88 protein-coding genes, 3 tRNA genes and 3 pseudogenes (1 of these 94 cut by a window edge) are annotated in these 94,497 nt (G+C 50.6%); 39 read left to right on the forward strand and 55 right to left on the reverse strand.

What is annotated here, in order from left to right; translation table 11 throughout:
• Nucleotides 1-375, reverse strand: the 5' portion of a protein-coding gene (locus tag ACLJXE_RS06620; RefSeq protein ID WP_286628576.1) for a class I SAM-dependent DNA methyltransferase. It extends 276 nt beyond the left edge of the window; 375 of the gene's 651 nt are visible here — the first part of the coding sequence; the start codon lies at nt 373-375; its stop codon lies beyond the left edge, outside the window.
• A 125-nt stretch (nt 376-500) separates the two neighbouring features.
• Between ACLJXE_RS06620 and ACLJXE_RS06625 the strand changes: the two genes are divergently transcribed.
• Nucleotides 501-1,595: a LacI family DNA-binding transcriptional regulator gene (locus tag ACLJXE_RS06625; RefSeq protein ID WP_410750477.1), complete on the forward strand. Its 1,095-nt coding sequence runs from the start codon at nt 501-503 to the stop codon at nt 1,593-1,595.
• A 106-nt stretch (nt 1,596-1,701) separates the two neighbouring features.
• A complete protein-coding gene (locus ACLJXE_RS06630; protein ID WP_410750417.1) occupies nt 1,702-4,779 on the forward strand; it encodes a beta-galactosidase in 3,078 nt (1,025 codons plus the stop codon).
• Nucleotides 4,780-4,877: 98 nt separating this feature from the next.
• Here the strand turns inward: ACLJXE_RS06630 and prpE are convergent, their stop codons facing one another.
• From prpE to prpB, 4 genes are all read right to left on the reverse strand, one after another.
• Nucleotides 4,878-6,764 (reverse strand): propionate--CoA ligase, encoded by a 1,887-nt coding sequence (prpE, locus tag ACLJXE_RS06635; protein WP_410750418.1) that lies wholly within the window; start codon nt 6,762-6,764, stop codon nt 4,878-4,880.
• Between the two features lie 40 nt (nt 6,765-6,804).
• The gene (locus tag ACLJXE_RS06640) at nt 6,805-8,256 is read right to left on the reverse strand and encodes a bifunctional 2-methylcitrate dehydratase/aconitate hydratase (RefSeq protein ID WP_286628580.1); all 1,452 of its coding nucleotides are present in this window, start codon (nt 8,254-8,256) and stop codon (nt 6,805-6,807) included.
• A 37-nt stretch (nt 8,257-8,293) separates the two neighbouring features.
• Complete coding sequence (prpC, locus tag ACLJXE_RS06645) at nt 8,294-9,463, reverse strand: 2-methylcitrate synthase (protein WP_286628582.1); 1,170 nt, start codon at nt 9,461-9,463, stop codon at nt 8,294-8,296.
• An 81-nt stretch (nt 9,464-9,544) separates the two neighbouring features.
• Nucleotides 9,545-10,426 carry a methylisocitrate lyase gene (prpB, locus tag ACLJXE_RS06650; RefSeq protein ID WP_410750419.1) on the reverse strand — a complete coding sequence of 294 codons (882 nt, stop codon included), beginning with the start codon at nt 10,424-10,426 and terminating at the stop codon, nt 9,545-9,547.
• A gap of 251 nt (nt 10,427-10,677) precedes the next feature.
• On the opposite strand from prpB, the gene prpR reads away from it, so the two are divergent.
• The gene (prpR, locus tag ACLJXE_RS06655; protein WP_410750420.1) at nt 10,678-12,270 is read left to right on the forward strand and encodes a propionate catabolism operon regulatory protein PrpR; all 1,593 of its coding nucleotides are present in this window, start codon (nt 10,678-10,680) and stop codon (nt 12,268-12,270) included.
• 48 nt (nt 12,271-12,318) lie between these two features.
• On the opposite strand, the gene yahO is transcribed toward prpR, so the two are convergent.
• Nucleotides 12,319-12,594, reverse strand: a complete 276-nt coding sequence (yahO, locus tag ACLJXE_RS06660) for a DUF1471 family periplasmic protein YahO (protein ID WP_286628702.1) — start codon at nt 12,592-12,594, stop codon at nt 12,319-12,321.
• Between the two features lie 348 nt (nt 12,595-12,942).
• Between yahO and ACLJXE_RS06665 the strand changes: the two genes are divergently transcribed.
• From ACLJXE_RS06665 to ACLJXE_RS06675, 3 genes are all read left to right on the forward strand, one after another.
• Nucleotides 12,943-13,575 (forward strand): LysE family transporter, encoded by a 633-nt coding sequence (locus tag ACLJXE_RS06665; RefSeq protein WP_286628585.1) that lies wholly within the window; start codon nt 12,943-12,945, stop codon nt 13,573-13,575.
• Nucleotides 13,576-13,663: 88 nt separating this feature from the next.
• A complete protein-coding gene (locus ACLJXE_RS06670) occupies nt 13,664-15,052 on the forward strand; it encodes a diguanylate cyclase (RefSeq protein WP_410750421.1) in 1,389 nt (462 codons plus the stop codon).
• A gap of 219 nt (nt 15,053-15,271) precedes the next feature.
• Nucleotides 15,272-16,378, forward strand: a complete 1,107-nt coding sequence (locus ACLJXE_RS06675) for a 4Fe-4S binding protein (RefSeq protein ID WP_410750422.1) — start codon at nt 15,272-15,274, stop codon at nt 16,376-16,378.
• A gap of 73 nt (nt 16,379-16,451) precedes the next feature.
• Here ACLJXE_RS06675 and ACLJXE_RS06680 read toward each other — a convergent pair whose 3' ends face one another.
• Genes ACLJXE_RS06680 through ACLJXE_RS06700 form a run of 5 tightly spaced genes read right to left on the reverse strand, consistent with a single transcriptional unit; the run spans nt 16,452 to nt 21,197 of the window.
• Nucleotides 16,452-17,345: a MurR/RpiR family transcriptional regulator gene (locus tag ACLJXE_RS06680; protein ID WP_286628589.1), complete on the reverse strand. Its 894-nt coding sequence runs from the start codon at nt 17,343-17,345 to the stop codon at nt 16,452-16,454.
• 2 nt (nt 17,346-17,347) lie between these two features.
• Nucleotides 17,348-18,295: an ABC transporter substrate-binding protein gene (locus ACLJXE_RS06685; protein WP_410750423.1), complete on the reverse strand. Its 948-nt coding sequence runs from the start codon at nt 18,293-18,295 to the stop codon at nt 17,348-17,350.
• A gap of 15 nt (nt 18,296-18,310) precedes the next feature.
• A complete protein-coding gene (locus ACLJXE_RS06690; RefSeq protein WP_410750424.1) occupies nt 18,311-19,363 on the reverse strand; it encodes a FecCD family ABC transporter permease in 1,053 nt (350 codons plus the stop codon).
• The gene (locus ACLJXE_RS06695) at nt 19,360-20,373 is read right to left on the reverse strand and encodes a FecCD family ABC transporter permease (protein ID WP_410750425.1); all 1,014 of its coding nucleotides are present in this window, start codon (nt 20,371-20,373) and stop codon (nt 19,360-19,362) included. The genes ACLJXE_RS06690 and ACLJXE_RS06695 overlap by 4 nt, the downstream gene beginning before the upstream one ends.
• The gene (locus ACLJXE_RS06700; protein WP_410750426.1) at nt 20,370-21,197 is read right to left on the reverse strand and encodes an ABC transporter ATP-binding protein; all 828 of its coding nucleotides are present in this window, start codon (nt 21,195-21,197) and stop codon (nt 20,370-20,372) included. The genes ACLJXE_RS06695 and ACLJXE_RS06700 overlap by 4 nt, the downstream gene beginning before the upstream one ends.
• A gap of 446 nt (nt 21,198-21,643) precedes the next feature.
• Here ACLJXE_RS06700 and ACLJXE_RS06705 point away from each other — a divergent pair, with 446 nt between their 5' ends.
• Nucleotides 21,644-23,806 carry a TonB-dependent siderophore receptor gene (locus ACLJXE_RS06705; RefSeq protein WP_410750427.1) on the forward strand — a complete coding sequence of 721 codons (2,163 nt, stop codon included), beginning with the start codon at nt 21,644-21,646 and terminating at the stop codon, nt 23,804-23,806.
• 181 nt (nt 23,807-23,987) lie between these two features.
• Nucleotides 23,988-24,497 (forward strand): hypothetical protein, encoded by a 510-nt coding sequence (locus ACLJXE_RS06710; RefSeq protein WP_410750428.1) that lies wholly within the window; start codon nt 23,988-23,990, stop codon nt 24,495-24,497.
• A gap of 126 nt (nt 24,498-24,623) precedes the next feature.
• Here ACLJXE_RS06710 and foxA read toward each other — a convergent pair whose 3' ends face one another.
• From foxA to ACLJXE_RS06725, 3 genes are all read right to left on the reverse strand, one after another.
• Nucleotides 24,624-26,732 (reverse strand): ferrioxamine B receptor FoxA, encoded by a 2,109-nt coding sequence (gene foxA, locus ACLJXE_RS06715; RefSeq protein WP_410750429.1) that lies wholly within the window; start codon nt 26,730-26,732, stop codon nt 24,624-24,626.
• A 121-nt stretch (nt 26,733-26,853) separates the two neighbouring features.
• Nucleotides 26,854-27,837, reverse strand: coding sequence for a helix-turn-helix transcriptional regulator (locus ACLJXE_RS06720; protein WP_410750430.1), 984 nt, complete (start codon nt 27,835-27,837; stop codon nt 26,854-26,856).
• 115 nt (nt 27,838-27,952) lie between these two features.
• Complete coding sequence (locus tag ACLJXE_RS06725; protein ID WP_286628704.1) at nt 27,953-28,858, reverse strand: LysR substrate-binding domain-containing protein; 906 nt, start codon at nt 28,856-28,858, stop codon at nt 27,953-27,955.
• Nucleotides 28,859-28,967: 109 nt separating this feature from the next.
• Between ACLJXE_RS06725 and ACLJXE_RS06730 the strand changes: the two genes are divergently transcribed.
• The gene (locus ACLJXE_RS06730; protein ID WP_410750431.1) at nt 28,968-29,585 is read left to right on the forward strand and encodes a LysE family translocator; all 618 of its coding nucleotides are present in this window, start codon (nt 28,968-28,970) and stop codon (nt 29,583-29,585) included.
• Between the two features lie 47 nt (nt 29,586-29,632).
• Here ACLJXE_RS06730 and ACLJXE_RS06735 read toward each other — a convergent pair whose 3' ends face one another.
• The 3 genes from ACLJXE_RS06735 to pepT form a co-directional block, all read right to left on the reverse strand.
• On the reverse strand, nt 29,633-30,265 hold the full coding sequence (locus ACLJXE_RS06735; protein WP_410750432.1) for a DUF2913 family protein: 633 nt from the start codon (nt 30,263-30,265) through the stop codon (nt 29,633-29,635).
• A 305-nt stretch (nt 30,266-30,570) separates the two neighbouring features.
• On the reverse strand, nt 30,571-31,932 hold the full coding sequence (gene dcuC, locus ACLJXE_RS06740) for a C4-dicarboxylate transporter DcuC (protein WP_410750433.1): 1,362 nt from the start codon (nt 31,930-31,932) through the stop codon (nt 30,571-30,573).
• Nucleotides 31,929-33,185, reverse strand: coding sequence for a peptidase T (gene pepT, locus ACLJXE_RS06745; protein ID WP_410750434.1), 1,257 nt, complete (start codon nt 33,183-33,185; stop codon nt 31,929-31,931). Before pepT ends, dcuC begins: the two co-directional genes overlap by 4 nt.
• A 1,318-nt stretch (nt 33,186-34,503) precedes the next feature.
• Here pepT and ACLJXE_RS06750 point away from each other — a divergent pair.
• Together ACLJXE_RS06750 and ACLJXE_RS06755 are read left to right on the forward strand one after the other, a co-directional pair.
• On the forward strand, nt 34,504-34,761 hold the full coding sequence (locus ACLJXE_RS06750) for a YjhX family toxin (RefSeq protein WP_048212521.1): 258 nt from the start codon (nt 34,504-34,506) through the stop codon (nt 34,759-34,761).
• A 10-nt stretch (nt 34,762-34,771) separates the two neighbouring features.
• Nucleotides 34,772-35,285, forward strand: a pseudogene (locus ACLJXE_RS06755) (class I SAM-dependent methyltransferase).
• Between the two features lie 57 nt (nt 35,286-35,342).
• Here ACLJXE_RS06755 and ACLJXE_RS06760 read toward each other — a convergent pair.
• A complete protein-coding gene (locus tag ACLJXE_RS06760; RefSeq protein WP_271449952.1) occupies nt 35,343-35,912 on the reverse strand; it encodes a DJ-1/PfpI family protein in 570 nt (189 codons plus the stop codon).
• 473 nt (nt 35,913-36,385) lie between these two features.
• On the opposite strand from ACLJXE_RS06760, the pseudogene ACLJXE_RS06765 reads away from it, so the two are divergent.
• The 4 genes and pseudogenes from ACLJXE_RS06765 (at nt 36,386) to ACLJXE_RS06780 (ending at nt 40,725) form a co-directional block, all read left to right on the forward strand.
• Nucleotides 36,386-37,497, forward strand: a pseudogene (locus ACLJXE_RS06765) (agmatine/peptidylarginine deiminase).
• A 146-nt stretch (nt 37,498-37,643) separates the two neighbouring features.
• Nucleotides 37,644-38,174, forward strand: coding sequence for a tetratricopeptide repeat protein (locus ACLJXE_RS06770; protein WP_410750478.1), 531 nt, complete (start codon nt 37,644-37,646; stop codon nt 38,172-38,174).
• 207 nt (nt 38,175-38,381) lie between these two features.
• The gene (locus ACLJXE_RS06775; RefSeq protein WP_410750435.1) at nt 38,382-40,034 is read left to right on the forward strand and encodes an ATP-binding protein; all 1,653 of its coding nucleotides are present in this window, start codon (nt 38,382-38,384) and stop codon (nt 40,032-40,034) included.
• Nucleotides 40,027-40,725, forward strand: coding sequence for a response regulator (locus ACLJXE_RS06780; RefSeq protein ID WP_137384444.1), 699 nt, complete (start codon nt 40,027-40,029; stop codon nt 40,723-40,725). The genes ACLJXE_RS06775 and ACLJXE_RS06780 overlap by 8 nt, the downstream gene beginning before the upstream one ends.
• Nucleotides 40,726-40,730: 5 nt before the next feature.
• Here the strand turns inward: ACLJXE_RS06780 and ACLJXE_RS06785 are convergent, their stop codons facing one another.
• Nucleotides 40,731-40,955, reverse strand: coding sequence for a hypothetical protein (locus tag ACLJXE_RS06785; protein WP_410750480.1), 225 nt, complete (start codon nt 40,953-40,955; stop codon nt 40,731-40,733).
• Between ACLJXE_RS06785 and ACLJXE_RS06790 the strand changes: the two genes are divergently transcribed.
• The 4 genes from ACLJXE_RS06790 to ACLJXE_RS06805 all read left to right on the forward strand — a co-directional run bounded on the left by ACLJXE_RS06790 (nt 40,909) and on the right by ACLJXE_RS06805 (nt 45,629).
• The gene (locus ACLJXE_RS06790) at nt 40,909-41,997 is read left to right on the forward strand and encodes an ABC transporter substrate-binding protein (RefSeq protein WP_410750436.1); all 1,089 of its coding nucleotides are present in this window, start codon (nt 40,909-40,911) and stop codon (nt 41,995-41,997) included. The genes ACLJXE_RS06785 and ACLJXE_RS06790 overlap by 47 nt on opposite strands.
• Before the next feature lie 76 nt (nt 41,998-42,073).
• Nucleotides 42,074-43,843 (forward strand): ABC transporter permease, encoded by a 1,770-nt coding sequence (locus ACLJXE_RS06795; protein ID WP_410750437.1) that lies wholly within the window; start codon nt 42,074-42,076, stop codon nt 43,841-43,843.
• Entirely contained in the window at nt 43,836-44,906 is a 1,071-nt protein-coding gene (locus ACLJXE_RS06800; RefSeq protein WP_410750438.1) for an ABC transporter ATP-binding protein, read from the forward strand. Before ACLJXE_RS06795 ends, ACLJXE_RS06800 begins: the two co-directional genes overlap by 8 nt.
• A gap of 381 nt (nt 44,907-45,287) precedes the next feature.
• Nucleotides 45,288-45,629 (forward strand): DUF6388 family protein, encoded by a 342-nt coding sequence (locus tag ACLJXE_RS06805; RefSeq protein WP_410750439.1) that lies wholly within the window; start codon nt 45,288-45,290, stop codon nt 45,627-45,629.
• A 221-nt stretch (nt 45,630-45,850) separates the two neighbouring features.
• Here the strand turns inward: ACLJXE_RS06805 and ACLJXE_RS06810 are convergent, their stop codons facing one another.
• Together ACLJXE_RS06810 and ACLJXE_RS06815 are read right to left on the reverse strand one after the other, a co-directional pair.
• On the reverse strand, nt 45,851-46,111 hold the full coding sequence (locus ACLJXE_RS06810; protein ID WP_182290916.1) for an excisionase family protein: 261 nt from the start codon (nt 46,109-46,111) through the stop codon (nt 45,851-45,853).
• 316 nt (nt 46,112-46,427) lie between these two features.
• Entirely contained in the window at nt 46,428-46,619 is a 192-nt protein-coding gene (locus ACLJXE_RS06815; protein ID WP_266027923.1) for a hypothetical protein, read from the reverse strand.
• 328 nt (nt 46,620-46,947) lie between these two features.
• Between ACLJXE_RS06815 and ACLJXE_RS06820 the strand changes: the two genes are divergently transcribed.
• A complete protein-coding gene (locus ACLJXE_RS06820; protein WP_410750440.1) occupies nt 46,948-47,478 on the forward strand; it encodes a hypothetical protein in 531 nt (176 codons plus the stop codon).
• 247 nt (nt 47,479-47,725) lie between these two features.
• Nucleotides 47,726-48,187: a hypothetical protein gene (locus tag ACLJXE_RS06825; protein ID WP_061066851.1), complete on the forward strand. Its 462-nt coding sequence runs from the start codon at nt 47,726-47,728 to the stop codon at nt 48,185-48,187.
• Nucleotides 48,188-48,244: 57 nt separating this feature from the next.
• Here ACLJXE_RS06825 and ACLJXE_RS06830 read toward each other — a convergent pair whose 3' ends face one another.
• The 3 genes from ACLJXE_RS06830 to ACLJXE_RS06840 form a co-directional block, all read right to left on the reverse strand.
• Nucleotides 48,245-50,032, reverse strand: coding sequence for a lytic transglycosylase domain-containing protein (locus tag ACLJXE_RS06830; RefSeq protein WP_410750441.1), 1,788 nt, complete (start codon nt 50,030-50,032; stop codon nt 48,245-48,247).
• A complete protein-coding gene (locus ACLJXE_RS06835) occupies nt 50,029-50,211 on the reverse strand; it encodes a hypothetical protein (RefSeq protein WP_079938906.1) in 183 nt (60 codons plus the stop codon). Before ACLJXE_RS06835 ends, ACLJXE_RS06830 begins: the two co-directional genes overlap by 4 nt.
• Before the next feature lie 151 nt (nt 50,212-50,362).
• The gene (locus tag ACLJXE_RS06840) at nt 50,363-50,950 is read right to left on the reverse strand and encodes a hypothetical protein (RefSeq protein ID WP_410750442.1); all 588 of its coding nucleotides are present in this window, start codon (nt 50,948-50,950) and stop codon (nt 50,363-50,365) included.
• A gap of 734 nt (nt 50,951-51,684) precedes the next feature.
• Between ACLJXE_RS06840 and ACLJXE_RS06845 the strand changes: the two genes are divergently transcribed.
• Nucleotides 51,685-52,761 carry a type II toxin-antitoxin system RnlA family toxin gene (locus ACLJXE_RS06845; protein ID WP_410750443.1) on the forward strand — a complete coding sequence of 359 codons (1,077 nt, stop codon included), beginning with the start codon at nt 51,685-51,687 and terminating at the stop codon, nt 52,759-52,761.
• A 1-nt stretch (nt 52,762) separates the two neighbouring features.
• A complete protein-coding gene (locus ACLJXE_RS06850; protein ID WP_410750444.1) occupies nt 52,763-53,122 on the forward strand; it encodes a type II toxin-antitoxin system RnlB family antitoxin in 360 nt (119 codons plus the stop codon).
• Between the two features lie 357 nt (nt 53,123-53,479).
• Here ACLJXE_RS06850 and ACLJXE_RS06855 read toward each other — a convergent pair whose 3' ends face one another.
• The 8 genes from ACLJXE_RS06855 to ACLJXE_RS06890 are packed head-to-tail and all read right to left on the reverse strand — an operon-like array spanning nt 53,480 to nt 58,277.
• Nucleotides 53,480-56,290, reverse strand: coding sequence for a DUF927 domain-containing protein (locus tag ACLJXE_RS06855; RefSeq protein ID WP_410750445.1), 2,811 nt, complete (start codon nt 56,288-56,290; stop codon nt 53,480-53,482).
• Nucleotides 56,283-56,627 carry a hypothetical protein gene (locus ACLJXE_RS06860; protein ID WP_410750446.1) on the reverse strand — a complete coding sequence of 115 codons (345 nt, stop codon included), beginning with the start codon at nt 56,625-56,627 and terminating at the stop codon, nt 56,283-56,285. Before ACLJXE_RS06860 ends, ACLJXE_RS06855 begins: the two co-directional genes overlap by 8 nt.
• A gap of 9 nt (nt 56,628-56,636) precedes the next feature.
• Nucleotides 56,637-57,200, reverse strand: a complete 564-nt coding sequence (locus ACLJXE_RS06865; protein WP_410750447.1) for a hypothetical protein — start codon at nt 57,198-57,200, stop codon at nt 56,637-56,639.
• Entirely contained in the window at nt 57,197-57,418 is a 222-nt protein-coding gene (locus ACLJXE_RS06870; protein ID WP_129324347.1) for a hypothetical protein, read from the reverse strand. Before ACLJXE_RS06870 ends, ACLJXE_RS06865 begins: the two co-directional genes overlap by 4 nt.
• Nucleotides 57,415-57,678 (reverse strand): nicotinic acetylcholine receptor subunit beta, encoded by a 264-nt coding sequence (locus ACLJXE_RS06875; protein ID WP_079938913.1) that lies wholly within the window; start codon nt 57,676-57,678, stop codon nt 57,415-57,417. The genes ACLJXE_RS06870 and ACLJXE_RS06875 overlap by 4 nt, the downstream gene beginning before the upstream one ends.
• A complete protein-coding gene (locus tag ACLJXE_RS06880) occupies nt 57,675-57,875 on the reverse strand; it encodes a hypothetical protein (protein ID WP_129324346.1) in 201 nt (66 codons plus the stop codon). Before ACLJXE_RS06880 ends, ACLJXE_RS06875 begins: the two co-directional genes overlap by 4 nt.
• A complete protein-coding gene (locus tag ACLJXE_RS06885) occupies nt 57,872-58,066 on the reverse strand; it encodes a hypothetical protein (RefSeq protein ID WP_079938915.1) in 195 nt (64 codons plus the stop codon). The genes ACLJXE_RS06880 and ACLJXE_RS06885 overlap by 4 nt, the downstream gene beginning before the upstream one ends.
• The gene (locus ACLJXE_RS06890; protein WP_410750448.1) at nt 58,059-58,277 is read right to left on the reverse strand and encodes a host cell division inhibitor Icd-like protein; all 219 of its coding nucleotides are present in this window, start codon (nt 58,275-58,277) and stop codon (nt 58,059-58,061) included. The genes ACLJXE_RS06885 and ACLJXE_RS06890 overlap by 8 nt, the downstream gene beginning before the upstream one ends.
• A gap of 202 nt (nt 58,278-58,479) precedes the next feature.
• On the opposite strand from ACLJXE_RS06890, the gene ACLJXE_RS06895 reads away from it, so the two are divergent.
• Nucleotides 58,480-58,668: a YlcI/YnfO family protein gene (locus ACLJXE_RS06895; protein WP_228553221.1), complete on the forward strand. Its 189-nt coding sequence runs from the start codon at nt 58,480-58,482 to the stop codon at nt 58,666-58,668.
• Nucleotides 58,669-59,095: 427 nt separating this feature from the next.
• Here the strand turns inward: ACLJXE_RS06895 and ACLJXE_RS06900 are convergent, their stop codons facing one another.
• The 9 genes from ACLJXE_RS06900 to proB all read right to left on the reverse strand — a co-directional run bounded on the left by ACLJXE_RS06900 (nt 59,096) and on the right by proB (nt 65,913).
• Complete coding sequence (locus ACLJXE_RS06900) at nt 59,096-59,275, reverse strand: DUF4222 domain-containing protein (protein WP_410750449.1); 180 nt, start codon at nt 59,273-59,275, stop codon at nt 59,096-59,098.
• The gene (locus ACLJXE_RS06905; protein WP_410750450.1) at nt 59,268-60,110 is read right to left on the reverse strand and encodes an antA/AntB antirepressor family protein; all 843 of its coding nucleotides are present in this window, start codon (nt 60,108-60,110) and stop codon (nt 59,268-59,270) included. The genes ACLJXE_RS06900 and ACLJXE_RS06905 overlap by 8 nt, the downstream gene beginning before the upstream one ends.
• 13 nt (nt 60,111-60,123) lie before the next feature.
• Nucleotides 60,124-60,558, reverse strand: coding sequence for a hypothetical protein (locus ACLJXE_RS06910; protein WP_410750451.1), 435 nt, complete (start codon nt 60,556-60,558; stop codon nt 60,124-60,126).
• Complete coding sequence (locus tag ACLJXE_RS06915; protein ID WP_071717228.1) at nt 60,558-60,755, reverse strand: helix-turn-helix transcriptional regulator; 198 nt, start codon at nt 60,753-60,755, stop codon at nt 60,558-60,560. The genes ACLJXE_RS06910 and ACLJXE_RS06915 overlap by 1 nt, the downstream gene beginning before the upstream one ends.
• Before the next feature lie 104 nt (nt 60,756-60,859).
• Nucleotides 60,860-61,828: a hypothetical protein gene (locus tag ACLJXE_RS06920; RefSeq protein WP_410750452.1), complete on the reverse strand. Its 969-nt coding sequence runs from the start codon at nt 61,826-61,828 to the stop codon at nt 60,860-60,862.
• A gap of 145 nt (nt 61,829-61,973) precedes the next feature.
• Nucleotides 61,974-63,188, reverse strand: a complete 1,215-nt coding sequence (locus ACLJXE_RS06925; RefSeq protein WP_410750453.1) for a tyrosine-type recombinase/integrase — start codon at nt 63,186-63,188, stop codon at nt 61,974-61,976.
• 166 nt (nt 63,189-63,354) lie between these two features.
• A tRNA-Thr gene (locus ACLJXE_RS06930) sits at nt 63,355-63,430 on the reverse strand.
• Between the two features lie 114 nt (nt 63,431-63,544).
• Complete coding sequence (gene proA, locus ACLJXE_RS06935; protein ID WP_286628647.1) at nt 63,545-64,798, reverse strand: glutamate-5-semialdehyde dehydrogenase; 1,254 nt, start codon at nt 64,796-64,798, stop codon at nt 63,545-63,547.
• An 11-nt stretch (nt 64,799-64,809) separates the two neighbouring features.
• Entirely contained in the window at nt 64,810-65,913 is a 1,104-nt protein-coding gene (gene proB, locus ACLJXE_RS06940) for a glutamate 5-kinase (protein WP_286628648.1), read from the reverse strand.
• 289 nt (nt 65,914-66,202) lie between these two features.
• Between proB and phoE the strand changes: the two genes are divergently transcribed.
• Nucleotides 66,203-67,258 (forward strand): phosphoporin PhoE, encoded by a 1,056-nt coding sequence (gene phoE / locus ACLJXE_RS06945; protein ID WP_410750454.1) that lies wholly within the window; start codon nt 66,203-66,205, stop codon nt 67,256-67,258.
• Between the two features lie 56 nt (nt 67,259-67,314).
• On the opposite strand, the gene crl is transcribed toward phoE, so the two are convergent.
• From crl to gpt, 3 genes are all read right to left on the reverse strand, one after another.
• Complete coding sequence (gene crl / locus ACLJXE_RS06950) at nt 67,315-67,716, reverse strand: sigma factor-binding protein Crl (RefSeq protein ID WP_005133595.1); 402 nt, start codon at nt 67,714-67,716, stop codon at nt 67,315-67,317.
• 57 nt (nt 67,717-67,773) lie between these two features.
• Nucleotides 67,774-69,018 (reverse strand): esterase FrsA, encoded by a 1,245-nt coding sequence (gene frsA, locus ACLJXE_RS06955; protein WP_286628653.1) that lies wholly within the window; start codon nt 69,016-69,018, stop codon nt 67,774-67,776.
• Between the two features lie 99 nt (nt 69,019-69,117).
• Nucleotides 69,118-69,576 (reverse strand): xanthine phosphoribosyltransferase, encoded by a 459-nt coding sequence (gpt, locus tag ACLJXE_RS06960; protein WP_003031380.1) that lies wholly within the window; start codon nt 69,574-69,576, stop codon nt 69,118-69,120.
• 261 nt (nt 69,577-69,837) lie between these two features.
• Between gpt and pepD the strand changes: the two genes are divergently transcribed.
• Nucleotides 69,838-71,295 (forward strand): cytosol nonspecific dipeptidase, encoded by a 1,458-nt coding sequence (gene pepD / locus ACLJXE_RS06965; RefSeq protein ID WP_410750455.1) that lies wholly within the window; start codon nt 69,838-69,840, stop codon nt 71,293-71,295.
• A 109-nt stretch (nt 71,296-71,404) separates the two neighbouring features.
• Here pepD and dinB read toward each other — a convergent pair whose 3' ends face one another.
• Complete coding sequence (gene dinB, locus ACLJXE_RS06970; RefSeq protein WP_410750456.1) at nt 71,405-72,460, reverse strand: DNA polymerase IV; 1,056 nt, start codon at nt 72,458-72,460, stop codon at nt 71,405-71,407.
• A gap of 328 nt (nt 72,461-72,788) precedes the next feature.
• Here dinB and dpaA point away from each other — a divergent pair, with 328 nt between their 5' ends.
• Nucleotides 72,789-73,529 carry a peptidoglycan meso-diaminopimelic acid protein amidase gene (gene dpaA / locus ACLJXE_RS06975; RefSeq protein ID WP_137384395.1) on the forward strand — a complete coding sequence of 247 codons (741 nt, stop codon included), beginning with the start codon at nt 72,789-72,791 and terminating at the stop codon, nt 73,527-73,529.
• On the opposite strand, the gene ACLJXE_RS06980 is transcribed toward dpaA, so the two are convergent.
• Together ACLJXE_RS06980 and lpcA are read right to left on the reverse strand one after the other, a co-directional pair.
• Nucleotides 73,500-74,267, reverse strand: a complete 768-nt coding sequence (locus ACLJXE_RS06980) for a class II glutamine amidotransferase (protein ID WP_286628658.1) — start codon at nt 74,265-74,267, stop codon at nt 73,500-73,502. The genes dpaA and ACLJXE_RS06980 overlap by 30 nt on opposite strands.
• A gap of 284 nt (nt 74,268-74,551) precedes the next feature.
• Nucleotides 74,552-75,130: a D-sedoheptulose 7-phosphate isomerase gene (gene lpcA / locus ACLJXE_RS06985; RefSeq protein WP_016151815.1), complete on the reverse strand. Its 579-nt coding sequence runs from the start codon at nt 75,128-75,130 to the stop codon at nt 74,552-74,554.
• Nucleotides 75,131-75,369: 239 nt separating this feature from the next.
• Here lpcA and fadE point away from each other — a divergent pair, with 239 nt between their 5' ends.
• From fadE to ACLJXE_RS07025, 8 genes are all read left to right on the forward strand, one after another.
• Nucleotides 75,370-77,814 carry an acyl-CoA dehydrogenase FadE gene (gene fadE, locus ACLJXE_RS06990; protein WP_137384394.1) on the forward strand — a complete coding sequence of 815 codons (2,445 nt, stop codon included), beginning with the start codon at nt 75,370-75,372 and terminating at the stop codon, nt 77,812-77,814.
• Between the two features lie 109 nt (nt 77,815-77,923).
• Nucleotides 77,924-78,691: an amidohydrolase gene (locus ACLJXE_RS06995; RefSeq protein WP_410750457.1), complete on the forward strand. Its 768-nt coding sequence runs from the start codon at nt 77,924-77,926 to the stop codon at nt 78,689-78,691.
• Between the two features lie 179 nt (nt 78,692-78,870).
• Nucleotides 78,871-79,281 carry a Spy/CpxP family protein refolding chaperone gene (locus ACLJXE_RS07000; protein ID WP_410750458.1) on the forward strand — a complete coding sequence of 137 codons (411 nt, stop codon included), beginning with the start codon at nt 78,871-78,873 and terminating at the stop codon, nt 79,279-79,281.
• Nucleotides 79,282-79,568: 287 nt separating this feature from the next.
• The gene (locus ACLJXE_RS07005) at nt 79,569-80,393 is read left to right on the forward strand and encodes a PRD domain-containing protein (RefSeq protein WP_410750479.1); all 825 of its coding nucleotides are present in this window, start codon (nt 79,569-79,571) and stop codon (nt 80,391-80,393) included.
• A gap of 31 nt (nt 80,394-80,424) precedes the next feature.
• The gene (locus ACLJXE_RS07010; protein ID WP_410750459.1) at nt 80,425-82,011 is read left to right on the forward strand and encodes a PTS transporter subunit EIIC; all 1,587 of its coding nucleotides are present in this window, start codon (nt 80,425-80,427) and stop codon (nt 82,009-82,011) included.
• Nucleotides 82,011-83,195, forward strand: coding sequence for a MalY/PatB family protein (locus ACLJXE_RS07015; protein ID WP_410750460.1), 1,185 nt, complete (start codon nt 82,011-82,013; stop codon nt 83,193-83,195). Before ACLJXE_RS07010 ends, ACLJXE_RS07015 begins: the two co-directional genes overlap by 1 nt.
• Entirely contained in the window at nt 83,188-83,784 is a 597-nt protein-coding gene (locus tag ACLJXE_RS07020; protein WP_410750461.1) for an SIS domain-containing protein, read from the forward strand. The genes ACLJXE_RS07015 and ACLJXE_RS07020 overlap by 8 nt, the downstream gene beginning before the upstream one ends.
• A 73-nt stretch (nt 83,785-83,857) precedes the next feature.
• A complete protein-coding gene (locus ACLJXE_RS07025; RefSeq protein ID WP_410750462.1) occupies nt 83,858-84,808 on the forward strand; it encodes a phosphoglycerate dehydrogenase in 951 nt (316 codons plus the stop codon).
• Nucleotides 84,809-84,857: 49 nt separating this feature from the next.
• Here the strand turns inward: ACLJXE_RS07025 and ACLJXE_RS07030 are convergent.
• Together ACLJXE_RS07030 and dnaQ are read right to left on the reverse strand one after the other, a co-directional pair.
• Nucleotides 84,858-84,934: transfer RNA gene (locus tag ACLJXE_RS07030), tRNA-Asp, on the reverse strand.
• 134 nt (nt 84,935-85,068) lie between these two features.
• Complete coding sequence (gene dnaQ / locus ACLJXE_RS07035; protein ID WP_286628661.1) at nt 85,069-85,797, reverse strand: DNA polymerase III subunit epsilon; 729 nt, start codon at nt 85,795-85,797, stop codon at nt 85,069-85,071.
• On the opposite strand from dnaQ, the pseudogene rnhA reads away from it, so the two are divergent.
• Nucleotides 85,751-86,329: pseudogene (rnhA, locus tag ACLJXE_RS07040) on the forward strand (ribonuclease HI). The gene dnaQ and the pseudogene rnhA overlap by 47 nt on opposite strands.
• Here rnhA and ACLJXE_RS07045 read toward each other — a convergent pair.
• The gene (locus ACLJXE_RS07045; RefSeq protein ID WP_410750463.1) at nt 86,326-87,048 is read right to left on the reverse strand and encodes a class I SAM-dependent methyltransferase; all 723 of its coding nucleotides are present in this window, start codon (nt 87,046-87,048) and stop codon (nt 86,326-86,328) included. The pseudogene rnhA and the gene ACLJXE_RS07045 overlap by 4 nt on opposite strands.
• Before the next feature lie 33 nt (nt 87,049-87,081).
• Between ACLJXE_RS07045 and gloB the strand changes: the two genes are divergently transcribed.
• Together gloB and mltD are read left to right on the forward strand one after the other, a co-directional pair.
• Complete coding sequence (gene gloB / locus ACLJXE_RS07050) at nt 87,082-87,837, forward strand: hydroxyacylglutathione hydrolase (protein ID WP_410750464.1); 756 nt, start codon at nt 87,082-87,084, stop codon at nt 87,835-87,837.
• A gap of 71 nt (nt 87,838-87,908) precedes the next feature.
• Nucleotides 87,909-89,267 (forward strand): murein transglycosylase D, encoded by a 1,359-nt coding sequence (gene mltD / locus ACLJXE_RS07055; RefSeq protein WP_286628665.1) that lies wholly within the window; start codon nt 87,909-87,911, stop codon nt 89,265-89,267.
• A gap of 49 nt (nt 89,268-89,316) precedes the next feature.
• Here mltD and ACLJXE_RS07060 read toward each other — a convergent pair whose 3' ends face one another.
• The 3 genes from ACLJXE_RS07060 to ACLJXE_RS07070 form a co-directional block, all read right to left on the reverse strand.
• Entirely contained in the window at nt 89,317-90,087 is a 771-nt protein-coding gene (locus tag ACLJXE_RS07060) for a class I SAM-dependent methyltransferase (RefSeq protein WP_410750465.1), read from the reverse strand.
• Between the two features lie 78 nt (nt 90,088-90,165).
• Nucleotides 90,166-90,966 carry an endonuclease/exonuclease/phosphatase family protein gene (locus ACLJXE_RS07065; protein WP_196207568.1) on the reverse strand — a complete coding sequence of 267 codons (801 nt, stop codon included), beginning with the start codon at nt 90,964-90,966 and terminating at the stop codon, nt 90,166-90,168.
• A 131-nt stretch (nt 90,967-91,097) separates the two neighbouring features.
• Entirely contained in the window at nt 91,098-92,273 is a 1,176-nt protein-coding gene (locus ACLJXE_RS07070) for an MFS transporter (RefSeq protein ID WP_410750466.1), read from the reverse strand.
• A gap of 104 nt (nt 92,274-92,377) precedes the next feature.
• On the opposite strand from ACLJXE_RS07070, the gene yafC reads away from it, so the two are divergent.
• The gene (yafC, locus tag ACLJXE_RS07075; protein ID WP_286628669.1) at nt 92,378-93,292 is read left to right on the forward strand and encodes a DNA-binding transcriptional regulator YafC; all 915 of its coding nucleotides are present in this window, start codon (nt 92,378-92,380) and stop codon (nt 93,290-93,292) included.
• Between the two features lie 20 nt (nt 93,293-93,312).
• Here yafC and dkgB read toward each other — a convergent pair whose 3' ends face one another.
• Together dkgB and ACLJXE_RS07085 are read right to left on the reverse strand one after the other, a co-directional pair.
• Entirely contained in the window at nt 93,313-94,116 is an 804-nt protein-coding gene (gene dkgB / locus ACLJXE_RS07080) for a 2,5-didehydrogluconate reductase DkgB (RefSeq protein WP_410750467.1), read from the reverse strand.
• A 164-nt stretch (nt 94,117-94,280) separates the two neighbouring features.
• Nucleotides 94,281-94,357: transfer RNA gene (locus ACLJXE_RS07085), tRNA-Asp, on the reverse strand.
• Nucleotides 94,358-94,497: the final 140 nt, after the last annotated feature.

Genomic DNA, 94,497 nt, shown 5'->3' on the forward strand with positions numbered 1-94,497 from the left:
CCAGGCGATCAGACCGTCAAAAGTTTCATTTAGCGTGAGCTCGCGCATATCCTGCTCCAGCCAGCGCTGTGCGGGAAAAACGTGCCGGGCGCGCGCCAGCATCGCCGCCGAGCCATCAATCCCCGTTAGCTGCAAACCTTGCTGGATAAAATAACCGGCAATCGGCTGACCGTTTCCGCAGCCAATGTCCACAATATGGCCCTGCCCGCCCATCACCGCGATGAACTTATCCAGCCAGTTTTTTTCAAACAGCGCGCGTGAACGCTGACGGGCAAAAGCCTCCGCATGACGCCGATAGATAGAAAGAATGTTGTTTGCCGCAGCATCGCTCACGATGTCCTCACTTTTCTGCTGTTCTGTCATTATGTTAAGCATAAAGGCTGTTGACCTGCCATCGCCCAATTCATGTCCCTGGAATGCGCCTCGCAGAACCCGACCACAAATAGCCAAAAATAGTCTGCGCTGTGGCATGATAGCGCGTGGATAATGTCATGATCAGGGTGAATAATGTGAAACCGGTAACGCTATACGATGTCGCAGACCATGCAGGCGTCTCTTACCAGACCGTCTCACGCGTCGTGAATCAGGCCAGCCACGTTTCCACCAAAACCCGGCAAAAAGTTGAGGCCGCGATGGCGGAGCTCAATTACATTCCTAACCGCCTTGCACAGCAACTCGCAGGCAAACAGACGCCGTTGATTGGTGTAGCCACATCGAATCTTGCTCTGCACGCGCCCTCGCAGATCGTTGCCGCCATAAAAAGCCGCGCCGACCAGTCTGCCGCCAGCGTGGTGATCGCCATGGTTGAGCGCAGTGGTGTTGAGGCGTGTAAAGCCGCGGTACACAACCTGCTTTCTCAACGCGTAACCGGGCTTATCATCAACTATCCACTGGATGAAGAAGACGCCATGATGGTCGCCGCCACCTGCGGCGCGGTGCCCGTATTGTTTCTCGATGTCTCTGACCAGGCGCCGATTAATAGCGTCGTGTTCTCCCATGATGACGGCGCGCGACTCGGCGTTGAACATTTGATTCAACACGGACATCGGCGCATTGCCCTGCTGGCCGGGCCGCACTCATCGGTCTCCGCCAGGTTAAGGCATAGCAGCTGGCATAAATATCTGGCGCACTATCAGCTACGTCCCATTGCGGAACGTGAAGGTGACTGGAGTGCCATGTCCGGCTTTCATCAAACCATGCACATGCTTAACGACGGTATCATTCCAACCGCGATGCTGGTCGCCAACGATCAAATGGCGCTGGGCGCAATGCGGGCAATCAGCGAGTCTGGGCTGCGAGTTGCCGCGGATATCTCCGTGATCGGCTACGACGACACCGAGGACAGTGCCTGCTACATCCCGCCGCTGACCACCATCAGGCAGGATTTCCCCACTCTCGGACAGACCAGCGTCGACAGGTTGTTGCAGTTTACGCAGGGAATGTCCGCCCCCGGCAATCTGCTGCTGCCGGTCACGCTGGTCGAACGGAAAACCGTACTGCCGCCTGACACACAAACCGCCACGCCTCAGGTGCTGGCGGAGTCGTTGATGCAACTGGCGCGTCAGGTGTCTCTGCTGCCATCCGGCGAACGCTAATTACTGTGAGTCAGTTCACCCATTAAACCCGCCCGGCTTTACAGCGTCTCACCGCACGCCTTATGTTTATTAAATTGTGAGCGAATAACAAATATGAGATACCGCTATGGCTCTGAGCTCGGACTCACTTGCCGCCGTACTGGCGCGCCGTGACTGGGAAAATCCCGGCGTCACACAGATAAACCGTCTGGAGGCACATCCACCGTTTTATAGCTGGCGCTGTGTGGATGATGCCCGTAACAACCGGCCTTCATCCCAACGGATTTCGTTAAACGGCGAGTGGCAGTTCGCCTGGTTTGCCGCACCAGAGGCAGTGCCAGAAAGTTGGCTTGAGCATGATTTACCGCAGGCCGATGCCCTCTGCGTACCGTCTAACTGGCAGATGAGCGGTTATGATGCGCCAATCTACTCCAATATCACCTATCCATTCCCGGTCAATCCGCCCTGTGTGCCGACGCAGAACCCTACCGGATGTTACTCGCTCACATTCAGTATCGAAGACGTGTGGTTAGATGAGGGTCAGACGCGTATTATTTTTGACGGCGTGAACTCCGCGTTTCATCTGTGGTGCAACGGTCGTTGGGTCGGCTACGGTCAGGACAGCCGCCTGCCGTCTGAATTTGATCTTCGCGATTATCTGCTGCGCGGCGAAAACCGCCTGGCCATCATGGTGCTGCGCTGGAGCGATGGCAGCTATCTGGAAGATCAGGATATGTGGCGCATGAGCGGCATCTTTCGCGACGTTTCTTTGCTGCATAAACCCACAACGCAGATCCGTGACCTACGCATCAATACCCGCTTTAATGATGATTTCAGCCGTGCGGTGCTGGAAGCGGAAGTCCGGATAGCAGGCGACGAGCGTGAGGATGTACGCGTGACCCTGCAATTGTGGAACGGCGAAACGTTGGTTGGCGAATTCACCTCACCGCCCGGCAGCGAGATTGTTGATGAACGCGGCGCTTATCATGATCGCACTACGCTGCGCCTCCACGTTCAACACCCGGCGTTGTGGAGTGCCGAAACGCCTAATCTGTACCGCGCCGTTGTGCAGCTTCATACCGCTGACGGTACGCTGATTGAAGCCGAGGCCTGTGACGTCGGCTTCCGCGAGGTCCGCATCGAAAACGGCCTGCTGTTGCTTAACGGTCAACCGCTGCTGATTCGTGGTGCTAACCGCCACGAACATCACCCGCAAAACGGTCAGGTGATGGACGAAGCGACGATGGTGCAGGACATCATGCTGATGAAACAGAACAACTTTAACGCCGTACGTTGTTCGCATTACCCAAACCACCCGCTATGGTACACCCTGTGCGACCGCTATGGTCTGTATGTGGTGGATGAGGCCAATATCGAAACCCACGGTATGGTGCCCATGAATCGCCTGAGCGACGACCCAACATGGCTTCCCGCCATGAGCCAGCGCGTCACGCGCATGGTACAGCGTGACCGCAATCACCCAAGTATCATCATCTGGTCGTTGGGCAATGAGTCCGGTCACGGCGCGAACCACGACGCGCTGTATCGTTGGCTGAAATCGGAAGATCCCTCTCGCCCGGTGCAGTACGAAGGCGGTGGCGCGGATACCGTAGCCACAGACATTATTTGCCCGATGTACGCCCGCGTAGACCAGGATCAACCCTTCCCGGCGGTCCCCAAATGGTCAATCAAAAAATGGCTGTCGATGCCCGGCGAGCAGCGCCCGCTGATCCTCTGCGAATATGCTCATGCGATGGGTAACAGCCTTGGCGGCTACGCCAAATACTGGCAGGCATTCCGCCAGTATCCGCGCCTGCAGGGAGGATTCGTCTGGGACTGGGTCGATCAGTCGCTCATTAAATATGACAACAACGGTAATCCGTGGTCAGCCTACGGCGGGGATTTTGGCGACACACCGAACGACCGCCAGTTTTGCATGGATGGGCTGGTATTTGCCGACCGCACGCCGCATCCGTCACTGTATGAGGCCAAACACGCGCAGCAGTTTTTCCAGTTTACGCTATTGCCTGGCCCCCAACGCCAGATTGAAGTTCGCAGTGAATACCTGTTCCGCCACAGCGATAACGAAATCCTGCATTGGTCCATCGCCCAGGACGGCAATCCGCTGGCCGCCGGAAAAATCACTCTGAATATCGCCCCACAGGGCCGCCAGTTGATCACCCTGCCGGCTATCCCGATGCCGGAAACCGCAGGCCAGCTATGGCTGACAGTCCGCGTGGAACAACCCCAGGCTACTGCGTGGTCAGACGCCGGGCATATCAGTGCCTGGCAGCAGTGGAAGCTGGAAGAGAAACTCAATCTGGCGCGTAAACCTCGCACCAGCACAGCGCCACAGCTGACGATCCGCGATGACGCGTTTACGGTAATCATCAGCGATAAACGCTGGGAATTCTGCCGCCGGACTGGCTTACTGACGCAATACTGGCTGGCCGAAAAAGCACAGCTGTTAGCGCCGTTAATCGATCAGTTTACCCGCGCGCCGCTGGATAACGACATCGGCATCAGCGAAGTAACGCGCATCGATCCTAATGCCTGGGTCGAACGCTGGAAGGCCGCGGGCCATTACCGTGCTGAGCCATGGCTATTGCAATGTGAGGCCGAAGCGCTGTCGAACAGCATCCTTATCACCACCGCGCATGCCTGGCAGTATCAGGGCGAAACGCTGTTTGTCAGCCGTAAATCGTATCATCTCGACGGCCACGGCGAGATGCAGATTACCGTGGATGTCGATGTGGCCAGCGGCACGCCGCATCCGGCGCGTATCGGCCTGAGTTGCCAGTTGGCGCAGGTGGCTGAGCGGGTGAACTGGTTGGGTCTTGGGCCGCACGAGAACTACCCGGATCGCCTGAGCGCTGCCTGTTTTGATCGTTGGGATCTGACGCTGGATGAGATGTATACGCCGTACGTCTTCCCGAGTGAAAACGGCCTGCGCTGCGGGACACGCGAATTACGCTACGGGGAGCATCTGTGGCGTGGTGACTTCCAGTTCAACATCAGCCGTTACAGCCAGAAGCAGCTGATGGAAACCAGCCATCGCCATCTGCTGCAGCCGGAAGCAGGAACATGGCTCAACATTGACGGTTTCCATATGGGCGTCGGCGGGGATGATTCGTGGAGCCCTTCAGTGTCGCCGGAATTTCAGTTGAGCGCAGGACGTTATCATTATCAGCTGAGTTGGCGCTAACCCTACGCCGGAGGGCGCTGCGCTTATCCGGCCAGGGGAGTGTCATGTCGCTGTCGCAGGCCCGGTAAGCATCGCGCCACCGGGCCAATTCATCACGGCTACTCTTCTATCGCCTGGCGAATTTGCTGTAACGATGTCGGATCGTCAATGGTCGTGAGATCGCCGGGATCGCGGCCTTCGCAGATCGCCTGGATCGTACGTCTGAGCATTTTTCCGGAGCGTGTTTTCGGCAGTTGCGACACAAACCAAACGTGAGCCGGACGACCAAAGTTACCAATCTGGCTGTCCACCAGCGCCATAATCGCCTTCTCTTCAGAATGCGCAATGTCGCGGTCTTCCAGACTGTCACTCTGCTTTGGAATGACAAACGCGACGGCCACTTGCCCTTTTAGCGCATCTTTCACCCCCACTACCGCTACCTCAGCAACGTTCGGGTAGCTGGAGATACTCTCTTCTATCTCGCGCGTGCCCAGGCGATGTCCGGCGACGTTGATCACGTCATCCGTACGCCCCAGAATGAAGTAATAACCGTCATCGTCACGAATGCCCCAGTCAAAGGTGGCGTAAACCTGGCGGGAGAACAGCGACCAGTAGGTATTCACAAAGCGTTCGTCATCACCCCAGATGGTCTGAATACAACCCGGCGGCAGCGGCCCTTCAATCACCAGCATCCCCTTCTCATTTGCAGCACAAGGTTCGCCAGTCACTTCATTGAGGAGTTGCACATTGTAGCCGTACATCGGCACACCAGGACTGCCCAGGCGCGACGGTCGGTCGTCCAGCCCACGGGCAATCGCCATAATCGGCCAGCCAGATTCGGTCTGCCAGTAGTTGTCGATAACCGGAACACCCAGCGTTTCCGTTACCCAACTCGCGGTCGGTTCATCCAGCGGTTCACCCGCCAGATACAACACTTCCAGCGACGAGAGATCGTGATTACGGATCTGCGCGGTGGGGAATTTCTTCAGCACGCGGATGGCAGTCGGTGCCGAGAACATCCGGCTGACCTGATACTTCTCAACAATCTTCCACCATACACCGCAGTCCGGGTACGTTGGCAGCCCTTCGTACACCACTGTCGCCATCCCCGCCAGCAGCGGGGCATAGACGATGTACGAGTGTCCCACCACCCAGCCGATATCCGACGCGCAGAAGAAAACGCCGCCCGCTTTGCCGCCGAAAATGGTGTCCATTGAGGTCGCCAGCGCCACCGCGTAGCCGCCCACATCACGCTGCACGCCTTTCGGTTTACCGGTTGTACCGGACGTGTAGAGAATGCAGGAGGTTTCATTCGATTCCAGCCAGGTCACCGGCACACGCGCGCCGAGATGCTGTTGGCGGAGCGCGGCAAAGTCGAGGTCGCGTCCTTCAACCCACGCCATTTTCGCCAGACCACGATCAACCAGTACCACATGGCGCGGCTGATGCTGAGCCTGTGCAATGGCATCATCGAGCAGCTTTTTATACGGCAGGATCTTGCCCCCGCGCGCCCCGGCATCCGCCGATACAATGACCTTTGGCTGGGCATCGTCGATCCGCGCCGCCACACTGTGTGAGGCAAATCCGCCAAAGACCACGGAATGGATCGCCCCAATACGCGCACAGGCCAGCAGCGTAATGTGCGCCTCGGCGATCATCGGCATATAGACCAGCACCCTGTCGCCGCGCTGTACGCCCAGCGACAGCAACATCGCCGCCGCGACGTTTACCTCGTCATACAACTGACGAAAGGTAAATGTGCGCTCTTCTTCGGTTTCCGATGAAACCGCGATCAGCGCCAGCGCGTCAGGCTGTTTCTCCAGCCAGCGGTCGATGGCGTTATGGCACAGATTAGTCGTCCCGCCACAAAACCAGCGAGCAAACGGTGGATGACGATGATCCAGTACCTGAGCAAACGGCTGCTGCCAGTCAATACGCTGGGCCTGCCCGGCCCAGAACGACTCAGGTTGCGTAATCGAACTCTGATAAAAATCGCTATAAGACATAATGCTCTCCTGTTGAACTTACGCCTTGCCGCACGCAGGTTTAGATAACGAACAAATCAAGGTATTCGTTGACTGGCATCTGCTCCAGGCTTGCTCTGTTCAGGGAGACATCCAGAATGCGCTGTTGCTGACGGGTCGGGAACTGACGCGCCAGGTTGATTTTGAATTTTTCGACCAGTTTCGGCATCCCGTCATTACGACGACGCGCGTGGCCAATGGGGTACTCCACCACCACTTCTTCAAAACGTGATCCATCGGTAAATTCCACGGTGATGGCGTTAGCGATGGCGCGTTTTTCCGGGTCGTGATAATCCGCGGTAAAGGTTGGGTCTTCGAAGCAATTGATCTTCTCGCGCAGCGCATCAATGCGTTTGTCCTGCGCCACGCCGTCTTCATAATCAGCTGCGGTTAAGCGTCCGAACAGCAGTGGGATAGCCACCATGTACTGAATGCAGTGGTCACGATCCGCCGGGTTATTCAGCGGACCTTTTTTGTCGATGATACGAATACAGGCTTCGTGCGTACGAATGGTCACTTTTTCAATATCCGCCGCCGTTTTACCCGCCGCCTGCAGTTGTTCATACAGCGTCATCGCCGCTTCAACCGCTGTTTGTGAGTGGAACTCAGCCGGGAAGGAGATTTTAAACAGCACGTTTTCCATCACGTAAGAGCCGTACGGACGCTGGAAGCGGAACGATTCCCCTTTGAAGGAGACATCATAGAAGCCCCAGGTTTTCGCCGTCAGCGCAGACGGGTAGCCCATCTCACCAGTTTTGGCCATCAGCGCCAGACGCACTGCGCGTGAAGTGGCATCCCCTGCCGCCCAGGATTTGCGCGTGCCGGTATTCGGCGCATGACGATAGGTGCGCAGCGACTGTCCGTCGACCCACGCCAGCGACACCGCATTGAGGATCTCATCGCGGGTTAATCCGAGCATTTCGGCAACAACGGCGGTCGAGGCGACTTTCACCAGCAGGACATGGTCGAGTCCAACGCGGTTAAAGGAGTTTTCCAGCGCGATACAGCCCTGAATTTCGTGGGCTTTAATCATGCCAGTCAGCACTTTTTTCATGGTTAACGGTGCTTTGCCGACCGCCACCGCATTGCGTGACAACCAGTCAGCCGTCGCCAGAATACCACCGAGGTTATCGGAAGGATGGCCCCATTCAGCAGCCAGCCAGGTGTCGTTGAAGTCCAGCCAACGGATCATCGCGCCGATATTAAATGCCGCCTGAACGGGATCGAGCTGGAACTGGGTGCCCGGTACACGAACACCGTTCGGCACCACCGTACCCGGCACAATCGGCCCTAACAGCTTTTTACAGGCCGGATATTCCAGCGCTTCCAGGCCGCAGCCGAGGGTATCAAGCAGGCAATAATGTGCAGTGTCATACGCCACCTTTGAGGTGATCTCGTAATTCATAACATAATCAACGATATCAACAATTTCACGGTCAAATTCAGGGCGAATGTTCGAAATATGAGCGGACATAAAAGGGGTTCCTGTTTTTATCTTTAGAGGTTTTGCATTAGCAACGTTTTTCAATTGCGACGAATTCGCGATCTTCCGGGCCAACATAATTGGCGGAAGGACGGATAATTTTGTTGTCCTGACGCTGTTCGATAATGTGCGCCGCCCAGCCAGTAACACGGGCGATAACAAACAGCGGTGTGAACATTTCGGTGGGGACGCCCATCATGTTGTAGGAGACCGCCGAGAACCAGTCGAGGTTGGGGAACATCTTTTTGGTGTCCCACATCACGGTTTCCAGACGGTCAGCGATGTTGTACATTTTCAGCGAACCGCCTTCCTGAGAGAGCTGTTTCGCCACGCGCTTAATCACCTGATGACGCGGGTCGGCAATGGTGTAAACCGGATGTCCAAAGCCAATCACCACTTCTTTGTTTTCCACGCGTTTGCGGATATCCGCTTCGGCTTCATCTGGTGTCTCATAGCGCTGCTGGATTTCCAGCGATACCTCGTTGGCTCCGCCGTGTTTCGGGCCGCGCAGTGCGCCAATCGCCCCGATAATCGCGGAATACATGTCTGAGCCAGTACCGGCGATCACTCTGCTGGTAAAGGTGGAGGCGTTAAATTCATGTTCGGCATACAACACCAGCGAAATATGCATGGCTTTTTCCCAGCTTTGCGAGGGTTTTTCGCCATGCAGCAGATGCAGGAAGTGGCCACCAATCGAATCATCGTCAGTTTCCGGCTGGATACGCTCGCCGTTGTGACTGTAGTGATACCAGTACAACAGGATTGAGCTGAGTGAGGCTAAAAGTTTGTCAGCGATGTCGCGCGCACCAGAGACGGTATGCCCCTCTTTTTCCGGCAACGTACAACCTAACGCGGAGACGCCGGTGCGCATGACGTCCATCGGGTGTGATGCTGCTGGCAGCGCTTCCAGCACGGTACGGACATTGGCGGGTAAGCCACGCAGCGCTTTTAATTTGCTCTTATAGGCATTGAGTTCATCACGGGTGGGTAATTTCCCATGAATCAACAGGTGCGCAACCTCTTCAAATTCACACTGCTGCGCCAGATCGAGAATATCGTAGCCACGATAGTGTAAATCGTTACCGCTTTTACCTACGGTACACAACGCCGTATTTCCGGCGGGTACGCCGGACAGCGCGACTGATTTTTTCGGCTTAATGACATGGGTACTGTTTTGCAGGATCGTTGTGTCGCTCATGTTGTCCTCGTCATTTTTATAATATGTAGGGTACAAATTTATTGCCGGATGGCGGCTACACCTTATCCGGCCTACGACGGCTTACTTTTGGGTATACAACGCGTCGAGTTTCTCTTCGAACTGGTAGTAGTTGATGCTTTCGTACAGCTCGTTGCGTGTCTGCATAATGTCGATCACGCTCTTTTGCGTCCCTTCCTGGCGCAGCACGTTGTATACCCGTTCAGCGGCGCGGTTCATGGCACGGAAGGCCGACAGCGGATAGAGCGCCATCGCAACATTTGCACTGCGCAGCTCATCGGTGGTGAACAGCGGTGTCGCACCAAATTCGGTAATGTTAGCGAGGATCGGCACCTGCACCGCGTCAGCAAACTGGCGGTACATAGAAAGCTCAGTGATTGCTTCCGGGAACAGCATGTCAGCGCCCGCTTCGACATACGCCTGCGCGCGATCGATAGCCGCGTCCAGCCCTTCCACCGCCAGCGCATCGGTACGCGCCATGACAACGAAGTCAGGATCGGTACGCGCATCAACAGCCGCGCGGATCCTGTCGACCATCTCTTCTTTTGAAACGATCGCCTTGTTCGGACGATGGCCGCAGCGCTTAGCGCCGATCTGATCTTCAATGTGCAGCGCAGCAGCACCAGCTTTGGAAATCGACTTCACGGTACGCGCTACGTTAAATGCCGACGATCCAAACCCGATATCAGCGTCCACCAGCAGCGGCAGCGGGCAAACGTCGGTGATACGGCGGATATCGGTCAGCACATCATCCAGCGTAGAGATACCGAGATCGGGCAATCCCAATGAGCCGGCCGCCACGCCGCCGCCAGACAGGTAAATCGCCTGGTATCCGGCGCGTTGGGCCAAGAGCGCATGGTTGGCGTTAATGGTGCCAACGATTTGCAATGGATTTTCTTTGGTGAGCGCGGCGCGGAACGCCTGCCCTGGGGAGTGTAGAGACATATCCCGTCCTCTTGTTATCAACTTGTTATCGTTCGTTGATAAACCTAAAGCAAGGGGTATGCCAAAGACCTGAATTTTTGCTGAAATCCTATTTTTTATTTTTAAAACAAAGAATTACATTTAACTCCTGCGTTTTTTATGTACAAAAGCGTGTCAGCTATCGTTTCATGAAACCGAGATGAACGTTTCATTGCAACATGTATGAAACACAACTAAACCCAATATTCGGTTCCTTACTTTTTGAGTTGGTTATGGCTGATACGCATCTTCCGCCGCGGGTGAATGACGACAAACCGGTTATCTGGACGGTCTCTGTTACGCGTCTGTTTGAACTGTTCCGCGACATCAGCCTGGAGTTCGATCACCTGGCGACCATCACCCCTATCCAGCTTGGTTTTGAAAAAGCGGTCACCTATATCCGCAAGAAGCTGGCGAGCGAGCGTTGTGATGCGATCATTGCGGCGGGCTCCAACGGTGCCTATCTGAAAAGCCGCTTATCAATTCCGGTGATCCTGATTAAACCCAGCGGCTTCGATGTGCTACAGGCATTGGCGAAAGCGGGAAAACTCACATCATCAATTGGCGTCATTACCTATCAGGAAACCATTCCTGCGCTTCTCGCCTTTCAAAAGACCTTCAATTTACAGCTTGAACAGCGTAGCTATATCACCGAAGAAGATGCCCGAGGACAAATCAACGAGCTGAAGGCCAACGGCACTCAAGCAGTGGTCGGAGCGGGACTCATTACCGATCTGGCGGAAGAAGCCGGTATGACCGGCATCTTTATCTATTCAGCAGCTACCGTGCGCCAGGCCTTTGTCGATGCGCTGGATATGACGCGCCTGACGCTACGGCGAAACGGTCAATACGCTTCTGGCGATACACTGCGCACCCGCTATGCACTGGGAGATATGCGCGGTCATTCGGCACAGATGGAACAGGTTCGCCACACCATAATGCTCTACGCCCGTTCTCGCGCACCGGTGTTGATTCAGGGCGAAACGGGTACGGGGAAAGAGCTGGCGGCGCAGGCCATCCATCGTGAATATTTCACCCGCCAGGAGAATCGACGCGGTAAACCCTCACCACCGTTTGTTGCCGTCAACTGCGGGGCAATCAGCGAATCCTTACTGGAAGCGGAGTTGTTCGGCTATGAGGATGGCGCTTTTACCGGCTCACGGCGGGGCGGACGCGCGGGTCTGTTTGAAATCGCCCACGGCGGAACACTGTTTCTTGATGAGATAGGTGAAATGCCGTTGCCGCTACAAACCCGACTGCTGCGCGTACTGGAAGAAAAAGAGGTCACCCGGGTAGGCGGACATCACCCCATTCCGGTAGAGGTACGGGTGATTAGCGCCACGCACTGCAACCTGGAACAAGAGATGAAACAAGGCGAGTTTCGTACCGATCTGTTTTATCGCCTGAGCATTCTGCGCCTCAAACTCCCCCCGCTACGCGAACGGCTACCTGATATTTTACCGCTGGCGGAAGGCTTTTTAAAACAGTCACTGGCGGAATTAGATGTGCCGTTTTCTGACTCTGTGCGCAAAGGACTGGGGCTCAGCGAACATACGCTGCTGAATTACGGCTGGCCGGGGAATATTCGTGAGCTGCGCAATATGATGGAGCGTCTGGCATTGTTTTTAAGCGTCGAGCCACAACCAGAGCTTAACGTCCATTTCTTGCAACAATTATTGCCAGAGCTGGCGATTGTCGCCGAAATACCCCAGATATCATCACTGACGCCACAACAGGTGCTGGCACAATTCAACGGTGATAAAACAGCGGCGGCGCGATATCTCGGTATCAGCCGGACCACGTTTTGGCGCAGGTTAAAAGAATAACCCGCCAGTACAGAGACTGGCGGGTATTTTATCTTTCAATGCAACGTATTATTTTTTCTTGTAAATATTGGCAGTGCCATGGATTTTGTTATCCGTTTGGCCAGATGTTAATACCACAACATCTGCGCCTTTCTCTTCGGCTTTCTTCAGAAGATCTTCTTTCGCATCAGAGGTGGAGACTTCATTACTGGTTGAGATATCACCAATTTTTGTATATTGCGACTCAACCTTTTCAAACTCAACCTTTGTCATAAATTCCGCTGCATACACGTTGGTTACGACAAACGCCAGCGCACCAATTAATACCTTATATCCAGTTTTCATATAAAAACTCCAGGTTTTGTTATTTATGCCATCATCGACCCCTGAACATTCAGCGTGCAAGTCAAGGATGATTAATAAGTAGTTCAGCCTGATTAAAAGATCCAGAGCCAACGGAAATATAAAGAAATCTTGCGCCGTAGCCACAACAGGAGATCCAGAACTGCCGCGTTATCCGACAATTTCGGTGATACAAATAGCATTAATGATGACATTAAGAAATTAACTGCGTTTGATGGTGCACTGTGAGTGAATACTCAGAATAGTGATTGCACTAAAACTATAGTAGGTGCAGATGCTTAAATGACCTGCGGGTAAACATTCATTTTCTCACCGATGGAATCGTTGTCTATGGAACCTCTGCACGCCGTTGTGCTCACCGTTAGCCTGTTTGTTTTAACCTTTTTCAACCCCGGTGCAAACCTGTTCGTGGTGGTGCAAACCAGCCTGGCGTCGGGACGACGCGCGGGTGTGATGACCGGTCTGGGCGTTGCCTTAGGCGATGCGTTCTACTCCGGGCTTGGCCTGTTTGGTATGGCGACGCTTATCACCCAATGTGAAGAGATATTCTCACTGATAAAAATCGTCGGCGGTGCATACTTACTGTGGTTTGCCTGGAATAGCATACGTCATCAGGCCACACCGCAAATGCCCACGTTACAGCAACCAATCTCCGCCCCCTGGTACGTATTCTTTCGTCGCGGGCTGTTAACGGATTTATCCAATCCGCAAACCGTACTGTTTTTTATTAGTATTTTCTCAGTCACCTTAAGTGCAGAAACCCCGACCTGGGCCAGACTGATGGCATGGGCAGGCATTGTGCTTTCTTCTGTTATCTGGCGTATTTTTCTCAGCCAGGCGTTTTCTCTTCCTGCAGTGCGCCGTGCATATGGTCGCATTCAGCGCGTTGCCAGCCGGGTGATTGGTGCCATCATCGGCGTCTTCGCCTTAAGGCTGATTTATGAAGGTATTAGCCATCGTTAATACGTAAAGAGAGTTTCACTTGACCATCGTGACGTAATTGTCCGTAATACCGCCTGAATTTTTCAATCACATTTTGAGTGGCTGTGAGATGGAACAGGTTGATCCCGTAAACGACACATTACTCCTTACAGAATGGCGGGCGCTAATACGCCAGACATCCCCTGACGTTCATACGATCCTCACAGGGTTAAGCGACGATGAGATCCGCCATTTAGTGACCGTTTTTTATGACTACATGCTCTCTCATGCGGAGAGCGCGTTGTTTCTGAATACGGAGCAGGTCAGTACGCGACTGAGCGGCAGTATGTTTGACTGGCTACGCAGCGTGCTTGGCAGCGCATATGAAGATCTCTCGCTCTTGCTGGCAAAACAGCGTGAAATTGGTGTAGTACACGCCCGTATCGGCCTGCCTATCGATCTGGTTAACCGCGGGGCGCGTAAGCTAAAAGAAGAGCTGTATCAGTTGCTGAAAAGTAAGGCCGACTACTCTGTCAGCCTGTTGAGCGATGCTATCTGTTTCAGCAGTCTGGCGATGGACACCGCGCTGGAGGCCATGACCGTTTCCTACTCTCCGAGCTATCAAAACTCGATGCACACCCAGGAGCAGTATCGGCTGCAGACCATTTACGACGACGTCAACGTCGAGCGCGAACGGCAAATTCGTTCGTTTACCGATTGGGAAAATCAGTTTATCTACAACATTGCGACTGGATTACCGTCCGGTGATCTGGTGTTCCTGGCGGACTCAGATTTTGGTATGTGGTTCTCTCATAAGGGGAAACACATTCTTGGCAGCGGTAATCTGTTGGCAGAAATGGAATCCGTGATCGCTGAGATCGATAACCGTCTGACACAGACACTCTCGAATCAGCATCAGCCTGGCGAAACCGAACGGATGAGCTTATTGCAGGACGTCCGACAACTCTCGGCCAAAATCCATTTTCTCCTCGCCTCAATGTTTGAAGCGCTGGTCAAACAGGAAAATGGCAAAGATTCGCTGACCCAACTGCTTAATCGCCGCTTTATTCCAACTATTATGCGCCGTGAAATCTCGCTGGCGTTACATTCACGAAAACCCTTTACCCTGGCAATGCTGGACATTGATTATTTTAAGCAGATCAACGACAGCTACGGACATAATACTGGCGATATGACGCTGAAAAACGTCGCGGCCGTAATTTATGAGCACATCCGCAGCAGCGATTACGTATTCCGCTATGGTGGTGAGGAGTTTATGATCCTGCTCGTTGAATCAGACGAATCGCAGGCCTCGATTATTCTGGAAACCCTGCGTAAGAAAATTTCCGAGTTGCGTATAGCTGCTTCCATGACTGAATCCTTCTCTATTACTGTCAGTATCGGCGTTGCCGAATATGACTATCATCCTGACTACAAACAACTGGTTGATAAAGCCGATCGCGCGCTCTATCTGGCGAAAAGCCATGGCCGTAACCGCGTAGAAACGTACCAGGAATGACTGTCGTCCCCCACAGATAAATAAATACCTCGTTCAGGGTATTTATCTGACCTGTGATAAATATCGTGCTGTTATTTTTATACATGCTCATTAGCGTGATAGAAATGGCAGCCGATTAATAAGATGCAAATCAAATACACTATATCTTTATAGCGGTAGCATATCCCGGTGATGAGTCTTCCTGAATGCAGGGGGAAATATGAGGGATAATAAAAGATCATGAACGGGAAGAAGAAAACGCGCTGGCAGCGCCGCCCTGGCACAGCCGGAGGGAAACTGCCCTGGAATGACTGGCGCAATGCCAGTAGCTGGAGAAAAGCCACCCAGTTTCTCCTGTTGGCCATCAATATCTATATTGGCGTGACGTTCTGGTATTGGGTTCGCTATTTCGAAACAGCCGGTACCAGCGTTTATATCCCAAGACCCGGCGGTATTGAGGGATGGCTTCCCATTGCCGGTCTGATGAATATCAGATACACACTGGAAACTGGTTTTCTTCCCCCCATTCACGCCGCGTCCATGCTGCTGCTTGTTGCCTTTATCCTGATGAGTTTGCTGTTAAAAAAAGCGTTCTGCTCGTGGTTGTGCCCGGTGGGTACGCTGTCTGAGCTGATTGGTAATCTGGGCAAAAAAATAGCGGGTCGCAATTTCACCCTGCCGCGTTGGCTGGATCTCCCCTTACTGAGCCTGAAATATCTGCTGCTGAGCTTCTTTCTGTATATCGCCCTGTCGATGCCAGCACAGGGGATTCAGTATTTTCTGATGTCAGCCTACGGCATGATTATCGACGTTAAGATGCTCGATTTCTTTCGTCATGTCGGCACGACGACGCTCATCGTGGTAGCGGTTATCAGCATCATGAGCCTGTTTATTCGCAATGCGTGGTGCCGTTATCTGTGCCCCTATGGCGCATTGCTTGGACTGTTCTCTTTGCTTTCGCCGTTTAAGATCCGCCGTAATGCCGACAGTTGCATTGATTGCGGCAAATGCGCAAAGAACTGCCCGTCGAATATTCCGGTCGATCGTTTAATTCAGGTACGCACCGTTGAGTGCACGGGGTGTATGACCTGTGTGGAATCCTGTCCGGTAGCCTCGACGCTGACCATGTCACTGAAAACACCGCCTGGCGCGCAATCAGGGCACTGCGCAGCACCGAAACAAGGGTGGCGACAAGGTAGGTTATCAGGGTGGACAATGACGCTACTGCTGCTCGGTATTCTGTTTGCCACCGTAGGCTATGCGGTGTACGCCAACGTCTGGCAGACGCCGGTGCCGGATCATATGTATTTCCAGTTGATCCCGAAGGCCGGCATGATCGGCCATTAATGGTTTGATCTGTCTGCATTTATGCCGGGTGGCGACGGCCCCCTACCCGGCCTGCACATCGAGTATCATCGGTTTATTTCTTCGCCCCGGATTTACCAATACCCCGGTACAGTTCGTTAATCCGCTTCACGGATTTAATTGATCGCTGCGGTGCGGTAGAAGCGACAGACAGCACAATCATTTCCAGACACACCAGCACCGTACCGTGGAGCGGCATTTTCCCATTCTCGCCGCCGCGTGGCACGTTAATCACCACATCCGCTTCTTTGCTAAAACGGGAATCCAGCGCGTTCGTCAGTAAAATAACCGGGACCCCCAACCGCCTGGCCTCGCGAATGGTCGTCAGCCCTTCCCGGTGCGGTGATTTCTGCGCCATCATGATCAGCACATCTCCACGCTGCAATGCGATCAGTTGCTCCGCGAGGTTAATCCCGGTGCGATTGAACGCTACCGCAGGCAGGCCAATGCGGCTGAGCAGACGAGCAGTATAATCCGCCAATACGCCGGATGCGCCAATACCAAAAATCCCCACCTGACGGGCTTCTACCAATAATGCTACCGCCTGCGCAATTGCATAGCGGTTTTGCGGTGTAGAAAGAGCGTCACAAGTACGCTGATGCCCCTGCAATACAAAATCAATACTGGAGTTCACATCGCAAGAGAGCGTATTCACCGTAGTGGTCATCTTCTCTTCTGAGGTCACGCCCGGGCCGAACCAGTGTTCAATGGTCTGCTTTAAATCGCGCAACCCGGCAAACCCCAGCGCCTGAATTGCCCTGACCACCGTCGCGTCAGAGGTTTGAGTGGCGGCCGCGATTTCTATCGCCGTAAACTCCAGCACCACTTCGCGGTTCTCGTTGATATAACGCGCCACAGCCTGCATACGTGGCGAGAGTAAATGCGCCCTGGCGCGAAAACGGTCACCGTAGACATCAATACGATTTTTGGCTTTTTTCGCCGTCAGCATGGTTATTTAGCCTCCGGTAGCCATCGTCCGGCGATGTGCGTTTGCACCTGCGCCACCATCAGGCTCAGCGAGGCATAGGAATTAGATATCGCCTCTTCACGAGAGAGTAAAATGTAATGCCCGCGTTGGCAGGCGGTCAGGAACTCACACCAGCCGGGCATCACCGCGTCCATCGCCGCGATTTCATCCTGCGGTTTACCGCCGGTATCCCCACGCCAGGTCGCGAAGACAAAATCGGCATCCAGTTCAGGCAGACGTTCCGCGCTGACATCAATGCGCCCACCCGGCGGAATGCTATCGATAAGCGTCGGAAAGGTGAAGCCTGCATCACGTAAAACTCGCCCCAGAGAATGATAGGTGTGCAACGCATTGATTTTACCCTGATTAGCCTGTATTACCGCCACAGAGATGTGCTGCGTATCTACCGTCCGCTTGAGTTGGGCAATTTCTTCACGGTAGCGCCGTTCCAGCAATGCCAGCCGGTTCTGCGTACCTGTAAGCTGCGCCAGCTTGCGGTAGATCTCCGGCGCACCGCCATCGAGATGGTCGATACTGACCGTCGGCGCTATTTTTTCCAGTTGCTCAATCGGCGTGTTACGGCTGGGTTCGGTGATAATTAAATCCGGCTTCGCGGCAACAATGGCTTCAATATCAATGTCTGCCGTACCGATATACGTCATGTTCGAATTATCAAAATCCACGCCGGTCAGCAGCACGCCGGAGCGTAAAAAATGGCTGCCATCCGGGCGCGTTCGACCGTGGCTGGCCACCGGAGGCACGCCCAGTTCGATCAGCGGAATAGTGATGTCGAGATCGTGCAATGACACAATGCGCTGCGGATGCAGCGGCACGTTCACTACCCGCCCGAGATCGTCAGTAAATGACTGAACCGGCACCGCCGCCTGGACGGTGCCGCCGACCAGCAGCAGCAATGAAAAGATTAAATGCATATACCCTCTTAACAATTACAAACGATCCCGGCGACGCCAGAGCAACAGTAAAAAGAACGGTCCACCGACCAGGGCAATGACAATCCCGGCAGGGATTTGCAATGGTGCAAACGCCAGACGACCCACGGTATCGGTGAGCAGCACCAGCAACGCACCGATCAACGCACTTCCCCACAGCAGCGCTGTTTGTCCGCCACGCAGCCAGAATCGAGCCATGTGTGGCGCCATCAACCCGACAAAACCGAGGCTGCCCACGCAGGCAACACTGGCGGCAGTGAGTACAACCGGCGCGAGAAAACGCAACAACGCCAGTCGGGGTAAACGTACACCCAGCCCCGTTGCCGTCGCATTGCCTAGCAGCGCCACATCCGAAGCTCGCGCCGTGGCAAATAAGATGATGGCTGCAGGCAACGTCCAGACCAGCGCAACCAGCAGCAGTGGCCAGGTGGCGGCATGAAGGCTGCCCGCCAGCCAGACCAGTGCAGTCTGTACGTCACGGACATCGGCGGTGGTCATAAATACGCCCATTCCCGCCGCAAAGAACCATGACACACCAATGCCTATCAACACGAAGCGAGGCCGGGAGAAATCACGGGCCAGCAGCATCACCAGTGTGGCGACCAGTGCGCCACCGGCCATTCCCGCCAGGGGCCGCCAAACCAGACTTGCGGACGGGAAAAACAGCACCAGGGCCAGCACCACCACGCAACTCCCTTCTTTGACACCGATAAGCCCGGGATCGGCCAACCCGTTGCGGGTGATAGATTGCATCGCCGCCCCGGCCAATCCGAGCATTGCACCGCACAGAAGCGCCATCAGCAGTCGCGGCAGTCGTACATCCCAGACGACATACTGTTGCTGAGCCGTCAACGCCTGAGGGTCAAACAATGCCCGTCCGATAGCGGAAGCCGGAACCGGGAGTGAACCCTGCATCACGCCGAACAGCAGTAATGCGATTGCCAGCACCGTCAGGCCGAGGCTGTACAGCACGGTTTTGGGGCGAATGACACGAGAAAATCCCCCCACCCGCCATGCACGAAGCCCTGCACGCTGCAGCATATCGTTCATTTCAAAAACCTCGACGCAATGAAGATAAATGCCGGTGCGCCCACCAGGGCGGTCATGATCCCTGTAGCCAGCTCCTGCGGAGCCAGCACCGTGCGGGCGGCAATATCCGCCAGCAGCAGCAGCGCCGCCCCCAGCAATGCCGAAGTCGGTAGCATCTGACGAATATCTTCTGTTACCAGACGGCGGGTAACGTTAGGCACTAACAGGCCGATAAACCCCAGCGGCCCCACGACAGAGACTGCCGCACCGCACAACAACGCAATGGCGATCATCGCCAGCAAGCGTATGCGCAGAATGTTCACCCCTAATCCACAGGCCATACGGTCTCCGAGGGCCAGAATATTCAGGCCCGGCGCGATAACAAGCGCCAGCACCATACCGGCAAGCGATGGGGGAACGGCACTTTTGACACTTTCCCAACTCAAACCCGCGAGATCACCCACCAGCCAGGTGCGCATTGCCAACAGGGTTTGTTCATCCAGAATCAGGATGGCCGCAGTAAGCGATGACACCATGGCCGACAGCGCCACGCCGCACAACGTGACCTTCAGTGGCGTTATGCCACCGTGCCCGGCAGATGAAAGCGCCATCACCAACGAAAAGAGTGCCGCAGCTCCGCCTGCCGCCAGCAATGGCTGGCTTGCCCCCGTCACGCCAAGCGCGGCGCACAACACAACGACAAACGCCGCACCGGCATTCAGCCCCAGAATATGCGGCTCTCCCAGCGGATTACGAATCAACGCCTGCAACAGCACACCCGCAACACCTAACGCCGCGCCGACCAGCATCGCCGCCGCCATGCGCAGCAGACGTAAGGAGACAATAATCCGGTGGTCGAAATTTTTCGCGTCAAAGTGGAACAGCGCCTGCACGACGGTCTGCGGGCTGATAGTACGTGCGCCAACACCCAGGTGCACCACCGCCAGAACACACAACAGCAGCATTAACACGGGGAGCGCCAGCATAAACCGGCCACGGCGACGAGCCAGTGTGCTTGCCATGACCGTCATTGCTCTTGCCCGCCCGGCGCGCGAAACGGCATAAAGAACGGTTTGCCGGTGAGAGGATTCACTGACATCTGCACGTCGACGTCAAATACGTGCTTAATCAACTCGGGCGTGCAGTTTTCACCATCATGCACGACGCCCTGCAACCTCCCCTGTTTGAGGAACACCAGCATGTCCCCATAATTCACGGCAAAATTCAGGTCGTGCAGGACCACAACCACAGTACGGCCATGATGGCGAGTCAGTGAATGCAGCAGTTCGAGGATCTCTACCTGATAGCGCAGATCGAGAAACGTAGTCGGCTCATCCAACAAGATGACCGGCGTTTGTTGTGCCAGCGCCATGGCAATCCAGCAGCGCTGACGTTGCCCACCGGAAAGGCTCTCTACCGGTAAATGCGCAAAATCAGCCGTTCCGGTTAACTGGAGTGCCTGCTCCACGGCGCGTTCGTCATCGTCCGTCCATTGCGAAAGCATGTTCTGCCAGGGAAAACGCCCGCGCGATACCAGTTCAAAAACAGTGAGTCCTTCGGGCACCAGTGGGGATTGCGGCAGGATGCCGAGCTGGCGTGAAACCGCTTTGGTGGGCTGCTGATGAATGGCTTTGCCATCCAGTAATACGCTGCCACCGTGCGGTTTCAACATACGGGCGATCGTGCTTAACAACGTTGATTTACCCGAGCCATTCGCCCCCACCAGCACCGTCATTTTGCCTTGCGGGATAGTGAGACAGATATCGTGGACAATGGTGTTATGGCGATAACCCGCAGAAAGCTGTTGTAGTTCAATGCCCGTTCTGTGGGCGGTATTTTCCACATGCTGTGGCATGTTCACTCCTGCGCCGCCGCATGGCAAAGCTTGCATGCGTAACTCTCTAAATAAAAATAAAACTCATTCTCCTTGTGATCTTGCTGGCTTGCATTGTAGTAGTCAAGCAATTACACCCTGTAGTTACATCACCTGTAGCCAACAACTAAAGCACAAATAAAAAACGCTGAAAAATCAATAAAAATCATTCTTTTTCAATAGATTAAAAATCAAGCACTCTTAAAAAAACGACGGTTAAATTGCGTCAAATCACCTGTAGTTTCTTTTTCATTTTTACGTTTACTACTACAAACGCCCATGGTTGAATGATTCTCAATTACACATCTGACGCCAGTAACGGCGGCTTACAGATGGATAAATGCAGGGCTGGTAAGCCGGGCAATGAATTGAATCAACCTGTTTCCCTGCCCATTTTTGGCAGGGTCTTTTGCGGAATAAATAAAATAATGGCTGAGTTAACGACTTACTTTTCGGGGATGAAAGGGCGGGCATTGTGCTCTGCTCTCTTTCTGGGCATAACAACAACACCGACGGTATTCGCAGCGGAGAAAGAGACGACTCCGCCTAAAGGGGAAGATACCATCACCGTTCGGGCTGATGCGTCTTCTGCCGATCAGGCCGTAACATCGGGTTACCAACCGCTGAGCTCGTCCACCGCGACGCTGACATCCATGCCATTGTTGGATATCCCACAAGTGGTGAACACTGTCAGCGATCACGTTCTGGAAGATCAGCATGTCACGACGCTGGACGAAGCTTTGTATAACGTCAGTAACGTCGTGCAAACCAACACATTAGGTGGCACACAGGATGCGTTTGTCCGCCGTGGCTTCGGCGCAAACCGTGACGGCTCGGTGATGACCAACGGTCTGAAAACCGTATTGCCGCGCAGCTTTAACGCCGCCACCTCACGCGTGGAAGTGCTGAAAGGCCCGGCCTCAACCCTGTACGGGATTCTCGATCCCGGCGGCCTGATTAATGTCGTCACCAAGCGTCCAGAAACGCAGTTTGGCGGGTCGATTTCAGCCACCTCCAGCAGCTTCGGCGGCGGCACAGGACAATTTGACGTGACCGGGCCGATTGAAGGCACGCAGTTGGCCTATCGCCTGATTGGCGAATATCAGCATGAGGATTACTGGCGTAACTTCGGCACGAATAAAAGCAGCTTCATCTCCCCGTCCCTGACCTGGTTTGGCGACAACGCCACCGTCAATGTGCTCTATTCACATCGTGACTATAAAGCCCCGTTCGATCGCGGCACCATTTTCGATCTCAACACCAAACACGCGGTGAATGTGGATAGCAAAACCCGTTTTGATGAGCCGTTTAATATCACCGATGGCGAATCGGATCTGGCGCAACTGAATGCTGAATACCGCTTCAACAGCGAATGGACAGCAAAATTCAACTACAGCTTTAGCCAGGATAAATACAGCGATAATCAGGCTCGCGTGATGGCTTATGATTCTGCAACCGGAAATCTGACCCGCCGTGTTGATGCCACTCAAGGCTCCACCCAGCGCATGCACGCCACGCGTGCCGATTTGCAGGGCAACGTCGATATCGCTGGCTTTTATAACGAGATCCTCACCGGTGTCTCTTATGAGAACTACGATCTGCTACGCACCGACATGATCCGCTGCAAGAACGTAAAAGGGTTCAATATTTATAATCCTGTCTACGGTACGTTGGGTAAATGTACTAACGTTTCTGCCGCTGATAGCGATCAGACCATTCAACAAGAGAGCTATTCCGCGTATGTGCAGGACGCGCTGTACCTGACCGATAAATGGATCGCCGTTGCCGGGATGCGTTATCAGTACTACACCGAATACGCTGGCAAAGGGCGTCCGTTCAACGTCAATACTGACAGTACCGACCAACAGTGGGTGCCCAAATTCGGTATGGTTTATAAACTGACGCCGTCCATATCGTTATTTGGTAACGTGTCACGCTCCTTCATGCCGCAATATTCTATCGCCAGTTATATTGGCGAACTGCCACCTGAAACCTCAACGGCTTATGAAGTGGGGGCAAAATTCGATATCTTTGACGGTATCACCGCCAATATTGCCCTGTTTGATATTGATAAACGCAATGTGCTGTACAACGAAATGATCAATGGCGAAACCGTGGCGAAAACAGCGGGTCGCGTGCGTTCACAAGGCGTGGAAGTGGATGTCGCCGGTTCGTTGACCACCAATACCAATATCATCGCCAGCTATGGTTATACCGCCGCGAAAGTGACAGAAGATCCTGATTACAAAGGTAAGCCGCTGCCTAATGTACCAAAGCATACCGGCTCATTATTCCTCACCTACGATATTCAGAATGCCTTTATGGGCAATACCCTGACAATTGGCGGTGGTGGTCATGGGGTGAGTCGCCGTTCCGCAACCAATGGCGCAGACTATTATCTGCCAGGCTATTTTGTCGCCGATGCCTTTGCCGCTTATAAGATGAAGCTGCAGTATCCAGTCACATTGCAGCTCAATGTGAAAAACCTGTTTGATAAGACCTATTACACCTCGTCCATTGCCACCAATAATCTGGGTAATCAGATTGGCGACCCACGAGAAGTGCAGTTCACGGTGAAAATGGAATTCTGATCCTCTTTATCTATTAACCCTGCCAATTCTGGCAGGGTTTCCCGCTTATTCCACCATTTTAAGATAATTGCACTTGTGCTGTCGTCGCCCCGTTTATACAACTCTAAAGATCACCTGTAATACGCTTTCTTTTATTTTGTTATGGGCGACTGGGGACCACAATAATGAATGGGATAATATCATGACTAAAACAAAACTGACGCTGCTATTACCTTTATTTTTAGCTGGCTGTTCAATGAGTGACGGGGAATTAAGAAATACCTATGCTCAGCATTATCAGCAGCCTGCGGCTTACGTTGAAGTCTATAAGCAAAAAATAGCTGGCATGGATATTAATGCGCTGGCGCAATATGCCGCCGCAGAAGATAAGAAAAAAATGCGCGGGCAGCCAAGACTGAAAATTGACGAGTTCATTACCATTGAGAACGTTCAGGCGAAAGATAATCGGGTAGTCTACGATTATACGCTGTCAGAACGCTGGCTGGCGCTGTCTGCAGATAAACAGCGCGAGAAGCAGAGCAATATGAATAAAGATTTGGTCTACCGAACCTGTTCGTTGGAAACGGTACGTCTGGCGCAAGCAAAAGGGCTGGAAGAAGAACATAACTATTACAGCCACTATCCTGACAAGTTAGCCTTTACCCTAAGAGCCAGCGCGCAGATTTGTATGCAAAACGGTTTCACACAATAGCCGTTCTGGTCATCAACGGGCAATAAATGCCTGATGGCGCTTCGCTTATCAGGCCGACATCGGGGTGCCCCCGTAGGCCGGATAAGGCGCCAGCGCCATCATCCGGCTAAAAAACGAGGGTTAACATCAGAATTTCCACGACACGCTCCCCACAATGCTGCGTTCTGCGCCAAAGTAACAATAAGAAAGCGAGTTACAGGCCGCTACATAGCGTTTATCGGTCAGGTTGTTAACGTTAAGCTGCGCACTGAGTCCTTTTATACCGATGTTCGTTAAGTCATAACCCACCGCCAGATCCACCAGCGTATACGATGGCAAGGTGTGAGTATTCTGGCGATCGCTGGTAATACCATTAACGTAGCGCACGCCTGAGCCCAACGTCAGCCCCTCCAGTGGGCCACTTTTCACATCGTAGCTTAACCATGTACTGGCCTGATTGCGCGGCGCATAAACGGCACGCTTACCCTGTTCCTCCGGGCTGCTTTTCTTATAGCGAATATCGGTGTAGGTATACGCCGCCTGCAAACGGAAACGGTCTGTCAGTTGGCTAATAGCTTCCAGCTCCACCCCTTCAGATTCAATTTCGCCAATCGAACGGTACGGATCGGTCGGCTCTTCTTTGGTGGCAATATTGGTCTGATTAATGCGGAACACCGACGCGCTAAACTGGCTATTCAACCCTTCCGGTTCATATTTCAGTCCGGCTTCCCACTGCTTGCCCTTCATCGGTTCCAACAGGTTACCGTTCTCATCTGCAAAACTGGTTGGCGTAAAGGCGGTGGAATAGCTGATGTACGGCGCAACACCGTTATCGAACAAGTAAAGCAGCGCAGCGCGACTGCTGAAGTTATTTTTGTCCAGATCGCTGCGAGTGCCGTTTTGCTTATCAATATTAGATAGGCTCACCTGATCGTAGCGGCCACCGAGCGTTATACGCCAGCGATCCCATGACATCTGATCCTGCAAATAGTAGCCCGTCTGGCGCAACTTGTGTTTCTCGCGCGCATACATATTGATGTAATCCGGCTTCGCCCCGTACACCGGGTTAAACGCATCGATCGGCGGAAATGCCCCGTAATAGCCGGTAGTATTGTTGCTGCGATCCTGATAATCGATGCCCACCAGCAAGCGGTGATTGACCAGCCAGGTATCAAAGCTACCATCCAGTTGATTATCCAGAGCAATCGCCGACATTTTTTCATCTGATCCGGAATAGCCGCGATTAAGCTCTGTTTCATTCAACCAGCCTGCCGCATACACCTGGTTCAGCTCAACGTCGGTATGCAAATAGCGTAACTTTTGCCGCACCGACCAGCCGTTATCAAACATGTGCTCAATGTTGTAGCCGACCATATTTTCACGGCGATCGTATTTGTCGTATTCGTCCTCGCCTTCGTAGAAGGTGTTGGCGATCTTCTGCCCATAGTGTGGCACAACGGTGCCGTCATACGGCAGGCCAGAGTGGCTGCCACCTTCCGGATCACGGTGCAGATAGGCCATCAGGTCAAGACGCGTCTGGTCAGTGATGCGCCAGGTCAGGCTGGGCATCAACGCGTAGCGCTCTTCTTTCAACGGGCCAAACTGCGAATCCGCATAGCGCGTCATGCCACTCAGGCGCGCCGCCACGCGATCGTTATCGTCCAGAGCCCCGGTGACATCAAACGCGGCCCCGCGCTGATTGTTGTTTCCGGCAAACAGTTTCACTTCTCCACCCGCATCAAACGACGGTTTACGCGATGTCAGCGCCACGATCCCGCCCGGAGAAGATCGGCCGTACAACACGGAAGCCGGACCGCGCACCACTTCAATCGTATCGAGGAACCACGGATCGACCACCAGCGAACTGTGCGAGTTAGTGTCGCCCATCATTTTCAGGCCGTCGAGATAGACGTTGTCCAGACTACCGTCGGAAAAACCGCGCAGCACAATGTAGTCAAAGCGGCTGGAGGCACCGATCTGGTTACTGTACACCCCAGGCGTGTAGCTAACAGCCTGCCGCACGCTGGTTGCACCTTGCTCTTCAAATTGTTCACGGGTAACGATAGAGACCGATTGCGGCGTTTCTATATCCGGTGTGGCAAGCTTGGTCGCCCCACTCTGCATTTGCGAAGTGACAACCACCGTATCGTTTTTTGGTGTTTCCTGCGCCAGCAGAGGAAAAGCCACGCTGCCGGTCACCCATCCTACCAGCAGCGCCAACCGAGTCTTTGCGAACATGAACATCTCCCAAGGCATGTCTAATTGTAAATGAGAATTATTGTCTTTTTTGTATCAGGAGTCGCTATGCCGAATGCCAGGTTGCGTATGCGCAGCGCCAAATAATTAATCTGCCTCGCGCATAAAACGGGAAAATGGATTAGCAAAGTTTGAGAACATCACCAGGCGGAAAGCCATAGCGACGACGAAAGGCTGTAGAAAAGTTGGTGGCGTGCTGGTAGCCAGACATCCAGGCCGCTTGCTGTACGCTATATCCTTCCAGCAAATAGCCACGCGCACGTTCCAGGCGGCAGTCGCGCAGGTAGTCAAACACCGAGCAGCCATAGGCCATGCGAAATTTACTGCGCAAACTGCTGGGGCTCATCGCTGCGCGCTGCGCCAACTCGTAAAGCGTGTAGTCATTTTCAGGGGTTTGCTCCAACAGGCGACGAACACTTTCCAGCCGTTGCAGCTCGCCACTGGCAGCGAGGCATTTACCGCTCTCTACCTGGCAAACACTGAGACCGTGACCAAATAATTGTAAAATCAGTCCTTCCAGCATCAACTGGCGGGAAACCTGACTCAGCGAGCCCTGCTGCGCATATTGTAATCCACTGAGTAAAAACCCCGGCACCTGCCAAATAAGCGTTGGCGTCTGGCAACTTTCCCACTCACGCATAAGGGATTCAAGTAATCCTGTACGCCATGTCCCGTCAGGATATAACCCAAGCGATAGCGTCCGTAGCTTGCAGTCTGCAGGGTGACGGGCGCTCATCGCCTGGTGTTCACTCAGACGCGAACTAAACGCCATGCCGGAACGTACCACATGTTCCTGCCCGTTGAGCGTCAGTATCACGCAACCTTCCAGCACCACCAGCATATACAAGGGGCTACTGTGCCGGGAGGTGGTTTCATACGGTTGCAGCACCTGTACATCAGAGTGTGTGACGCACATCCCGCAAGGGAGCATCATCTCCTCTACTTCCCCTTGCAACACGGCACTGGAACACGGAAGACCCGCTTTTTGCGCCAGCAACGGAAAACGGTAATCGATCCCGTAACGCTCACCAAAGTCCCTAAACTCACTGACGGTGAAGGTGCGGGTAAAACGTCCGGATGCATTCTGGGCGGTGGTGTTGTTCATGCTGTCTTCTGCACAGGAAATGGAATTTGCAACGTACGACGGGTGGCAACATTACCATTACCCGCACAACACAACAATAATAATGAGAACTGTTATCAATATGGTGTTCGGCGGGTTATTCCAGCCAGAGCAGTTCTGCCATGTCAGCCTCAGGCGCAGCGTCTTTTAACCAGCGATAAAGCAACTCAATATTTCGTAGCCGGGTTGAAGCTTTTGGCCAGACGAGGTAATAACCCTCTCCTGTCGCGACTGCCTGTTTAAACGGTAACGCCAGCATCCCGCCCTGAATAGCTGTCAGGCTTAATAACAGATCGGCGACCGCGATCCCATGCCCGCTCATTGCCGCAAGACTTCCCTGTTCCAGGGTATCGAACACTTTGCCACGAGCCAGGTTCAACGCAGGAAATGCCCCGGTACGCTGCAGCCAGCGACGCCAGTCGCGGCGATCGACGGAAGGATGAATCAATTCACAGACGGCGATATCACTTTGCGCCTGAGCCTGCAACACGGGCGCGCATACCGGGATAAGCCACTCCTGAAACAGCAAACGGCTGTCCGTATCCTCACCAAAATAACCATTCCCCAACAGGATTGCACAGTCATACGGTTCGCGACTGAATGCGACGGAATCGGTGTCCATCCACACGCTGGAGATTTCAATCACCGGCGTTGGATGGGCTTCCCGGAAATGCCGCAGCACATCCAGTAGCCAGCGCATGGTCAACGTTGAGGGTGCTTTCAACCGCAGCTCATGACTGCTGCTACGAAAAGCATGGCAGGCATGTTCTAAACTCTGAAACCCGGCTGTCAGCTGTTGCGCTAACCCTTGTCCTGAAGGCGTTATCTCAATACGGGGGCCGCTACGAACAAACAGTTCGCAGCCAAACCAGGCTTCCAGTGTGCGGATATGACGGCTTACCGCACCTGGCGTGACGTTCAGTTGAATAGCCGCTTTACTAAAGGACCCCAGACGGGCAGCAGCTTCAAAAGCTCTCAGGGCATACAACGGGGGTAGCGTCATCATCGGTTTCTATGTTGAGTTTTACTCACAGTAGAGCGCAGTTTTATTCGTTTTTCAATGTGGCCCGCAAGCGGAATACTGATGAAAAATAACGTCAGGATCATCAGATATGAATCTCGCTTTACTGGCTGTATACAGCCTCTCGGTGCTAACACTGTTGCTAACGCCTGGCCCTGTTGTGGCGCTAATTACCGCGACAGCGGCACAATACGGCTATCGCCAGGCCTTTATGACCCTATGCGGAACTAACGGTGCTTCATTGCTACTGCTTACGCTTGCTGCGCTGATGCTGGCGGGGGTGGTATCACTCTCTCCTCTGTTGCTGTGTGTGCTGGGTCTCGCCGGATCGCTGTATATCGGCTATAGCGCGTTTTGTAGCCTGTGGGCACGAAATCAAGCCGCCAGCGAAGACTCTCGCCAGCCGTCTCATGGGGGATTTATCAACGGTTTTCTGATTGGCGTGTCAAACCCGAAAGATATTCTGTTTTTCGTTTCATTCTTTCCACAATTCATCAACATTACACATAATTTCGCCGCCAGCATGCTGATACTCACGCTGGTATGGGTCATTTTTGACGTTGCCGTTTTGTCATTTTATATCGTGATTTTCAAACGCTGGATGCCCGCGCGGTTTGTCAGATACAGCGTTTTTATCTCATCCCTGTTCCTGCTGGCGGTAGCGGTGTTTGGCATAATCTATAACACCAATGCAATACGGATGTTGTAGCCCACGTAATCAGGTCATGATGACTTTACCGATGGTATCGCCAGTATTTATCGCTCATCCAAATTAAAATAAAAGTAGTAAAATTCATTTGAAGTATGCTTCACAATCTCAACCGGAAGATTATTTTTGATGAACAGCGACTTTGCAAATTCAACATCACCATAAACCCGAAGACAGAAAGGCTTTAATATCTCGCCCTGAGTACCAAAGCACTCCTGAAGTCGGGTGTCATCCATAAAAATAAAATTGCCTTTGCGAACCTTAACATTTTCACTCAAATCACACCATTTCCCTGGTGTAAGAAGAAAACTCGCCCAGCCATTATTCCTCAGCCTTTCAATAACATGAGTAAATTTAAAATAGTAGCTCTGCATTGTGACATCACCACTTGATGTAGCATATAAATACTCTATCTTAAATTTAAGTTGAGCATTTATACTTTTCCTTTTCCCCTCTTCAATTAACCACTGAAGTTCGTTGGCGATAGTTTTTGAAAATATCTTCCTTTTTTTCGCAATCGCCAGCCAGTTTATAATGAACAGATGCTCTGATATTTTAGAGCAAACCTTCTGGTCCTGTATTGCGATACCCACGGCAACTAATGCACTCCAGGTAAACGTTTCAAGTTCATCCTGATAATTGTGCCTCGATGCGCTGACCTTTCCTAAATCACTGACCACTTAAAACCCACCCAGATAAATCGTTATCACATTTGGACCTGGCATTACTTCATTTAAAAAGCTACTACAATTAAAACCAGCATCATATGATCCAGATTAATTAATTCACACGTATGAAAAACACCAGATTAACATATTACCTTCCCTAACCGTTCATCTATATAAGACACCGTGACCGAACAATAAGAATAATGCGATAAAGATGAAAACAAATAATAACTCATGACAACCAGTTTTATTTGAGGTTATAAAAACATTATCAAGCAAACCTCCGCGACCCGGAGGTTTGCTTGCAGCCGTTACGGCTAATAGAAAATACCGATAATCAAAGTATGGGTGACAAAGCCCACAATAAGCGGCACGGCAGTACGTTTAACCACATCGAAAGGTGTAATTTTCGCCCCACTTGAAACCGCAATAACAACACCGGATACCGGCGAAATAGCCCGCCCCATATGTGATGCCTGCTGCATAGGTAGGATCATGGCTACTGCGTTAGCGCCCATGCTCGCGGCAATTTGTGGGATTAACTCAACAAATGCCAGGAATGGCGCATTCCCCGAGCCCATAATAATTGCTGCCGCAAGCGTCACCAGTGCAAAGACGACGGCCATCGCAAAGGGGGGTAATCCGACATGTTCTGCCATCAAAATTAACTGATCAATGGCACCAATGACTTTGATGCCATGCGCGAAAACCCCGGCAGCGACCAGCAGGCCCACAACACCGGTAAACGCCGCGCCCATTCCTTTCAGAAAATGGCTGAACCCTTCACACACCGACTTTAAATCACGCGCTCGTATCCATTCAATCAGCATACAAATAGCCATCGCGATAAGCACGATGGTGATTATGTTCAGATTAATTCCACTGACAAACATCGCGGATGATCCTACCGCCATCAGTATTGGCAACATGGGAAGCACAGCATAAAAAGCCGGCGCCTTTCCTGAATCGACAATCTCAGCGCTCCCGATTTCCCGAGGTAACGTCCCCGCTTTGCGATCGCAATGACGTTGCCAGAAAAAGTGGCAAACGCCGACAACCAGTACGGTTGCAAGTGCTGCTGGCCCCTGGTGGTAAACAACGTATTCCACTACATCCATATTGACGGCTTTCGCTCCCCTGATGGCATCAATCGCTGTTGGGGTATATGCCACCCCCAACGAGGTGGCGATGACCCCGGCGGCCGAAGCCGCAGAGAGCCCCAGGCCCAGCATAATCGGGAACATTGTTCCCATCAGTAACACGGCAAGCCCGGTCGCTGAAGGGATGGCCAGTTGCAGGAGACTGGCAAGCAGATAGGAAAAAAACAGCAGAATATAAGGAGATCGTAGTGCCCGTAACGGTTTCGTCACCACGCGCACCACAGCTTCATTTGCCCCGATATGATCCATGTAATGAGCAAATCCCATCAACGCCATGATCATCAGACCGAGATCGGCTGCACGTGTGCTGAACAGATCGCGCATAACTTCAAATGGATCGAGAAAAGCAATCCCGGTACTGGCAACCCCCTTCGGCAATACGGAGCCCCATCCGGTTAATCCGGTACAAATCATCAGCACCAGACCCGCGATAAATAACACAGGCTCGGCCCGGTACCCCTTCAGGATCAGACGAGCGACCACAACGATAACCAGAAGGGCAATTAAAACCTGAATCATGACTGAGTTCTCCCCTCAGCGAACTCAGCGTAGGTTTCTTCAATTACTGCGACCACAACATCACTGGCTGCCCGTAGCGATCGCACCGGCAAGTATTCATAAATTGAATGGAAATTATGCGCACCGGTAAAAATATTCGGGCACGGTAACCCTTTCTGCGACAAAACCGCGCCATCATACCCCCCACGCATGGCGACAGGTTGCGGAGTGATTCCGCATTTCTGATAAGCACGCATAGCAATATCGATAGGATAATGCGCATCGCCCTGCAGGCTATTAAACACATTCGCATAACGGTCGGTTAAATGGCAGACCACGCTATTTTCGCCCCATAGTGCACAGGCACTCACTGCAAGCTGGCGAATAAATGCCATACGGGACTTATAACCTTCTTCACTAAAGTCGCGAATATCCAGTTTCAGTACGGTACGGGCACTGTTACCCTGCAGCTGTTTTACCCAGTAATATCCTTCACGACCTTCCGTATATTCAGGTGCTTCTCCGCCCGGCAGCATCGCAATAAACTTATGCGCCATCAGCAGAGAATTCTTCAGCTTACCTTTAGCTGACATTGGGTGCGCAGATTGACCGGTGAAGATAATTTCCGCATCGCCTGCATTCCAGTTTTCATAGACAAACTCCCCTATGCCGCAGCAATCCAGGGTATAGCCAAAATCAGCGCCAAACGCGGCAACATCAAAGGCTTTGGCGCCACGTAGCCCCTGCTCTTCATCAGGAACAAAACCGACCTTCACCGGTCCATGTTTAATCTCCGGGTGTGCAACCAGATACTGTATGGCATTCATGATGGCAGCGATGGCAGCTTTATCATCAGCACCTAACAGGCTGGTTCCATCCGTCACGAGCAGGTCATCACCGATATAATTTTTCAGTTCCGGAAATTCACTTTCGCGCAGATAGATATTTTGTTCTTTGTTCAGGCATAAATCTCCACCGCGATAGTGAAGGCGTTGCGCGTGCGTGTCTGCAGTCTGTTCTGCGCTGGTATCCAGATGTCCAAAAAAGGAAACGACAGGAATATTATCGTCAGTATTTCCAGGTAATGTTGCCGTTACAATCGCCGTATCCCTGACTTCAATGTTTTGCATTCCTAATGCTTCAAGCTCTGCTGCGAGCAGTTTTGCCAGCACCATCTGGCCAGGGGAAGACGGCATGATGCCATTTGCGCCATTTTCCCGTGAGGTTGTGGTATTGATTTTGGTGTAGTTAATAAAGCGTTCAACAATATCCATTGTGGGACATCCTTTAATGTTTCATTTATGGGGTACTGCGAGGAGATACCTGCATGCAGCGCGAGTGGGATACATCTGAAGTGTCAAATAAAATCAGCGCTCATCCCAGACCACTGATCTTATGGGTGTTCTGACAACGATTTATATTAAGAAAGATACAAAACCGATCGTTATGTTTGTGATAAAAAACCGCCTTCTTGATGACCACATCCTATTCCATGCTTGTTTCTACGACTATTTTCCATGGTGTTAAGCTAATAGAAGTCATAACGGTTTTCGTCTACCCAAGAGATAATGGAAATCATTTAAATCACCATATCCTATAAAGGCACAAGGAAAACCATCACTATATTTTTTTAATGAACGAATACCATTACAGCTACGTGCAACCGTTTGCACTTCTCTAGAAATAGCCATTTAGTGCATTAAAATCCATGAGCCAGGTCACATTTATCCCAACGACCAGAAAAACATATCACGCTGAAAAACAGACAATTATAAGCTCCACTATACTGTACCCTGGTAAATAGAGGGATAGTTGAACAATTCACTGCGGAATAGAAACACTGCGGTACTATTATAAAATCATGACATCCGGCATCATTAATTATAGTCGCCACAATAGCACCTGGCACAGTGTTAAATTATTATTAACAGGTGCTACCCGATGAATTACAGGTAAAAAAATCCTCTACCCTGAGAAGAGATACAGAGCAGAGGAAATACGGGTGTTAAGGACAGATTTATAATATTTAATGATAACAGAAGAGCCTTTTGCAGAAACAAGTATACACATTTTTTCAGCATAGAGAAAATTCTTAAACAGAAATAATTTACAAAACATTATCCTACGATAGCTATAATAAACACTGCTTATCATAAATAAAGCTATCAATCCTGACACGCTTAAACCAGACTAATACATTAGCGCGTGATATAAGAACAAAGAATACAGAATAACTCAAAGTTATATTTTCAAAAGCCATTTAACCATAAAATATTTTAATGATTTAATATATTAATAACATTACAACAATTTAAAGTTATTCGATGCGAAGGGATGTCATTCAGGCCATTTTCCCGTTGCAGGTCACACTTTTACTGGCGCAAGGTTCCCCTCCAACATTTCACTGTTATCATTCACCATGTAAATATCTTTCAACTCTACCCGAGGCTTTGATGCTGGAGAATGTCATCATCAGATAATCAGTTTGCCGACCTTATCAGGCCGGACTGGTTATCAATGCGCCGAAATAGAATGCGGACACCGTAGTGTGTTTGCACGTTTTGCACATGATGATTAAACAGGTTTCCCAGTATGAATTTATCCCGTCAGGAACAACGTACCTTACACGTTCTCGCCAAAGGTGGCCGAATTGCGCACGTCCGCGATAGCGCTGGCCGCGTCACATCCGTTGAATGTTATAGCCGCGAAGGATTGCTGCTCTGCGACTGCACGCTTGAGGTGTTTAAAAAGCTCAGAACCAAAAAATTGATCAAATCCGTCAATGGTCAGCCCTACCGCATCAACACCACCGGATTAAACAATGTTCGCGCCCAGTTAGATAATCGCTAAGGAGAGAGTGATGGATATTCCCCAAATTTTTACTATCAGCGAAAGCGCTCATCGCATTCATAATCCATTCACCGCGCAAAAATATGCCACATTAGGTCAGGCGCTACGTATGACACCAGGAACCCGCATTCTGGATCTGGGCAGTGGTTCCGGTGAGATGCTCTGTACCTGGGCGCGGGATCATCGTGATCGGTGAACCGTACTGGCGTCAAATGCCCGCCACGCAAGATATTGCCCAGGCATGCGGGGCCCGTTCGGTGGCCGATTTTCTTTCCCTTGCCGACCTCGTTTCGTTTTTCGACAAACTGGGCTACGACATTGTTGAAAGGGTGCTGGCCGACCAGGAAGGCTGGGATCGATACGAAGCCGCTAAGTGGTTGACAATGCGTCGATGGCAGGAGGCGAACCCAAATGATGACTTTGCGCAGGAAGTCAGAGAGCAATTGAGGACGTCACCAGGACGCCATGTCACCTTCACCCGGGAATATCTCGGCTGGGGGGTATTCGTACTCATGCAACGGTAATTTTTTTGCAGTCGGTATAGCCGGATGGGTTATACCGACCTGCAAAACCGCTATCCGTTACTTCATTAATACTTCAACAAATTTAGCCAACCAGGCAGGATGGGCAGGCCACGCCGGCGCGGTAACCAGATTGCCGTCGACGTGCGCCTGGTCAATCCCGATATCGGCATAATGCCCACCGCTCAACCGAACTTCTGGCGCACACGCGGGATACGCGCTGCAGGTCCGATTTTCTAACACCCCGGCTGCCGCCAGCAATTGCGGGCCATGACACACAGCGGCGATAGGTTTACCCGCAGAGTTAAAGTCTTGTACCAGTTGAATGACATCCGGATTCAGACGCAAATACTCCGGAGCCCGCCCACCAGGGATCAACAAAGCGTCATAATCCGCCTCACGCGCATCAGAGAAATTCGCATTCAAGGTGAAGCGATGCCCTGGTTTCTCACTGTAGGTCTGCGCCCCATCAAAATCGTGAATGGCGGTTTGAACATAGTCACCTTGTTTTTTATCCGGGCAGACGGCATCAACCCGGTGACCGAGCATTTGCAGAGCCTGGAAAGGCACCATCGTTTCATAATCTTCGACATAATCCCCGACCAACATCAGAATCTTCTTCATGCACATCCCCCACTCACGGTTATTAATAATGAGAAATAACGGCCATCTTTACTATAGTTCACACGACTCAGGACATTAATAAATACCGCAGAACAATCGGCTGGATCACAGTCTACACAGAGTCCCGCCAGAAGGGTCTTCTGTGAGTCAAATAAAGCAAGCACATTTAATAAATATAAATTATCTATAAATATATCGTTGAGAAATTCTAATATTGGCAAATTTTACGCGTCATATTGAATATCGCCAATTGCAACCTATAATCTCTGTGTTATATTTCACCTGAAATTCAGGAGGCTTTTTTATTTATTATTTAATAAATAAAAACCTCCATGTTATTTATCTTCTATACACAAAATCATTCAAGTTGCATTGAGGCGGTAAGTGAGCACAGCCCATGCAGGGCTGCCTGAAGGATAACGTGTATATTATTATTTTATGCACCTGATATCAGGTGAATAAATACAGAGGTTATTCGCATGATAACAAGACGTTCATTTGTCAGGCAGAGCCTGGTGACTTCAACGAGTCTGCTACTCACCAGCATGACGGGGATCAGTTTCAGCCAGGTTGCCAGCGCTGCAGAGGGCCGCCGCTGGCAGATGCCGGATGAAGGGGCACCTCATGCTGCCACCTGGATGGCGTTTGGTGCCAGTGCGGCGATCTGGGAACCTCACCTGCTTCCCGTGGTACGGAAAAATCTGGCGCTGGTCGCGAATACCATTGCTGCCTTTGAACCCGTGAATATGCTGGTGCGCGAAGAAGACCACGCGCTCGCGGCAAAGCTATGCGAGCCATCAGTTAACCTGCTGGTTCATCCGATTGACGACCTGTGGATCCGCGATACCGGACCGGTATTTGTGAAAGCCCCCACGGCGTGCCCGGCGGCGTTGGATTTAACTTCAACGGCTGGGGCGAGAAGCAGGAACACGATCGCGATGCCGAAGTGGCTGAGTTTGTCACGGATCATGCTAAAGCTGAATTTATCCGCTCAACATTGATTCTTGAAGGTGGTGGGATAGAGGTAGACGGCGAAGGGACAGCCATGATTACCGAAAGTTGTGTGCTCAATCCCAACCGCAACCCGGGCGTCAGTAAAGTTGAATGTGAAGCCGAATTAAAGCGCCTGCTGGGACTGGATAAGATCATCTGGCTACCAGGTATTGCCGGAAAGGATATTACCGACGGCCATACGGACTTTTACGCCAGGTTCACACATCCGGGTACGGTGGTAGCGGGTCTTGAGCAGGATCCATCATCGTTTGACTACGCCGTCACCCGGCGACATCTGGAAATCTTACACACAGCCACAGATGCAAAAGGACGACACCTGAACGTGATCACGCTGGAAGGACCATCAACTATTCGCCAGAGCTATGCGAACGGTGATTTTGCCGCCGGTTATATCAATTTCTATCTGTGCAATGATGCCGTCATTGCACCGGAGTTTGGCGATAAACGCACAGACCGTAACACGCGCGATATTTTGCAGGAGCAATTTACCGGGCGTGAGATTATTCAATTGAATATCGACGCTATCGCAGCCGGTGGCGGCGGTATTCACTGTGCGACCCAGCAACAGCCGCGTTAGCGGCGCCTCGCTCCTGGCTAATAAAGCGGTGTATTAAAAATAAACGGCAGGTCAATTTATAGGCATCGATAATGAATAAAGCATGGTCTGCGCGGTTTACAGCATGCAAGAACCTTCACTCATACCGAGAGGACAGGACCATGAAGATGCACGCCATGACGAAAATACTGCCGTTGATTTGCCTGATCTCAGGCGGGCTGCTCTACTCCGCTGCAGCCAGCGCCATGGGAAATGACGATACCACCACACCAACATGCCCGAAGGGTCAGGTCTACGACAACAAAACCCAAAAATGTTTGCCAGAAAAAAGCAGCATGATCGACGATCAGGATAAAACGCAGTATGCGTATCACCTTGCGAAAACCGGCCATTATCAGGATGCCATCCATTTACTCGATACCTTACAGCAGCCCAATACGCGTGAAGCCTGGAACTATCGAGGCTATGCGACACGCAAGCTAGGGCGTACGGATGAAGGGATAAGTTACTACCAGCGATCGATTGCCCTTGATCCGCACTATGCGAAAGTGCGCGAATATCTTGGGGAAGCATGGATGGTTAAAGGCCGCCCCGACCTGGCGAAAGCGGAGCTGGCAACCATTAAGACTATCTGCGGCACCCAATGCGAAGAGTATCGCGATCTGAAAGCCGCGATCGACGGACACCCGGAGTCATAGATCGAAAATTCCAAAAAAATACCGTCAACGATGCGCATTCTCAATGAATACAGCCGTTGGATCGCATCGTCGACATACCGTTTATTGTCTCAGAAATTCGCGGAGAATGTAGGCAGTTCACAACTCTGTCGTCCCTCGATTACGGTTCGTATTTTCGCATGATAGGCTTTTCAGATGATCCTTTCTGCCCTGGCCGCTGCGGACTACATGAAACTCAGATTGTCCTTTCAGGTAAAGCTGTTCCTCTCACTGGTGGCTTTTTCCTGCCTTCTGCTGGCGCTGCTTGGCGTATTGCTGTTTCACTTTATCGACCGCCAGTTGCACCACGATTTGGGCCAACGCGCGCGAGTACAGGCCAGCGAAATTGCCCTGATTCCCGGCCTGGCAGAAAAAGTACAGCAGCGGGATATTCCCGGTATCGCACAACTGATTCAGCCACTGCGCGCCGAAAGCGACGCCAGCTATATTGTGATTGGTGATGCGTGCGAACAGCATCTTTACCACTCAGAATCCCCGGAGCGCCTTAACCTGCCGATGATCGGCGGCGACAATGCTGACGTACTGAAGGGCAAAACCATTATCACAGTGCGTAAGGGCGGGATCGGTGTCTCGTTACGCAGTAAGGCACCTATTTTCGATAGCCAGCATCAGGTCATCGGCATTGTCTCCGTCGGTTACCTCACCTCCTACATCGCCAATATCAACGCCCGCCTGCTGTGGCGCACCGGAATGTACGGCCTTGCCCTGCTGCTGCTGCTGTTTATTTTTTCCTGGTTACTGACCCGCACACTGAAAAAACAGATGTTCGGACTGGAACCAAAAGATATCGCCCAGTTGATGCTACAGCAAAAGGCGTTACTGGAAGCCATGTACGAAGGTGTGTTTGCGGTGAATGCCGATAAGCAGCTCATACTCATCAACCGCGCTGCCAGGGAAATGCTCAATATTCGCCAGAGTGAACAAGCGTTGCTCGGCAAGCCGCTGGATGAGGTGATTCAACTGCCACCGTCGTTTTTTGCGCCGGGCAATACCGCTTATGACAGCCGCCATCACGATCATATTACCGTCCTGAATCAACGGGAAACCATCGTCAACCGCGTGGCTATTGAAGTCGAGCCGGGAACTCAAAGCGGTTGGGTATTCAGCTTCCGCGATAAGAACGATATCAATACGCTCAGCAGCCAACTCAGCCAGGTGACCCGCTATGCCGATAACCTGCGCATCATGCGCCACGAGCAGCTCAACTGGACGGCGACGCTCGTCGGCCTGCTGCAAATGCAGCGCTATGACGACGCACTGCGTTATATCCAGGTACAGTCAGAGGGGGCCCAGCAGGTACTGGATTTCCTCTCCAGGCAGTTTGTCTCTCCGGCGCTGTGCGGCCTGCTGCTGGGGAAATATGTCGGTGCCCGCGAGAAAGGTGTTGAACTGATTTTCGACCCTGCCTGCCAGCTCTCGCGCCTGCCGGAAGGGCTGAGCGAAACAGAGCTGATGTCAGTAATTGGTAATCTGGTGGACAATGCTGTCGATGCCACGCTGAAAACGCCAGCCCGTACCGCGCCGGTGGAAGTGTATATATCGGATCGCAACCACGAACTGGTGATTGAAGTGGCTGACCGGGGCTGTGGCGTTGATGAGGCCATGAAGCCGCATATTTTTGAGCAAGGCTTCACCAGTAAACCCACCGACAGCAGCGAACTCACCGGTTCAGAACATGGTATTGGCCTGTACCTGGTCGCGGGCTACGTTCGCCGGGCCGGTGGCAGCATCGAAATGAGCGATAACATCCCGCAGGGTACCGTATTTTCGGTTTTCATCCCGTTCCAGATTTCACTTTCGACAGGACCTTCCCATGACTGATATCCGCCCTCTTGAGGTTGTTATTGTTGAAGATGAGCCGCATCTCGCACAGCTGCATCGGGAGTTTATTGAGCAAAACTTCCACCTGCGCATCGTGGGGATCGCCGGCTCGCTGGAACAGGCCCGCGAGCTGATCCTCCGTCATCGGCCACGTCTGCTGCTGCTCGACAACTATTTGCCGGACGGTCAGGGCGTTGAGCTTATTGATAGCCCGCTGCTCAAACAGTTTGAGTGCTCGGTGATATTCATCACCGCCGCCAGCGATATGCAAACCTGCAGCCACGCTATGCGCAGCGGCGCGTTTGACTACCTGCTAAAACCCGTGTTTTCCCACCGTCTGCGGGCCTCGCTGGAGCGCTTTATGTTGCTGGTACACACTCTGCGTCAGGTGAAGGTTGTTGACCAACATGCACTGGATAAACTGTTCAATTTACCCGCGGGTGAGGCATCAACCCAGCCATCAACAAAGGGCATTGAACCTGCAACGCTTGAGCGGGTGAAGCGTATTTTCAGCGAACATCCGGATACCAGTTGGTCAGTCGAACAGGTGGTGGAAGACGCAGGGATCAGCAAAACTACGGGTCGCCGCTATCTGGAGTATTGCGTGGAAATTGGTTTTATTGTGATTGAGATTCAGTATGGGAATATTGGGCATCCCAGGCGGTTGTACCGGAAAGCCGATCGGGGATAAGTGCTTTATCGCAAAAAATGAGGAGGATTAAGCGCTGCGCTCACGGTTTCTATGGTGTTAATTACCGAAACAACGCCAACAATCACATTTCCACCAGCCGGCTCTCTCCCCCCTCTTGTCTCTCCCCTTTCATCCGCCATATTGACTTTTAGTTCCTCAAATGTAACTAGAGGGTTAATAATAATGGCGAACACATTCCGCATCTCTCTGATCTCTGCTGCTGTTTTCATGTCGTTTTCTGCCCTGTCCGCGCTGCCGCAGGGGTATCCGGCTGACTACCAAAAGGTGGTTGATGCCGCCACCAAAGAAGGCAAAGTCGTGGTTTACTCCACAACGGATACCAAAGCGGCGGGGCCGCTGATTCAGGGCTTTGAAGCCACCTATCCGGGCATCAAAGTTGAATATAACGATATGAACAGCACCGAGCTGTATAACCGTTATATCAGCGAACAGGCTGCCGGCGGCGGCAGCGGTGACGTCATCTGGAGCTCCTCCATGGACACCGCGATGAAGCTCGCGACCGACTATGCCATGGAGTATGTTTCAGCAGAGCAGAATCAGCTACCGAAATGGGCGGTCTGGCACAACAAAGCATACGGCACCACCTACGAGCCGGTGGTGTTTATTTACAACAAGCGCCTCATCCCGGCGAACGAGGTTCCGGATTCTCACGCCGCGCTGGCAAAGCTGATTGCAGGCCAGGTGGATAAATTCAAAAGCAAAGTCACCACCTACGATATCGAAAAATCCGGGGTTGGCTTCATGCTATCGGTGCTGGATTACAAGGCCGATCCGAACTACTTCAAAACATTGGCCGACGTGGCGAAAGGCGGGTTAGCCGTGCAATCGTCCACCGGTACTATGATGGAGAGGGTTTCATCGGGTGAAAATCTGATTGGTTATAATATCCTCGGCTCTTACGCCGAAGCGCGTGCCAAAAACGACCCGTCACTTGGGATCGCCTATCCGAAGGACTACACCCTGGTACTGTCACGAGTTTCTTTCATCAGCCAGCAGGCAGAACATAGCAATGCCGCCAAACTGTGGCTGGACTATGTGCTGTCTGAAAAAGGGCAAAACATCCTCGCCAACCAGGCCGATATTCCGTCTATTCGTAACGATATCGAAGGTAAAAATGACATCGACGGTATGACCAAAATGCTGGGTAGCGCGCTGAAACCGATCCCGGTTGATGAGTCATTACTTGAATACCTGCAACCGAAAAAACGTCTGGATTACATCAAACAGTGGCGTGAAGCCGCGGCCAAATAAGAGCCAGAACCGGGCGCACGGTTCACTGGTGCGCCTGGTGCTCGTTTCCTGAATACGTGTTACCGGATCTCCGCTTATGAATGCATTACGCAGAAAGTGGCAAAGCTTGCCGCGTGGCATCGTCGTGCTGTTAACCGCGCTGGTTATCTACACGCCGTTGTCGTTCATCGTGATACAAAGCTTTTTGTCCGCGCCGTTCTTCTCGCCGGCAAAGGACTGGAGCCTTGAATCCTTTGGCTTTATTTTTACCGACCCTGACTTCTATAAGGCGCTGAAAAGCGGCTTTATTCTCGCATTCGGTCTGGTCATTATCGCCATTCCTCTGGGCGGCATACTGGCCTTCCTGATGGTACGTACCGACTTACCGGGTAGACGTCTGATTGAGCCGCTGATCCTGGTGCCTATTTTTGTTTCACCGATGGTGCTGGGTTTTGGTTATGTGGTGGCCGCAGGCCCGGTAGGCTTCCTGTCACTGTGGGCACAATCGCTGATTGGCTTCGTGCCGTGGAATATCTACGACATGTCGAGCATCGTGGTCATTGCAGGCCTGACACACGTACCGCACGCTTATCTGTATATCTCGTCAGCGCTGCGCAGCGTGAGCTCAGACGTGGAGGAAGCCGCGCGTATTTCCGGCGCATCCCCGCTGCAGGTCATGACATCAGTCAGCCTGCCGATGGTTCGCCCATCAATTCTGTACGCCGTGGTGCTGTTATTTTTCCTCGGTCTGGAAGTCTTTGGTCTGATGCTGGTACTGGGCGATCCGGAAGGCAACATGGTGCTGGCGACTTACCTGTATCAGTTGACCAATAAACTGGGTACGCCGTCGTATCACCTGATGGCGGCAGTTGCCGTGGTACTAATCTGCCTGACCATCCCACTGGTAATGCTACAGCGTCGCCTGATGCGTACCGCTAACCGCTTCGTCACCATGAAGGGGAAAGCCTCGCAGGCCCGCGCGTTACCGCTGGGTAAATGGCGCTGGATAGCGGGTGCTGTGGTCGCGTTATGGCTGACCATCACCATTGGCGTACCGTTGATGGGCGTGGTGCTGCGTGCGTTTATCTCCAACTGGGGGGTAGGTGTGTCGCTGTGGGATGAGCTGTCCCTCAGCACCTTCCGTACCATCTGGGAACAGCCGAATCTGTTGCGGGCCATCGTCAACTCCATGGCGATTGGCGTGATCGGCGGCGCGCTGGCGGTAGGTTGTTATCTGTTTATCGGCATCGCGATGCACCGCAAGCCGGATAACACCACACGTTTTCTCGACTACAGTGTGCTGGTGCCCCGTGCAGTGCCGGGCCTGCTCGCGGGTCTGGCGTTTCTGTGGGTGTTCCTGTTCTTACCGATGTGGCTCGATAACGCGCTGAAATCCGGCTGGTTATCCGGCATGCCGTGGTCGCAGTGGTTGCGAGACACGCTGATTGTCTGGCTGCGCTCGCTGCGTAGCACCATTTTCAGCGTCTGGCTGGCGTATACGGTGGTGTGGATGGCCTACGGTCTGCGCCTCATCTCCTCAACATTGCTGCAAGTAGGGCCAGAACTGGAGGAAGCGGCTCGCAGCACCGGTGCGACGCGTGGGCAGATTACCCGCCACGTTACCATTCCGCTTTCGCGGTATGGGCTGATTGGCTCATGGCTGCTGATGTTCCTGATCTTTGAGCGTGAGTATTCAACGGGCGTCTATCTGCTGTCGCCGGGCACGGAAACCATCGGTTCGATGCTGGTATCTCTGTGGGCGACAGGTGCTATCGACATCGTCGCCGCACTCTCGTTTATCAATATTCTGTTGGTAGTGGTGGGCCTGGGTATTGCCCTTCGTTTTGGAGTGAAATTACATGATTGAATTATCGGTCGAGAACCTGCACTTAACCTACGGCGATAACCCGGTGCTAAAGGGCGTGACCATGGAGCTCAAACGGGGCGAAGTGGTTTCGTTACTGGGGCCGTCCGGGAGCGGTAAAACCACCCTCCTGCGCGCGGTGGCCGGGCTGGAAAAACCGACACAAGGGTCAATTACCATCGGCAACAACAACGTCTACGACGGCACGCCGCGCAGCGAAATCCCAGCCGAAGAGCGTAACCTGGGGCTGGTGTTCCAGTCCTACGCCTTGTGGCCGCATAAAACCGTATTTGAGAATGTGGCCTACCCGTTAAAGTTGCGCAAAGTCCCCACCGCAGAGATCAACCAACGGGTACAGGGTGTGTTGGATCAACTGGGCCTGGGACATCTGGGTAAACGCCATCCGCATCAACTTTCTGGTGGCCAGCAACAGCGTGTAGCGATTGGCCGGGCGCTGGTTTATAACCCACCCGTGATCCTGCTCGATGAGCCGCTATCCAACCTTGATGCAAAACTGCGGGAAGAAGCGCGCGTATTCCTGCGTGAGCTGATTATTAATCTCGGGTTGTCCGCGCTGATGGTGACGCATGACCAGGGAGAAGCGATGTCGATTTCTGACCGCATTCTGCTGCTCAACAACGGCAAAATTGAACAACAGGGTACGCCGCAAGAGATGTATGGTTCCCCAAAAACGCTGTTCACCGCTGAATTTATGGGCAGCAACAACCGTCTGCATGGCAAAGTCACTGAAGTGCGTGACGGCAAGGCACGTATTGAAGGACGTGACTGGGTACTGTGGGGTCAGGTGGGTGACGGCGTTCAGGTTGGCCATGAGGGCACCGCGGTGATCCGCGTTGAACGTGTGGCGCTGGCCGACGAGCCAGGCGAAAACCAGTTGGCTCTCCCGTTGCTCACCAGCATGTATCTCGGTGACCGCTGGGAGTACTTGTTCCGCACCGTGGCTGATGATTTTGTCATCCGCGCCTACGGCAACGAAGTACGTGATCCGCAACACTGCCACCTGGCGTTACCCGAAAAACATGTTTGGGTGTTCCCAAAGTCCTGATGCCAGAAGGGAGCGGCTGTCGCTGCTCCTTTTTCTGGAGGAAGGATAGCGGTAATACAAAAGATATATTTGAGTACAATGGGATGATGATGCTGCTCATCGTGCCGATAACATCAAACGGCCGGGCACAGGAAAGGGGAAAAATCAGTCCGAGGAAATAAAGAAATGGTGCGATAATAGGAACAATACACAACAACAAAACATCATGATTTAAATGACTTTTTATTATTTAAGTTTTTAAACATACCCCCAAAAGTACCCCCACATTATTTTTCGCCATAAATAATCGTTCATTTTTTGCTCATGATATTGAATCCACTCGGCTTCAAACTTCAGCAAGTTGTCGCTATCCTTGATAACAATCACAAAAGGATAAAACTGATGACTATACAAGATTGCTTCGATGCTGCCAGAGCGCAGTTTATACAGGAAAACCAGGCACTAATTCTAGAAATTGAGCACGAAGCTGCTCTTCACGCCAAAAACTTGGGACTGACCGAAAGCCAGTTCATGGAATCCGAGCTTTCACGCAATTTCGCATCCTCTCTTGCTCGATTCAGTAAAGGGCAGGATACCGCAATAACAGTAATCAAAATGTTCGCTCCAAATGAAACCATCAGAAAAGAACTCCTCACCGAACACCTTTCAAAAGTAGCAAGCAGTATAGGGATATCGCTGGAGGAGTATCTCAACTTAAACCATATAGATGTTAACAACCTTTAATAATTCTCCGTTACGCCAGTTTCTTAGGTTTATGGCGAAAGCACTTTTTCTATTACGCCAGTTTCCTAAGTTTATGGGGAAGAGAACGTCTCACTTTCTCCAGAAACTAAAGAAACTGGCGTAATAATAGAGATTCTGCGTTTTGGCATCACATCGACTTCGGGAAACTCACATCGACCTTGCATAAAATCCATGATCAACAGAATGCCAGTGAAACCCGGTTATCCGGCCGAGCGTTTTGTTCGCGGTATTGCGGGCTTCTGACGCTCAACCCAGTTATCAATTTCTAACCGGTTATACATGATCGGACTGTTATCTTTTGGCTGGCAGTCACCGGAGTAATGCCGGTACTCCCGACCTTCCATCCAGGACTTCTCCCGGGCAGATTTGATGGCATGTTTAGTCAGCCCCGTTATTGCCATCAATAGCTCTTCGGAGACCCACTTATTGGGAACTAGTTGGATAATGCTCTTCTCTGACATACAGACACCATTAAGTTTGACTCATCATGCCAGTGAGCATATCGAAGACGCTATTTTTTAACGTGAACAGACCCAAGCTATAGAAACTCTTTCATGTGTACTAAAAAAGCGTTAGTTCAGTTGGTTCAGTCGGTTCAATTTGTAAAGACTGTTGTTTTTAAATGGATTATTTTCAAAAAGTGAACCAACACAACCCTGTTTTGAACCAACATGAAGAGGCCGTGAACCAACACGACGCTTAAAAACTGCTCTTCAGAGGGAAAGTTAGGACGGAATCCACCAGCATGGTACTTGCCCGGTGCTTATATGGTGCCGATCATCTCACGCGACGCGGCGATGGTTTGTTCCATTGGTAAGCAGGGCCGGTCATCATTTCGCGGTACTGCCTAGATAGGGCGGTACCCTCTGCCAACTGGCGTTTCAACTCCCGCAGTTCCAGCGCTTCGAGCTGGTGGCCGTCATGTTCAAGCTTAGCAATGGTCAGTAACTCGATTTCGCGTGGTGTCATGGCATCTCTCCCTGCTGGTAGTGATCAGCATTGTAATGCCCGCCACGATATACATCACTGGCTGGCAATGAGTGAAGTCTATGCGTGAAACTGTATCCACAACATGTAGAATATCACTTGTTGTCCAACTCTATGGTTGAAGTGATAGGCCTATACAAACACTTGCCATTCGAGCATCGCTCAACGCATAGCTGAGGGCGGGATTTAATTTGTCAGTAATGGATTATCAAGCCTGTGTGGTGATTTGGTAGATGACGGACATTAATGCCACTCCCAGATGCTCTGATTAGGCGATTAAGTCATACCTAAATTATCTTTGGAACCGAACGTGAAATTAATAGATATTGAAAAGTGGGCGCCACATGTAGGGGTTTTCATGCTTGAATTTGGTGCGGTGGAATCATTCACCCGCAGCCTTCTTGAAGAGATGATCCCGCCGACAATATACAAGCATATCAAAGAGATAACATTAAATAAAAAAATAAAAATCATCATTGATGTACTTAAATGCTCCGAGGAACACCCAGACCTTCAGCAGGAGCTAATCCTAGCTTACAAGCATATTGATGAGCTAACTCAGATTAGAAACATTATCGCCCACAATACTGTTAAGCTTGTTTTTTGGCAGGATATTGAGCCTGGGGATTCTCCATGCGATGAAGCCTTATACAGCGATAAAAATGCTAAAACCATTTCACTTGATGAGATTAAGGCCTACAACTCTCAGTTAAGTTCACTTGTTGAAACTTTGTATCGTATTGAAGGCACTAAAAGGGGAAGACAAGTTGCTAAAGATCTCGAATATTTCAAAATATCTGGGTTAAGTTTCTCAGGTTTTGACAGCAAACAGAATGAATAAGCGTAGTTTTGCTGCGTACCGTCCTGCGTACTGCGAACCCCTGTATTTTGTATGGCGTATTGCTAGTCTTTGCTACAAGCTTTAGTCGACAAGATATCCAGCTAACTTTAGGGTTTAATCAAAGGCATGCTGCTATCCAAGATTAGGAGGCATAGCTTACTCCTACACTTGTTTGCATTGAAACCAGGTAAACTATTTTCCAAGCATCATTAACGTTATGCTTTTGGAAAACACTCAAGGATGTGAAATGAACAGATTATCAATCTTTGCTGTTTCCATAATCGCTGGATTCAGCTTCTGTAAAAGTGCGGCTTCTGCTCCTACTGCGGACACCATCATGATGGCCTGTGCGGCTATTACAGCAAGTGCCCATGATAAGCTTGACGCAAATGTGGAAAGAATCGCGGGAAGCACTTTCAACGATAAAGTGATGGATGATTGCGAATGGCTGATAGAAGGGGCGAACGGCGACCCCAAATTAGCTTCGCATGGGTATAAAAAAATAGTTAAGCATTATGAAGACTGGGTAAATAAGAACATCTCCAGCCCATTAACAACCGATACGCAAAGATACATTTTTACCAACCTGTTAAACGAATACAAGCAAGCTATGTCAGAAGTGGTTCGTGCTGCTGGTGACTATAAATATCTACAACAGCAAGCTGATGTGACAAAGAGGGGCATGGGTGTCCCGCTGGATAAAAAATAATTCGCTCTCATTATCAATGATGAGATTTATTAGCACGCCACCCAACCCACCAGCTTATCAATTGACGCTGCTTGAAAATGCCTGATTCGTTGATGCGCGTCGATTCATCTCTTTAAACCCTTCAGCTAGCTTTGAGGCTTGGTCGGTGGTCGCGCTAACCTTTACCTCTCCTATGTTTTGGCTGTTGTAGTTGTTCACAACACTCTGCGCATAGGATTGGTTGGAAGAGCCATTGGCCAGCCTGGCTTGCGTAGCATAGTAGTCACGATATCTATCTGTGCCAATCGAGTTATTTGCATCGCTCAGCCCCATTGCTGTACGAATTTTACCCGTATAATCCCTAGTTTCTTTTGGTAATTTTGCTGGGTCGCTTCCGTTGGCGATCCACTTGTCAACATTCCCCATCCCCCAGTTATAAGCCATTAAAGCGTTATCAAGGTTACCGTCATATTTCTTTAATAGCTTACTCATGTAGATTTGTGCTGCCGCTCGTGATTTTTCAGGATCAAGTCGGTCGTCAACTTGGTCATCAACACGCAAGCCCATCTCTCTGCCTGTATCAGCCATAAACTGATACTCACCGACAGCACCTTTATGACTATATAGTTTCGCTCCATCACTAGATTCTACCTTCCTGATGGCATCAAGTAGTGTTTCAGTAGCCCCGGGGATATCCCACTGAATATTATCCCCCATCACGGTGCCGGGCTTACGACCATAATCAGTATCAAACCCAATAGCTCTTGCAGCATCACCGATATTTCGCTTTGTATAGCTTAATGATGATTCAGCACTGTCCTTAATATTATTCTGGTCGTTGTACAGGTATGTGCCATACGCAACCAAACCAGCCAGCCAAGGAGGGATCCCCGCGACTGTTACCTTGCTTCCTACATAAGCTGCTGCCAGTAACTTTAGTGCGTTCTCAGCGCCACCTACGGCCTCTGTAAATCGCTTGGCGGTCTTACCAGCATCATCAAAGAAACCGATAATGTTTCCGTGGTTATTCTCAATCCATGAGCCAAACGCTTTCATTCCGTTAACGACATCAGGGGCAAAGGCAGCCGCTAAATCAGTTTTCAGTCGCGTGAACTGTGAATCCAATTGCCCAAGTGTAACAGCTACTCTTTCCTGCTCCCTGACCTGCTGGGCGGTGATGTTCGACTTCTTCGTTTCAGAATCGACCAGAGACTTTAGCTCACCAGATTTAATCTTGGCTGCGTCTGTCGGGTCGAATCCGGCTGCCGCCATCACCTGCATCAGGTTTTCCTGAGAATGGGATTTGCCGTAGCGGGTAAACTCCCCCAGCGCCTTGTTAGGATCGCCAAGGTTATTGATGTTCAGCCCGGTACGCGCACCTAACACCATCAGGTTTTGCGCCGCGCCGGTGAGCCCACCAAAGATTGTTGGGTCTTTGATATTAGCCAGCGCCATACGGGCATTACCAGAAGCGCCAATAAAGGAATCAGCATTAAGGCCCGCCTGCTGGAATCCTCGACGAACACCGAATAACTTATTCACATCAGTACCGAAATACTTTGCCTGATTGCTCGCACGAACGATTTCGTTGGAGGTTGAGGTGAATAGCTGTTTGATGCCGTAAAGGCCAGCGCTTAGCCCGAGAAAGCTGGCAGCAGCTGTCATAACGTTGCGTGTAGCAGAGGCGGCGGATTTACCGAATTTCTCAAGTTCTTCCCGCTGTTTTTTTAGTTCTTTCTCTCGCTCTTTTTCCGAGCGGGATAACTCCTGGTTTAGCTTTCTGATTTCATCCTGTACCTTCCGCTTTCCGTGCAGGAATTCATCTGTTTTTACTGTGACCTTGTATGCCAACTCGTTAATAATCATGCGGACACCTTCATTTTTGCGTGCATCGCCAGTGCGCTATCCACCAGCCCGCGAGCGATTTCATGAATAGAGGGCGCAACCCCGAGCCCTGACTGTTTGCGTTGTTGCTCCTGAATATTTCGAATGGCCTGCAACTGCGCATCACTGAGCAATACAGGCTTGACGCTTTGTTTAGACATTTACCACCTCCTGATATTTATACAGTTATTTTAGTTGCAACAAATGAAACGATCACCATATTTATTGCAATTAATGAAAGAGTAAATTCGATCATTACCAGAAGGGGAATTGATGGAAATCGGAGGGTTGAACAGACTATCTTCCAACGAGTCAGTTGGTAGTGGACGACCTATCTACTCTTCCGCAGATTTTATCGATCACCGGCGCGAAAGCCTGCCAGTAAGCACTCTCATAGCGAACCAGCACAGCAACTTTTTTGTTGAATGTTTCCCAGCGCATTCCCTTCGGCTTAAGGAAGGAATAAGGATGGTTAGCCAAATTACGAGTATGTTTGGTGTTTCCCCATATGGCGTAACGCTGACGGCGTATTTTCATTCTCATCCGGCCTAACCTGTCCTCGCTCTGGCTTGCGTAGTGAAGATTCCAGCACTTACGGCAGGCGATATCCTTTTCCCCTATGTACAACTTCGCAACCCGCTTCCCGCAGCATGGGCAGGTATACCATTGCCGAACACCGTAGCCAGCATCAGTAAGGGAGATTCTGATTAGCCGTGTAACGCCGTTAATGGTCATGGCGTAGCCGTCCGCCTGCTGCGTGGTCCACAGGGTACCGCTCACAGTCTGGCAAGAAAGCTGCGCTTCTGGAGAAGCCCCCACCAGCATGCGGCGAATATTTGCCAGGAAGGGCAATCCGATGCTGGGCAGATCCGTTATGTGGTGGCGCGTTCGGTTTCTCACTGGTTACCCTTTCCTCTGCGCAATGTTAAGAAATGTTAGGATTTGCACTGCGCAAAATGAATACGAAATTATATGAGTATTTAGGTGCGAATTCGCAAAGCCTATACGCAATTCGCACATGAGAATATCAGCATTCATGCAGCATACAGCCTAGGTTTGGCTGTAATTTCATTTCTCGATTTGCGCAGTGGTATCTGTTTCGTATCTGGAGATATTTTGCATGCTGTGAATTCGCAATTGCCTACGAATTGTTCAGATTTCGCGTCAGGCAAAATCACGCTTTTCCCGCCAAGAACAGAGTAAACGCCATTGACTCAATTTCCCGTTCTGAATATCAATAACATATGTTTACTCCGGAGATTAATACTCAATCTCATGGCGAAGGTTCGCACTGTGAAAACTCTGTTTTGCTGCGAACTGCGAACTGCGAACTGCGAACCAACAATAGAATCTCTGATTCAACTATATACCCTCTAGTATTTGAGTTTCTTTCCTCAAGCTAACTCCCCTGAGCGATAGCTCCCCCCCTTGACAGCATAAAGCGCTTAACTTTAAGCATCGCCTCTCTGAACCAGTTTCTGGAACACCCAGTAAGAAGGTTGCCATTACCCCTGTTAATTATTACTTATTGATAATGTTTGGTTTAATGAAATTGTTTACTAATCCAATAAATCTGATTTACTTAACATCCTTTGTATAATCATTCGCCCCCAATGTTCCGCAGGAGAAGCCTCATGTCAGAGGAAAGGGATTACACTTCACTCAACCTAGATCGTAGATGTATCGCTGAAACCACAAATCAATTCTGTGAAACAAATTCATTACAAATCAGAGGAATATCAGACAGACCAGGCGGCCCAGGCAATAGAATTCTCATAGGCAGGCCTGGAATTGAAGACGCCACCCTCGATATCTATTTCAATAATGATGGAACTTCGACGCTATCCTGGAGGCTTGGAAAGAACCGTCCTTTAGGAGAACAGTTAGCAGACAAACTATATGACACTATAAATCCTGATGAATTTCAGTCTGTTAATATGACTCTAATAGGGATTGAACGGGCAGATATTCAAGCAATTATTGACTTACTCGCAAATGACGAAAGTAGGGCATTTAATGTAGCACCAGAAGAACGCGCGACCAGTATCATGTGGCGGCTTCAATGTCCTGAGCACAATGATTCTCTAGTTGTAACTCATCACTCTTCAAGAAGATTGCAAATCCAGGGCCGCCCACTTACGTGTTACAGAAAGCTTGTTTACCTATTGACAGATATCCTTGATCTGGCTGGGTTGGAGTTGGTTTTGAGTCGTTCCGAACAGAATGTCTCAGTAATTGTCAGACGGGAAGTAGCGGCTGAATTTCTAAAAAAAATGCTCCCAAATTCCTTTGAAAACTTGCCTGGTTTGACTCGCGACTTGTTAGTTTCAGGGCAATGTGTCAAACTTGCTGGCCCATCTTTGCCTGAGTATTCGATGTTACTGTTTCCAGAACTACGTTCGCTCGAAGGGGCATTGAAGGCTAAGTTGGACGATTTTGGTTTTGATTCGGATGGTAATGATTTTGGTTACTTTTTTGATTTCGACCGCCCATCAAGAACTTATGCACTTAAAACATCTTTTCACAACCATATAACCAACATTCAGCTAAGATCTGATCTGAGCGAAGCTTACACTTTCTTTCAGAAGCACCGACACTCTCTTTTCCACATGAACAGTGCAGAAGAAAGCAGTCGAAAAATTACTGGCATTCAACAGCTTTTGGCTCTTTCAGAATCAGCCTATGAGCACATAGACAAACTATACAAATAAAATGTTTAAAATAAGGCACTTAAAGGACAGTCAATATAAAGTTGTTGTTGTAGCTACAGGTTACGACACGCCTTTGTCATGCCTAAATATTATCGCACAGCGCCTTACGGAAGAGGCGTTTCATGGCCCTGTACTGTTTGACCTTCTGTGCTCCAATGGACTTGAAGATAACAGATTTGCTTCCATTTCATTTGATGGTAAGTCTTTCTTAAAAAAGACGTTCCATGTTGTGGACGAGCAGTTATTGCCAAAGCAGCTTTTAAAAAACCAAAACGAATTTTTTATAACTCATGAATCTATACTAAGCGCATCTGTTTTAACAAAATCCGAAATATACAATCTGGTATCCGCCGCACGATAACCGTATAAAATAGATTAAAATCAATATAATACATTAAACACTCTGAACCTTACTTCTCAACCTAGCCAATCAGAGCACCCTACGCTCATTCATAAAATAGAGTCAGCATCGTTCTCCCCCCTATATAGCCTGCTACTTCGCATATTAAGCAGAAATAGTGTTGGTTCATTTGTGCTTTCTGTTGGTTCACTCCCAGCCAGGAAGAATGTCGCAATCTGTTGGTGTTGGTTCAATTAGGGCATTTGTTGGTTCAGTGTTGGTTCAAAATGAAAATAAAAAACCTTATAAAACAAAGATGATTACAAATTGAACCAACTGAACTAACTGAACCAACACCTAAACTACGTATGTGAAAAATTATTCTTCTTGCTGGCCGTACTCCTCTGGCTGATAACTCAGGACATACACGTTAAATTGCCGTCCCTGAATGCGTGGCGATTTCCTTTGGTACCCGCGCCCGCTGGTGGGCGGGTTGAGCATTCCTGAGCTTTTCAGGACTTCAGCAAACTGTTTGGCATTAAATCCCTTCGCTATTTCCTGCTCAAAGGCCGAGGGGAAAGTGTAGAAAATCATCGGGCTTTCCTCGTGTTCCCCTCTCTGTCGATACCCGGCAAGATCTTTTATAGGTAGATCTGCAGGACTGTATGGGAATGGGGCGAACCGGCTCAGGCCATGCGCATTTAAAAACGCCTCTGTCTGCTCAATTATTTGCTGGTGCTCTTTGTTGCCGGTGCCGAACTCTCTCACCCATGCGTTATAGCTGTGCTGTATCGCATCACGGCAAGTCTGAGCATCCCACCCAGTAACTACGTCACCCAACAATAAAGCCGCCTCCAGAATGGCAAAGCGAGCGCCTACGCGGTGTACCTGTTCGCCATAGTCGGCAGGTATCAGACTGCGCCAGCGGGCTTCACACTCACGAACGGTATCAATGGCCTGCTGCTGGTGGTCTGCCAGCCACTTGATCCACTCCCGCCCGGCAGCGCCGTGATGGTGCTGGTAAGCATCTTTCAGCGCGTCGGCGTGCTGTTTGCCGTTCTGGTGGTTGTGGAAGCGTACAGCCTTACTCAGCGGGATATTCAGCAGGCGCACCAGTTGCCCAGCTTTGGTCTTGCGTCCGGCGGAGGCTATAAAGGTTTCTAAGTCCATTTCCCCGGTACTGATCGCCACGGTGCGCCAGCGTTTCAAATCCCGGTTGCCGCCTTCCTTTGCCCCCTGCAATTTCCCCACGCCGTTAAACAGCGCATAGGCAGACTGTGACACGCTTATCGGGTCGGAGCCCTGCCCAACTTCATCCAGCGGCATCAGCCCGTCATTGTGGGCAGCAGCTTCGTTTGCCAGCCCCAGAGCTGTGCCGTACCACGTCAGGCGGAGTAAGTCTGGATTGCCGTATAAGCTGCTTGCCACGTTCGCCGTAGTGGTCTTGCCCGCGCTCGATTGCTCATAAAAGTGGATCCCGAACCCATCCGCGCCCACCAGCCCAATTAACGGAGCTGCGAGAGCTGCCCCGATCCCGGTCATCATGGAATAGTTGCCGAAGGCCAGATGTGCCACACCATCCCGCCAGCTACCGGTGGTACCCTGCACGGTATAACCGGCGGCGGCTGAGCTTCGCCCATTAAACAGAACGGGGTTTGCCGGCGAACCAATGATTTCCCCATCCGGCATAATGTACGCCCCGCACTGCCAGCCAGTAGCGTGAGCCACGCGCCACAAATCACGGGAACCGCTACGTTGTAGCCAGTCGGCCAGGATCGCCCGTAGGCTGCTTTTGGTTGTGACGTTCACCCCTCCTGCTTTTAGGGTGCGCCAACCTTCACGCTCACCAATATCGGCCAAGGGGATTGCTGCGGTAGTCGGGATATCTGAGCCAAAAGCCAGCCATCGAATAATCAGGTACTGATCTTTGTCGTCTCGCCCGGTGCCGATAACTTCCAGCGGTGAGCACAACCAGCTTTCATTGTTGATAATCGCCCCGCTCTCTTTGCCCACCTTTGGAGACACGTAGAAAACGCCATCATCCCGGCTTTCAATGCGGGGTTTTAATGGGTCTTTATCACTCGGTACACTTACCGTGTTCTTACCGTCATCAGGTAAATCCATTGCCGTAATCTTGCCGTTGGCGGGAAAATTTCTTGTTGTGATCTTGTTGTCCTGAGTTTCCGTCTGTGGCTGATATGCAGATTCGTTAAAAGCTAATACAGACGCGTCCAGCCCGTTTTGCTGGTGGTAGTCGTTCCAGTCAGCTTTATGGTCTGTCGGTGGCAGCGAGACCCAACCCACCACGGATAAGGCAGTTTTCTCTGCAGCTTCCTTTCCTGTGTTGGCGTGTCCTTCGTGGCAATCGTTATCTGCAGCAATAATGATTTCTGCGTCCGGGTATTTCCGTCGCATCACTTGCGCTACGGGTAGCAGGTTGCCAGCGTCGATTGCTGCCACTGTCAGCGCGTCAGGGAACATTAAGTGAACAGACAATGCCGTTGCCAGCCCTTCGGCAATTAAAACGCTCTGCGGCGATTCTGGTGCGTTTACGGCATGATATGCCCCGCGCTTTGCTGAACCGGTAAGGAGTCGCTTTTCTCCCTTTGGCGTAATGGTCTGCGCGGCAGTTACAGCTCCGGATTCGTCCACCAGCGGCAGTAAGATTGATCCATCGGTAAGAATGGGGAGGGTGAATCCACTCACCCCCTTAGCAATAAGGTACTCAGATTCGCCCTGCGCGGCATTCTGACGCATCCCATCAAACAGACGGGTAAATGTCGCCCGGCGCTGCGTTGCGTCATTTTCTGCCCGCTGCTGGCGCTCCTGCTCACGTCGTTGGCTCTCAGTCTCCAGTTGCTTCCGCCTCTGGCTGGCTTTCGCTTCGTCCTGTTCCTCTGCCCGGGAATCAATACCCAGCACACCAGCGGCAAGCTTCGCCGCTTCTGTGGTGTCGCAGTTGTTCACCTTCTTAATCAGGTCCAGGCCGTCGCCAGCACCGCACTGGTTGCAGATGTGAGCGCCGCGCCCGTTGTCGTCGAACCGGAAGCGATCCGTCCCGCCGCATGCGGGACATCCTGCGTGGCGGTGAGGCGAGTCGGGAACATCGATATTCAGGCCAGCCAGCACATGAGGCCAGTTGTTCGCTGCGGCGCTGGTCACTTCACGAATAAGGTCGATATTACGCATTATTTCCCCCTACCGTTGCGCCCATGTCGGCAGTCATACTGGTCCACGCGCTGATCCCTTCATCCGTAATTCCCTCAGCATCAACGCACCGGGACAGATACGCGATCCCGATACTTTCCCATTGTGCCGCCGGATAATGCTCTTTGAGTGCCCCCAGTGCGTAACCATCAACAAGGTCACGCATCCCTTTGATACCGCCGATAACCTCCACGCGAACATCCTCACCATTTGCGTCAATCATGAAGTAATCACCGCCGTTGGTCGCTGTGATATGGTCATACAGCGCCGCCGCATACTGGTTAGCCAGCGCATTCAGTCGAAAGTTTTTAGTAATCATGCTCTCTCCTTAGTGCGCCACTGTCGTTTCAGGGAAAGCGCCGGTAACCGCCATAGTGACAAAAGCATCCAAAAAGCCGGTGATTTGTCTCATGCCCTCGGCAGACAAAATCAAGCCACCATCCTCAGGGGAATTTGTCACCATTGCCCGGTAGGCTTCTGTGCAGGCAACCCTGCCCTCATCACCGCCCAAAATCTGCAGAAGTTGCGTTTCCACCAGGCACATAAGCGCATTGCGCACATTTCTCATTCTCAGAGGCACAGGGATCCCGCCACCTGCATAGGTGTAATATTTATCCTCACCCGGCGTGATGCTTTCTGACTCACAACCGTTTTTAGCAAGTTCACGGATGAACATGCCCGCCACCAGCCACCGCCACATAACAATCTGCTGGTCCATATCGGGATCTACCCAGCCACGCTGATGGGCCTCGTTTATTTCCTGTAAAGCCTGATAAGCATCAATCGGGCAGGAATCATATGTGCCGTTCTCAAACAAACTGATGACGTCCGAGTAGGCCTGCAGCTTCCCGTTGATAATTATTCCTTCAGGAATCGCTTTAATCTCATTCATGCCTTGTTCTCCCGGTAATCACGCATCACATAGTCCGCCAGCTGGCTTTCTGCCTCGCTCATCGCCTCTGGAACGCCATGCAGTAAAGTGAGAATTGAACCGATAAGGCGTGTTAATTCTGGATTTGGGCATTGTGGGGTTCTCTCCACCCACATAGATAAAACGGCCTGTGCCTGCTCAACCTGGCGGGTAGCATCAATAAGTTGTAACTGGCTCATGCTCTCCCCTCCGCATCAATACGGGCAATATCGATAATCGTCAGGATTTTGTTTAACCAGCAATTCAGTACTACCCCCTGTTCTTCGTCGAGTTCGGGAAGCAACTCCGTCATCACATGAGCCAGACCTGTACGGGCGCGGTTCATTCGTTCCACGGTACGCTCGGCGAGCGCGAATGATTCGGGGTAGGGATGTTCACGAGCTAGCATTTCTTCGGCATTCAGTTCCGCCGGGTGGCGATAGATTGCGTTGATATTCATGCTGCGACCTCCATTTCCTGACTTATTTTTCTTTGCTGTACACAAATGATTTTTCCAACACTCCAGCCATTGCTCTGCGCTTCATGGTTCATTTTTTGGATTGCGTCACTGGGGCTGGTGGCGTTGCCATACCATGTCAATGGGATCGGTGCGCCCGCACGGTCGAAACAGTTAACTAACACACGGTACTTATTCATTCTTCACCCTCCAGAATTGCCAGCTCACAACGCGCCTCATTGACCAAACCAGAACACGCATCAATAGCGTCTGAAATATCGCAAGGCTCCATTTCTCCGGCTGCGTGGCGGACAGCAATCAGTACAGCGGAAGCCTGTTCAATGGATCTGAGGGCAATCGCAATGCTGCTTTTCAATGGTTTTTTACGCATGGCTCCCTCCGACAACTGGCAGGCGGGCAGCAAAAGAGAGAATGAAATGCGGGGCTAAGATGCTGCGTGCTTCGCGCTCAGTTTCAGCCTCAACAGACAGGCGGCATGGTTTGGCCTTTTTGTCGTGGCGGTTGATAGCGAGAAAACGCCATGTGAATTTTTTAAGGGTGTAAGAATCCCGCCCTTGCGGGTGTGTGGTACGATTGCTCATAGCTACCTCGTTACTGTCGATAACGCTGGTGGTGAGAAGCCCGGTTAGTGTTGACGCACTGCCGGGTTTCGTTGCTTTTAAACTCTGTAGGTGACTTGCACCTATGGAATAAACACCACACCAAAGTGACTCCCACCTCAAGTGTTTACATCCTACTTTTTTAGTGCATAATGACTCCCACCTAATGCGAGGAGTTACAGATATGGCAACGGGTACAACCAACAACAAATCTCGGCAGAAAACAGCAAGAGTTCCTCTTGATGTGCTCACCGATGTTGAGTTGGTCAAAGAGGAAGGGGAAAGCGATGCGCAATTTATCGTTACCGCCATGCGTGGTGAGATAAAGCGACGCCAACGCCGCAAATCGAAAACTGACACGCCAGAGGAGTGATCCGCGCTGGTAACGTTCCAAAGGGTGGCCTTATGGCTGCCCTTTTTTATGGACTCCGAATACTCACCTTCTCGCGTAACGACCCCTAATAAATCTTCCAGCGCACGCGTATTTGTCGCGAAAGTCGATGTGGAACGGTTCACAACGGTAGCAATCCAGTTCATACCACCAGCCAGCAGGGGGAATTTATTCCCCACAATCAGCTTTTTAGAGGTGATTATTTCTTGGTTTAAAATGTCATCATTTGTCGTCATTCCCCGTGCGTGGATGTCAGGTTTTGTGAGGTTCAGGCTAAGTTTTGCTAAGCCATTAACCATAACAATTGATAACAGGCAGCCGTTCGCGACATTGGGTTTTATAAGGTTCTGCGGGTTAACATTTGCTAACAGGCCAGCCAGTGGAAAGCCCTTGTTCTGGACGGTAGCCATCATTGCGCTACCACCCGGAATTCTTTGGTAAAGCGTTCCAGCGGCTGTACGCATGGTGAGTGATATCCGTCGCGGTAAAATGTCACTCGGTTAAAAATGACACTCTCAACCGTCACTATAGTGCCGTGTGCGTCCTTAAAGCGCTGCTGCGGGCGTGGGATGCTGGTGGCCTTAGTCATGAGCAACCTCCAGATGCTTTGCCATCCAGCGCTGTGACAGGCGGGTTAATTCCGCTTTGCGCTGATCAAACTCCATGCCCATATCGATCAGCGTGATGTTGGTATTCTCAAGGTAAGCGAAGTGCTCTAGTTGCTCAGCGTTCATGCTGTCGCGTGGCTCACCTTCCACACCGTTTGCCTGCGCCCATTGCTTAGCTGTCAGGCCACCAAGAACAATTCGAGACAGCATGTTGCTCTCATTGGTGTAGTGATGGCGCTGCGTGGTTTTACCTTGCTCCATTCGCGCTAATTCAAGCGCTTCACACATAGCGGTGAAACGACCGGCCGCATTGATACGGGCTTTAAGATGCTGGCGATACCGGGCGGCAATCTCCGGTACGCTGCGCTGTAACTCCTCCTCGCACTGGATGAAGTAACGTCGAACGGCTCGGCCCTGCTCGTTGCGCTCAACCATAGCCATCTCTTTTGCCATACCAAGAGAAAGCCCGGTATCTTTGCTACGCCGATCCCCTCCGCGTTTCGTTACCCAGCCGCCGTCGAGCTGGTTATTTTCTGCGCTTTGGTTCCCCGAAATGGGGGAATCAAATACCACGTAATCAACGCCCTGCTCGAAGCCGTAATCCTTGATACGGTCAGAAAGCCACGTTGAGTAGTCACGCCCTACCCCCAGCACTTTATGCAACGCCTTAGCGCTCACAATATTGGCATCACGCCCGCCAATTTGACCGGAAATAACGGGAACAATAGCGGCAAAGTCGTTATTGATAATTACGCCCTGGCCTGCGTTAGATTGTGGGGCAGCCTCCGAATTGAATCGGCTTTTTTCGAGTTTCATATTTCAGACTCCGTTATGCGGCGGTGAATGCGTCCGGGTAGAGGTTGAGGATGTCGGTTATTTCAGACCGAGTAAGTCCCTGATAACCACCTGAGGCAGCGTTGCTGTTAACCAACTGGATAACTCGCATCACATCACCACGGCTTACAAAGCGGTAGCGTAGGTGTGCGCCAATGCCATCCGGATTTTTCTCATCGATACGCTCAAGCTGAATATCGAGGCGGCGCTCGATTTCAGACGCATAGTTGCGGCCAGAAGAAAGACGGCAGTAGCGCAGAATATCGTTCTCTGTCCATCCTTCAACACCAGTGCGCAGCATATATACACGGGCGCGGTGCTTCTTTGGGGTACGCTTTGGCTCTTGTTCATGGCTGGTGGTCGGCGTAATATCAGATGTGCGAGTATCTGAGTTAGCCGCCTGCTGTATTGGGCGGTTTTTCTTTTCCATTACACCACCTCACCGCGAGATTCAGCGATGCGCTGGTTCACCCAGTCATTAATTTCACTTTCTACAAATGCGATTGCGCGAGAACCAATTTTAACAGCCGCAGGAAATCGCTTCTCTTTAAGCAATTTATAGATCCACGCTTTGCTATAACCAGTACGGCGTTGTACTTCTGGGAGTCGAATTAGATTATGAGACATGTTGACCTCGTAAAGTCTATTGCGGTTTACGAGGCTATTAGATAGGAAAGGAGATGTACTGTATCGGAGTTATCAGAAAAGTCCGCGGAATTATCAAAACTCTGTTACCGATTAACGCCACCTTTCTTTAACCAACTGATTGTGGATGCCTCATCATCAGGGAATGGCAGAGTCTCCACACGACTTTCAGTCAACTTTCTTGCCCTACTGTTGGCTTTATTCATTAGCTCCGAGATACTTCCTTTCAGTTCCTCATCTGTCAATCCAATCGCCCTGAGGAGAGCGACAATAAGATCGGACTGTTTTGCTGTGGCTCTGACTGGCTTTTCTATCGCTACGTCTGATGGCTCAGTTTGAAGTACGCCCCCATTAAGGATACTTGGTATATCTGCACCAATCGAATAATCTATTTTTTCAATTTGGTGTCGCGTAACAAGGATGTCATCGACTGTAATCGTAGCGATTGGCTTAACCTCATCTTCATTTCGCAAGCCATTTGAGTAAAAGTGTTCCGTTACTGGATGGGCTACAACGACATAGTCATCCGCACCATAGTCATCGGCACTAATTTGGATATCGGCTTCTTTAAATGAAAGATTGAAAGGGGTAAGAGATATTTGTTCTTTGTTTTTTAACGCACTATAAAATGAGCGAGGAAGAAATCCCAATGACAATGCCCACAAACCAGAAAGAGATATAATTGGTTTTTTTAATCCGGGAGTGTCTTCATGTTGATAAAATCTCTTGACCCGGACTTTTGCTGTTGGATTCATATCAAACTCGGCTTTTGGCATAAACAAGCTCAAGGGTGATTTATTTATATACTTCGCCATCATTTTTGGAGGGTGTTTAACCTCCCACGCGTTTCCTTCTTCCCAAAGTTCAGTTGTAAACAATACCGCTTCAAAATTGTGAAGGGGCAAGCAAAGCTCAATTGCGCCAATCTCACTAAAGTGAATTAAATCATCGAGATGGCATCCAAGTAACTCAGCAGCTCTTGATAACGTACAAAACTCCAAGGCAGGAATGTTATTGCGTAACCATATATTCTCTCTATCGTTTTTCTTTGTCACCGCGCCACCTCGCGCCCTCTGATTTTGGGGGGCTATGTCAGCCCGCAGAGGTGTACGGGTTTTCGGGGATCAGCCTAGACATAGCCTATTCTTTGTTCGTCCACTGAAGTCTACTACCGTCAACTAACACTGTCTATTCGTACAGTCAGGCACTTTTTCCAAACGAGCCATGCACCACATTTTCACCGTTCTCCAGCGCCTCCATATAGTCGGCATACCACTGAAGCATCTCCCGTCGTCCGTCCAGATACTGGGCATGGTTGTACGTACCCCGGATAGAGTTTTTATCGACGTGGGCCAGCTGCGTTTCTATCCACGCGGTGTTGTAGCCTTGCTCATGAAGGATGGTGCTCATCGTGTGGCGGAAACCATGCCCTGTTACTTTCCCGGCATACCCAATCCGCTTAAATACTTGGTTAATGCTGGCCTCACTCATAGTCCTCCGTGGATCGTTACGCCCAGGGAACATAAGCGGGTATCTACCCGTGATTTCACGGATGCGCGCAATTATGGATAACGATTGCTGAGATAAAGGGACTATGTGTGGACGGCGCATCTTCATGCGTTCAGCGGGGATTTCCCATACTGCGGCATGGTCATCGATTTCTTGCCACGATGCCCCGCGTAATTCCCCTGTTCTGAGGCCGGTAATGATGAGCAAGCGTGCAGCCAACACCACCAGCTCACTACCTGAATAGCGTGATAGCGCCTCAAAAAATGCTGGAAGCTCTGGCGCATTCAGGAAAGGATAGTGATTGGATTCATGTCCCTGCATGGCACTAGTGAGATCCGGGGCTGGGTTATATTCAGCCCTGCCAGTAACGATGGCATAACGGAAAACCTCGCCACAACGCTGCCGCACTTTTTTGGCTTTTTCTGTTGCCCCGCGCCCTTCCATACGGCGAAGAACATTTAACAGCTCTAAGGGTTTAATTTCGGCGATTGGTTTCTTACCAATATATGGGAATACGTCTTTAATGAACGCTTCCATAATGTCCGAAGCATACCCAGCAGACCATTTTTTTAGTTTGCTCGAATGCCACTCAGTAGCGAGCTCCTGAAATGTATTGTTTTTCTGCGCTTCGCGAGTTGCCTTTTCTTCACGCTTTGCTTCGTTGGGGTCGATACCCCCAGCGATACCCCTTTTGGCCTCATCTCGTTTAGCGCGGGCATCAGCCAAGGTAACGTCTGGATACACACCCAAGGCGAGTAATTTCTCTTTCCCCGCCACCCGGTACTTGAGCCGCCAGTATTTAGCGCCATTAGGGTTCACGAGAAGGTAAAGGCCACCACCGTCAGCAAGTTTATACGGTTTATCCTTCGGCTTGGCGGTATCGACCTGGCGGGCATTGAGTTTCATTTTGGGGGTATCTCCAGCAGACCGAACAGCACATACCCCCGAATGTACCCCCAGTGATGTGTAGATTTTGGGAGATGTCAGTAGACGACAAAATACTATCGAGAGTGTTAAAGCTAGAGTATACGGGCTTTTAGTAGACTTGAGTAGACTTTGAGAGATGCTTGAATGGTGCCGATAATAGGAGTCGAACCTACGACCTTCGCATTACGAATGCGCTGCTCTACCAACTGAGCTATATCGGCCCTGAAAAGGACATGTCCATGAATGTGAACACGGGGTAGAAGGTTAAAACTAACCGGGCGATGCGTCAATGGCCTTGCGAATCAAACGCCTATTTTTGCATCACCCGGTTTCAATTACGCACGAATCGTGTCGTCACCAAAGCCAATCCACTTGTAAGTGGTCAGTGCTTCCAGCCCCATTGGGCCACGCGCGTGTAATTTTTGCGTACTCACGGCGACTTCCGCACCGAGACCAAACTGACCACCATCGGTAAAACGGGTGGAAGCGTTAACGTATACGGCTGAAGAGTCCACTTCATTCACAAAACGATCGGCGTTGCGCAGCGTACGCGTCAGAATCGCATCAGAATGCTGAGTACCATGCTCACGAATATGGGCAATGGCGTCATCCAGATCGGCGACAATCTTCACATTCAGATCCAGCGATAAAAACTCATCGTCATACTGTTCCGCTTTTACCGCCACGACGTTTGCCGGTCCGGCCTGCAACGCGGCCAGTGCGGCATCATCGGCATGAAGTGTTACGCCGCTTTCTGCCATTTGCTGGCTTAGTGCAGGCAGAAAACGCGCAGCGATATCCTGATGCACCAGCAGGGTTTCTACAGTGTTACACGTGCTCGGACGCTGGGTTTTGGCGTTGACGATAATCTTCAGCGCCGGGGCGATCTCAGCCGTATCATCTACATAGATATGACATACGCCAATACCACCGGTGATAACCGGGATAGTCGACTGTTCACGACACAGCTTGTGCAGCCCTGCGCCACCGCGAGGGATCAGCATATCGATGTACTTATCCATCCGCAGCATTTCAGTGACCAGCGCACGATCCGGGTTATCAATCGACTGCACCGCAGCAGCCGGTAAGCCACAGGCTTGCAGCGCATGCTGGATCACGGCAACAGTGGCGGCGTTAGTCCGATACGTCTCTTTCCCACCGCGCAAAATTGCCGCATTGCCCGTTTTCAGGCACAACGAAGCCACATCAACGGTAACGTTAGGACGCGCTTCATAAATCACGCCAATCACGCCCAGCGGCACGCGGCGACGCTCCAGACGCAGACCACTATCCAGCAGACCGCCGTCAATCACCTGCCCTACCGGGTCGGCAAGATTACACACCTGACGCACGTCGTCTGCGATGGCTTTCAGGCGTGCCGGGGTCAGTGCGAGGCGATCAAGCATCGCTTCGCTCAGGCCATTTTCACGCGCCTGTTCAACATCCTGTGCGTTCGCGCTGAGGATGCTTTCCGTTTGCGCTTCCAGCTCATCAGCAATGGTTTCCAGCACGCGGTTTTTTTCGCGGCTGGAGAGTAGCGCCAGCTTATATGACGCAGCTTTGGCAGCAATGCCCATTTGTTCCAGCATATGCCTGTTCCTTAACGGGTAATCATATCGTCGCGATGGACAGCAACCGGGCCGTATTCATAGCCAAGAATAGTGTCAATCTGTTGTGAGTGGTGCCCGGCAATACGGCGTAGCGCATCACTATTATAGCGAGTGACGCCGTGGGCAATATCACGCCCTTCGAGGTTGCAGATGCGGATCACTTCACCACGAGAGAAGTCGCCTGTCACGCTTTTAATGCCTTTTGGCAGCAGTGAACTGCCGCGCTCAAGAATTGCCGCGGTAGCACCTTCATCAACAGTAATCTCCCCGGCAGGCGGCGCGCCGAAAATCCAGCGTTTGCGGTTCTCCAGCGGAGAAGCCTGAGCATGAAAACGTGTACCGACAGAAACACCTTCCATCACATCGCCAATGACGCCCGGCTTGCTGCCTGCGGCAATAATGGTGTCGATACCCGCGCGGCAGGCCACGTCGGCAGCCTGTAATTTTGTCCCCATACCACCGGTTCCCAGACCAGAGACGCTGTCCCCGGCAATGGCGCGCAGCGCATCATCAACGCCGTGAACATCTTTGATCAGTTCAGCCTGCGGGTTAGTACGCGGATCGGCGGTGAACAGACCCTGTTGATCGGTCAACAGCAGCAGCTTATCGGCACCGGCCAGGATCGCCGCCAGCGCCGAAAGGTTGTCATTATCACCGACTTTAATTTCAGCCGTCGCCACTGCATCGTTCTCATTAATGACGGGAACAATGTTGTTATCCAGTAGTGCACGCAACGTATCGCGGGCATTAAGGAAACGTTCACGATCTTCCATATCCGCACGCGTCAGCAGCATCTGGCCAATATGAATACCGTAAATTGAGAACAGCTGTTCCCATAGTTGAATCAATCGACTCTGCCCTACCGCCGCCAACAGTTGTTTCGACGCTATCGTCGCCGGGAGTTCAGGGTAACCAAGATGCTCGCGTCCGGCGGCAATGGCGCCCGAGGTAACGATAACAATACGATGCCCTGCGGCATGAAGCTGCGCACACTGGCGAACCAGTTCTACGATATGGGCGCGGTTCAGGCGGCGCGATCCGCCCGTTAACACACTGGTGCCAAGTTTTACCACCAGCGTCTGGCTGTCACTCATGATTCTCTGCCATTCAAAATTGGGGAAAATGATATCAAACGAACGTTTTAGCAGGACTGGCCCCGGTTGCCAACAACCAGCGCACAAAGCATGAAATTTTATTGCGCAGGATCAGCAAGCGTAGCGGCAGATTTTGATGCATTTATTACAGACACAAAAAAACATTCTTTTTTAAAAATATTCTTACTTTGTCATAAAACGTTCATTGCCAGACGTTAAAAACCCTCCTGTCTTTTAACGGGGATCACACCCAGTAAATATTAGCGCGTACTTTAAATCAGGAATGAAAATGAAAAAGAGCACTCTGGCATTAGTGGTGATGGGAATTGTTGCATCGGCGTCCGTACAGGCGGCAGAAGTCTATAACAAGAACAGTAATAAACTGGACTTGTATGGCAAAGTCAAAGCGATGCACTACATGACTGATTATGACAGCAAAGACGGCGACCAGAGCTATATCCGCTTAGGTTTTAAAGGCGAAACGCAAATTAACGATCAACTGACCGGTTATGGTCGTTGGGAAGCTGAGTTTACAGGGAATAAAGCTGAAAGCGAAACCAATCAGCAAAAAACACGTCTGGCTTTCGCCGGTGTGAAATTAAAAGATTTTGGTTCGTTTGATTATGGTCGTAACCTGGGTGCGCTGTATGACGTGGAAGCGTGGACGGATATGTTCCCGGAATTCGGCGGTGACTCTTCCGCACAGACTGATAACTTTATGACCAAACGTGCCAGCGGCCTGGCCACTTACCGTAATACCGACTTCTTCGGCGTCGTTGATGGTCTGGATCTTACCCTGCAATATCAGGGCAAAAACCAGGACCGCGATGTGAAAAAACAGAACGGCGACGGCTTTGGTACCTCCGTGACGTATGACTTTGGCGGCAGTGATTTCGCCATCAGTGGTGCCTATACCAACTCCGACCGTACCAATCAGCAGAACCTGCAAAACCGTGGTACTGGCGATAAAGCCGAATCCTGGGCGACAGGTTTAAAATATGATGCCAACGATATTTATCTGGCAACGTTCTATTCTGAAACACGCAATATGACACCTATTTCCGGTGGCTTTGCTAACAAAACTCAGAACTTCGAAGTGGTCGCTCAGTACCAGTTTGACTTTGGTCTGCGTCCATCCCTGGGTTATGTGCTGTCAAAAGGCAAAGATATCGAAGGCATAGGCGATGAAGATCTGGTGAATTATATCGACGTGGGTGCGACCTATTATTTCAACAAAAATATGTCGGCATTTGTTGATTATAAAATCAACCAACTGGATAGCAATAATAAACTGGGTATCAACGATGATGATATCGTTGCTGTCGGTATGGTCTATCAGTTCTGATGTAACATAAAAAATGCCGGATGGGGTTGCGCCGCCATCCGGCATTTTTCTGTTCGTTATGCCGTTAATTTAACCGGCTCATCCTTAAAGTCGTCAGCTGGCTCCAGCGCCAGATTCAGCGTCGTTAATAACCCACGCAATTTTTCATGAAACTCGCGTAAGGTGTATTCCAGTCGCTCTACCACTTCAGTCTCTTTAATCGGCACGGCGGTCCAGTTGCCGTCTTTATCGAACAAACCAAACTGGTAGCTGTACGTAAAGCGTTTTTCCTGCGCTTCCAGCTCCATCCACCAGCCCCAAAATTCACGTTTCTCTGGTGCCGGTTTCACGTTGACGCAAACAGCCAGACAATCGAAAAAGAATCGATTATCTTCGCACTGCCCTTCGCGGATGTAAGGGCCAAGCGCGGTGAATTTTTTGATCAATCTGCTTTTCGGGTGTCCACTCGGTAACGTCATTGCGATCTCCTTAGGTGAAGCAACTGTTTTACCAAACCAATAAAATTTAGCAATCTATTAACACAATCTATGATTGATCCACCCGGTAATTTCTTGCAGCGCTTTGTCAAAATTGCGATACACCGGGTTGAACGGAACCTCCAGCAGCTTACCGTCAGAAGATGACGACGTAATTAAGCGAGACTCCTCTTCCGGACTAAACGGATCGTTTTTCCAGAACCCCGAGAGCATTGGCGTTGGACAGCGACGGCCCAGCAGCCCTTGTACCTTTAATGAATAGCGGTTTAGCTCGACGCGCAGTGCTTCATCGGATGCATCGTGCATCCCCAGACGGCTGGCCAGAACGTCAAGATACATTTCCGGTACTGAAGCCTGACGCTGTGGGTCACTAAGAAGCGCATGGACCACCGGTCCCAGACAGGCCACAGCCTTCAGGCGCGATGATTCAAGATAGGCCAGGCGTACTGCGACATTAGCGCCAAAGCGAAAACCGAATGCCGCCACACGGGTGTGATCGACCCAGGGAATATTTGGCAGCGCTTTTAATACATGTTGATGCAGCAGGCTGGAATCCTGGGTCAATTTCCATTTTGACGAGAATCCAACCGAAGGCATATCCAGCGTCAGCATGGCAATACCACGCGGAGCGAAATAGCGCTCATACAGGGTGTAGTAGTCGGTTTGCATGGAATCCAGGCCGCCGCACATCAGCACTGTCGGGAACGGGCCGTCGCCTTTTGGCATGTGCAGGAAGCCAGTGACCGGCGCACCGCCGGCAACGGCAAATTCCATCTCGCGCAGCGTCCCTGGCAGTCGTTGGGCCGCCTCTTCGTAAGCGCGGTTGGCCAGGGCCTGCGCCTGCTCTGCCAGCTCATCACCTTTTAAATGCGGGTATGCTGCAATGTTGTACAGCGTGGAGGCATGCAGCCAGTGGCGACCACTCACCTGCGGGTCCTCTTCCATAGACGCTTTCTGTTGCCAGTCCATCGCCTGCTTCGCCCACTCATAGATCCAGTTCCCGCCGCGATAGCCAATGACCGTGTCATAAAGTTCTTTATCCGTGCGCTCGGCTTCGCTCATGACAATACGCGCCTGCACTTCGAGGATTTCACGCGGATCGACGCCACGCCAGATCCACATCAGGCGATTCACCATGCGATACCAGTGCGGGATTGTTTTGCCATCCAGGGCAGACTGCACAGGCGGCTGCGCGCCGTGATTAAATCGACGAACCAGCGTTGACGTTTCAGGGTGTTTGAAGCGGGGTTTAAACAGGACTTCGCTGAGGTTAGCCTGCGACATAATTACGGCCTCCATGAGTACTCACTAAGGCATAGTGTAACCCGATGGAGACGAAAAAGAACAACGCCCGGCATAGCCAGGCGTTGAAAACTTTTTAGATTAGCGACCAGAGATTGGCGGAACGAATACCACGCCCATATCCCACGGCTGCTCAATCCAGGTATCCTGAGGGATATCAACCACATAATCATTCACCAGCGGGCGACCGGCCGGCTTAGCGAAGATGGTGACGAAATGCGCTTTAGGGTACATTTCGCGGATCGCAACAGCGGTACCACCGGTGTCTACCAGGTCATCGATCACGATGAAACCTTCACCGTCACCTTCCGCACGTTTCAGCACTTTCAGTTCGCGCTGGTTATCGTGATCGTAGCTGGAGATGCATACGGTATCGACATGACGAATACCCAATTCACGCGCCAGCAATGCGCCCGGCACCAGACCACCGCGGCTAACGGCAATAATGCCTTTCCACTGTTCAGAAGGCATCAGGCGGCTTGCCAGTTTACGTGCATGGATCTGCAACATGTCCCAGGTGACGACGTATTTTTCGCTCATGTGAAGTGTCCCAGCCTGTTTATCTACGGCTTAAAAAGTGTTCGAGGGGGAAATAGGTTGCGCGAGATTATAGAGATCTGACGCACTAAAAACCAGTGTTTCGCGGAATCCGCGCTTCTTTTTGCATGCTTTATACTAGCCGTCAGCGAAGAAAGTGGTATTCTCAATCGCATCGCGCAAGCCTGACTTGTGGTGTTTTTAATTCCGCTAACCCCGTGGCCTGCAAGTCAATTTTGTAGGACATCGCCAAGGAGACTCAACGTGTCTGAACTGTCTCAGTTATCCCCGCAACCGCTGTGGGATATTTTTGCCAAAATCTGTTCTATTCCTCATCCGTCCTACCATGAAGAGCAACTCGCTGAACACATTCTGAGCTGGGCCCAGGAGAAAGGTTTCCACGTCGAGCGCGATCAGGTGGGTAATATCCTGATTCGTAAACCCGCTACCGCAGGAATGGAAAATCGCAAGCCGGTCGTTTTGCAGGCGCACCTGGATATGGTCCCGCAAAAAAATAACGACACTGTGCATGACTTCACCAAAGATCCGATCCAGCCTTATATTGATGGCGAATGGGTAAAAGCCCGTGGTACCACGCTGGGTGCAGATAACGGTATCGGTATGGCGTCCGCGCTGGCGGTACTGGCTGATGACAACGTGGCACACGGTCCGCTGGAAGTGCTGCTGACCATGACCGAAGAAGCGGGCATGGACGGCGCATTTGGTCTGCAGGCGAACTGGCTGCAGGCGGATATCCTGATCAACACCGACTCTGAAGAAGAAGGTGAGATCTACATGGGTTGCGCGGGGGGTATCGACTTCACCTCTAACCTGAAGCTCGAGCGTGAAGCCATTCCTGCTGGCTTCCAGAGCTTTAAGCTGACCTTAAAAGGCCTGAAAGGCGGTCACTCCGGTGGCGAAATTCACGTTGGCCTCGGTAATGCGAATAAGCTGCTGGTACGCTTCCTGGCAGGTCACGCCCAAGAGCTGGATCTGCGCCTGGTTGACTTCAATGGTGGTACGCTGCGCAACGCTATTCCGCGCGAAGCCTTTGCGACTCTCGCTGTTGCTGCCGATAAAGTTGATGCGTTAAAAGCGCTGGTCAGCACATATCAGGAGATCCTGAAAAACGAGCTGGAAGCAAAAGAGAAGAATCTGGCGCTGCTGCTGGATGCCGTCAGCAATGACAAAGCCGCACTGACTTCCCAGTCTCGCGATAGCTTCATTCGTCTGCTGAACGCGACGCCAAACGGTGTAATCCGCAATTCCGACGTGGCAAAAGGCGTTGTAGAAACCTCGCTGAACGTTGGCGTTGTGACCATGACTGACGATAACGTGCAGATCCACTGCCTGGTTCGTTCGCTGATCGACAGCGGTAAAGACTATGTCGTGAGCATGCTGGATTCTCTTGGCAAGCTGGCTGGCGCGAAAACTGAAGCCAAAGGTGCGTATCCTGGCTGGCAGCCGGACGCGAACTCTCCGGTCATGCACCTGGTGCGTGAAACCTATCAGCGTCTGTTCAACAAGACGCCGAACATCCAGATTATCCACGCCGGCCTGGAATGCGGTCTGTTCAAGAAACCGTATCCGGAGATGGACATGGTTTCCATCGGGCCGACCATCACCGGTCCGCACTCTCCGGATGAACAGGTTCATATTGAAAGCGTCGGTCATTACTGGACCCTGCTGACTGAACTGCTGAAGTCTATTCCGGCGAAGTAAGTCTCTGCACTAAATGCCGGATGGCACTGTACTTATCCGGCCCACACGCTACGCACTGATTTGTGGGCCGGATAAGGCATTTACGCCGCCAACCGGCAATACATCAGCGTCAAATCCCCAACAGTAGTTGCCTTTCCAGTTGCGGATCCAGCAGCGTAACGTGTAATCCCACCAGCCTTACCCCACGCCCTCCCCGACGTTCGTTCCAGGTATTACGTGCCGTCGCGATCAGATCCTCTTTATTTAAGCGCGGCCAGACGTGTTCCTGCGTCGTCTGCTGAAAATCATTAAACTTTAGCTTCACCCCCTGACGGGCGATAAAGAGATCAGGCTTAACCTTTGCCAGCCGCCGCTCCAGTTCCGGGTAGAGTCGCTCAATAATTGCCTCACACTCCGACCATTCATGAATATCTTCCGCCAGCGTGCGCTCGACGCCGACTGACTTTCGCAGCCTGTCGTTATTCACATCGCGTTCATCAATACCCTGACTGCGCTCCCACAGCACACGACCAAACTTACCAAACCGCTTAAGCAGCAGGGCCAGATCGTATTTTTGAACATCTTCACAGGTCCGTAATCCCATCGATTCCAGTTTCGCGGCAGAGACTTTGCCGACGCCGGGTATTTTCCCCAACGGTAACGTTCTGAGGAATTCGGGAACATCTGCGGGAGTAATCACATATTGCCCGTTGGGTTTATTCAGGTCGGAGGCGATTTTGGCCAGAAATTTAACCGGAGCAACCCCCGCAGAAGCGGTTAACTGTAGTTCGTTGAAAATCGTCTGACGGATCTCCTGTGCTATCAGCGTGGCCGAGCCGTGGCAGTGCGGACTGTCGGTCACATCAAGATAGGCTTCATCCAGCGAAAGGGGTTCGATGAGGGAAGTGTAGCGAGAGAAGATGGCCTGAATCTGGCGAGAAGCCTCTTTATAAGCGTCGTAACGGCCGGGTAATAAAGTGAGATGCGGGCACAGTTTTAGCGCCATTCCCGTAGGCATTGCGCTACGCACGCCAAACTTTCGTGCCGGGTAATTGGCGGTGCTGATGACCCCCCGACGTTCGCGACTGCCACCAATAGCAATGGGGATGTCGCGCAGGGCCGGGTTATCACGCATTTCCACCGCCGCGAAAAAGCAGTCCATATCGACATGTATGATTTTGCGCATCGCTCGCCTCCCACAACACTGTTTAAGTATACAGTATTTTTGTGCTGTGAGAAGGATGAACATACCTTATATTGTCTCATTTATGACGCGACAGAAAACGCCACAAACACAACTCGCAGAGTCGGCAGATAATAAAATACGCCCGTTTCTGACTGTCTTTAATCCCAATTTTCAGTATAAAGACAAACTAAAGTGTAAACGGCGCACGAGAGACTTGCGAAAAACTCTCTTGGTGCTAATGTGAGCGCTCCAAATGCAGACTTTTCTGATTTGGGGACTCTTTTTGCCGTCCTGGCGTGTGTAATCGTTTTATCAAGGAATAAGCAGTATGCGTAAAATCGCATTTTTTCTTGCGATGCTTTTATTGCCGTGCGTTTCATTTGCCGGTTTGCTGAGCAGCGGCAGCCCGACCACGCCAATCAGCAAAGAATATAAGCAGCAATTGATGGGGTCCCCTGTCTATATTCAGATCTTTAAAGAAGAGCGGACGCTCGATCTGTACGTCAAGATGGGCGAACAGTATCAGCTTCTCGACAGCTATAAAATCTGTAACTACTCCGGTGGATTAGGGCCAAAACAGCGTCAGGGTGATTTTAAAAGTCCGGAAGGGTTCTACAGCGTTCAGCGCGGGCAACTCAAACCAGACAGCCGCTTTTATAAAGCAATTAACATTGGCTTCCCTAACGCCTACGATCGTGCGCACGGCTACGAAGGTAAGTACCTGATGATCCACGGTGCCTGCGTTTCTGTCGGTTGCTATGCAATGACCGACAACGGTATTGATGAGATTTTCCAGTTTGTGACCGGCGCTCTGGTATTCGGCCAGTCCAGCGTTCAGGTAAGCATTTACCCGTTCCGCATGACTGACGCTAACATGCAGCGCCATAAGTTTTCGTATTACAAAGATTTCTGGTCGCAGCTAAAACCGGGATACGATTACTTTGAACAAACGCGTAAGCCACCAACCGTTTCCGTTGTCGATGGCCGTTATATCGTCAGCAAGCCGTTGAGTCACGAAGTGGTTCAGCCGCAACTGGCGTCAAACTACACGCTCCCCGAGACAAAATAGCGCCCACTCGCCTGGCATAATCTTTTGCCAGGTTTCATTGCCCGTCAGTGGCTGAGTAGCAATCACAGTGACCACATCATTGGGTGTGGTCTCTGAGCTAAAATCAATTTCCACATCCTGATCCAGCAATGTCGCCACGCCAAACGGTGCCCGACGCGTGATCCAGAACAAATTGGTTGAGCAGAAGGCCATGACATACCGTCCGTCGGACAACAGCATGTTGAAAACACCTTTCTCACGTAATACCCCGGCCAGTACCGCAATATATCTAAATACTGCCGTCATGTTACCCGGCGTACGCGGATAACGCTCGGTCAGCTTATGCAGCAGCCAGCAGAAGGCTTTTTCACTGTCGGTTTCGCCGACCGGACGGAAATTACCGGTTTCCAGCGATTTATAGCCGTTCAGCTGTCCGTTATGGGCATAGGTCCAGTTGCGTCCCCACAGTTCACGCGTAAACGGGTGGGTATTTTCCAGCGCCACTTCCCCCCGATTCGCCTGACGAATATGGGCAACCACGGAACAGGATTTAATGGGATAGTCTTGAACCAGTTTGGCGATAGGCGAATTAAAGCTGGGTTGCGGATCTTTAAACGTACGGCAACCCTTACCCTCGTAAAATGTAATACCCCAGCCGTCTTTGTGCGGCCCGGTACCTCCGCCGCGCTGAACCAGCCCGGTGAAGCTAAAGCAAATATCGGTTGGCACATTGGCGCTCATCCCGAGCAGTTCGCACATACATCACCTCCACAAACGCCTTAAAGCGGGAAGGCGTAATTGTTGCATCCAGTTTGGATTCAAAGTAGCAAATAAAATCGCCCCCTATACCCTAAATAATTCGAGTTGCAGGTAGGCGGAAAGGGAAGGACAAATTCGTCTGGAACGAATTTGAACAGCCAAAGGCTGCCTTCGGTGAGGGACATGGATGTCCCTCATTAAATCCCCAGGAGCATAGATAGCTATGTGACTGGGGTTTCTGAGTGCAGCCAACGCACCTGCAGCTTGAAGTATGACGGGTATAGTTACTTAACCATCTCTTTTTCGATCAACTGAATCAGGATATGGATCACTTTGATATGAATTTCCTGAATACGGTCGGCATAGCCAAAGTGCGGCACGCGAATTTCAATATCTGCGCTACCGGCCATTTTACCGCCATCTTTGCCGGTCAGGGTGATGACTTTCATTCCCTTCTCACGCGCCGCAGCAATCGCTTTAATCACGTTACCGGAGTTACCCGAAGTGGAGATTCCTAGCAGGACATCGCCTTCACGGCCAACCGCTTCAACGTAGCGGGAGAATACATAATCGTAACCAAAATCGTTGCTGACGCAGGAGATATGACTGACGTCAGAGATAGCGATAGCCGGGTAGCCCGGGCGGTTTTCACGATAGCGTCCAGTCAACTCTTCGGCGAAATGCATCGCATCGCAATGGGAGCCGCCATTACCACAGGAAAGTACCTTCCCACCGGCTTTGAAGCTATCTGCCAACAGGACCGCCGCGCGTTGAATGGCGTGAATATTGGCGTCATCTTTAAGAAAATTAGCCAGCGTTTCCGCCGCTTCGCTCAGTTCGTTACGAATAAGATCCTGGTACATGAGGATATCCTTCAGCATGAATGTAAATGACAAGATGCAGTGTACCGGATAGCGCTACCAGCGAGAAGTACAAGCCACAGGAATGGCTGTCGCTTTTGATTTTTTGTGCCGGTTAAAACAACAACAATGTGAGCTTTGTTGTAATTATTTTGTAAACGTATTGCTAAAAGATTTTACATACACTACAACCATATCATCACAAGTGGTCAGACCTCCTACAAGCAAGGGAGCTTTTCGTTATGATGATTTTGAGTATTATCGCTACGGTTGTTCTGCTCAGCGTTCTGTTCTATCACCGCGTGAGCTTATTCCTCAGCAGCTTAATTTTGCTCGCCTGGACGGCTGCGCTCGGCGTGGCTGGCCTGTGGTCAGTCTGGCTGCTGGTTCCTCTGGCCATTATTCTCGTACCGTTTAACTTTACCCCGATGCGTAAATCCATGATTTCCGCTCCCGTGTTCCGCGGTTTCCGTAAAGTCATGCCGCCGATGTCGCGTACTGAAAAAGAAGCGATCGATGCCGGTACAACCTGGTGGGAAGGTGACCTGTTCCAGGGCAAACCTGACTGGAAAAAACTGCACAACTATCCGCAGCCGCATCTGACTGCTGAAGAGCAGGCGTTTATCGATGGCCCAGTGGAAGAAGCATGCCGCATGGCGAACGATTTCCAGATCACCCATGAATTAGCGGATCTGCCGCCGGAATTGTGGGCATATCTGAAAGAACACCGCTTCTTCGCAATGATCATCAAGAAAGAGTACGGCGGGCTGGAATTCTCTGCGTATGCTCAGGCTCGCGTACTGCAGAAGCTCTCCGGTGTTTCAGGGATCCTGGCGATCACCGTCGGCGTACCTAACTCATTAGGCCCAGGTGAACTGCTGCAGCATTACGGCACCGAAGAACAGAAAAACCACTATCTGCCGCGTCTGGCACGTGGTCAGGAAATCCCATGCTTTGCACTGACCAGCCCGGAAGCCGGCTCCGATGCAGGTGCGATCCCTGATACCGGTGTGGTTTGTATGGGCGACTGGCAGGGCCAGCAGGTGCTGGGTATGCGCCTGACCTGGAACAAACGTTATATCACGCTGGCCCCTATCGCTACCGTTCTGGGTCTGGCGTTTAAACTCTCTGACCCGGAAAAACTGCTGGGTGGCGAAGAAGATCTTGGCATTACCTGTGCGCTGATCCCAACCTCAACGCCGGGCGTACAAATTGGCCGTCGTCACTTCCCGCTGAACGTGCCATTCCAGAACGGACCAACGCTGGGTAAAGATGTCTTCGTCCCGATTGATTACATCATCGGTGGCCCGAAAATGGCCGGTCAGGGCTGGCGTATGCTGGTGGAATGTCTGTCCGTAGGACGCGGCATTACTCTGCCGTCGAACTCGACAGGTGGCGTTAAATCCGTCGCCATGGCGACTGGCGCCTATGCGCATATTCGTCGCCAGTTCAAAATCTCTATCGGCAAGATGGAAGGTATTGAAGAACCGTTGGCGCGTATCGCCGGTAACGCCTATGTGATGGATGCCGCAGCGTCGCTGATTACCTACGGCATTATGCTGGGTGAGAAGCCAGCGGTGCTGTCGGCTATCGTGAAATATCACTGTACTCACCGTGGACAGCAATCAATCATCGATGCAATGGATATTACTGGCGGCAAAGGCATTATGCTTGGCGAAAGCAACTTCCTGGCCCGTGCTTATCAGGGTGCACCGATCGCCATTACCGTCGAAGGCGCCAACATCCTGACGCGTAGCATGATGATCTTCGGTCAGGGCGCAATTCGCTGCCATCCGTATGTACTTGAAGAGATGGCTGCGGCGCAGAATAACGACGTGAATGCGTTCGACAAACTGCTGTTTAAACATATTGGTCACGTAGGCAGTAATAAAGTGCGCAGCTTCTGGCTTGGTTTGACTCGCGGGTTAACCAGCAGCACGCCAACCGGTGATGCCACCAAGCGTTACTATCAGCACCTGAACCGTTTGAGCGCCAACCTGGCATTACTTTCAGATGTGTCCATGGCCGTATTGGGTGGTAGCCTGAAGCGTCGTGAACGTATCTCTGCTCGACTGGGTGATGTGTTAAGTCAGCTGTATCTTGCCTCCGCCGTGCTGAAGCGTTATGACGATGAAGGCCGAAATGAAGCAGACTTGCCGCTGGTTCACTGGGGCGTACAGGATGCGTTGTACAAAGCTGAACAGGCGATGGACGACTTGCTGAAGAACTTCCCGAACCGTCTGGTTGCCGGGTTGCTGAATGTGGTCATCTTCCCTACCGGTCGCCACTACCATGCACCGTCTGACAAGCTGGATCATAAAGTCGCGAAGATTCTGCAGGTTCCAAGCGCCACCCGTTCTCGTCTTGGCCGCGGTCAGTACCTGACGCCAAGCGAGCACAACCCGGTTGGGTTACTGGAAGAGGCGCTGTTGGATGTCATTGCTGCCGACCCAATCCACCAGCGGATCTGCAAAGAGTTGGGTAAAAATCTACCGTTTACCCGCCTGGACGAGCTGGCACATAACGCGCTGGCCAAAGGGCTGATTGATAAAGACGAAGCGGCGATTCTGGTAAAAGCCGAAGCAAGCCGCCTGCGCAGTATCAATGTTGATGATTTTGAACCCGAGGCGCTGGCGACTCAGCCGGTAAAGTTGCCAGAGAAAGTGCGTAAGGTCGAAGCAGCATAACGCTAACGCACAACGTTCAGCCCCGCTAAATGCGGGGCTTTTTATTGCCACATTTTCGTTAATGCTCATGCTACAGTGTCAAAATGCCGTTCAACGAGGAGCCTCGATCGTGCCAGGTTTAAAAATTACTCTGCTGCAACAACCGCTGATCTGGATGGATGGCCCAGCCAACCTGCGCCATTTCGACAGACAACTGGAAACCGTCACCGGGCGTGACGTTATTGTGTTGCCCGAGATGTTTACCAGTGGATTTGCGATGGAAGCGGCAAACAAATCGTTGCCGCAGGAGGAAGTTGTAAGCTGGATGCGTAGCAAAGCGCAGCAGACGAATGCCCTGATAGCAGGTAGCGCGGCGATACAGTCTGAACGGGGACCGGTAAATCGTTTTTTGCTGGTTGAACCCGAAGGCACCGTGCATCGCTATGACAAACGCCATCTGTTCCGCATGGCAGACGAACATCAGCATTATCAGGCAGGTGAAGAACGCATCATCTTTGAATGGCGTGGCTGGCGTATTCTGCCGCTGGTCTGTTATGACCTGCGTTTTCCAGTGTGGTCACGTAACCGTAACGACTACGACCTCGCCTTGTATGTTGCCAACTGGCCCGCACTGCGCTCGCTGCACTGGCAGGTTCTTCTCACCGCACGGGCAATTGAAAATCAGGCGTATGTAGCAGGATGTAACCGTGTTGGAACCGATGGTAACGGCCATCATTATCGCGGTGACAGCCGGGTCATCAACCCACAGGGTGAAGTCATTGCCACCGCCGAGCCGCATCAGGCAACGCGAATTGATGCTGAGCTGTCGCTTTCGGCGCTACGCGAGTACCGCGAAAAATTTCCTGCCTGGCAGGATGCTGACGCTTTCACCCTGTAGAGATCGCCTTCCCTCCCGCTACGGACCATGTATCCACGGCGGGATTGTTTCACTCCGTAACCAACCGCAAAACAAATTCGCGTGGCGACATGCATCAGGCAACGTATTCTGCAAGGGATAATCACGCGTCACTGACGGGTGATCTACATTATCAATAATACCCTTATCAGGATGTCTAAATGAAGAACGTCGTACGTATGACCTTACTGGCTGCCACGCTGGCTGGCGCCTCTTTTAGCACGCTTGCAGCAAACGTATCCAACGTTCCCGCTCCGGCCCAGGATCCGGTCGTTCAACACCTTAAGTTGACCGGCGACCAGGTGGCGCAGATTAAAAAACTGCATCAACAGCTGGAAAACAACGTTGACCAGATTTCAGTGAAAGACGTTAAAGACGGCGCACTGATTGACGTCATCAAGTCCGGGAAATGGGATGATGCCGCCGTTAAGAAACAACTTGCCGCGTTCAGCAACATCGAACAACAGGCGCGTTATTATCGCGTGAAATGCTACTTTGATCTGAGCAAAGTGCTCACCCCAGAGCAGCGTAAGCTGGTGCAAAAAGATATCGCACAGACACTGGGCGAGTAACGCCTACACACTGCTGAAGGAAGGACGAACAACACTATACATAGGAAAATATTATATATTTAGCCCATGTAGTCACCATATGGATTATTAGTATGTTGTATGCGTGGCTGGCATCTTAAATTTGGCATGCTAATCCAAAAACAGGACATGCATCTCATTTATTTAAGATAATCCTGTGTAGGGTATACACATCAGTGAGTAATCTTGTAACTGTTAAATCAGGCAAGACAATGTTTGAAGTGATTATTACTTCTTACTTGTCTTGCCTTTTTTTTTGGAGCCATGAAATGATCATCGAAAAAGTCATGAATAATAATTGTGTGCTGGCATCGATGAATGGTCAGGAAGTCATCATTTCTGGTCCTGGCGTAGGTTACAACAGGAAAAATGGTATGTCTGTTCCACCACATCCAGCTAATCGATTTTTTTATGTCAGAAATGAAGAAAAAGGGAAATTATACAAACTGATAGAGAGGGTAGATATTGATTATATTTTTGTCTCTGAAAACATAGTCCGTTATGCGGAGATGAATCTTGACAAGAAGTTGAACCCATCACTTTTACTCATTCTTGCCGATCATATTTCAAATGCAATTTCTCGATGCGCTGCAGGTATCCAAATAAATAACATATTTCTTGATGAGATAAAAACATTATACAAGTCAGAGTATGCTATAAGCCGGGATGCCTTATCCATTGTCAATGAGCATTTTAACATCTTACTTCCTGATGATGAGATTGGTTTCATCGCCCTGCATATTTTAAATAACTATGAAAACACCTCCAACTATGAATCCCTCAGAATTATAGAGTTCTCACAGAAAATCACAGACATTATTGAGACAGTTTACGAGAAAATAGTAGACCGCAACGCATTCAACTACTTACGTTTCATGACTCATTTAAAATATTTCTCCTGTCGGGTACTATGCAACGAAAAGATAAAGAACAAAGACATCGGAGATATCTATGAGCATTTTCTGGAGAAGGATTTAACCCTACAACATTCTATTATAAAAATAGAAGAGCATTTAAAATCAGAGTTTAACTATGAACTGGCGATGGAAGAAAAGCTGTATCTTTCAATTCGCATTAAGGTATTGATGGACTGATTATATTTCACCTTATCACGAGAAAGTAAATATGAAACAGAAAAAAGCCTGGAGTTTTTTTCAGAGCCTGGGTAAGGCATTTATGTATCCAATCGCTCTGCTTAGCGTATGCGGCATGATGTTAGGCCTGGGAAGTGGATTAGCCAGCGATGAAATGGCTAAATTAATCCCTGTATTAGGCTTCCCCGTTGTTAAATTATTTTTAGATTTTATTGTTAACCTTGGCTTATTTGCTTTTGCCAATTTACCTGTATTATTTGCAATTGCTATCCCATTGGGCCTGCTGAAAGAAAAAGAAGATAAAGCATATGGTGCATTTTCCGGTCTGGTCGGATTTATGGCAATGCATTTGGGAACAAATTTTTATCTTAAAAGTCACGGCCTGCTCGTCCCCGCAGATCAGATGTCCACGCATGGACAAACTATTATTCTGGGAATTCAGTCATACAACACCAGCGTATTGGGGGGAATCGTTGCAGGCTTGATGGTATTCGCTATGTACAAACGGATCGTCAATTTACGCATCCCAGAGTCGTTGGGGTTCTATAGTGGCCCGCGCCTTGCGCCTATCATTACGTTAGTTGTCATGAGTGTTTTCGGCATCATAATCCCTTTTGTCTGGCCCCCTTTCTTTAACATGTTTATGTTAATCGGCCATTGGATATCCACATCTGGTCCGGTAGGTTACTTCTTCTATGCCGTTGCAGAGCGCGTAACGATTCCCTTCGGGCTAAATCATTTAGTCACATCCGTATTCAGATTTACACCGATCGGGGGTTCGGCGATCATCAGCGGTGAGGAATACTACGGTACCCTCAATATGTTTATGGCCTACGTCAAAGAAAATGCCGTCATTCCATTAGACCTTGCAGGCAAAATGGAACAGGGCAAGCTAATGATCCAGTATGGTTTAGCGGGTGCGGCTCTTGCGATGTATCAGACAGCTCATGTCCAAAATCGCAAGGCTATTAAGGCACTTTTAATCTCTGCGGTGCTGACTGTGATTATTGGCGGCGTTAGCGAGCCAATTGAATTTTTATTCCTGTTTGTCAGCCCTATCTTATTTGTATTTCATGCTTTTATGAATGGCTTCGCAAATATGTTTTTACCGTATCTCGGCGTGAAAATGGGATTCACCGGGGATTTGATTCAGTTTATAAGTTTTGGCGTATTGCGGGGCACAAGAACTGGATGGCCAGTGGCGGTCTGTGTAGAAATCGCCTACTTTTTCATTTATTACGCAGTGTTTAAATGGGCCATTCTAAAATACAACTTAATGACTGTTGGCAGGGAAGAAAGTGGCATACTTCCTTCAGCAACAACAGCTGAAGTGATAACACCGGTTGCACAACCAGTGGCAAATAGAAATACCGACTCCAGCACTGCTGAGAATATGATTGCAGCTCTGGGAGGTAAAGAAAACATTACATCTCTGGATAACTGCGTTACACGTTTACGGCTAACAATCAAAGATATAGAAGCAATTGATGAAGCTGCCATTAAAAAGCAGGGAGGGATCGCAATTGTCAAACTCGATAAAAACACCTTACAGGTCATTATTGGTACAAAAGTCATCGCTTTGCGTAAAGATATGGATAAATGCATGGGGTTATGTTGATGAATATGTTTAACACTCCTATTTCGCGAAAAGGGACTTACTGCACGCAGTGGGACTTCTGCGAAGACAGATTTGGTGTGCACGATATCATTCCTTTTTCCATATCTGATATGGATTTACCCATACCGGACGAAATTACTAAAGCACTACAGAAAAGACTGGAACATCCTGTTCTCGGGTATAGTCGCTGGCAGCATAGTGAATATCTCAATGCGATATGCCATTGGTATGGTCAGAAATATGATACGGTCATTGATGCTAACTGGATTACTTATAGTCCGAGTGTGATGTACTCCATCGCTAAAGCGCTAGAGTTATTAACTGTACCTGAAGATAGCATTCTGACTTTCACTCCGGCATACAATGCTTTCTTTGATGTCATCAAAAATAGTGGGAGAAAATTACTCACTTCAATATTGATTAAAGATGATGATGGTCGGTATGACATAGACTGGGACGACTTCAATGCCAGAGCAAAAGATGCAAAGATAATTTTATTGTGCAATCCACATAATCCGACAGGAAAAGTATGGTCGGAACACGAGTTAATTAAAATTTCAGAGATATGTTTAAAAAACAACTGTTGGTTATTATCCGATGAGATCCACAGCGATTTCGCTTTCAGACATAAATTTACATCTGCACTTAAATTGCACTATGATAAAACGATTGTATTTAACTCTATCTCAAAAACATTTAATGTCCCAGCCCTGACGGGATCGTATATTATCTCACCTGATATCGCCTTTAATGAAAAACTCAGAGAGATAACTCGTTATCGTGATTTTGTGAATTCGCCTTCAATATTGAATGTCATTGCTACTATCGTTGCCTACAATAAATGTGATAGATGGTTACAACAGTTGAAGTCGCACCTCCAATCAAATATTGATTTTGCTGTTCATTACGTTCAAGAAAATCTTTCACCTCTGAAACTCAGAGAATCTGAAGGTTGTTATTTTGCATGGATAGACTGTTCACACATCAGTTGTTCATTCGAACAATTCTACGCCATGTTAATTCATGAAGGAAAAGTGGGGATAATGGCAGGTAACGTATATGGACCTGGAGGGGATAATTTTTTACGGCTAAACCTGGCCTGCAGCAGAGAAAAACTATACCAGGGATTATGTCGGGTGGCTTGCGTTATTAATAAAATAAATCAGGAAAATAAACATGAATAATACTGATGTCATCTCACTCATTAAAGGCTTTATGCGTAATGAACAAAAAGCAGTCGAGGAAATTATTAACGCACCGCTTTCAGAAACTGCAAATCTGGTTAAAGTGCTCCAGGCTTGTAGAGGGAAAGTTGTCTTTATCGGCGTAGGAAAATCAGGAATTATTGCTAAAAAATTGGCAGCGACATTTGCCAGCACCGGTACCCCCTCTTTTTTTATTCATGGAACAGAAGCGGTTCATGGCGATCTGGGCATGGTTACTCATGAAGACATTGTTATTCTGATATCCAATAGTGGTGAAACAGCAGAGCTGTTAGCTACGCTGCCAAGTCTGAAAAAAATGAAAAATTTTCTGGTCTCATTTACCCGAAGCCACAATTCGTCGCTGGCTATCTGCTGTGATTTATCAATTGAGATACCGGTTAAGAACGAAGCAGACAACTTAGGTCTTGCTCCATCCTGCTCTTCCACTGCGGTACTGGTCGTGGGAGATGCGGTGGCCCTCACGCTGTCAGAACTCAAACAGTTTACCCGAACCGATTTTGGTTTATTTCATCCAGGAGGTGCTCTCGGAGTAAAAGTAAACTCATAACTTGTGTTATTTTTATTGTAACCGGTCTACGCCATCACAACCTGATGGCGTTCTCAGGTATGAGGTAACAGATATGAAAAATGTATTAATCACCGTTTCCAGTTTTTCGGCTCGCTGTATTACCGGTTGCAAATTATTGCGCGATAACCAATTTAATCTCATTTTCAAGAACAGTGTTAATCATCTTATCACATCAGAATCAGATGAGTTGAGGGCATCTATTGATGCTGTCATTGCCGGAACGGATTGTTATGACGCCAGTGTGTTTTCTCTTCTACCAAAACTGAAAATAATCTCAAGATTTGGTACCGGCATTGATAATATAGATATTGACGCGGCAAAAAAATCAGGCATTGTGGTTAATAATGCCCGAGGCATCAATGCCAATGCTGTCGCTGAATTTATCATCGGTCTTATTTTTTCTGGTCTGAGAAATATTCCCAGTAATCATATGGACATACAAAATGGTTATTGGGGGCACTCACTGGGAAATGAATTAAATGGTAAACGTGTAGGATTATTAGGTTTTGGGAATATTGCCAAAACATTGGTTAAGAGGTTGTCCGGTTTCGAGATTGAAATTCTCGCGTACGACAAAAATCCGGATCATGAGATAGCTGAAAAAATGGCTGTTAAGTTTGTGTCGGTTGACGACATCTTCATGCAGTCCAACGTCATTGTCGTGCTTCTTCCTTACACATCGTCATTAGAGAATTTTATCAGCCACAAATACCTTTCAATGATGAGAAATGGTGCCTTGCTCATCAATGCGGCTCGTGGAAAATTGATAGATGAACGCGCGCTGTTGCAGGTGATTGATGAAAGGAATGTGCATTCCGCTCTCGATGTATTTCAGCATGAACCTTTGCCGCAATTCAGCCCTCTACTACATTCCAGAAATATTATCACGACCCCACACATCGCCGCTGCGACGGTTGAATCGTACCATCAGACAGGTATCCATACCGCAAGGTCAGTTATTGATTTTTTTGATGGTGAAACGATCGATAATATTATGCAGTGATTAAAACGACGAAAGCCTGAATCATTTCTGATTCAGGCTTTCTGAATAGTGGCGGAATGGACGGGACTCGAACCCGCGACCCCCTGCGTGACAGGCAGGTATTCTAACCAACTGAACTACCACTCCGCGTTGTGTTCCGCTTGGGAACGAAGCGAATATTACGGATTGCCTCGCGCCTCGTCAACGCTTTTTCTCACGTTTTTTAATCGTTTGCTGCAAAAATCACCCGAATGGCCATTTCTGTACTGTAAATACCAGAACTAGGCCCGCCAGAGGCAACTTCCGCCCTTCTTCTGTACCAGGTCAAGGCGCGACTCATGGGCTGCCAGCTCTTCATCAGTAGCGAAAACAACGCGTAATTTACTGGACTGACGCACAATGCGCTGGATCCCCGTATCATTCTGCTGCTGGCTGTCACCTTCCATAGAGAACGCCATGCTGGTCTGCCCGCCGGTCATCATCAGATAAACGTCGGCCAGAATCTGGGCATCGAGCAATGCGCCGTGCAGAGTACGCTTACTGTTGTCTATCTCATAGCGCGAGCATAACGCATCAAGGCTGTTACGCTTGCCAGGAAACATTTTCCTCGCCAACGCCAGGCTGTCGGTCACTTTACAGAAGGTGTTCGTCTTTGGGATATCGCGATTGAGTTTCGCGAACTCGTAGTCCATAAAGCCGATATCAAACGATGCATTATGGATGACCAGCTCCGCGCCACGGATATAGTCGAGAAACTCATCGGCGACATCGGCGAATGTGGGTTTATCAAGCAGGAATTCATCGGCGATTCCGTGTACGCCAAATGCCTCCGGGTCCACCAGCCGATCCGGCTTCAGGTAGACGTGGAAGTTATTTCCGGTCAGGCGGCGGTTCACCACTTCAACCGCACCGATCTCAATGATCTTATGGCCTTCGTAGTGGGCGCCAATCTGGTTCATACCGGTGGTTTCGGTATCGAGGACGATCTGCCGTGTAATTCCAGTGCTCATAGCGGTCATTTATGTCAGACTTATCGTTTGATTTCGATTTGCTAAAACAGGAAGTCTACCAGAGATGCTTAAACAGGTAGAAATTTTCACCGATGGTTCTTGCCTGGGAAACCCAGGTCCTGGCGGTTATGGGGCTATTTTACGCTATCGCGGGCGCGAAAAAACCTTTGCCGAAGGGTACAACCTCACCACCAATAACCGTATGGAGTTGATGGCGGCAATTGTCGCGCTGGAAGCACTTAAAGAGCCATGTGAAGTGGTACTCAGCACCGACAGCCAGTACGTGCGCCAGGGCATTACACAATGGATCCACAACTGGAAAAAACGCGGCTGGAAAACCGCAGATAAAAAGCCGGTAAAGAACGTCGATCTGTGGAAACGTCTGGATGCCGCGCTTGGACCACACCAAATCAAATGGGAATGGGTTAAAGGGCATGCGGGCCATCCGGAAAACGAACGCTGTGATGAGCTTGCACGTGCTGCGGCAATGAGTCCCACCCAGGATGATGTTGGGTATCAAGCAGAGTCTTAAGCGTCTGGCTTGCGGAATTGTCGGGTTGCCCCAACAGCCTGGCGGATGCGTGCCTTACTTTTACTTTGTTTCATCGGATTGAGCGTAAGCGGAATTGTTCGCTTGCGCGCGACAACCAACTGTAGACAGCCCAGTGCCGGAATATGCGCACTTAACATTTTACCGCCCTGCTTCGCCCAGGGCAGCACGTGGAACCGGCTATAGTGCAGCACCTCAAAATTCAGCAAAGAGAGCCAATCCAGTTGGCGCATCAGGGTAAACATCCGGCTGTTGTAAGGCGGTGTTTTACGTAGCACTGGCACCAGCTTACGCAATCCCATCAGGCTAACCGGGTTAAACCCGCTCAGTATTAACCAGCCATCATCAATCAGTACCCGGTCGGCTTCACGCAATAAGCGATGCGGATCGGCGCACCACGGTAGTGTATGAGCCAGCAGACAGACATCCACGGATTTATCGGCAAAAGGAAGGTGTAAAGGATCGGCCGTAACCTGCATGGGCGAACCTTGCAAAGAAACATTTACCTGATGAGAAACCGCGCACGCTTCAGAATCGATTTCTGCGCTTAAATTACCAATCTTAAGCAGATGAAAACCGTACATTTTTGCGAACCACGGGTTAAGCTGATGTTCCAGCGCCTCACGATAGTGCTCACCCCAGGGTAAATCATCCCAGCTAACGGGCGCTACGACAGTTTGAGGGATCCTTGCCGGTTTCATCACAACCTTCCGTTACGCATTGAGAGGTAATTTATGAATCTTAACAGTATTCCCGCCTTTCAGGACAATTACATCTGGGTCCTGACAAATAATGAAAACCGTTGCCTGATTGTCGATCCGGGCGAAGCCGCTCCCGTTCTGAAAGCGATGGCAGAACATCACTGGGTGCCAGAGGCCATTTTCCTGACCCATCACCACCATGATCATGTTGGCGGTGTGAAAGAACTTTTGCAACATTTCCCACAATTAGTGGTTTACGGACCGGCTGAAACGCAAGATAAGGGAACGACCCACATAGTCAAAGATGGCGATATTGCACTCGTTTTAGGGCATGAATTTAAGATAATTGCTACGCCGGGTCACACTTTAGGACATATTTGTTACTTTAGCCAACCTTATCTATTTTGTGGCGACACGCTATTTTCAGGCGGCTGTGGCAGACTATTTGAAGGTACGGCTTCGCAGATGTATCAATCACTTAGTAAATTAAGTGCGCTTCCTGATGATACGCTTATCTGCTGTGCTCATGAATACACATTAGCAAACATGAAGTTTGCCTTAAGCATTCTGCCGCACGATTCGTGCATAAATGAATATTATCGTAAAGTTAATGAGTTACGCGTAAAAAAACAAATGACACTCCCCGTAATTCTGAAAAATGAGCGGCGAAATAATCTTTTTTTAAGAACAGAAGATATTGATTTAATTAATGAAATAAACAAAGAAACAATATTGCAACAACCTGAAGAGCGTTTTGCCTGGTTAAGGTCAAAGAAAGATACGTTCTGACAATTCCGGGTTGCCTTTTGAAAACTTCGCCGTTATGATCGGTCGTCTTTTAAGCAACTATTGACACACACATGAAGGCAAAAGCGATATTACTCGCCTCTGTCCTGCTTGTTGGGTGCCAGAATACTGGTAACGTCCAACAACATGCACAGAGCCTTTCTGCAGCTGGTCAAGGGGAAGCAGGAAAGTTTACAAGTCAGGCGCGATGGATGGACGATGGAACATCTATCGCTGCTGATCAGGATTTGTGGGCTTTCATTGGTGACGAGCTAAAGATGGGAATTCCGGAAAACAACCGGATTCGCGAACAAAAACAGAAGTATTTACGCAATAAGAGCTATCTCCACGATGTAACTTTACGGGCAGAGCCGTATATGTACTGGATAGCCGGGCAAGTTAAGAAACGTAACATGCCTATGGAACTGGTACTACTACCCATAGTGGAGAGCGCTTTTGATCCTCACGCAACGTCTGGCGCCAATGCCGCAGGTATTTGGCAGATCATTCCGAGCACGGGGCGCAATTATGGTTTAAAACAGACCCGCAGTTATGATGCACGTCGCGACATTGTGGCTTCCACCACTGCCGCGCTGGACATGATGCAGCGTCTGAACAAGATGTTTGATGGCGACTGGCTGCTGACCGTTGCCGCGTATAATAGCGGTGAAGGTCGCGTGATGAAGGCAATCAAAGCGAACAAGTCTCGGGGTAAATCCACCGATTTCTGGTCGCTCCCTTTGCCTCAGGAAACGAAGCAGTATGTGCCCAAAATGCTGGCGTTGAGTGATATTCTCAAAAACAGCAAACGCTATGGCGTGCGTCTGCCTACCACAGACGAAAGCCGTGCGTTGGCACGTGTTCGCCTGAACAGTCCGGTTGAGATGGCTCAGGTTGCCGATATGGCGGGTATTTCCGTCAGCAAACTGAAGACCTTCAATGCAGGTGTGAAAGGCTCCACGTTGGGTGCCAGCGGTCCGCAATACGTGATGGTGCCAAAGAAGCACGCAGAGAAGCTGCGTGAGTCTCTGGCTTCCGGCGAAATTGCAGCCGTACAGTCAACGTTGGTTGCAGATAACACGCCGCTGAACAGCCGTAGCTACAAAGTTCGCTCTGGCGATACGCTTTCTGGCGTCGCTGCACGTCTTGGCGTGAGCACGAAGGATCTGCAGCAGTGGAATAATCTGCGTGGATCATCCCTGAAAGTGGGCCAAAGCCTGACCGTAGGTGCTGGCACCAGTGCACAGCGACTGGCTAACAACAGCGATAGCATCACCTACCGTGTACGTAAAGGCGACTCTCTGTCGAGCATTGCCAAACGCCATGGGGTTAACATCAAGGATGTAATGCGCTGGAACAGTGATACGGACAATCTGCAGCCGGGCGATCAGCTCACGTTGTTTGTCAAAAACAACGGCATGCCTGACTCCTGATAACATTGTAAAAATGAAGGCACTGGTTTCCCCCCAGTGCCTTTTTTATTTATCCCGCTTTATGTGCCTCAACCATTATCGTATCACTGGTGAATGAACCATCCTCCTGTAACGAGAAGTAGACTTTCACTTCAGCTGATGCACTCTGCTGATATAAACGAATAGCTTCAGTCAATGCGGCAGGTGTGCGCATTCGCGCCACCCACGAACTGAACTCCAGAGGCAGGCGATCCGTCAACAAAGTATCGGTAATCAAACCAGCGTCATTGATTAAAGACAGCCACTCACCGCTGGAATAGTTGCGCACATGTGAGGTATCGCGCAGCGCTTCAACGGTTTGCAGCCAGATATCACGCACCGGATGCCCAGGCGACATCACATCCATTACGATAGCCACACCACCGGGTTTCAGTACACGATTGACTTCACGCAGCGCACGTCCGACATCATGCCAGTGATGCGCTGAATAGCGGCTAATCACCACATCAAAAGCGCAATCGCCGAACGGCAGACTCTCTGCATATCCCTGTTGCGTGGTGATATTGTCCAGGCCCTTCTCTTTTGCAGCCTCTGCGACCACCTCAAGCATTTGAGACGATAAATCATAAGCCACAACCTGTCGTACGTATTGCGCAGCCACAAAACTGGCGTGCCCTGCTCCACATCCCATATCCAGTATCCGTGCCTGTGGAAAAACAGACAGCCTTTCCGCCAGTCGTTGTAAATCACGACCAGTAGCATGAACGGTACTGGTTAAATAGGCATTAGCCTGGGAGCCAAACTGCTTTTCGACGTTGTCATGGTGGGAGCGTGTTGTCATTGTGTTGTCCTTCGGTTGTTGTGAAATATGAAGGGCAGCACCATCACAGGCCTGCCCTACGGCAGACCTGACACACCTTTATTGCTCAGGCTTGCCGGGACTGAATTCAACGAGTAGTGGATTGTGATCGGAGGCGCGAGTGACCAGCACAGAGGCCTCACTCACGTTCAAACCACGATAGAACACAAAATCAAGAGGACGACCAAACGCGCGTCGGCGCTGATCGTCGGTAAAGCGCACCTGACGCAGCGACATTTCACGCGCAAAGCGGTACAGCGCATTCATCCGTCGGCGACTCCATGCATTGAAATCACCGGCCATAATCACCGGGCCACTGTGATGGGCGATTTGATCCCCAATGGGAAGTAACTGCTTACTATAGACATCGACGCCGAGGCTGAAGTTTACCGCGTGGATATTCACCACCATCAATAAACGCGAGTCAGGTAGCGGGTATACGGTCACCAGAGCTGATTTTGCCAGGCGTAAAATTGGCTCACGCTCACGCAATGGACAGCAGTAGACCGGATGAGCAGCAGAAAGCGTCATGACACCAGAGGGATGCTGAGGCAGCACAAAAGCGGGAACCTGATCGGCGGCAAGATAGTTAGCGGTTGCGAACTGAACCAACTCGGGTGTCGTCTGTGCCTCCTGCAATAAAACCAGATGGGCATCTTTGCCAAAATTTTTCAGCACCGACAACCATTCTGCCCGTTGTTGCTTAAAAATATTCCACACCAGCACGCGAATGCGATCTTCACTGCTTAACGGTACGCCTGCAGGTAATGCCTGGCCGATATGCGCAAATGACCCTGGCGGTAAAATCCGCTCAACGGGTTGTCCGGCAACATAGCGCATGGCATAGGTGTTTTTTCGCACTTTAGACTTTCAAACCTCTATAACGTCAACCAGTCCGCAGCCGGACTGGTTCTTCTGTTATAGGGACTTTAACACTCACTTTCAACGAACAATTGCAGTTTGTTTTGTAAGTGGGCACTTACATCAATAATTTATCCCAATACTACCCGCGCTGGTTTATCCAGGCGACCGCTGATACCCATCAGTAAAAAAGCGACCAGAACAATCAGTGCGCCAATCCACGGTGTCTGTGCTAAACCATAATGCGCTACCGTTTGTCCGCCAATCACAGAGCCAAGCGCAATGCCAATATTAAACGCAGCAATGTTCAGACCGGATGCTACATCCACCGCATTGGGGGTAAACTGTTCCGCTTTCTGTACCACGTATACCTGCAAACCCGGAACATTGCCGAAGGCGAAGATCCCCATCACCAGAATCGTAACTAACGCAGCGTATTGCGTAGAGGCTGTCAGTTGAAAGACCATCAGCAGGACAAACAACGCCGCGAAGATAAATTTCAGCGCCGGGACAGCACCATGTTTATCCGCCAGCTTACCTCCCCAGATATTACCGATAGCAACCGATACGCCATAACCCAGTAAGATCCAGCTTACCGCTGTCGGCGAGAAACCTGCCAGGTCCTGCATCATAGGTGCCAGGAAGGTGAACGCAGTGAAGACACCACCGTACCCCAATGCCGTAACCGCGTAGATAAGCAACAGGCGTGGATGGGTTAACACTTTTACCTGATCACGAATGCTTGCGGCCGCCCGACCCGGAATATTCGCAGGGATCAGCAGTTGGCTGCTAATCAGTGCAATCACACCCAACAGTGATACGGCAAGGAAAGTCTCGCGCCAGCCAAAGTGTTGTCCGATAAATGTCCCCAGAGGTACTCCCGTCACCAGTGCAACGGTTAAACCACCAAACATAATCGCGATAGCAGAAGCCGCTTTCTCTTTTGGTACCAGGCTTGTCGCAATTGTAGAACCAATTGAGAAGAAGACACCGTGAGCCAGGCCTGTCAGCAGGCGGGCGACAATTAATGTCGTATAACCAGGTGCCTGCCATGCCAGCAAGTTACCCGCGGTAAATAGCACCATCAGCGCAACCAACAGTTGCTTACGTGGCAGGCTCCCGGTCAGGGCGGTCAGTACCGGCGCGCCAATTGCCACACCCAGTGCATAAATTGAAACCAGCATCCCCGCAGAAGGCAAAGAGATCGCCAGTTGTTCAGCAATGGTCGGCACCAGGCCGACAATCACAAATTCAGTCGTGCCAATAGCGAAGGCACTTATTGTCAGAGCAAATAAAGCGAGAGGCATAAATAATTCCATATCATCAGTAATCAGATGACACGCAGTATGCCGGGATGTTTTAATAACAAAAATATTCAAAATATCAATATAATTTTGCTTCAGGTGCAAAAATGAAAGCAACCTCCGAAGAACTGGCAATTTTTGTCGCGGTCGTGGAAAGCGGTAGCTTTAGCCGGGCCGCAGAGCAGCTTGGGCAGGCCAATTCCGCGGTCAGTCGGGCAGTAAAGAAACTGGAGATGAAACTGGGCGTCAGTTTGCTCAATCGAACAACCCGGCAACTCAGTCTGACAGAAGAAGGTGAACGCTACTTCAGGCGCGTACAACAGATACTGCAGGATATGGCTGCGGCGGAAACAGAAATCATGGAGTCGCGTAATACGCCGCGCGGTTTGCTGCGTATTGATGCCGCAACACCGGTGATGTTGCATTTCCTGATGCCACTGATCAAACCTTTCCGTGAGCGCTATCCCGAGATGACGTTGTCGCTGGTTTCCTCAGAGACATTCATCAATCTTATTGAACGAAAAGTGGATGTTGCGATACGTGCCGGTACCTTGACTGACTCAAGTCTGCGCGCACGTCCACTCTTTACCAGCTACCGCAAGATTATTGCTTCGCCTGACTATATTGCCCGCTTCGGTAAGCCAGAGACTGTTGAAGAGTTAAAGCAGCACCTGTGTCTGGGGTTTTCTGAACCTATTTCGCTCAATACCTGGCCCATAGCCTGTAGTGACGGACAATTGCATGAGGTTGATTGCGGTCTATCTTCGAACAGTGGCGAAACGCTGAAGCAGCTTTGCCTGAGCGGCAACGGTATTGCTTGTCTTTCAGATTATATGATTGATAAGGAGATCGCTCAGGGTAAGCTGGTCGAATTGATGGCGGATAAACGGCTGCCCGTCGAGATGCCTTTCAGCGCGGTGTATTACAGCGATCGTGCCGTCAGTACCCGTATTCGGGCATTTATCGATTTTTTAAGTGAATATATAAGAACAGCTCCCGGAGGAGCTGTAAAAGAGGGTTAAAGGCACAGAGGGTCAGGCTATTAATCCCATTCAGGCGCCAGACCTTCCGGGCTAACCAGGCGGTCGTTGCAATCCAGAGCAGCGATTGCCGCTTTATCTTCCGCATCAAGCCGCAGTTCCAGCGCCAGCAGGTTGCTTGCCAGGTTTTCACGCTTGGTAGAAGAAGGGATCACAGAGTAACCTTCCCCCATCGCCCATGCCAGAATCACCTGGGCCGGCGTCGCGTTATGTTTAGCAGCAATACGAGCAATCACGTCATCTTTCAGCGCCTTACCATAAGCCAGCGTCATGTATGAGGTAATGTGGATACCGTGCTCTTTCGCCCAGTCAACAACCTTACGGCTTTGCAGATACGGAGATAACTCAATCTGATTAGTCGCAATATTCTCTGCCCCTACAGCAGCAATAGCTTTTTCCATCAATGGGATAGTGAAGTTAGAGATACCAATTTCACGAGTCAGTCCTTGCTCTTTGGCTTCGAGCAAGGCATGCATAAACTCTTCAACAGAGACGACATCATTTGGTGATGGCCAGTGGATCAGCGTCAGATCAACATAATCTGTGCGCAGTTTTTTCAGGCTCTCTTTCAGGCTTGGGATCAGTTTGTCTTTGCCAAGATTTTCAATCCAGATCTTAGTTGTGATGTACAACTCATTACGCGGTACGCCGCTTTCGGCAATCGCCTGGCCAACAGCTGCTTCATTATCATAGATTTGTGCAGTGTCGACTGCGCGATAACCCAGCTCAAGAGCTGTTTTAACGGAAGCGATAACCACGTCGTCTTTCAGGCGGAAAGTACCTAAACCAAATGCAGGGACAGTCATAGAATTCCTCTTTTTAATCACAATATTCGTTAACTGAGGGGATTATGACCTTCTACTTTTTATAGAAAAAGAGCGGAAAATGCAGAGGATTTTTGCAAATTTAGCAATAATAAAGTTACAGGCAAAGAAAAAGCCCTGAGCAAATGCTCAGGGCTCTTAATAAGTGGCGGAACGGACGGGACTCGAACCCGCGACCCCCTGCGTGACAGGCAGGTATTCTAACCAACTGAACTACCGCTCCACCGAATTTCTTTGTCACTACCCGGATTATTCATCCCGGTTTACTGCAATTTGATGCCTGGCAGTTCCCTACTCTCGCATGGGGAGACCCCACACTACCATCGGCGCTACGGCGTTTCACTTCTGAGTTCGGCATGGGGT

This window comes from Citrobacter sp. U14242 (assembly GCF_046555775.1).
GTDB lineage: Bacteria > Pseudomonadota > Gammaproteobacteria > Enterobacterales > Enterobacteriaceae > Citrobacter.

Excerpts from the sequence above, each read along its gene's own strand:
- ACLJXE_RS06630 (WP_410750417.1), top strand. The coding sequence starts at position 1,702 with ATGGCTCTGAGCTCGGACTCACTTGCCGCCGTACTGGCGCGCCGTGAC.
- prpE (WP_410750418.1), bottom strand. The coding sequence starts at position 6,764 with ATGTCTTATAGCGATTTTTATCAGAGTTCGATTACGCAACCTGAGTCG.
- ACLJXE_RS06640 (WP_286628580.1), bottom strand. The coding sequence starts at position 8,256 with ATGTCCGCTCATATTTCGAACATTCGCCCTGAATTTGACCGTGAAATT.
- prpC (WP_286628582.1), bottom strand. The coding sequence starts at position 9,463 with ATGAGCGACACAACGATCCTGCAAAACAGTACCCATGTCATTAAGCCG.
- prpB (WP_410750419.1), bottom strand. The coding sequence starts at position 10,426 with ATGTCTCTACACTCCCCAGGGCAGGCGTTCCGCGCCGCGCTCACCAAA.
- prpR (WP_410750420.1), top strand. The coding sequence starts at position 10,678 with ATGGCTGATACGCATCTTCCGCCGCGGGTGAATGACGACAAACCGGTT.
- yahO (WP_286628702.1), bottom strand. The coding sequence starts at position 12,594 with ATGAAAACTGGATATAAGGTATTAATTGGTGCGCTGGCGTTTGTCGTA.
- ACLJXE_RS06665 (WP_286628585.1), top strand. The coding sequence starts at position 12,943 with ATGGAACCTCTGCACGCCGTTGTGCTCACCGTTAGCCTGTTTGTTTTA.
- ACLJXE_RS06670 (WP_410750421.1), top strand. The coding sequence starts at position 13,664 with ATGGAACAGGTTGATCCCGTAAACGACACATTACTCCTTACAGAATGG.
- ACLJXE_RS06675 (WP_410750422.1), top strand. The coding sequence starts at position 15,272 with ATGAACGGGAAGAAGAAAACGCGCTGGCAGCGCCGCCCTGGCACAGCC.
- ACLJXE_RS06680 (WP_286628589.1), bottom strand. The coding sequence starts at position 17,345 with ATGCTGACGGCGAAAAAAGCCAAAAATCGTATTGATGTCTACGGTGAC.
- ACLJXE_RS06685 (WP_410750423.1), bottom strand. The coding sequence starts at position 18,295 with ATGCATTTAATCTTTTCATTGCTGCTGCTGGTCGGCGGCACCGTCCAG.
- ACLJXE_RS06690 (WP_410750424.1), bottom strand. The coding sequence starts at position 19,363 with ATGAACGATATGCTGCAGCGTGCAGGGCTTCGTGCATGGCGGGTGGGG.
- ACLJXE_RS06695 (WP_410750425.1), bottom strand. The coding sequence starts at position 20,373 with ATGACGGTCATGGCAAGCACACTGGCTCGTCGCCGTGGCCGGTTTATG.
- ACLJXE_RS06700 (WP_410750426.1), bottom strand. The coding sequence starts at position 21,197 with ATGCCACAGCATGTGGAAAATACCGCCCACAGAACGGGCATTGAACTA.
- ACLJXE_RS06705 (WP_410750427.1), top strand. The coding sequence starts at position 21,644 with ATGGCTGAGTTAACGACTTACTTTTCGGGGATGAAAGGGCGGGCATTG.
- ACLJXE_RS06710 (WP_410750428.1), top strand. The coding sequence starts at position 23,988 with ATGACTAAAACAAAACTGACGCTGCTATTACCTTTATTTTTAGCTGGC.
- foxA (WP_410750429.1), bottom strand. The coding sequence starts at position 26,732 with ATGCCTTGGGAGATGTTCATGTTCGCAAAGACTCGGTTGGCGCTGCTG.
- ACLJXE_RS06720 (WP_410750430.1), bottom strand. The coding sequence starts at position 27,837 with ATGAACAACACCACCGCCCAGAATGCATCCGGACGTTTTACCCGCACC.
- ACLJXE_RS06725 (WP_286628704.1), bottom strand. The coding sequence starts at position 28,858 with ATGACGCTACCCCCGTTGTATGCCCTGAGAGCTTTTGAAGCTGCTGCC.
- ACLJXE_RS06730 (WP_410750431.1), top strand. The coding sequence starts at position 28,968 with ATGAATCTCGCTTTACTGGCTGTATACAGCCTCTCGGTGCTAACACTG.
- dcuC (WP_410750433.1), bottom strand. The coding sequence starts at position 31,932 with ATGATTCAGGTTTTAATTGCCCTTCTGGTTATCGTTGTGGTCGCTCGT.
- pepT (WP_410750434.1), bottom strand. The coding sequence starts at position 33,185 with ATGGATATTGTTGAACGCTTTATTAACTACACCAAAATCAATACCACA.
- ACLJXE_RS06750 (WP_048212521.1), top strand. The coding sequence starts at position 34,504 with ATGAATTTATCCCGTCAGGAACAACGTACCTTACACGTTCTCGCCAAA.
- ACLJXE_RS06760 (WP_271449952.1), bottom strand. The coding sequence starts at position 35,912 with ATGTGCATGAAGAAGATTCTGATGTTGGTCGGGGATTATGTCGAAGAT.
- ACLJXE_RS06770 (WP_410750478.1), top strand. The coding sequence starts at position 37,644 with ATGCACGCCATGACGAAAATACTGCCGTTGATTTGCCTGATCTCAGGC.
- ACLJXE_RS06775 (WP_410750435.1), top strand. The coding sequence starts at position 38,382 with ATGAAACTCAGATTGTCCTTTCAGGTAAAGCTGTTCCTCTCACTGGTG.
- ACLJXE_RS06780 (WP_137384444.1), top strand. The coding sequence starts at position 40,027 with ATGACTGATATCCGCCCTCTTGAGGTTGTTATTGTTGAAGATGAGCCG.
- ACLJXE_RS06790 (WP_410750436.1), top strand. The coding sequence starts at position 40,909 with ATGGCGAACACATTCCGCATCTCTCTGATCTCTGCTGCTGTTTTCATG.
- ACLJXE_RS06785 (WP_410750480.1), bottom strand. The coding sequence starts at position 40,955 with ATGAAAACAGCAGCAGAGATCAGAGAGATGCGGAATGTGTTCGCCATT.
- ACLJXE_RS06795 (WP_410750437.1), top strand. The coding sequence starts at position 42,074 with ATGAATGCATTACGCAGAAAGTGGCAAAGCTTGCCGCGTGGCATCGTC.
- ACLJXE_RS06800 (WP_410750438.1), top strand. The coding sequence starts at position 43,836 with ATGATTGAATTATCGGTCGAGAACCTGCACTTAACCTACGGCGATAAC.
- ACLJXE_RS06805 (WP_410750439.1), top strand. The coding sequence starts at position 45,288 with ATGACTATACAAGATTGCTTCGATGCTGCCAGAGCGCAGTTTATACAG.
- ACLJXE_RS06810 (WP_182290916.1), bottom strand. The coding sequence starts at position 46,111 with ATGTCAGAGAAGAGCATTATCCAACTAGTTCCCAATAAGTGGGTCTCC.
- ACLJXE_RS06815 (WP_266027923.1), bottom strand. The coding sequence starts at position 46,619 with ATGACACCACGCGAAATCGAGTTACTGACCATTGCTAAGCTTGAACAT.
- ACLJXE_RS06825 (WP_061066851.1), top strand. The coding sequence starts at position 47,726 with ATGAACAGATTATCAATCTTTGCTGTTTCCATAATCGCTGGATTCAGC.
- ACLJXE_RS06830 (WP_410750441.1), bottom strand. The coding sequence starts at position 50,032 with ATGATTATTAACGAGTTGGCATACAAGGTCACAGTAAAAACAGATGAA.
- ACLJXE_RS06835 (WP_079938906.1), bottom strand. The coding sequence starts at position 50,211 with ATGTCTAAACAAAGCGTCAAGCCTGTATTGCTCAGTGATGCGCAGTTG.
- ACLJXE_RS06845 (WP_410750443.1), top strand. The coding sequence starts at position 51,685 with ATGTCAGAGGAAAGGGATTACACTTCACTCAACCTAGATCGTAGATGT.
- ACLJXE_RS06850 (WP_410750444.1), top strand. The coding sequence starts at position 52,763 with ATGTTTAAAATAAGGCACTTAAAGGACAGTCAATATAAAGTTGTTGTT.
- ACLJXE_RS06855 (WP_410750445.1), bottom strand. The coding sequence starts at position 56,290 with ATGCGTAATATCGACCTTATTCGTGAAGTGACCAGCGCCGCAGCGAAC.
- ACLJXE_RS06860 (WP_410750446.1), bottom strand. The coding sequence starts at position 56,627 with ATGATTACTAAAAACTTTCGACTGAATGCGCTGGCTAACCAGTATGCG.
- ACLJXE_RS06865 (WP_410750447.1), bottom strand. The coding sequence starts at position 57,200 with ATGAATGAGATTAAAGCGATTCCTGAAGGAATAATTATCAACGGGAAG.
- ACLJXE_RS06870 (WP_129324347.1), bottom strand. The coding sequence starts at position 57,418 with ATGAGCCAGTTACAACTTATTGATGCTACCCGCCAGGTTGAGCAGGCA.
- ACLJXE_RS06875 (WP_079938913.1), bottom strand. The coding sequence starts at position 57,678 with ATGAATATCAACGCAATCTATCGCCACCCGGCGGAACTGAATGCCGAA.
- ACLJXE_RS06880 (WP_129324346.1), bottom strand. The coding sequence starts at position 57,875 with ATGAATAAGTACCGTGTGTTAGTTAACTGTTTCGACCGTGCGGGCGCA.
- ACLJXE_RS06885 (WP_079938915.1), bottom strand. The coding sequence starts at position 58,066 with ATGCGTAAAAAACCATTGAAAAGCAGCATTGCGATTGCCCTCAGATCC.
- ACLJXE_RS06890 (WP_410750448.1), bottom strand. The coding sequence starts at position 58,277 with ATGAGCAATCGTACCACACACCCGCAAGGGCGGGATTCTTACACCCTT.
- ACLJXE_RS06895 (WP_228553221.1), top strand. The coding sequence starts at position 58,480 with ATGGCAACGGGTACAACCAACAACAAATCTCGGCAGAAAACAGCAAGA.
- ACLJXE_RS06900 (WP_410750449.1), bottom strand. The coding sequence starts at position 59,275 with ATGACTAAGGCCACCAGCATCCCACGCCCGCAGCAGCGCTTTAAGGAC.
- ACLJXE_RS06905 (WP_410750450.1), bottom strand. The coding sequence starts at position 60,110 with ATGAAACTCGAAAAAAGCCGATTCAATTCGGAGGCTGCCCCACAATCT.
- ACLJXE_RS06910 (WP_410750451.1), bottom strand. The coding sequence starts at position 60,558 with ATGGAAAAGAAAAACCGCCCAATACAGCAGGCGGCTAACTCAGATACT.
- ACLJXE_RS06915 (WP_071717228.1), bottom strand. The coding sequence starts at position 60,755 with ATGTCTCATAATCTAATTCGACTCCCAGAAGTACAACGCCGTACTGGT.
- ACLJXE_RS06925 (WP_410750453.1), bottom strand. The coding sequence starts at position 63,188 with ATGAAACTCAATGCCCGCCAGGTCGATACCGCCAAGCCGAAGGATAAA.
- proA (WP_286628647.1), bottom strand. The coding sequence starts at position 64,798 with ATGCTGGAACAAATGGGCATTGCTGCCAAAGCTGCGTCATATAAGCTG.
- proB (WP_286628648.1), bottom strand. The coding sequence starts at position 65,913 with ATGAGTGACAGCCAGACGCTGGTGGTAAAACTTGGCACCAGTGTGTTA.
- phoE (WP_410750454.1), top strand. The coding sequence starts at position 66,203 with ATGAAAAAGAGCACTCTGGCATTAGTGGTGATGGGAATTGTTGCATCG.
- crl (WP_005133595.1), bottom strand. The coding sequence starts at position 67,716 with ATGACGTTACCGAGTGGACACCCGAAAAGCAGATTGATCAAAAAATTC.
- frsA (WP_286628653.1), bottom strand. The coding sequence starts at position 69,018 with ATGTCGCAGGCTAACCTCAGCGAAGTCCTGTTTAAACCCCGCTTCAAA.
- gpt (WP_003031380.1), bottom strand. The coding sequence starts at position 69,576 with ATGAGCGAAAAATACGTCGTCACCTGGGACATGTTGCAGATCCATGCA.
- dinB (WP_410750456.1), bottom strand. The coding sequence starts at position 72,460 with ATGCGCAAAATCATACATGTCGATATGGACTGCTTTTTCGCGGCGGTG.
- dpaA (WP_137384395.1), top strand. The coding sequence starts at position 72,789 with ATGCGTAAAATCGCATTTTTTCTTGCGATGCTTTTATTGCCGTGCGTT.
- ACLJXE_RS06980 (WP_286628658.1), bottom strand. The coding sequence starts at position 74,267 with ATGTGCGAACTGCTCGGGATGAGCGCCAATGTGCCAACCGATATTTGC.
- lpcA (WP_016151815.1), bottom strand. The coding sequence starts at position 75,130 with ATGTACCAGGATCTTATTCGTAACGAACTGAGCGAAGCGGCGGAAACG.
- fadE (WP_137384394.1), top strand. The coding sequence starts at position 75,370 with ATGATGATTTTGAGTATTATCGCTACGGTTGTTCTGCTCAGCGTTCTG.
- ACLJXE_RS07000 (WP_410750458.1), top strand. The coding sequence starts at position 78,871 with ATGAAGAACGTCGTACGTATGACCTTACTGGCTGCCACGCTGGCTGGC.
- ACLJXE_RS07005 (WP_410750479.1), top strand. The coding sequence starts at position 79,569 with ATGATCATCGAAAAAGTCATGAATAATAATTGTGTGCTGGCATCGATG.
- ACLJXE_RS07010 (WP_410750459.1), top strand. The coding sequence starts at position 80,425 with ATGAAACAGAAAAAAGCCTGGAGTTTTTTTCAGAGCCTGGGTAAGGCA.
- ACLJXE_RS07015 (WP_410750460.1), top strand. The coding sequence starts at position 82,011 with ATGAATATGTTTAACACTCCTATTTCGCGAAAAGGGACTTACTGCACG.
- ACLJXE_RS07020 (WP_410750461.1), top strand. The coding sequence starts at position 83,188 with ATGAATAATACTGATGTCATCTCACTCATTAAAGGCTTTATGCGTAAT.
- ACLJXE_RS07025 (WP_410750462.1), top strand. The coding sequence starts at position 83,858 with ATGAAAAATGTATTAATCACCGTTTCCAGTTTTTCGGCTCGCTGTATT.
- dnaQ (WP_286628661.1), bottom strand. The coding sequence starts at position 85,797 with ATGAGCACTGGAATTACACGGCAGATCGTCCTCGATACCGAAACCACC.
- ACLJXE_RS07045 (WP_410750463.1), bottom strand. The coding sequence starts at position 87,048 with ATGAAACCGGCAAGGATCCCTCAAACTGTCGTAGCGCCCGTTAGCTGG.
- gloB (WP_410750464.1), top strand. The coding sequence starts at position 87,082 with ATGAATCTTAACAGTATTCCCGCCTTTCAGGACAATTACATCTGGGTC.
- mltD (WP_286628665.1), top strand. The coding sequence starts at position 87,909 with ATGAAGGCAAAAGCGATATTACTCGCCTCTGTCCTGCTTGTTGGGTGC.
- ACLJXE_RS07060 (WP_410750465.1), bottom strand. The coding sequence starts at position 90,087 with ATGACAACACGCTCCCACCATGACAACGTCGAAAAGCAGTTTGGCTCC.
- ACLJXE_RS07070 (WP_410750466.1), bottom strand. The coding sequence starts at position 92,273 with ATGCCTCTCGCTTTATTTGCTCTGACAATAAGTGCCTTCGCTATTGGC.
- yafC (WP_286628669.1), top strand. The coding sequence starts at position 92,378 with ATGAAAGCAACCTCCGAAGAACTGGCAATTTTTGTCGCGGTCGTGGAA.
- dkgB (WP_410750467.1), bottom strand. The coding sequence starts at position 94,116 with ATGACTGTCCCTGCATTTGGTTTAGGTACTTTCCGCCTGAAAGACGAC.